Genomic DNA, 113926 nt, shown 5'->3' on the forward strand with positions numbered 1-113926 from the left:
CAAGATGCCCCAGTCTCTCCTGAGCGTCTCAACCGTCTTTCCAGTCCGTCAGGCCGTCTCTCCGACCCGTCAGCACCGCCTCAGCAGCGCCGGTGAAGGGGTATTTACGGATTAGGCTTCCGACCTGCAACCCCCATTTTGAAAAAACTTCACATTTCTCACAACGAATTCAATTAAATAAAATAAATCAGTTATTTAGTGGTTGTTTCGCGATTTTCGTCGGCCATTTCAGGTGAGGGCTCATCAGAAGAAGAGGGTGAAATCTGCACTTTGGCTGGAATCGTCGACCCCGACAGCAAACGACGACATCGATATCTATCTTGAGTCTTTCGATCGGCGCGGGTGAACCGCTTCGTTGAATGCCGAAGTACACTTGGAAACTGACTTCAGGTCACAATTGTTTTTTCACTCAATTGACGCAGTCTCAGGAAAGCCTGGCTCGGATGGCGAACAGCGGACCGGCGCAGTAATGGTTCTGATAGTAGGAAAGCCAACATGCAGTTCGACTATATCATCGTGGGCGGCGGGTCGGCAGGATCCGTTCTTGCAAACCGCCTTACCGAGAACCCGGCTTCACGCGTTTGCCTGCTCGAAGCTGGTGGGAACGGAAACGGCCTGACAGTCAGGGTGCCGGCAGCTGTCGTGGCAGCCCTTCCGGGACGACCCAAAATCAACAACTGGGCTTTTGAAACCATACCGCAACGCGGGTTGGACGGACGCCGGGGATATCAACCCCGCGGTAAAGCACTGGGTGGTTCGAGCGCGATCAACGCGATGCTTTATGTCCGGGGTCAGCGGCAGGATTACGATGGGTGGGCCGATCAGGGCTGCGACGGCTGGGATTGGGACAGTGTATTGCCGTATTTCAAACGGTCCGAAAACAATGAGCTTGGCGCGGACAGCTGGCATGGTGACAAGGGCCCGTTACAGGTGTCACAGCAAAAAGAACCTCGCCCGATCACCCGCGCGTTCATTGAAGCCGCGCAGCAACTCCAACATCGCCACACTGAAGATTTCAATCGAGGCGATAACGAAGGTGTCGGGCTGTATCAGGTAACGCAGTTCCATGATCCGGCAAAGAACGGAGAGCGGTGCTCGGCGGCTGCGGGTTACCTGTTCCCGATTGCCAACCGTCCGAACCTGACGATCATTACACATGCCCATGCGAAAGGGCTGGTCTTTCAGGGTAAGCGCGCAACTGGCGTTGTTTACAGGGTCAAAGGCAAAGAGGCAGACACCACCGTTACCGCCACGCGCGAAGTTCTGCTGTGCGCGGGAGCATTAAAAACACCGCAGCTGCTGCAAATCTCTGGGATTGGAGCAAGCGCTGATCTTGAACCGCACGGGATCGCTGTTCTCAACGAACTACCGGGTGTGGGGCGGAATCTGCAGGACCACCTCGACTTTACGCTGACCTACCGGACCAAAGACACAAACAACTTTGGGATCGGCGCGACAGCAGCGGTGCGACTGTTGAAGCACATCCATCAGTGGCGCAAGACCGGCGTGTCAATGGCGGCCACACCGTTTGCCGAAGGGGCGGCGTTCCTGAAAACCGCACCCGGGCTGGAGCGCCCGGATATTCAGCTACACTTCACCATCGCAATGGTCGATGATCACGCCCGCAAACTGCATTACGGTTACGGGTATAGCTGTCATATCTGCAAGCTTCGCCCGGAAAGCCGGGGAACCGTTGGCCTGAGCAGCGCCGACCCAATGGCAATGCCTGTCATCGACCCGGGATTTCTTGCAGATGCACGCGATCTGGACACCATGATCAAAGGCGCGCGAATGACGCGAGACATCCTGCAAGCGCCAGCTTTGGCCAAATATCGGCATAAAGAGATGTTCGGAACCGATACGGCCAAATCTGACGCCGATTGGGAGGGGCATATCCGCGCCCGCGCCGATACGATCTATCACCCGGTCGGCACCTGCAAGATGGGTACCGACGAACTGGCTGTTGTGGATCCCGAACTTCGGGTGCGGGGGATTGAGGGGCTGCGTGTAGTTGATGCGTCGGTGATGCCAACGCTGGTGTCGGGAAACACAAACGCGCCAACAATAATGATCGCGGAAAAAGCCTCGGACATGATTAAGGCAGCCGCGCAGTAAAGAACCTACCGGTCCTTCATAAGCGCCTCCAACCCCACCCGGTAGTTCGGGTAGATCAATTCGACACCCAACTCATCCTTGATCCGATCGTTTCGGACGCGTTTGTTCTCGTTATAAAAACTGCGCGCCATCGGTGTCAGATCGGCCTCATCAAATGAAACCGCCGGGGGCAGAGGAAGCCCCTGCAGTTCGGCGGCATACCCGATGACATCCTGTGGCGGGACAGGCTCATCGTCGCAGACATTGTAAACACTGCCCGGATTCGGCCTTGTCATCGAGGCTTGCAGAACCTGCGCAATGTCATCCACGTGGATACGCGAAAACACCTGCCCCGGCTTGATGATGCGCCGCAGCCCACCGCGTGTGAGCTTAGAGAACGGCCCACGACCCGGACCGTATATCCCTGCCAGACGGAAGATGTGAACAGGCAGGCCCGGCACAGCCGCCCATTGCTCTTCAGCCAGCATGCGCCACTTTCCACGCTTGGCGGTCGGTGTTGGCGGGGTGTCTTCGTCAACCCAGCCGCCCTGGTGATCGCCATAAACAGCTGTTGTCGATAAATAACCCACCCAAGTGAACTGACTTGCCCGTTTTCGGATCTCGTCGCCCAGCGCCGCCAGTACCGGATCGCCCGCCTCGCCCGGTGCCGTTGAGATCAGCAAATGCGTCACCCGATCCAGATTTGGAACCTCACCGGGCCAGATCAGCGGGTCCGCGCCAGAGGCGCGTATCGCATCGGTGCCTTCGCTATCTCGTGTGGTGCCAAAAATCTGCCAGCCTTTCGGGGCAAGAATTCGGGAAAGAGCCTGCGCAGAATAGCCGTGGCCAAATGAGAAGAGTGTCTTGGTCATGCCCCGTTGATGGGCTTCAGCGCATCGGGATGCAAGCGCCGCATGGACGCACTTGAATCGAATCTTCTGATGCGCCTTTCTGTGGATATGAGCAAAAAGAAACCAGACCTGCATTCTGCCTACGCGCTGAGCTCTCCGGACGAAAACAAACGCCTTTATGCGGAATGGGCCGGGGATTATGATGACAGCTTTGCCGCGCGTGAGGATTATCAGCTTCATATCCATACCGCGCGGGCGTTTGTAGGCGCAGGCGGTCAGGGGCCGGTTCTGGATGTCGGTGCGGGAACGGGCCTGTGCGGCGCGGTGTTGTCTGGGCTTGGTGTTGGGCCGATTGATGCCACGGATATCAGTTCAGAGATGCTGGAACAGGCTATGCGCAAGGATATTTACCGGGACGCGATCGAGGCTGACTTGACCCATGGCATCCCAGTTCCGCCTGACAGCTACTCGGGCATCGTGTCATCTGGCACATTCACACATGGCCATTTGGGTCCCGAAGTATTACCCGCCCTGCTTCGCGTCGCACGGTCAGGCGCGACGTTCGCCCTGTCAATAAACGCCCGCCATTTCGAAAAGATGGGCTTCAAGGGCAAGCTGCACGAACTGGAACAGGATCAGATTCGCAACCTGACCCTGCCCGAGGTTCGCATCTACGGTGATCTTGCCGCGGGTCCAAACAAGGATGACACGGCCTTTATTGCATTGTTCGAACGGGTTTAGCCCCGGACAAATCCAGCCGCGTCAGGTGTACATCTGTTTTTTGTAGGCCCGCGTGCGTGTCGTCGCCTCGGCCGAGCCATCGTGATAAGTGCCGAACCACTTGTCGAACGGAATTTCGGATGTGCCGTAGTTGCACTCGAAATACCGGTGGTGGAGCTGGTGAAAAAAGTCGCCCGCCCGCGCGGCTTCGGTCTCACCGGCCTTTATCTTTTCGAACCCAGAATGGGACAGTATCGGGCTGACCTGCTGGAACGAGCTATGAAACAACACATGCAGTGGATGGGATGGCACGATCAGGTGTATGAAATACGTTGTGAAATACAGCATGTTTTCAAACCAGTGATTCGAAATCCCTGACCATGGCCCGGTATTGACATTGCGGTGATGGACCGCGTGCACGTGTTTATAAAGCCTGGGATGATGTTCCAGCCGGTGCACCCAGTAAAAATGCAGGCCGGACCACATGGGAATAAACAGCATCCAAACCACGAACCACACCGGTGCGCTGGCCCAAGTAATCGTCGGAACCCAGCCATTTGCCATCGCCCAGAAGATGACCCACTGGTAAATGGTCGCCACCGTCATGGCGCTGCCCAGCGTCCACCAGATATTATCCCAGACCTGATTGCGGAATGTGAATGTTCCGTTGTCCCGCGTCAGGTCCCTGCGATCAAACTTTTTGTACATCCCCTGCCCTTTGCGCATGTACAGCCACCAGTGCAGGCTTCCTGCCACCAGAGTTTGCGGTACCAAGTTCAGCAGCCAGATCCGGAACATCCACCCGGGTGCAAAGCTTTTCATCGTCTCTAATGCAGGGAAAAAGAACGCATAGGCGATGACGGCCAAGGTCATGCACAGGGTCAGGGCGGTGATTTGCAACCACGCGCCGCTGTACCATTTTAGCACGGCCGCCGGACGTGGTGGCCAACTGAACAGCGGGTTGAGGCCCACTGGCCCGTCGGGGTGGTAATGCCAGCGGGCAGCTTCGGGGTCTTGAGCGGTATCTCGCATGTTGGTCACTCTGTCTTGCATTCAGGTTGCGTAATCCGAGCCTTCTGCATCAAGTATTTCCTTGATCGCTCGAAGATGCGCTTCCGCCTGATCGGGGTAGTCGTCCAGTTCCTGCGCTGTTTTCTCTGCAATCTCATCCGACAGCACCCGCAGGGGCAGGCCTGTTTGCAGTGCCCGGATGTATGTTTCGGCAGCGCGCTCGAAATAGTAGAGCCTGTTAAAGGTATCTGCAGGGTCACTGCCCGTAATCAGAACCCCGTGGTTGCCCATGATCATGACCTTCTTCTTCGCATCAGCCAGCATCCCGGCGCACCGCTCTCCTTCGCTTTCAAAAGCCAACCCGCCAAATTCTTCGTCAACAACGTAGCGGTTGTAGAAGGTCGCGGTGTTCTGATCGATTGGCGGAAGCGTACTGTCGGCCAGTGAGGCCAGAACAGTTGCGAAAATCGAATGCACATGCATGACGCAACGCGCGTGCGGGCAGTGGCGATGGATCGAACCGTGCAGGCCCCAGGCCGTGGGATCAGGTGCACCGGGTTGGGACATCACATCCGGATCGTTGGCGTCCAACAACAACAGATCAGACGCGCGAATACGCGAGAAATGCGCCTGATTGGGGTTCATAAGGAACTGCGTCCCGTCTTTGTTCACAGCAAGACTGAAATGGTTGGCAACGGCTTCATGCATATTCAGCCGGGCTGTCCAGCGAAAGGTTGCGGCCATGTCCACACGTTCTGACCAATGATCGATGTTGGGACGAAGGTTGGTGAGACTCATGTGATGCGTCCTTTGATATCTTCGAATGACCAAAGCCTGCATTTGGTCCGGCAATTTGACCAACGAAAAAAACGCAACTATCCCATTAGCTGAACTTATGCCGGAGTTATGCCGATGCAAAACAAGCTTCCCCCGCTTGGCTGGCTGCGCACATTCGAAGCCGCAGCCCGCCACCTGTCATTCACTGACGCGGCGCGGGATCTGAACATGACGCAAAGTGCGGTTAGTCAGCAGATCAAATCGCTGGAAGGTCATCTGGGTCAGCCATTGTTCCTGCGACGCCCGAAGGCGCTTGAGCTGACAGAGGCCGGGATCACCTATTTGCCGGTGGTGCGCGAGGCGTTTCGGACGCTGATACGGGGCACTCAGGCGGTAACTGGCGCGCAACAGAATGCGGTCCAGGTGCAGTGCAACATCAGTTTCGCAGTGAACTGGCTGGCCCCGCGCCTTCCGTTATTTCGGGCGGAACACCCGGATGTTCAGCTGAACATCTTCACCGAGCTGTGGGAACCGCGCGAGATGGCCGAAGGCGCAGCGGTCGAGATCAGGTTTTCCCTTCGACCTTCGGATACAACCCGGACAGAAATGCTGCGCTCTGAATATTACTACCCCGTCTGCGCTCCGGGGTATCAGGTGTGCCTGCAAGACCTTCAGGAAAAACCTCTGTTCGACTGTTCCAACCTGTTGACCAACTGGGCGACATGGGCGGAAGATCAGGCTCTGAATTGGCAGAATCCGCCTATTACCTATGCGACAACCTATCTGGTTTGTTTATCAGCCGCGATGGCCGGAGGTGGCCTGTGCCTGGCCCATGATACCATCGCGGGTCACCTGATCGATCAGGGACGACTGGTCGCACCATTTGAGCATCGCGCCCCGATGCCTGAGGCGTATTATCTGCTGCTCTCCCCGCAGGCTGAGGATACGCCCGGGGCGGTCACGTTTGCGAACTGGATACGGCGAGAATTCGGGTCCGAAACCTAAACTCGGACGGGTTCTTGCGCGCTGTCGACGCCTATGCCGACTTTTTAATGATCGGGCTGGGCAGATTTGCAGGATTGTGATCCGCCGACCGTAGTGAAGAACCGGGGTTGCACCCGCGCGCGCATTCGTGAAAGTTGAGCCATGGAAAACACACCCTTCCCAACTTGGCCCGATGTCGCCCCCCGATTGATCGCAGTTGCTGCCGGACGTGAGGCAGCAGATACGGTAATAAAGGGTGGGAATTGGGTAAATGTGCACAGCCGCGAACTGCTGCCGAACCATTCAGTTGCAATCGCGGCAGGCCGTATTGCATTTGTCGGTCCAGACGCCTCGCATTGTACCGGGCCAGAGACACAGGTTATCGACGCGCAAGGCCGCTTTGTCCTGCCCGGCTTGTGCGACGCGCATATGCACATCGAGTCGGGGATGCTGACCCCTGCCGAGTTTGCCCGCGCAGTGATCCCCCATGGCACAACCAGTATGTTCACCGACCCACACGAGATCGCCAATGTGTTGGGGCTGGACGGTGTGCGCATGATGCATGACGAAGCAATGATGCAGCCGGTCAACATCTTCACTCAGATGCCGTCCTGCGCGCCCTCTGCGCCGGGGTTAGAGACGACAGGCTATGAAATCACCCCCGAAGACGTAGCCGAGGCGATGAACTGGCCCGGGATCATCGGCTTGGGGGAAATGATGAACTTCCCCGGCGTGATTCACGGAGATTCCAAAATGCTGGCCGAGATTGCGGCCACGCAGCGGGCAGGCAAGGTCGTCGGCGGGCATTACGCATCCCCTGATTTAGGGCCTGATTTCGCGGCTTATGTGGCTGGTGGACCTGCCGATGACCACGAAGGCACCTGCGAAGCGGATGCCATCGCACGGGTCCGTCAGGGAATGCGGTCGATGATGCGGTTGGGCTCGGCCTGGTATGACATTGAAAGCCAGATTACCGCAGTCACCGAAAAAGGTCTGGATGCGCGCAATTTCATCCTGTGCACGGATGACTGCCACTCTGCCACGCTGGTCAACGATGGGCATATGAACCGCGTCGTGCGCCACGCGATTGACTGTGGTTGTGACCCGCTTGTGGCCCTGCAGATGGCGACGATCAACACCGCCACGCATTTCGGTCTGGAACGCGAGATCGGATCGGTCACGCCGGGACGACGGGCGGATATCATCCTCAGCTCTGACCTGACTGAATTGCCGATCGAACTGGTCATAGCGCGCGGACAGGTTGTTGCGGAACACGGGGTGATCAAGGTTGATTGCCCCCATCTGAACTGGCCCGACAAGGCACGTCGCACCGTTCATCTGAAGCACGCACTGACCTCGACCGATTTTGAGATCGCGGCGCCGACGGGCGCAAACAAGGTAAGGGCCAACGTCATTGGCGTGGTAGAAAACCAGGCCCCCACAAAAGCGCTGAAAGCCGAATTGCCGATTATTGGCGGGCTTGTTGAAGGTGAAGGAGACGTGTGTCAGATCTCACTGGTCGAACGACACCGGGCGACAGGGGGCGTCACCAACGCCTTTGTCTCGGGGTTTGGATATCAGGGAAAAATGGCCATGGCCTCGACCGTGGCACATGACAGTCACCACATGATCGTCGTCGGCACCGACCGTGAACAGATGGCACTGGCCGCGAATCGACTGGCCGAGGTGGGTGGCGGTATCACGATCTTTAGGGACGGCCAGGAACTGGCGATGGTCGAACTTCCCATTGCCGGTCTGATGTCCGACAGCCCGGCCGCCGAAGTTGCGGCCAAGGCGGACAGGATGGTTCAGGCCATGCAGGAATGTGGCTGCAATCTGAACAACGCGTATATGCAACATTCGCTGCTGGCGTTGGTCGTCATACCGGAACTCAGGATCTCTGATCTCGGGCTGGTTGACGTGCGCACATTCGAAAAAATTGAACTTCTGGAACCTTTGGCATGACGACACTCCTGACACCTGAAGCCCTTTCGCCAAAACAATTCACCGATCCCGCAGCCGCAGTTGCGCGACTGGAGGAGCTTTACACTCAAGCAACGGAATTTCTGTGCGACAGCTTCTCGAAGGTGCTGCAAAATGGAGCACCAACAGCCAGATACAGAGCCTATTACCCCGAGATTCGCATAAAGACCTCGACTTATGCTCAAGTCGACAGCCGCCTGAGTTTTGGGCATGTGGCGGAGCCCGGTGTTCACGCTACAACCGTTACGCGCCCGGATTTATTCCGGTCCTACTTGACCCAGCAGATTGCCCTGTTGATCAAGAATCACGACCAACCGGTGACGATTGCAGCATCGGACACACCGATTCCGGTGCATTTTGCCGTGGCGCATACATCAGATCTGGTTGTGCCGCATCAGGGCGCGGCCGCGTTCACCCTGCGCGACGTGTTTGACGTGCCGGATCTGACGACCACGAATGACGACATCGTTAATGGTGTGCATGAAAATGAAGACGCCGTCGGCCCCTTGTCATTGTTTACTGCCCAGCGCGTCGATTATTCACTTGCGCGACTGGCACATTACACAGCGACAGATGCCCGGCATTTTCAGAACCACGTTCTGTTCACGAACTATCAGTTCTATGTTTCGGAATTCGAAAACTACGCCCGCGAGCAGTTGGCTGATCCCAGCAGCGGGTATACCAGTTTTGTCTCGACCGGGAATGTCGAGATCACGCAGCCCGACGCAGAAATCGAGCAACCGCTGAAACTGCCCCAGATGCCAACCTATCATCTGAAGCGTGAAGATGGTTCGGGTCTTACTTTGGTGAACATCGGCGTCGGCCCGTCGAATGCCAAAACAGCAACCGACCATATCGCGGTTCTGCGCCCGCACGCGTGGCTGATGGTTGGCCATTGCGCCGGGCTGCGCAACACACAGGCATTGGGCGATTTCGTTCTGGCCCATGCATATCTACGGGATGACAAGGTTCTGGATGATGACCTACCGGTCTGGGTGCCCATCCCGCCCCTGGCCGAGGTTCAGGTCGCGCTGGAACGCGCCGTGGCCGAGGTGACCGAGCTTGAAGGGTATGAACTGAAGCGGATCATGCGGACAGGAACAGTTGCATCGGTTGACAATCGCAACTGGGAACTGCGCGATCAAACCGGGCCGGTTCAGCGCCTCAGCCAGTCGCGGGCGATCGCGCTGGATATGGAAAGCGCCACTATCGCCGCGAACGGCTATCGCTTCCGCGTTCCTTACGGCACTTTGCTGTGCGTGTCGGACAAACCCCTGCACGGTGAACTGAAGCTGCCGGGCATGGCGTCGTCCTTTTATACCACCCAGGTCAGCCGTCATTTGATGATCGGGATACGCGCCATGGAGCACCTGCGCGGCATGCCGTTGGAGCGTCTGCACAGCCGGAAATTGCGTTCCTTCGACGAAACTGCCTTCCTCTGACGCAAAAAAGCAACGTTTTCCCCATATTTTTAGGGGTTTTTACGCTACTACTCGTTGTGTTTGATCACAATATCCCGTTACAGTTACGCGGTGAGGCCCTATAGATCGGGCACGTTAAGGAGACCAAGAAATGGCAAAACCTATGACAAAGACTCAGCTGGTTGCTGCTCTCGCTGAGGAAATGGGAACCGATAAGAAATCCGCGAACTCTGCGCTGGAGGCCATCACCGGCCTGATCACGCGCGAAGTTTCCGCAGGTGGTGCAGTAACCCTGCCTGGCGTCGGCAAAATCTACTGCCGCGAACGCCCCGAGCGTCAGGTCCGCAACCCGGCAACCGGTGAAACCTTCACCAAAGAAGCCGACAAGGTTGTTAAAATGACCATCGCGAAAGCACTGAAAGACAGCGTGAACGGCTGATCCAAAGCGCTTGGAACCATGTAAAGGGGTGGCGGTTACGCGGCCCCTTTTTTTGTGCCTAAATTTTACGTCCTACGGCCTGCGCAACTATATTATAAGGCATTAGTCTGTAACTATGGGCTACTATCCAACACTGGATGTCCCGGGCACGAATTTAAAGGACAACCCTTTGATTTCCTGCTTGGCCCGCTAAATCCCAGTTCTATGGAACAGGATATTACCTTCACGCGACTGCCCCTCGTCTCAGCGCCTGAGATACTGGCGCATATGAGGAATCCAATTCTTGCCGAACACATGCCTCTCCTGACGCAGGACTGGGATGAGGAAACAGTCGCCAGTTTCATTCGCGCGAAAGAGTCGTGTTGGGCGCTGGACGGCCTTGGTCATTGGGCAATATTGCACCGCGGACAATATGTGGGATGGGGTGGTTTTCAAAAAGAAGGTGAAGAGTGGGATTTCGGATTGGTCCTGAAACCCAGTGCATTTGGACTGGGTGCCAAAATTGCACGTCAGGCCATCGCATTCGCAAAGCAGGACAATCGTATCCCGTTCGTAACGTTCTTGCTGCCGCCTTCACGCACGAAACTGCGCGCAATGACCAAACTCGGCGCGTATTTTGTTGGGCAAGTAGACTACGCTGGCCACAGCTTCCTCAAATATCGTCTCGACACGAACTGAAGTGAACGACAAGGAATGAGGACCGGATCGGGCAGCCCCCAAAAAGAGATGCGGGCCCCGATGTCGAGACCCGCTTTTGGTACACTAGATTCAAGCAATCAGTGAATTGTCTCAACCTTGTGGAAGTCCAGATCACGGTCTTCCGGCATAGCGTCGATACTCATCACGTCTTTGCGTTTGGTGACAAGGATATAGGCCACGCAAGCCAGGTAGAGACCGACTACGACGGCTCCGATCCACTGGATTTGCAACCACTGACTCTGGAATAGCAGGGTCAGGACAAAAAGCAGCGCGACGTTGCCAGCGACATAGGCCGCCTTGCCAAACCGTTCGGCGGTCATGTTCAGGTTGTCCGTATAGAGCCTAATCAGCGAGTCCAGCGAATTGATCACAAAGGTCACACCCACGATTACCATCGCGATATTGGTGATGCCTGCGGTGCTGATACCGTTCAGGTGGTAATAGTAAAGAACTATGAACCAGATCCCCAGTGGGATCGACGGGAAGATCAACAGCGCCGCCAGCAACTGCCACGTGGTCAGACCACCCACAAAGCGCGACGTAAACTGTCCGATCATGATCGACCATGCGAACCACCAGAACAGGTAGAACGCGTGATAGTCGGTCAATGGCAGGACGAACTTGTGCAGGTTGGCGAAATAGGCGCCGATATTGCTGCCGGTTTCCACGAACCCGGTCACGCCCATACCTGCGGCTGCCCACATGCCCAGAATCAGGGCGAGGAACAAAAAAGTCGAACCGACGGACAGGATGCGAACGTATTTCAGATCGGTCGAGGAATAGGCCGCCGCCAGAATGACGACAAACACGATGACGTAGAAGGTGGTAACGACAGATTCGCCATCTCCGACCTCTGGCAGGTATCCAGGCAGGTAGTTCAGGAACAGGCTCGCAGTGAACGCGCAAGTGCCGATGATGACCACGTTGTTGATCAGCTTGACCAGCGGGATCTCAAAGAAGTTCACGCGCGGTTCGATCACGCAGAAATAGAAGGCTGTCAGGAAGTAAAACGCCCAGATCAGAAACCCCCAGAATCCAAATTCGATCGCCAGCGGGTTGGCAAAGGCATAGGCCGGATCTTCGGCATAGCCACCAAATTCCGTCAGCGGGAACATGATCAGGCCAACATCCAGACCGGACGTAAACAGGATCGCGATGAATGTGAAAAGGTGAACAGGTGTCACGCCAACGCAGCGCAGGTTCCACCATTTCACGACGAAGAACGCGACCAAGCCCAATGCCAGCAGGACGCCAAAAGATAGAATGTACTCCAGAAGCACCGACAACCCTCCCTTGATATGTCAGATCCCGGAGCCGATAACTTTAATTGTTCAGTCAATCAATAAAAACATCCTCGTGACTTTCGTTGCATCACGGATGTGTCTTTTTTAACGCGCAGCGCTTGCGACCCATCACAAAATCGGGGACAGTCCGCGCAAAGTGACAGGGGGTCTCCATGGATCTGCGCGCCATAGCCATGGGGCTGACATTTGCCCTGATCTGGTCGTCTGCCTTTACCTCGGCGCGGATCATCGTGGCAGACGCCTCTCCTTTGTTTTCGCTAGCCCTGCGGTTTTTGATCTCAGGGGTTTTGGGGGTTCTGATTGCCCGGGCGATGGGGCAAAGCTGGCACCTGACCCGGAACCAGTGGCGGGCGACAATTCTTTTCGGTATCTGCCAAAATGCCCTGTATTTGGGTCTGAATTTTTACGCGATGCAAACGGTCGAGGCTTCGGTTGCGGCGATTATCGCGTCCACAATGCCCTTGCTGGTGGCGCTGGCAGGGTGGCTTATTTTTGGCGAGAAACTGCGCCCTCTCGGAGTTTTGGGGTTGTTTGCTGGATTCACCGGCGTCGCCCTGATCATGAGCAGCCGGATCAGTGCTGGTGTCGACATGTTCGGCGTCGCACTATGCGGCATCGGAGCTTTGGCGCTGACCTTTGCCACCCTCGCGGTTCGCGGCGCGACTTCGGGCGGTAACTTCATGATGGTCGTGGGTCTGCAGATGCTTGTAGGCTCAGCGACGTTGTTCGTGGCCGCGCCGATCTTTGAGACCATTTACATCCACCCGACGCTGCCACTGGCATTGGCGTTCACCTACACAACCCTGTTTCCTGGGCTGCTGGCCACGCTGATCTGGTTCCTTCTTCTGGATCGCATCGGCGCGATCCGCGCAGCCACGTTCCACTTTTTGAACCCGGTATTCGGTGTCACGATAGCGGCCATATTGCTGGGCGAGAAACTGGGCGCGATGGATGCAATTGGCGTTACAGTCACGACACTGGGTATTCTTGCTGTTCAACTGTCACGCCAACCTGCCGGCAAAACGACTTCGGCCTAACACAAGGGCCTATCTGTTTGCGTCAGACCGACCGCACGTCTGTGAGAGCTGTTTGAAATATCGCTTTGCTTTCTAGTCGGCAGCCCCCAGATAATGGCACAACCGTCAAATCAGCCGGAGGATCCATGACACGTTACACCAAAGACCCCACGGTTATTGCGGCACTTTCGCCCGAAGAATTTCACGTCACCCAACGCAACGGCACCGAACGACCGGGGACAGGCAAGTATTTGGAGAACAAGGAACCGGGTATCTACGTGGACATCGTGTCAGGCGAACCGCTGTTTGCTTCGACCCACAAATACGAATCCGGATGTGGCTGGCCCAGCTTTACCAAGCCGATCATCCATGAGCATGTGGAAGAGTTTCGCGACACGACACATGGTATGATCCGGACCGAGGTTCGATCGAAACACGGCGACAGCCATCTGGGGCATGTCTTCCCCGACGGCCCGCGAGAACATGGCGGCCTGCGGTATTGCATTAACTCGGCCTCGCTCAGGTTCATCCATCGGGATGAGATGGAGGCTGAAGGTTACGCCGAATTCCTGATCCACGTGGAGGAAATCCAATGACTGAACAACGTGCTGTACTGGCCGGAGGCTGCTTTTGGGGTATGCAGGACCTGATCCGCAAGCTGCCAGGCGTCTTGCGGACCCGGGTGGGCTACACCGGAGGCGATGTGCCCAACGCCACCTATCGCAACCACGGCACCCACGCCGAAGGGATCGAGATCTGGTTTGACCCATCGCTGATCAGTTACCGCGACCTGCTGGAATTTTTCTTCCAGATTCACGACCCGACCACTGTCAATCGGCAGGGCAACGACCGAGGAATGAGCTATCGTTCAGCGATTTACCACGTCGACGAAGCCCAAAGAGCAACCGCCTTGGATACTATCGCAGACGTGAATGCCAGCGGCTTGTGGCCGGGAAAAGTCGTAACCGAAGTCGAACCCGTCGGCGATTTCTGGGAGGCCGAACCCGAGCATCAGGATTATCTTGAGCGCATCCCGAACGGATATACCTGCCACTTCCCACGCCAGGACTGGGTTCTTCCCAAACGCGCCAGCGCCGCAGAATAAAGCACCACCTGCCCGGCCCCTCTGGACAAGTCAGAGGGGCTAGCCCGCCGCAACCCGCGGTCGCCCGCTAGCCTCGACCGTGATCATTGCCTCGACAAACACATCATTGGCCTCGACCCTCGCGGTTTTGATGTCGCGATCCACAATCACGCGGATATCTTCTGCACCAGCTTCGCGCACCGCGCCTTCAGCTTCCGACCTCAGAACATTTTCCAGCAAAGCCAGCGCATCTTCTGATGCGGAAAAATCCTTGGGCCCGCCCTCGAGATGTACACGATACCGCCCTTCGGCGGGACTTGTCACCGTGCCCGATCGCCGTAAGGTCACCCGCCCCACGACGGCGCCAATCGCATTGGCTACACCCGCATGTTCTGGCAGGATCATTCGGCAGTGCAGCCGTTCACCGACCGCCGGGTAATAGCTGGGGGCTGACGCTCCAAGCCCCACCACATCAACGTTCAAGGCTGCAGTAAGCGACAACAAACCGCGATGCTGCGCCAATCCGCGCTGTGTCAGGATATGCCGCGCCAGCTCCTGTGACGGCAGCCCGAAACTGTCCGGTTCCTCATCAAAAGCCGCCTCTAACAAGGTCAAACTGGTTTGTTCTGTCAACTGGTCCACGATCATCTGCGCCAGCGCTTCGGCGGAATTTGCCAACATGTCCCCGGACCCGACCCGTTTGCGTGCGACCAGTTCAAGTGCCTTACGGGCGGCGTCCGCATCCCAGGCATCCACCCGCCCCAGTACATGGCTGGCATCCGACGGCGTCATGCCCGAGATCTGAATGATCCCGCGGTCCACCAACCGGGTCAATGCACCGCTCTCCATTCGGGACCGAAGCAAGGAACCAATCGGCAGAACCTGATCTCCCAACCGGTCTAGCAGGGCTTCTTCGCGTACATCTATACCGTCGTCATGTATTCCCGGCACGCGACGGGCAAAGCGCGTATCGTGCTCACCCACCGTCGTGGCCCGCAATTGCTCATCCAGAATGGCATGAACGATCTCGGGCGCTTCCGAAGCGATCAAGGATACCGGAAGAACGCGGCGCGGCCCCAGAAACACACCGCCCTGCAATCCCTCGGTCACGACATGCACCTGACTGTCACCTCCAAGGCCATGGGTGCGCATCGCAACTGCCTCGACCATGGTGCGGAACCCGCCTACTTGTGCCCCGGCCGAGTCGATCGCGGGCTTGCCGTCACGGATCAACGCCACGTCAGTTGTCGTACCGCCAATATCCGACACCAACGCATTCTCTGCGCCGGTCAACCAGCGCGCGCCGACAATTGACGCGGCAGGTCCGCTCAGGATCGTTTCAATAGGGCGTTCACGCGCCTGTTCAGCACTCATCAACGCCCCATCACCGCGCACAACCATCATCGGCGCCATAATCCCCAACTCGCGCAGCCGGTCCTGCGCCCGCCCGATCAAACGGTCGATCATCCCGATCAGCCGTGCATTCAACACGGCCGTCACGGCGCGTTTCGGCCCGTTCAGCTTTGCCGACAAGTGATGCGAACATGTGACCGGAGCCCCGGTTCTTTCCGAAACGATCCGTGCGGCTTCCAACTCGTGCGCGGGATTTCGTGTGGCAAACTGAGCGGCTATGGCAAAGCCTGAAATGCCCTTATGAGAGCCTAAAAATTGCTCCAGCGCGGCAATATCCAATGGCGCAGCTTCGCTGCCAGAATGGGAATGCCCACCAGACATAACCAGGGCCGGGTCCCCTTTTAACGCGTCCTTCAAACCGTGCTTTTCAAGGTCGCTGTCTTTGAATCCGATGTAGATCAACGCAACGCGCCCGCCCTGCCCTTCTACCAAGGCATTAGTCGCCAATGTTGTGGACAAAGACGCCATTGAAATCTGATCCGGCGCAACTTTTGCCTGCTCCAGAACGGCAGAAATCGCCTTGCCCACACCAATTGCCAAATCCGCGCGTGTGGTCAGGGACTTGGCCGAGGCTATCACCTCTTTTTCATCCCGGACCAGTACCGCATCGGTATAGGTTCCACCCGTATCCACCCCCAAAGCCAGCGCCATCGGGTTCTCCTTACTGTTCGCTGCAGATTGGTGTAGCGATTGGGGCCGACACGTCCAGCCTGTTTGCGGCAATTATGAAAGTTGTTCCACCGCCCAGCGCGCTGCGTCGGCTACGGTTTCATCCGGGTCATCTGTCAAACTCTGGGCCGCAGCCCTCAAATTCGGGTGCCCCGAGTTTCCAATGGCGTAAAGCACGTTGCGCACAAACCGGTCGCGCCCAATCCGTTTGATGGGTGAGCCAGAGAACTTCGCTCGGAAAGAAGTATCATCAAGCGCCACCAGCTCTTCCAGCGCAGGCGCTGCCAGATCTTCGCGCGCGGCATAGCGTATGTCACTTGCGGCAACCGCAAACTTGTTCCACGGGCAAGCCGCCAGGCAATCGTCACAGCCGTAGATACGATTGCCCAGCTTTCCGCGAAGTTCAGGCTCCACAGGGCCTTTTTGCTCGATGGTCAGATAGGAAATGCACCGTCGTGCATCCAATTGATACGGGCCCGGAAAGGCGTCCGTGGGACAGCTGTCCAAACAGGCCCGACAAGACCCGCAGCGATCAATCTCAGCAGAATCTGCGGGTATATCCAAAGTTGAAAAAACAGACCCTATAAAGGCCCAATTACCCCACTCCCGGCTGACAAGATTTGTGTGTTTCCCCTGCCAGCCCAACCCGGCAGCCTGCCCCAAGGCTTTCTCTGGCACGGGTGCAGTGTCAACAAACACCTTAACCTCGCCGCCCGCCACGGCAATCAGCCACCGCGCCAGGCGCTTCAGTCGCTTTTTGACCAGATCATGATAGTCTTTGTTCTGCGCATAGACAGAAATCGCCCCGTGGCCGTGTTGCTTCAAGACGTCTGTCGGATCATGTTCCGGCGTGTAACTCTCTGCCAGCATGATCACTGATCGCGCCTCGGGCCAAAGGGCCGCAGGATCACCGCGCCAATGCGTCCGCTCCGCCATCCACCCCATCTGACCATGATACCCGGCGTCCAGGAATGCCGCCAGACGCTCGGGAACCTTTGGAACATCCCACGGGCGGCAGACACGGCACGCAACAAACCCCTCTTCAAGGGCCTGCTGTACCAGCTTTTCCTTCAAATCCGATCCGCTCTTCATCTGGCCAAAATATCCTCGGGGGGAATCGCGCATCTGCGCGATGGGGGGCAGACAGCCCCCCCTGGCGCACTCTATCAGAAATCCAGATCAGCGTAATGGGGCGGCGGCCGGAAACCCGGCACCTGATCAGCCAGAATAGAGCGAAACGCAGGGCGCGATTTGATTTTCGCATACCAGTCCTTGACCACCTGACTTCGGTTCCAATCCACGTCCGAGATATAGTCCAGCGAAGACAGGTGCGCCGCCGCCGCGAAATCAGCCAGTGTCATCTGGTCACCGGCCAACCACCGGCGGTGATCCAGCAGCCATGCCATATAATCCAGATGGTACTTGATCGCTTTGGCACCCTGTTTGACATTCTTGCTGTCCGGATAGCCCTGACCCGTCACTTTTTTGTTTACCCGTTCGTACAGCAGCTTCGACGTCACCTCTTGGTGGAATTTGTCGTCAAACCAGCCGACAAGGCGCCGCACTTCGTATCGGGCTTCGGGGCTTTTTAGCATTAATGGCGGTTCGGGACGGGTTTCCTCGATATATTCGCAGATCGCCGCGCTTTCCGACATCATTTGCCCGTCCAGACGCAATACTGGTACTTTGCCCGCAGGGTTTCGGCGCAAAAAGTCGGGGTCTTGCTCCCAGTATCGCTCTTCGACAAGCTCAACCTCGATCTTCTTTTCCGCCAGGGACAGCCGAACCTTGCGGCAATACGGAGAGAGGGGAACATGAAACAGACGCGCCATGGGCTTCCAATCGAACCAGTGAGTACCCGACAGATTTAGCCTTTGCAGGCGATGGGTTTCAATCCTCGAAACAATCTGCGCGACCATCTGCGCGGATGGTGGCCGCCCCATCCAGAATAGATGCCGCCCGCCTGCGCGTTCGCGCCGTCGGGTCAGTGACCGATCTGTTGCGCGGTGACGGCAGAATGGCGGCAATCCGCGCCGCCTGAACCGAGGTAAGTTTTGAAGCACTGGTGTTGAAATACCTTTGCGCGGCAGCCTCGACCCCAAAAACGCCATTCCCGGTTTCAGCAACATTCAGATAGACCTCAAGGATGCGCTGCTTGCTCCAGAAAATTTCGACCACAGGAGTGATCGAAGTTTCCAGCGCCTTGCGTATCCAACTGCGCCCTTGCCAAAGAAATACGTTCTTTACCACTTGCTGTGTAATGGTCGAGGCGCCGCGATTTCCGCCGTCCTCAAGCGCATCGCGAATGGCCTCTACGTCAAATCCCCAGTGCAGGCAGAAATTTGCATCCTCTGCTGCCACGACCGAACGCGCCATGATCGGGGCCATTTCCTCGATCGGCACCCATTCGCGCTCAACCTTTCCCAATCGGCGCCATTCCGACCAGATCGTATGTGTTACAGGTGGGTTCACAACCGAATACAACAGGATTATCGCAAGCAAAGCTCCGGCAGTTGCCGCAACCACACGAGTCAGCCAACGGCGAATCTGGCGCACCGTTGGTGATTTCCTATTGGATGCCTTGTTTTTCTTACCGCTTGATTTGCGGGCTGCTTTCTTCGCCATACCTCAGCTATACGACGCGCGGTCCGGGTTTGAAACGGCCTAAATCGCGAAGGCACGCGCTTCGCGCGGGTGAACAACCGGGCGTGCGGTTTCCACCGACATCGGATCATGACCTGCCAACTCAGGGAACAAGTGCAAGACCTCGCTCTGCGTTTCACGGTCCGAGGCCGACAACGCATGCCCCGGATAGTAGCTTTCGCTTTTGCCACCATTGGCAATGACGATCTCGTGCTGCTTGAACAAAAGGTGGAAATACTCCACCTCGCCACCTTCCACCCGGGTCACCGATTTTCCATTGACCAGAGCATGTGCGGGAATCAGCGCTTCAGCGTGCCCGGACAGGTACGAGGCCCGCCAGTCTTCAACCAGCATCCGATGCTGAGGCGAAACAAGCAGCGGACGATCCAGGTCGAACACCCCGGCCTCAAACCGGATTGGGGCCAGCTTTCCTTCGGCCGCCACCACTGTACACCCAACCCAGATCAAAGGCTGGGGGCCATGATCCACTGTGGTGACCAGATCACCGACTTCAAGATCTTCTACCGCGCGTTCCCCATCCGGGGTCATTATCATGGTGCCCGGCGTGAAACAGGGTGGACCCAGATTGCCGACATTCAGTGGCCCCTGTGTGTTGACGAAGGTGGCTGAAACAAATGTTCCCGGCTGCAGGACCTGACCGTCTGTCGGTGTGAATACCCGAGATCCGTCAGCCAGATAAAACGTGGTGCCTGTATAGGTTACGTTCCCGACGCCCGCCACGTTGATGGTAACAGTGTCCCCTGGCCAGGAATTCGTGACGTCCTGACCGTTGACGGTGTCACCACTTGGCGCATCGATTTCGTTGTCATCATCAGCATCGACTAAAGTGAAACTGCTAACAGCGACTGCCGTTCCCGCAGGCGGCGGGTTTGCTGGATCGAAAGTATAAAACTGATCCTGATACGGTGTTGGCATCCGGTTGCCCCTGTCTGCTTATCATCTGGTGCCTAGTTCGGCCCATGATTGTCGCCTGAGTGTGAAGAAAGATTGGCGATTTTCGGATAAACGGGCAAGACCTGCACTGAAACGTCGTTAACATACGAACCCCGCGTGGTGCAAATGACACGCGGGGCCTTGAGAGGCAAAAGGCTTCGGCTTACTCCGCCGGAACTGCTTTGGCTTCAACACTCAGCGGGTGGCTGAGTTTGTTCAGCATCTCCTTTGGGCAAACCTGCAGGAAGTTGCCTTTTTCCACATCCCAGTGCTGAAGAATATCAGCAGCCTTGCGGCTTTGCGATTCAGCAGCATGGCGCATGATGAGCGTTTTCAATTGCTCTTCCCAGTGGTCCACAGTGACCGGGCAAGTGACCAGCGTTTCCCTGTTCATCAGCGCCTCGGCCTTGCCTTCGGGATCATACAGATAGGCCATTCCGCCTGTCATGCCTGCACCAAAGTTGGCTCCGATCGCTCCAAGGATAACGGCGACACCGCCGGTCATGTATTCACACCCGTTGGAACCGCACCCCTCGACAACAACCTTGGCGCCAGAGTTCCGGACCGCGAACCGTTCACCGGCGCGACCGGCCGCGAACAGGTACCCGTCGGTGGCCCCATAAAGAACCGTATTGCCAATGATCGTATTGTCATCTGCTTTCAGCGGGCTGACCTGTGGTGGGCGTACGACGATCATGCCGCCGGACAGGCCCTTACCAACATAGTCATTGGCATCGCCCGACACTTCCAGCTTCAGACCCGGGGCCGCAAAAGCTCCCAGAGATTGCCCGGCCGAGCCCTGCAGCTTCACATGCAGATGGTCGTCCTGAAAGGTGTTCCGCATCCCGAAATTCTGCACAATATGACTGGACACACGGGTTCCAACGGTCCGGTGTGTGTTCTGCACCGCATAAGACAGCTGCATCTTTTCACCATCCTTCAGGAACCGGGCAGCATCGCGAACGATTTCGGCGTCCAGCGTATCCGGCACCGCGTTGCGCTCTTTGTCGCGGTTGTAGACGATGTTATGTGCCCCATCGACAGTGATCAGCAGCGGGTTCAGATCGAGATCATCCAGATGAGCGGAGCCACGGCTGACCTGAGCCAGCAGATCGGCCCGACCGATGATTTCATCAATCGAACGCGCGCCGAGGCTGGCCAGCAGCTCGCGCACTTCCTGCGCGTAGAAGGTGATCAGATTGACGACCTTATCCGCATTGCCGGTGAATTTGGCGCGCAGGGATTCATCCTGCGTACACACGCCCACCGGGCAAGTGTTCGACTGACACTGACGCACCATGATACAGCCCATTGCAATCAGTGCGGCGGTACCGATGCCGTATTCCTCGGCTCCCATCATCGCGGCCATGACAATGTCTCGCCCGGTGCGCAGGCCACCATCGGTCCGCAGGGTGACGCGATCCCGCAGGTTGTTCATTGCCAGAACCTGATGCGCCTCGGTCAGACCCATCTCCCACGGCAGGCCGGCATACTTGATCGAGGTCGCAGGCGACGCGCCTGTACCGCCATTGTGACCCGAAATAAGGATAATATCCGCTTTCGCCTTGGCCACACCGGCAGCAATCGTGCCGACGCCCGAGGACGCAACCAGCTTGACCGTCACCTTGCAGCGCGGGTTGATCTGCTTCAGGTCGTAGATCAGCTGCGCCAGATCCTCGATCGAATAGATATCGTGGTGCGGCGGCGGTGAGATCAGCGTCACGCCCTTGGTCGAATGGCGCAGGCGCGCGATCAGGTCCGTGACCTTCATACCCGGCAACTGACCACCTTCGCCGGGTTTTGCACCCTGAGCGACCTTGATCTCAAGCTCCTCACACTGGTTGAGGTATTCCGCAGTCACGCCAAACCGGCCTGAAGCCACCTGTTTAATCTTGGCCGAAGGGTTGTCGCCATTGGGCTCAGGCACGAAATGAGCCGGATCTTCGCCACCTTCGCCACTGTCGGATTTAGCGCCGATCCGGTTCATCGCCACGTTCAGTGTCTTATGCGCTTCGGGCGACAATGCGCCCAGCGACATACCTGGTGTGACAAAGCGTTTGCGGATCGAGGTGATCGATTCCACCTCTTCGATCGGCACCGGCTTGCCCAGTGGTTTGAAATCCATCAGATCGCGCAGATGAATTGGCGGGTTCGACTGCATCTTGGCCGAATACTGCTTCCACAACTCATACGAGGCCTTGTTGCAGGCCATCTGCATCATGTGCATCGAGGTCGCTTCCCACGCGTGGGTCTCGCCCGATTTCCGCGCCTTGTAGAAACCACCGATGGGCAGCACATCCAGACCGCTGCTCCAGCCCTTGGCATGGATTTCCTCGGCCTTGGCCTGAATACCTTTGATGCCTATGCCCGAGATACGGCTGGTCATACCGGGGAAATACTCGGCCACCATGGCACGGCTGAGGCCAACGGCCTCAAAGTTCAGACCACCGCGATAAGACGAAATGACCGAGATGCCCATCTTGGCCATGATCTTCAGCAAGCCCTGATCGATCGCCTCGCGATAGCGCGCGACGTTCTCTGTCAGGGTTCCGTCCAGCAAACCGCGGTCGATACGGTCAGCCAAAGAATCCTCGGCCAGATAGGCGTTCACCACAGTCGCGCCACAGCCGATCAGAACGGCAAAGTAATGCGGGTCCACACATTCAGCCGAACGGACGTTCAATGAACAGAAGGTCCGCAAACCCTGACGCGTCAAATGGGAATGCACAGCGCTGGTCGCGAGGATCATTGGTATCGCAATCCGATCCTCGCCCGACCGCATATCAGACAAGACGATATGCCCGGCACCGGATCGCACCGCCTCTTCGGATTCGGCTCTGATACGGGTCAAAGCCGCGCTTAATGCGCCTTGACCAGCCTCGAAGGTACAGTCGATTTCCGCCAGCGGCGCATCAAAGTTCTCAACCAGTTTGTCCCATTGCGCGTTACCGACAAAGGGGCTTTCCAGAACCACAATCTCGGTCTGGCTGCTGTCTTCATCCAACACGTTCTTGAGGTTGGCAAACCGGGTTTTCAGCGACATCACGCGGTATTCACGCAGGCTGTCGATCGGCGGGTTGGTCACCTGGCTGAAGTTCTGACGGAAGAAATGGCTGAGCGGGCGGTATTGTTTTGACAAAACAGCCGAGGGCGTATCATCACCCATCGATGCCAAGGCTTCCTTGCCGTCTTCCGCCATCGGAGCAAGGATTTGTTCCAGCTCTTCCACCGAGTATCCCGCAGCAATCTGGCGCTTGCGCAACTCGCCACCCGCAAAGATCGGCGCTTCGGCCACACCCGCAAGCGTTTCGTCCAGATCGTTTATCTTGCCAACCCATTCGCCAAATGGCAGCGCGCGGGCCAGTTTGTTCTTGATTTGGGTATCGCGGTACAGCTTGCCCTTTTTCATATCGACCGCCAGCATCTGACCCGGCCCCAACGCGCCTTTTTCGGTCACTGTGGCTTCGTTGATCGGCACCATTCCGGCCTCGGATCCTGCGATGACAAGGCCATCGCCAGTCACAACGTACCGCATGGGGCGCAGTCCGTTCCGGTCCAGGCCGGCGCAAACCCAGCGTCCATCGGTCATCGCCAGCGCGGCCGGGCCATCCCATGGCTCCATCACCGAGTTGCAGTAGGAATACATGTCGCGCCACGCTTGCGGCAGCTCGACCGCCTGCTTGGACCAGCTTTCCGGAACCAACATGGTTTTCGCCATCGGGGCCGACCGCCCTGCGCGCACCAGCACCTCGAAAACCGAGTCTAATGCAGCAGAATCTGACGAACCACCCGCGATGATCGGCTTGATATCTTCGGCATAGTCACCAAAAGTGCCGCTGGCCATCCGGATTTCATGGCTTTTCATCCAGTTGATGTTGCCCTTGAGGGTGTTGATCTCGCCGTTGTGGGCCAGCATGCGGAACGGCTGCGCCAGCCACCATTGCGGAAACGTGTTGGTCGAGTAACGCTGGTGGTAAATCGCGAATGCCGATTCAAAGCGTTCGTCCATCAGATCGGGATAGAATACAGCGACCTGTTCGGCCAGCATCATACCCTTGTAGATGATCGACCGGCAGGACAGCGACGCAAGATAAAGGCCCGATATACCCGACACCAAAGCCGCTTTTTCGATGCGGCGGCGGATGACATAGAGCTCGCGCTCGAAAGTTTCTTCGTCCACACCCTTGGAGTTCGAGATCAGGATCTGCTCAATCTCGGGTCGGGTTGCATTGGCCTTTTCCCCAAGGCAAGTCACATCGACCGGCACGTGTCGCCAGCCATAGATGTAATACCCCATACGCAGAACTTCGCTTTCGACGATGGTCCGGCACCGCTCCTGCGCGCCGAAATCGGTGCGGGGCAGGAAAACCTGACCAACAGCAATCAGCTCATTCAGCTTGGGTTCGTGACCGGTGCGGCGGACCTGATCATAGAAGAAGGGAACCGGAATCTGCACATGGATGCCCGCGCCATCGCCGGTCTTGCCATCCGCGTCAACGGCCCCGCGGTGCCAGATCGCTTTCAGCGCGTCGATTCCGGCATCCACCACCTTGCGCGACCTTTTGCCATCCACGGACACAACAAGGCCCACACCGCACGAAGAATGCTCTTCCGCCTCGGAATAGAGACCATTTTCGGCCATCCACTTGCGTTTTGCTTCTTCTGCCCGCACCCAATCGGCATCATATTTGGTCATTGGCTGTCTCCTTCGTCAGAGGAGGAATACATGGCTTCGACCTCGGTTTTGGTCAATTGCCGACGTTCACCTGCGAACGCGTATCCCTCGGGCTTTTTGTCGATATAAAGTTCAAGTTTCAGCGGGTTACCTGTTGCGTTTTCGAACAGGCCAGCCGCCATTTGTGTCTGACCGTGCATCTCACCCGGCAGCGTGATCCGATACCAAAGCGAGGATCCGCATTCACCGCAAAAGGCACGTTCTGCCCAGTCGGACGAAGTAAATGTCTTGACCGGACCCAGCGCGGCATAGCCCTCTTTCGCCTGAAACGTCACCAGCATCGAGCTCGTCCACCGACGGCATTGGTCACAGTGACACGCCCCCAGCGCATCCCGCGCTGGTGTAGCTGTTACTGTGACCGCACCACACATGCATTGGCCTTGAAGTTCCGACATTTCGAACCCTCCTGAAAGCTGGGGTTATTCCGCCGCGAAGGCTGCCCTGGCGTTGAACCGGTCGATGATCGCGTCGGCGCAGTCGCGCCCGTCACGGATCGCCCATACGACCAGTGAGGCACCGCGCACAATGTCCCCGATCGCGTACACACCTTCCATTTCGGTTTCCCCGGTCTGGAATGCTGCCCTGACCGTTCCCCATCGGGTGACGGGCAGGTTGGGCTGCCCGAAAAGGGTGGGCAGGTCTTCGGGTTCAAAACCCAGCGCCTTGATCACCAGATCGGCGTCCTCGACATAGTCCGCGCCTTCGATCACTTCGGGGGCCTGGCGACCAGATGCATCGGGTTGCCCCAGACGCATCTTCTGCACGATCACGCCGGAAACCTTGTCGTCACCTGTGAATCCCTTGGGCGCACTGAGCCATTCGAATACCACGCCTTCTTCCTCGGCGTTCTGTGTTTCGCGCTGCGAACCCGGCATGTTTGCCCGGTCACGACGGTACAGGCATTTGACTGACGTCGCGCCCTGACGGATCGACGTGCGTACACAATCCATCGCGGTGTCACCACCACCGATCACGACAACCTTTTTGCCCTCGGCATTCAGCCGTCCGTTGTCGAAATCCTCAACAGCGTCACCAAAGCTTTTACGGTTTGATGCGGTCAGGAAATCGATTGCCTTCTCGATCCCGGCAAGACCACTGCCCGGCATGGACAGATCCCGCGACTTGTAAACGCCCGTTGCGATGATGATGGCGTCATGCCTGGCGTGAATTTCCGCGAATTTGGCGGCGTCCACGTCGCAGTTCAATACAAACTCGACTCCGCCGTCCGCCAACAGGTCATTGCGCCGCTGGACGACCTCTTTTTCCAGTTTGAAGCCCGGGATGCCATACATCAGCAGCCCACCCGCACGGTCGTAGCGGTCATAGACCGTGACCTGAATACCGGCCCGACGCAGCATGTCTGCCGCAGCAAGACCACCCGGCCCGCCACCGATGATGCCGACGCTTTCACGGCGCTCTGCCGAAGGGACCACTGGCTTGACCCAGCCTTTGTCCCACGCCGTATCGGTAATGTACTTTTCTATCGTGCCGATGGTGACCGTTCCGTGGCCGGATTGTTCGATCACGCAATTTCCTTCGCACAAACGGTCCTGCGGGCAGATGCGGCCGCAAATCTCTGGGAAGGTGTTTGTCGCCTGGCTGGTTTCGTAAGCCTCTTCCAGCCGTCCGGTTGCAGTCAGCCGCAACCAGTCGGGAATGTTGTTATGCAGCGGGCAGTGCGATTGGCAGTATGGCACACCGCATTGACTGCACCGGCTGGCCTGCTCTGCTGCTTTCTCGGCGGCGAATTCGGCATAGATCTCGTTAAAGTCTTCTCTGCGGTCATTGGCGGCACGCTTTTCCGGCATGACACGGTCGATCTGCACAAATTTCAGCATCGGTTGCTTGGCCACGGGTCAGCCTCCATGAATTGGCTTGGTTCGATTTCTTTATGCGATGCACAAACGGATGAAAAGTCATATATACTGACCTTTTTGGAAAATTTTTCGCGCCCCCGCCCAAAACTGGCGAATCCAGAAGGAATTTTAGGTACGAATCGGACCTATATGAAGACTTTCCTTTTCCACTGCACCCTTATAGCCATACACCACATAAAAAAACGAGGCGGCAGCACGGCAGGCAGATGAGTCTTTTCCACCTGATTCTCGTGGCAATCATTCAGGGAATAACTGAGTTCTTGCCCATTTCGTCTTCGGGTCACCTGATCTTGCTGCCGAATCTGTCGGGCCTTCAGGATCAGGGCCAGGCCATAGACATAGCCGTGCACGTCGGAACCCTTGGTGCGGTCGTTCTGTATTTCTGGACGGATGTGAAGCAGGCGCTTGCCGGGGTGCCGCGCGCCCTGACCGGCCGGACAGATACGCCGCAGGCCCGTTTGGCTCTTGGTCTGATCATTGCGACACTTCCAACCGTGATTGCAGGTCTGATCCTGCATCTGACCGGGTTAAGCGAGGCCATGCGTTCGATCACTGTAATCGGGTGGACAATGCTGGGCTTTGGCCTGCTGCTTTATTGGATCGACCAGAAAGGTCCCCAGACGAAAGAGGCGAACGACTGGGGTATTCGCGATGCTTTCGTCATGGGACTGTGGCAGGTTCTTGCGCTGATCCCCGGAACATCGCGGTCCGGGATCACCATTACAGGGGCCCGTCAACTGGGTTATACCCGAGCAGACGGCGCTCGGATTGCCATGCTGATGTCAATCCCAACAATTCTGGCCTCTGGCACATTGCTGGCACTGGATGTGATACGCGACGCTGATGCGCAACTGGCCCGGGATGGGGCCATTGCCGCGACATTTGCTTTTGTCTCGGCACTTCTGGCGCTTAGCCTTATGATGCGACTGCTGCGCAGTGTCAGCTTTACGCCCTATGTAATTTACCGCGTCATACTGGGCGCGGCCTTGCTGTACATGGCCTACAGCTGATCAGATACGCAGGTTTTTCGCCGAGTTCTGAATGTCGTCATACTGCCCCGACGGGCGGAATTTCCAAAGATATTCCGGCAGCACTGATTCCAGAGTGGTCGGCGCAATGCCAAGATTCACAAAGGACTTGGCCCTTTCAGATACCACATTGTCATGGCGCAGATTCCTGACCTGATCGCGGGTCAGAATGTTGTTCGGGAACAGTTGGAAGCTGACGAATTTCGCAATATCCAGCACGCCCGCCATAATCCGGGCAGCAAAGAACGGCAGACCGACAATGATGCGCCGACGGTGGATCACTTCAAGCATCTGCTGCATCAGGGCGCGGAAGGTTTTCACCTCCGGCCCGCCAAGCTCGTACACGCCCGGCTCAGCCTGCCCCAGAATGCCTTTGACCGCTGCCTGGGCCACGTCATCCACGTAAACGGGCTGGAATTTGGTCTCGGCACCAACCACCGGCAGAAACGGACCCATGCGGGTCATCCCGGCGAAACGGTTGAAGAACTGATCCTCGGTTCCGAAGATAACCGAGGGGCGCAGGATCATGGCATTGGGCATATGCTTCAAAACACCTGCTTCGCCTTGCGCTTTGCTTTGAGAGTACTCGCTGGCTGAACCTACATCTGCACCAATCGCCGAGATGTGAACCATCCGTTCGATACCCTGCTCGGCTGCAAGCCGCGCGATACGTTCGGCTCCTTCGGCCTGAACGGCATCAAACGCGTTCTTGCCCAGTTCGTTCAGCACGCCCACACAGTTCACCACGACATCGGCGCTCTGCATCGCCAGCGCGACCGAGGCGTCATCGCGGATATTGCACAGCACAGGCTCAACCTGTCCGACGGCGCCGTAGGGTTTCACGAACATGGCTTCGTTCGGGCGTCGTACAGCCACCCGCACACGCCACCCCTCACTTGCCATGCGCCGCGCGATGTAGCGGCCGACAAATCCCGATCCGCCATAAATCGTCACCAGTTTCGACATGAGAGGGCTCCTGCTGAGAAATTGCGCCCTAGAACTAACGCCCGCAGGCCAGCCAAACAAGGCACTAATTCGCCGCGCCGGTCATGAAATATTCAGGCCAAAATCTCAGTTCGAAAACCGAATTCAAAAAACTTTCAAAATTCATTCAGAATCCGGTTGACGCCCCCCGCCAGTCAGCTTAAACGCCGCTCCACGACACCTGCCCAGGTGGCGGAATTGGTAGACGCGCTAGCTTCAGGTGCTAGTGTCCGTATGGACGTGGAGGTTCGAGTCCTCTCCTGGGCACCAAAACTCCCAAACAAAATTGTCCGTTTAAAAGGTACTTAGTACTCGTATCGGAAACGAACTCCATTCAGCCGTCTTTCCAGCGCTCTACCCATGAAGATCGGTGCAACAAAATACGGATAACGCAGCGCCGGAATTACGCGCGCTTTTCACCGATCGAGGCCACGCCCAGAACATCCAAAACCCTGGCTTCGATCTGCTCGGCATTCATACCTGCAACGGCATACATATCTGCAGGGCTGGCCTGATCGATGAAAATATCAGGCAAGACCATCGAGCGGTATTTCAGACCCCGGTCAAAAACACCTTCATCCGCCAGAAGCTGTGCCACATGGCTGCCAAACCCGCCAACAGCGCCTTCTTCGATGGTGATCAACGCCTCATGATCCGCAGCCAGGTCCAGGATCAGGTCGCGATCCAGCGGCTTGGCAAAGCGGGCGTCGGCTATGGTTGGGTTAATGCCTTTGGCGGTCAGAGACTCGGCTGCTTTCTGAACTTCAGCCAGCCGCGTGCCAAAAGACAAAAGTGCGACGCGCGCGCCTTTTCGGATCATGCGGCCTTTGCCGATCTCCAGTACCTCACCGCGTTCGGGCAGGTCCACTCCGACACCTTCGCCGCGCGGATAGCGGAAGGCAATCGGCCCTTCATCATGCGCGACAGCGGTTACCACCATGTGCATCAATTCCGCCTCATCCGCAGCGGCCATGACGACCATGCCCGGCAGATTGGCCAAATAGGCAATATCGAAAGACCCGGCATGGGTGGCACCGTCAGCCCCCACCAAACCTGCGCGATCAATGGCAAACCGAACAGGCAAGCGCTGGATTGCAACGTCATGTACAACCTGATCGTACCCCCGCTGCAGAAAGGTCGAATACATCGCGCAGAATGGCTTCATCCCGCCTGCGGCCAGCGCGGCGGAAAAGGTCACGCCATGCTGCTCGGCAATCGCCACATCGAAACAGCGTGACGGGTACCGTTCGGCAAACAGGCCCAACCCGGTGCCATCTGGCATCGCGGCAGTCACCGCAACGATCTTGTCATCGCGCGCGGCCGCATCCACGAGAGCCTTGCCAAAGACAGACGTGTAAGAAGGCGCGTTTGAAGGGGCCTTTTTCTGCTCGCCCGTAACCACATCGAATTTAGCAGTAGCGTGGCCTTTGTCGCGGGCCTGTTCGGCTGGTGCGTACCCTTTGCCCTTCTTGGTCAAGACGTGGATCAGGATCGGCCCGGTTGCCCGTGCCTTGACGGTGCGCAAAACCGGCAGCAGCTGATCCAGATCATGCCCATCAATAGGCCCGAGATAGGAAAACCCGAGCTCTTCAAACAGCGTTCCGCCCACGGCCATACCCTTGAGCATTTCCTTGGCGCGCTTGGCCCCTTCGCGGAACGGTTCGGGCAACAGTGAAACGGCGCCCTTGGCGGCGGCTTTCAGATCGTGGAATGGCGCCTCGGCGTAGATTCGGGACAGATAGCTGGACAAGGCACCAACCGGGGGGGCGATGCTCATTTCATTGTCATTCAGAATGACGATCAGGCGTTTCTTCAGGTGACCTGCGTTATTCATCGCCTCAAAGGCCATGCCTGCGGACATTGATCCATCACCGATCACAGCAATCGCGTCACCCAGCCCTTCCGGGGTTACACCACCCAGATCACGTGCAACTGCAAAACCCAGTGCGGCACTGATCGACGTGCTGGAATGCGCGGCGCCAAACGGGTCATAGGGGCTTTCGCTGCGCTTGGTGAAACCACTCAGGCCGTCTTTCATGCGCAACGTGCGAATGCGGTCGCGCCGTTCCGTCAGGATTTTATGCGGATAGCACTGATGGCCCACATCCCAAATGATCTTGTCGCGCGGCGTGTCGAAAACAGCGTGCAGCGCGGTTGTTAGTTCCACAACGCCCAGTCCCGCACCCAGATGGCCCCCGGTTACAGAAACCGCCGAAATCGTCTCGGCCCGCAATTCCTGCGCAACCTGATGCAGTTGCGCGTCCGAGAACCGCTTGAGATCGGCGGGGCGGTTCACAAGGTCCAGCAGGGGCGTTTTGGGGCGGTCAGACATTTGGCGCGTTCCTGGCTTAGCTGTCCCGGGCAATAACGAAGCGAGCGGCTTCCTTCAAGGTTTCTGCCGTCGGGCCATACCCGTCCAGTGCGGCACAGGCCTGATCAACAAGTTCACTGGCGCGGGTTCTGGCAGCATCCAAACCCAGAAGAGATACGAAAGTGGCCTTTCCCGCATCCGCATCCTTCTGAAGACGTTTGCCTGCCTTTGTCGCATCGCCTTCAACATCAAGGATGTCGTCTGCAATCTGAAAAGCAAGACCAAGGGCCCGGGCATAATGGCGCAAGGGCTCTGGATCCGCTTTTCCCAGACGCGCGCCAGTGCAGGCGGACCATTCGATCAAAGCGCCCGTTTTGCCGCCCTGAAGCCGTGTTATCGCATTCAGCGTCAGAGGTTCAGAAGCGGTTTCCGCCGCGATATCAAGCGCCTGCCCCAAAACCATACCTTGCGCACCGCTTGCCCTGGCCAGTGTCAGCGCCAAATCCGCGCGAACTTCTGCATCTCCAACCTCGGGCCGGGAGCACAGCTCAAAGGCCAGCGTCTGCAGCGCGTCTCCGGCAAGTACAGCCGTGCCTTCATCCCATTTCACATGAACCGTGGGACGTCCGCGCCGCAGATCGTCGTCATCCATGCAGGGCAGATCGTCGTGAACCAGCGAATAGGCGTGCAGGGCCTCGATCGCAGTCGCGGGCCAGATCGCGCGGGACTCGTTGATTTGGTGCAGGCGCGCACTTTCCAGAACCAGAAACCCGCGCAGCCGTTTACCGCCCCGGGTGGCATAGGCCATTGCCCGCGTCACATCCAGATCGTCCAGCGCACCCAAAATCAGGTCAAAATGATCCTGAAGGCGCGCCGCGTCCTGCGCCAGTCTTTCCTGAAACATTTACTGACCTTCGACAGGTGTTGTCCCGGTCGGTTGGCCATTCGCGTCCAGAGTGATCGCGGCCACTTTTTCCTCGGCCCGCTTCAATTCGTCTTCGCAACGCTTTTTCAAAGCGGCCCCGCGTTCATACAACGCAATCGACTGATCCAGCGCCACGTCGCCACGCTCAAGCTGGCCAACCACGGCCTCAAGCTCTTTCATGGCCTGCTCGAATGTCATCTGCTCAACTGGGGTATCGGTCATCGTGCTGCCTTCATCAGTTCTTCCACATGGGCGCGTGTCGCCTCGGCCAGTGCGTTCAGATCATACCCGCCTTCCAGAGTCGAGACGATACGGCCCTGACACACCTCATCGGCAATCCCGCACAGCTCTGCCGTGATCCAGGCGAAATCGCCGGTCGACCAGTTCAGGTTGGCCAGCGGATCGTCCTGATGCGCATCGAACCCGGCTGATATGATGACCAGTTCCGGCCGGAACGCCCGCAGGCGCGGAAAGGCCTGCGTTTCATAGGCGGAACGCATCTCAGCCCCGCCGGTACCCGGGGCCAGCGGGATGTTCAGAACGTTATCGTAAGCGCCTGTCTCGTCCGGGCGGCCGGATCCGGGCCATAAAGGCATCTGCTGGCTTGTGATCACAAGGGCCCGATCTTCATCCCACAGCAGGTCCTGCGTGCCGTTGCCATGATGAACGTCGAAATCGACCACTGCGACCCGCTTTAGCCCGTGGTAATCCAGTGCGTGTTTCGCAGCAAGCGCAGCGTTGCCAAACAGGCAGAACCCCATGGCTTTCTCGGCCTCGGCATGGTGCCCCGGTGGGCGAATGGCACAAAAGGCGTTCGACGCTTCACCGCCCAAAACCAGATCAACGGCCTGCACCGCCGCACCCGCCGCGCGATAGGCCGCATCAAGTGAACCCGGTGACATGAAGGTGTCCCCGTCAATTTGCGCAAACCCGTCAGAAGGGCGCGACGATCTGATGTCGCGGATATGGTTTTCGGGATGAACACGCAGCAAATCATCGTCTGCCGCCAGCGGAGCGGTCACGCGCTTAAGATCCAGCCCTTCCAGCGCGTGCAGGATATGCTCCAGCCGCGCCACCTGTTCCGGATGACCCTGTGGTGTGACATGTCCAAGGCAATCTGCATGTGTCAAAAGGGCGGTTTTCATCGGGATCCCATCTTCATCTGGCTAAAAATATCCTCGCCGAAGGCAAAGATCGCCGCGCAGCGGCTCATTCAATCGGGCGCCAGCATATAGCCCGCGCCCCGGACTGTCTGCAGATACCGGGGCTGTTTCGGGTCCTGTTCGATCTTCCGGCGCAGGCGGGTTATCTGCACGTCCACGGCACGTTCCTGTGCCTGACCTTTGTCCCGGCCCAGATCTTCGACCAGTTTTGCACGGCTGATCGGCTCGCCGGGTTGGGCCGAGAATATTTTCATCAACTGGCTTTCGGTCGCGGTCAGGCGGACCGGCATTTCGCCCTGCCACATCTCACCACGTTCAATGTCATACCGGATGGGGCCGAGATGCAGGATCTTCGCCGCTGTTTCTTCGGCCGGGGTTTCCGGCATTCGACGCAGGATCGCATTGATCCGCAGCAACAGCTCTTTCGGCTCGAAAGGTTTGGCGAGATAATCATCCGCCCCGGCTTCAAGCCCCGCAATCCGATGCTCGGTCTCGCCCTTGGCGGTCAGCAACAGGATCGGTGTCGTATGGGTGTCACGCAGTGATCTGGTCAGACTGACGCCATCTTCGCCCGGCATCATCACATCCATGACGATCATGTCGAAATCCAATCCCGACAGAACCCGCCGCGCATGAGCCGCATCCCGTGCCGCTGTCACAAGAAACCCGTTTCGCATCAGGAATTTCTTGAGCAGATCGCGAATGCGTTCGTCATCATCAACAATCAGCAGATGGGCATCCATTTCGCTCATGAACTCGTATCCCGCAATTTCGTATAGGCATGACGCATATCAGCATCCATCATTGCTTCAAGCACTTTGCGAAACCCGGCCACGGCCTCGGGACCGGCATCCTTGAAGGCCGCGCGCATTCTTGTTCGTTGCGCATCTGACAACGTGGCCTCCAACGTCTCGCCCTTTTCCGTCAGAAATAGGTGCCGTTCGCGTTTGTCCACGGTTCCGACCCGGCTTTCCACCAGACCATCCTCGATCAATGTCCGAAGAACCCTGTTCAGAGACTGTTTTGTCACCCCGAGGATCGCCAGCAAGTTGTTCACCGTAGTTCCCGGCGCACGGTTTATAAAATGGATCGCACGGTGATGGGCGCGGCCATAGGCCATCTCGGACAGGATACGATCAGGATCCGCGGTAAAGCCGCGATAGGCGAAGAACATGGCCTCGATCCCCTGCCGCAACTGTTCATCCGTCAAAAACAACAGGCTCTCACCCCCATATCGCGGGGCTGGGCGGATTTCGGACATATCATGCCTCATTCGTTACTCGGGTTTGACTTTATGTCAGCGTTATTGACATTCCAAGGGCAGAGCGGTATCGAATCGCAGTTTTTGCGCAACATTGTGTCCACATCGGACCTAAGTAGCGCAACAATCGGAAATTTAACCCGGTTCAGGAGGTTTCGCATGGCGGGGTATGATGATCGTGACGGTGTCATCTGGATGGATAGCAAGCTGGTGCCCTGGCGCGATGCCAATGTGCATATTCTGACCCACGCAATGCACTATGCCTCATCCGTGTTCGAGGGGGAGCGCGCTTACAACGGCAAGATCTTCAAAAGCCGCGAACATTCCGAACGTCTTATCGCCAGCGCCGAGGCGCTGGACATGCCGATGCCTTACACCGTCGATCAGATTGAAGCGGCCAAGGAAGAGACCCTGAAAGCCAGTGGCCTTCAGGATGCCTATGTCCGCGCATTGGTCTGGCGCGGGTCTGGCGAAGACATGGGTGTGGCGTCGGCCCGCAACCCGGTACGGATGGCCATCGCGGTCTGGCCCTGGGGCGCCTACTACGGCGACGCCAAGATGCAAGGCGCAAAACTGGACATCGCCGAATGGAAACGCCCCAGCCCGGAAACCATCCCGGTTCACGCCAAGGCGGCGGGCCTCTACATGATCTGCACCATTTCCAAGCACAAGGCCGAAGCCAAGGGATGCTCGGACGCGCTGTTCATGGACTGGCGCGGTTACGTGGCCGAAGCAACAGGTGCCAACGTGTTCTTCGTCAAGGGTGGAGAGGTTCACACCCCACTGGCGGATTGCTTCCTGAACGGCATCACCCGCCAGACCGTCATACAGATGCTGAAGGATAAAGGCATCACTGTGCATGAGCGGCGCATCAAGCCCGAAGAAATGGCTGATTTCGAACAGTGCTGGCTGACCGGAACCGCGGCCGAGGTCACTCCGGTCGGGCAAATCGGCGATTACACTTTCGAAGTCGGCGACCTGACCCGCGAAATCGCAGAAGATTACGAAAAGCTGGTCCGCTCGTAATAACTAGCAAAACCCCGCTTCGGCGGGGTTTTTTGTTGCAGATCGTGCAAATTGTCGTGCAAAGCGTTCCGTGATCTGGACGATCGGATCAGTTCCCGTATCTTCACCGCATGTTGGACCTTCTCAGCGATATTCTCACCCGTCTGTCCCTGCGTGGCACGTTCTACTTCCGCACTTCGTTCACACCGCCTTTTGGTATTCAGGTGCCGGAGTTCGAAAACGTCGCGCGGTTTCATTTTGTTCAACGGGGTGAGCTCAAGGTCCATGTCTCATCCACCGGGGAAACGTTGCGGCTGCGGCAGGGGGACCTGATCCTGATCCCTCACGGGGCACCACATGCGTTGTTGTGTGCCGAGGTCAGGCCACTGGATGCGCTTCCTCTGGAACAGGTTCTTGAGATTGCCGGCTACAAGGGCGATGGCGTTCTTGTCTATGGCGGTGCAGACGAGGACCGGGACACGCAACTGATCTGCGGCCATTTTTCTTTCACCGGCCCAGCAGGGCGAAAAGGCACCGGGCATATGCTGATCGACCGCCTGCCGCCCTACATCCTGATCGAGAATTATGGTGAAGAAGCCGGATCGTGGATGGAATCAACCCTGCGTATGATCGGTTCCGAAGTGTCCGGGGCCCGTATTGGCGGCGATCTGATCGCGCTGAAGCTGTCCGAAGTTCTGTTTGCGCAGGCGATCCGAACCTATCTGGAACGGCAAAGCCCCCAGGACACCGCCCTTGCAGGCTTTGCGGATACACGCATCTCACGCGCATTGACGGCATTCCACCAAGCGCCCGCGCAAGACTGGAGTGTTGCGACACTCGCACGCGAATCCGGCATGTCGCGCACAGCCTTTTCTCAGTTGTTTGCCCAGAAGATGGGCACGACGCCGATGCAATACCTCACCGACTGGCGCATGCAGATTGCGTGCCATGGCCTTACAGAGGCACGATGGAACGTCGCAGATGCAGCAGCCGAAGTTGGATATGCCTCTGAGGCCGCGTTCTCCCGTGTGTTCAAGAAGCAGGTCGGCTTGTCACCAGCCGCATACAGGTCCATGCACTAATACGCAGAGAATTCTGTACGATCTGCAAGATTTTTGAAACGATCGAGAATTCAGCGTTCGGGTCAGGCTTTCTATCTTTCTTTCATCACTGATTGAAAAGAGGAAAATCCTATGTCCCTGCGTTTCGTTACCCGCTCTGTCCACGCGTATCTGGACTACCCGGTTGCCATTGCCCTGATGACACTGCCATTCCTGCTGGAATTGGGTCAATCCAACCCGCTGGCGCTGTGGTTTTCGGTAGTCACCGGCGTCGCCGCCTTTGTCCTGACGGTTCTGACCGACCATCATTTGGGAATTTGGCGCGTTCTACCCTACAAATTTCACCTGGCCGTGGACCTGATTGTCGGCATCACCTTTCTGTTTGCACCCAGTGTACTGGGGTTTTCAGGATTGGATGCGGCGTTCTACTGGCTGAACGGTGCGGCTGTGGTTCTCGTCATCTCGCTCAGCGCGCCCGAGCAGGAAGTCGCTGCCTGAGCACTGTGCCTCAGCACTGGCAACTTTGTCCAAATACAACCGAAAAAGCTGAGCTGCCTGTTTTGGAAATCGGCGGCTCAGAGCAGAGAAGCGCATCGACCGGTCGGGTGAATTTACTTGAAAAAGCTGACTGAATTCGTCAGATTTATCCCAGCGCGGGGTGAGGTCACAGATGACAGACACGCTTGACGAAATCATGGCCCGGCATGATGCGCTGGTTGCGTGCGGGTGCAATTGTTGCGAAGGCGACTATTGCGCCTATGCCGACCGCCAGAACCGGGACACCGCAACCGCTGAAGAAGCCCGGGCACAAGGCACCGCCCATCAACGCAAGTCGTTGCGATATATCTTTGAAACTGCGCTTAGCGGCAGAGGATAACAGCGCGGCAACACGGGCTGCGCTGTTGCAAGGTTCAGAAATCCACCCCGCGCTGGGCTTTGATTCCCGCCTGAAACGGATGCTTTTCTTCGGTCATTTCGGTGACCAGATCTGCATAATCACGCAACGCCTGCGGCGCGTCGCGGCCCGTCAGGAACACACTCGTCTTGTCCGAACGCACGTTCAGCCCGTCTATCACCTGCTCGACCGAGAGATATTCATAGCGAAGCGCGATGTTGATCTCGTCCAGAACCACCAGATCGTATTCGCCACTTGCCATAAGGGCGCAAGCCTTGTCGAAGGCGGCATTGGCGGCTGCAATGTCGCGTTCGCGGTCTTGTGTATCCCAGGTAAACCCCTCACCCATCGTATGCCAGGTGACCAGATCGCGTTCTTCGAAGAAACGGCGCTCGCCGGTTTTCCACTTGCCCTTGATGAACTGCACTACGGCGACCTTCTGACCCCAACCAAGCGCGCGGATGACCACACCAAAGGCCGCCGATGACTTACCTTTGCCTTTGCCGGTATTGATCAGAACAAGGCCGCGATCGGGATCAACAGCCTCGGACACCTTCTTGCGGTGCTGGGCCTGCACCTTTTGCATCTTTTCCTTGTGATCCTGCGCGTCGCTCATTGGGGAACCTCTTTGATTGTCCGGCCCAACCTAGGGAAAGAATGCAAAAGGTAAAGTCACGCTTTGGGGTCCGTGACAGAACGCGCCTTGCCACGCTCCAGCCCAAGCTGGTGTTCGCGCCAGATCACAACAACATTGCCTGCGATCACCAATGCGGCCCCGATCAGGATCGCAACGGTAGGCAATTCATCAAACACGAAATAACCGATCACAATCGCAAAGAGCATTGTTGCATAGTCATAAGGTGCCAGCATCGATGCCTGTCCAAAGCGATACGAGGACGTGACCAAAATCTGCGCTACTCCGCCAATTAACCCCATGGTGATCAGTATTAGAGCCTGAGACAGAGTTGGCATTGTCCATCCCCAGATGGCCGTCAGGGCTGATAGCAGCGTCGCTGTCAGCGAGAAATAGAACACGATTGCAGCAGGGTGATCGACCTTGACCAGTTGTCGGATGTGGATCTGCACGAAAGCCCGGGCAAAGGTCGCACCCAGTACACACAGCGCCCCGATGGTCGCAGCCGTTTCCATCTGAGTGGTGCCAAGTCGGGGCCAGATCATGATCATCACGCCCAGCAACCCAAGCGCCACGGCACCGATGCGAATCATACGAATGCGCTCGCCCAGCATCACGGCGGCCAAAATCAGGGTGAAGATCGGCGTGGCGTAACCGATTGCGGTGACTTCGGGCAGCGGCAACAGGCTAAGGCCGGTGAATGTCAGCCCCATGGCGCTGGTCCCCAGAACACCGCGCCAGAAATGCCCCATGGGTTTCTTGACGACAAAGCCTTGCGCCAGCTCTCGGCGCGCGGTCAGCCACAGAATGATGACCGGAATAGCAAACAGGGACCGGAAGAACACCAATTGGCCCGGCGGGAATTCGTCAGATAAGGCTTTGACCAGCGCCGACATCGACGTGAAAAGGAACAGCGCGCCAAGCTTCAGCGCCACAGCCAGCAAAGGTCGATGCGATGTTAAGGGTTTTGTCATCGGCGCGACCCTGCGCCTTTGCAGAAAAAAGATCAACGGGGTGGATCAGGTGATGGTCCACGAGTTCGGGATCGATGCGCCGATTTCCGCTGCAAAATCCTCAAGGAACTGAAACATTCGGCCCGCCCTCGCCTGCGCAATCTGCTTGCCGGCATCCGTCAGCATATCGTCCGGCAGGGTCAGCAGTTTGACCTTCCAGTGATCAATCGAATACCGCAGATCGTCCAGCGGGCGCGCCTCTGCGAATGGGTCAGCCGGATCATAAAGGACACGACCCAAAGCACCCGATACAGAAAATGTGCGCGCAATCCCGATGGCACCCAAGGCATCAAGGCGATCCGCATCCCGTAGGATCCGGGCCTCAAGCGTTTCAGGCGGGATGTTGGCCGAAAAGCTATGGGCCGCGATCGCATGTTGCGCGGCCTGAACCTGATCGTCGGAAAAGCCCAGGTTTGCCAGAATAGGCCCTGATTCAGCCGCTGACTGGCGTGAGGCAAACAGTCGGTTCGGGTCATTCTTGGGTAGGTTGACCAGATCATGAAGATAACAGGCTGCCAACAGGACGGGCATGTCCGCCTGAGCGTCTGCAATGGCCTGAGCATTGGTCCAAACACGATCCAGATGGGCCAGGTCATGGGCCGGATCAGTTTCCATGCGTTGCGCGACAACAGCACGCAAACGCGCGCGCAGATCAGCCGATCCGTCCACGGTTTTCTCCGATCTGACCACGGTGCAACAGCAGGTGGTCCAGGATGACACAGGCCATCATCGCCTCACCGACGGGAACAGCGCGGATGCCAACACAGGGGTCATGACGGCCCTTTGTGATGATCTCGGTCTCTTCACCGGATTTTGTAATGGTCTTGCGGGTGGTCAGGATCGAAGAGGTTGGCTTGACCGCAAAGCGCACGACAATGTCCTGCCCGGTCGAGATGCCGCCCAGAATCCCGCCCGCATGGTTCGAACTGTATTGAGGGCCGTTCTGTCCCATGAATATTTCGTCGGCGTTGGCCTCGCCCGTCAGTTCAGCCGCGGCCATGCCTTCGCCGATTTCGACGCCTTTGACCGCATTGATCGACATCATCGCAGAGGCAAGATCAGTGTCTAACTTGGCATAAACTGGCGCGCCAAGCCCTGCGGGCACGCCGCGCGCCACAACTTCGACAATTGCGCCGACCGAGTTGCCGGACTTGCGCAGGTCGTCCAGATAGGTGGCCCACTTCTCGGCGGCTTGCGCATCCGGTGTCCAGAACGGGTTCTGTTCGATCTGGGACCAGTCGAAATTGTCGCGCTCGATCTTATGCGGGCCGATCTGGGTCATATAGCCGGTGATCTGGACTTTGGGGGCGATCTGTTTGATCGCCTCGCGCGCCAATCCACCCGCAGCCACACGCGCTGCCGTTTCCCGGGCCGAGCTGCGCCCGCCGCCGCGATAATCCCGGATCCCGTATTTCTGCCAATAGGTGATATCGGCGTGCCCCGGGCGGAACTTGTCCATGATATCGCCATAGTCTCTCGAGCGCTGATCGGTGTTTTCGATCATAAGTTGCACGGGTGTGCCTGTAGTTTGGCCTTCGAACACGCCAGAAAGAATCTTGACCTGATCCGGTTCGCGCCGCTGGGTGGTGAACTTGTTCTGCCCCGGTTTGCGCTTGTCCAGCCAGTGCTGGATCATGGCCTCGTCGATGGTGACACCCGGTGGGCAGCCGTCGACAGTGGCGCCCAAGGCGGGCCCATGGCTTTCACCCCAGGTGGTGACGCGGAAAAGATGGCCAAAGCTGTTCATCGACATGGGGCGTGCTCCTTTGCGGATCGTGATTAGCGGGCAAGGCCCTCGGCCTCAAGCGGATTTGGCCGTTGACGGTTTGAACGCCGCCCGTCGGGCGGCGCATTTTTGAGTATTTTCGAAAAGATGAAGATCAGGCGGCCTGCGCGACTTTCGCACGGGTTTCTGAAATCATCAGCGCAGCCTGAGCAGCTTCGCGCCCTTTATGTACAAAATGGGTGCGGTAGATCGCATTGTGATGATCGGTTTCCTGATATTGGTGCGGGGTCAGCGAGACCGACAGGACAGGAACCCCTGTATCAAGCCCGGCGCGCATCAGGCCATCGACCACAGCCTGCGCAACGAAGTCGTGCCTGTAGATGCCGCCATCAACGACAAAGGCAGCGCAGGCGACGGCGGCATAGCGCCCGGTCCGGGCCAGATCACGGGCCATCAGGGGCATCTCGAACGCGCCGGGAACGTCGTAGACATCGACTTGTTCCGAGGGGACGAGTTCGAGGAAGCCGTCGAGCGCGCGGTCAACAATATCGGAATGCCAGTTGGCTTTGACAAAAGCATAGCGGGTGTGTGTCATCATGATCTCCTTTCAGTTTGGTGGCCTGCTGGCAGTCGCGAGAACCGGTTCCCACTTTTCGCTGCCAGCCCGGCATGACACGTCACCCAAGGCGATCACGAGCAGGCGCGCCGGTTCACCGGCGCGGCTTGCACGTTCTCTTTCATCCGGACTTTGACCGTCGGCTCTGGCGTCTCACCAGATCTGCTGACACCCCGCAAACCGGGGCCGCTCGCGGGCTTACGGGTCGTGGCCCGCATACCGCCGGTGGGGAATTCCACCCCGCCCTGAGAACGAGGCGGACCTTGCCAAGAACTGTCCGACGCTGCAAGAGATTTGACAGGAGGACATTCATGCACCCTAACCCCGCTTTCCGCGCCGAGGATCGAGCCCGGCATGTTGAATTCGCCCGCGACCGGGCGTTTGGCGTTCTGGCACTCTCTGCGGAAGAAGCGCCGTTATTAAGCCACGTCCCGTTTCTACTGTCCGAAGACGGCTCACTGGCTGACCTGCATCTTGTGCGTTCGAACCCTATTGTACGAGCGCTACGCGGCCCTCAACACGCAAAGATCGCGGTGCAGGGGCCGGATGCTTATGTTTCGCCCGATTGGTACGGTGTCGAAGATCAGGTTCCGACATGGAATTATGTCACCGTGCACCTGATCGGAAAGCTTGAGCTACGCCCGCAGGACGAGTTACGTGACGTGCTTGACCGCCAATCTGCGTTCTACGAAAAGCGGCTGCTGCCCAAGGCCCCATGGGGCACGGGCAAGATGTCCTCGGACGCGCTGAAGAAGATGATGCGCATGATCGTACCGTGCCGCATGCACATTGAAGATATTCAGGGCACCTGGAAGCTTGGTCAGAACAAACCCGAGGGCGCGCGAAATGCCGCCGCTGATCAGGTTTCTGCTGGCTTTGGCAGTGAAATCGCCCGGCTGGCCGCCTTGATGCATAAGGCATAGCCAGCACCAGGCACCGGGTTTACCGGGGGCTGAAGGTCGCCAGATAAGCGGCAATATCGTCTGCACCGTTCTTGAGTTTGACGCTCATGTTCGGACGAGCAGTTTCGTCATCCAGAAAATCCTGGATGAAGCCGATCGGATCCTGCGCATAGGCAACGATGTTTTCCTCGGTCCAGACCAGACCTTCTTCGCCGGCACGGATCATGTCATCCGTGAACATGCCGATCGGCAGGCGCTCGCTTCCATAGCGATATTCGTTTTCGGACCCGGCCACGCGACCGACGATGCCGTACAGATTCGGGCCGGTGATTCCACCTTTGACCAGAACTTCACCATCCTTGATGATCGCATGACACGAAGAACAACGGTTATATATCGCCTCACCTTTTGCGGGATCACCCGCGGCAAGGGTCTGAGTGGGAAGGGCCATTGTGCACAAGGCAGTGGCCAGAACGATCTTTGACATTGGGGTCTCCTTGCGGGAGTTCGCACGCCTTTTGCGCTTTCCTTTATTCGCGCGGAAAGTGCAACAGGTGAGGCGCGTGCAATTTGTGATTTAAATCATCTATTTAGCGAGTATGTTTTTGTTGAAAACAATCCCTGCTTAGCGGCGCTGATTATGTACCTTTTGGGCGCAAATCAGCGGCTCCCAAGACAGGCTTCAAATACCTGATCCGGGTGGCGTATGGCGGGGTGGGTACGCGAATCAATGGCGCAGGAAACAAAGTTGCCCACAAAGTCGCACGCGAGATTCACCAAAAAACACCGCCCGCAGCTGCTGGAAACGACACATGCGGCGTATTGCGCGTTTATGAACGCTGGACGAACACTATTCTCCCCGATAGTAAGCGCGGTTAAGACACCGCATTCGTGCGGTGCGCGAGCTATTTGCCCGTCCGCGGGCGCCAGACAATCGGAGATAACCTCGTGTCCCACGCAGAAGACCACGAAGGCACCCGCAGAGATTTCCTGTACTACGTCGCTGGCGGTGCAGGTGTCGTTGCAACGGGTGCAGCCGTATGGCCCCTGATCAACCAAATGAACCCATCGGCAGACGTTCAGGCGCTGTCCTCGATCCGTGTGGATGTGAGCGGTGTTGAGCCGGGTACGCAGCTGACTGTCAAATGGCTGGGCAAACCCGTCTTTGTCCGTCACCGCACCGGTGCCGAAATTCAGGAAGCCCAGGAACAGGACGCTGAAGGTGTTGATGCGCTGCCCGATCCGCTGGCCCGCAACTTTAACCTGAGCGCCGATGCCCCTGCGACCGACGCAAACCGCGTGATGCCATCGCCGGAAGGCGAAGCACCGGGTGCATGGGTCGTCCAGATGGGCGTTTGTACCCACCTCGGTTGTGTGCCTCTGGGTGATGCAGGCGACTTTGGTGGCTGGTTCTGCCCCTGCCACGGTTCGCATTATGACCTTGCCGGTCGTATCCGCAAAGGCCCCGCGCCTGAGAACCTGCCCATTCCGCCCGCAGAGTGGGTGGACAACGGCACAATCAAACTCGGCTAAGGGAGACCCAAACTTATGTCCGGAATTCCCCACGATCATTACGAGCCGAAGACAAACGGCGAGAAATGGCTGAACAGCCGCCTGCCGATTGTTGGCCTGCTGTATGACACCCTCATGATCCCGACCCCCAAGAACCTGAACTGGTGGTGGATCTGGGGCATCGTTCTGGCGTTCTGCCTGGCGCTGCAAATTGTCACCGGTATCATCCTGGTGATGCACTATACGCCGCATGTTGATCTGGCATTTGCCAGCATTGAACACATCATGCGTAACGTAAATGGCGGTTACTTTATTCGCTACCTGCACATGAACGGCGCATCGCTGTTCTTTGTTGCGGTCTACATCCACATCTTCCGCGGCTTGTTCTATGGCTCATACAAAGCCCCGCGCGAGATCACGTGGATCGTCGGTATGCTGATCTACCTGATGATGATGGGCACCGCCTTCATGGGCTATGTTCTGCCATGGGGTCAAATGTCCTTCTGGGGTGCGACTGTGATCACCGGTCTGTTCGGTGCCATTCCGTTTGTGGGTGACGCGATCCAGACCTGGCTGCTGGGCGGACCCGCGGTGGACAACGCCACGCTGAACCGCTTCTTCTCGCTGCACTATCTGCTGCCGTTCATCATCGCGGCTTTGGTCGTGGTGCACATCTGGGCCTTCCACACCACGGGCAACAACAACCCCACAGGAGTTGAAGTACGTCGCGGCTCGAAGGACGAGGCGAAGAAAGACACGCTGCCGTTCTGGCCGTATTTCGTGATCAAGGACCTGTTCGCGCTGGCCGTGATCCTGGTCGTGTTCTGGGCTGTTGTCGGTTTCATGCCGAACTATCTGGGCCACCCGGACAACTATATCGAAGCCAACCCGCTGGTTACGCCTGCTCACATCGTGCCTGAATGGTACTTCCTACCGTTCTACGCGATCCTGCGTGCCTTTACCGGCGAAGTCTGGGTCGTTCAGTTCGCCAGCTTCATCACCGGTGGCATCGTTGACGCCAAGTTCTTTGGTGTTCTGGCGATGTTTGGCGCGATCCTGGCCATGGCGCTGGCGCCTTGGCTAGACACGTCGAGCGTGCGTTCGGGCAAGTACCGTCCGATGTTGAAATGGTGGTTCTACCTGCTGATCATCGACTTCTTTGCCTTGATGTGGCTGGGTGCGATGCCTGCGGAAGAACCCTATGCGACCTTCTCGCTGATCGCATCGGCCTACTGGTTCGCCTATTTCTTCGTGATCCTGCCGATCCTCGGCGTGATCGAGAAACCTCTGGCCCAGCCCGAGACCATCGAAGAAGACTTCAACGCGCATTATGGCAAGGCTGACGCCGACGCCACGCCGGCCGAGTAAGAAGAGGGACCGGAAACATGTTCAAGAAACTTGCAATCGGCGCCGCGTTTGCTCTGGCTTTGACCCCTGCTGCTTCCATTGCAGCAGGTGGTGGTGAGCAGCATATCGAAGATTTCGCCTTCTCGTTCGAAGGCCCGTTCGGCACCTGGGATCAGCACCAGCTGCAACGTGGCTTGCAGATCTATACCGAGGTCTGCGCAGCTTGCCACGGTCTGCAATATGTGCCACTTCGTGACTTGGAAGCACTGGGTTACTCGGAAGAAGAAGTCATCGCATACGCTGCTGGCAACTTCGAAGTTTTCGACCCCGAGCTGGACGATTTCCGCCCAGCGATTCCGACCGACCACTTCCCGGCCAATACCGGCGTCGGTGCACCGGACCTGAGCCTGATGGCGAAGGCGCGTGCCGGTTTCCACGGGCCATATGGCCTGGGCATCAACCAGCTTGTCAAAGGCATGGGCGGTGCGGAATACATCGCGTCCTTGCTGCACGGCTACACCGGTCATGAAAAAGAAGAAGCAGGTACGGTGCTCTACGAAAACACTGCCTTCCCCGGCGGCTGGATTTCGATGGCGCCTCCGCTGGCTGACGAGCAGGTCGAGTTTGCGGACGGGCACTCGAACACGGTCGAGCATATGGCCGAGGATGTTGCCGCATTCCTGATGTGGGCGGCCGAGCCAAAGCTGACAGACCGAAAGAACGCGGGCTTTGTTGGTGTGATCTTCCTGACCGTTCTGTCGGTGCTGCTGTACCTGGTCAACAAGCGTCTCTGGGCGCCGCACAAGGGCAAACTCCGCAAGGAAGATTGATCGATCCGTCTATCCGGATTTTACTAAATCAGCCCCCGCACCGTCAGGTTGCGGGGGTTTTCTTTTGCCATGCCTCCATCAGCGCGCGCTTATTTTGCCGAAATAAGCCCCCGGTCAATGGATCGGACAGCTTCACCAGCGCACATCAGCCACAACGGCCGATCAATTGCCGTTTGTCTGAAACACGGAGTCACGACAATGAAACTACCTATTCTTTTTGCCTCAATACTAATTGCTTCACCGGTATTGGCGCTGGACCTTGCACCCGATGCCGAGCTTGGAAAGTCCGAAGCCGAAATTCGGCAAACGCTGACGGGCATGGGATTCGATGTCCGCAAAATCGAGACGGAAGACGGCAAGATCGAAGCCTATGTCGTCAAGGATGGTCAACTGGCCGAGGTTTACGTCGACCCCGCTAGCGGCAAAGTCGTCAAGATTGAGGACCAGTAACCGGAATGTCTGAAACACAATTCTCCCATCGTGGGCGCACAGGCGCCCACGAAGTTCAGGTTTGGGATCCTTTGGTCCGGTTGGTTCACTGGGTTGTAGCCTTGTGCGTTCTGATCAACGCGGCGATTTCTAATCCCGAGGGCGCGTTTCACGAATATGTAGGCTATGTCGTACTGGCTTTGGTCTTGTTGCGGTTGCTTTGGGGGTTAACGGGCCCGGCTTTTGCCAGGTTCACCGCCTTTCCTCTCAGCTCCCCTTCGGCCCTCAATCACCTGCGGGACATGGGGCGGGGTGATCGCAGCGTGCACCTTTCACACAACCCTTTGGGGGCCCTAATGGTCTATAACCTATGGGCGACACTGCTGGTTTTATGTGTGACAGGAATCATGATGGGGACGGTTCGATTCTTTGGCGTCGAATGGGTCGAAGGCCTGCACGAGCTGGCCTTCAACTGGCTGATGCTATCTGTTCTGCTGCATGTTGCCGGGGTTTTCATCGATCAGTGGCGAACTGGTGTCTCTTTGGCAAAGGCTATGATAACAGGGCGTAAGAATATACCTGAGGACTGGTCAATAAAATGATCAAATGGATCAGCAGCCATCGGCGGCCCGGCGATACAGACGCTCGCCGGGCTGTACTTATGTCGATAATGATCGTTGTTCAGGTACTTTGCGTGGTGTTTTACCTTGGCGACGTCGCCCTGGATTTAAAGGAAGGCGAAGGACCTTCTCACGTAAGTCTTGAGGCTTTTGTCGCATTTGTTCTGCTTGTCGGAATTGTCTTTTTCATGATTGAACTTCGACGCCTGCTGGCAAGGGTGGAACAGACCAAGCTTGGCCTTCAGGCCGCGCAGGGTGAAATGAGCGTGGTCATCAACACGTTCTTTGACCGTTGGGGGCTTACCGCTGCCGAGCGTGACGTGGGGCTCTTGGTTCTGAAGGGGCTGGATAACGAGAGTATCGCGCGCATCCGGGGGCGGGCCGTTGGGACCGTGCGCGCGCAGACCGCTTCGATCTATGCCAAAGCCGCGGTTGACGGGCGTGCGCAGCTGATAAGCGTATTCATGGAAGAATTGCTTGCCGCAGAAGGTGAGGCTGAGGAACTTCAGACAACCAAACTGTGATCATTCGCCCCAATGGCTCGGGCGGTTACGATCTGACCTTCGGGCTGAGGTGCATTGAACGTAACTTCGGTGAATTGTTCCGTCCGCCCCATATGCGGGTTCTCCATCAGGATCCGGTGAGTTTTGCCGATCTGTTTTGACAGGTGTTTCCTGACCTGAACGTCCCCAGCCGCACGCAGACGGGCTGCGCGATCCTTGATTACATTGCCGTTCACCTGCTGCGGGATACGGGCTGCTGGGGTGCCTTCGCGTTTCGAATATGGGAAGACATGCAGCCAGGTCAGATCGCAATCGGTAACCAGTTTCAGCGAGTTCTCGAAATGCGCTGCGGTCTCGGTCGGGAAACCTGCGATGATGTCGGCACCAAAGGTCATGTCGGGGCGCAGTTTCCGGGCCTCTTCGGTAAACCGGATGGCATCGTCGCGCAGGTGGCGACGCTTCATGCGCTTCAGGATCAGATCGTCACCATGCTGAAGCGACAGGTGCAGATGCGGCATCAGGCGTGGTTCGGTTGCGATGGCCTGCATCAGGTTTTCGTCCACTTCGATCGAGTCAATCGAACTGATCCTCAGGCGAGCCAAATCCGGCACCAGCTTCAGGATACGCATCACCAGATCACCCAGTTTGGGCTGCGCAGGCAGATCGGCCCCCCATGAGGTCAAGTCAACGCCGGTCAGCACCACCTCATGATAGCCCCGATCCACCAGCCGCTTGATCTGATCCACCACGACACCGGCAGGCACGCTGCGCGAATTGCCCCGGCCGTAGGGAATGATGCAGAAGGTGCAGCGATGGTCGCACCCGTTCTGGACCTGCACATAAGCGCGTGAGCGTGTGCCGAACCCGTCGATCAGGTGCCCGGCCGTTTCGGTGACAGACATGATGTCATCGACCTGAACGGTCTCGGTCTCACCGATAAAGTCGGCGGCCATGCCTTTCCAGGTTTCTGGCCGCATCTTTTCCGTGTTGCCGATCACCGCATCGACCTCGGCCATCTGCGCAAAGGTGTCGGGTTCTGTCTGGGCAGCGCACCCGGTGACAATCAGCCGGGCCTTCGGGTTTTCACGACGAAGTTTCCGGATCTCCTGTCGCGCTTTGCGCACAGCCTCAGCCGTGACGGCACAGGTGTTTATCACCACGGCATCCGTCAGTCCGGCTTGTTGCGACAGCTCTTTCATCGCCTCGGTTTCATAGGCGTTCAGGCGGCAACCCAACGTAGTGAATTTGGGCGGGTTCATCCCAGCGTCCTCAGGAACTCGGGCGACAGCGTTCCCGAGAAGACGTGACAGGTTGACCCGGTCATCCAGACACCATCCTCGCGCCAGTCAACCCAAAGGGTTCCGCCATCGAGATCAATCTGCACCTTTCGACCCGCCAGCCCACGCCGCGCCGCAGCCACCGCAGTTGCACAGGATGACGACCCTGATGCCAGGGTGATGCCCACGCCACGTTCCCACACCCGCATGCGGATGTGATCCGGACCCACGACCTGAGCCACCTGCACATTGGTGCGCGCAGGATACAAAGGATGGTGTTCATAGCGTGCGCCGAACTCGGCCAATGGTATCGCCTCGGCGTTTTCAACAAAGAACGTGCAGTGCGGATTGCCCATACCCGTCGCTGTCGGGGCGCCCTCGATTGGCAGTTCCAGCGTGTCCATCTCTTCAGCCAGCGGAATTTCGTGCCATTCCAACTGAGGAAGACCCATATTGACCGAGGTAAGCCCATCACCTGCGTCCTGCGCAAAAAGCGTTCCGCGTTGTGTTGTCAACGTCAGTTGGGTTTTGCCCGTCTCATCCATCAACATTCGCGCGATGCATCTTGTGGCATTGCCACAAGCCGCCGAAGTTGAGCCATCTGAATTGTAAAACACCAGATGCGCGTCAGCATTACCCTTTTCGATTACGGCCAGCTGATCGAATCCCACACCAAAATGCCGATGCCCGATTCCTCGGGCCAGCGCCGGGGTAATCGAAACATCCATCGTACGCGCGTCAACGATGACGAAGTCATTTCCCAGCCCATGCATCTTAACAAAGGGCAATCCAGTATCGAGTTTCTGTTGCATGGCGGCGATATAACGTCGGTCAGAACATGAATCCACCCTGTCGCGTAGAATCGTGAAAAAAGGGGTTGACCCCCCTGCGCCACCTGCCTAAGTAGGCCGCCTATCGGGTCGCTGGAAACACAGGCTGTTTCAGCGAAACGAGGCGCAAAATAAGGGCTTGAACCCGGTCGGGAAATTGCCGTAAAGAGCGCCACGGATCAACAAGATCCAACGAAAGAGTGGGCCGTTAGCTCAGTTGGTAGAGCAACTGACTTTTAATCAGTGGGTCGCAGGTTCGAATCCTGCACGGCTCACCACTTTTTTCCTTGCATTCAAAGGCCTTAATGGCTTCAAGCGGAGCGCTTTTCGATGCGAAGCGTTTCAGGATCAATAGACGCCATCAATATCATACACGTGCATCGACGTAAGCTAAAAATAGATGATTTGGGCTTAGAAGGTCGGCCTTAGGATGAGGTCAAAAACCTTGAAACCTACCCAAGAAAGCGAGTTGAGCGAATTCAAGATAATGGAAGAACTGGTGCCGCTGAAGGGACTCGAACCCCCGACCCCATCATTACGAATGACGTGCTCTACCAGCTGAGCTACAGCGGCGCCTTGAGTCATCCGGAACTGGTCTCTGCCGGATGAGATGGCTCATTTAAACTGTCAGCCTGAAGCCTGCAAGACCAGTTGTGTGCGTTCGGGCCTTTCCTCTCTTTTGACCAGATGTTGTCGTCAAGGTATTGGGCCAATGATCAATCCATTGGGGCGAGCTTCCAGTTTGTGAAATTTTTGTAACGACGCAAAAGTCGTTTTGACTCCATAACTATAATTCCATAATTCATGAAATATGATAACAGAAGTAATCGATCAACTGGCCATCCTTGGCCACCCACAACGTATCACCGTGTTTCGCATGTTGATGCGACGGTATCCCGACGCCGTTCCGGCGGGGGAACTGGCGTCGGAACTGGGGATTAAGTCCAGCACCTTGTCGAACTATCTCAACGCGTTGCTGCGATCCGGGCTGGTCAAGCAGGAACGCTCCGGGACATCACTGCTCTATTCGGTTGAAATGAAGAACGTGCAGCACATGTTCGATTTCCTACTCGTGGATTGCTGCCGTGGCCGACCCGATCTTTGCATGCCCTTGGCGAAAGGACGTGAAACCATGGCTGACCGAAAATTCAACGTGTTATTCATTTGCGTGGGTAATTCTGCCCGGTCGATCTTTGCCGAATCCCTTTTGCGGGATATCGGCGGGGATCGATTCACTGTCTATTCGGCCGGCATACGGCCGTTTTCCGAACTCAACCCGTTTGCAATTCAAGTTCTGCAAGACAAGGGGCACGATACTTCGGCGCTCCGCTCAAAGAATGTATCCGAGTTCTCGGGGCGGGACGCGCCTGAAATGGATTTCGTCTTTACGGTCTGCAATCAGGCTGCGAACGAAGAATGCCCCGCCTGGGAAGGCCAGCCAATCAGCGGTCACTGGGGCATGGCAGATCCGGTCAAGGCAGAAGGTACCGATGCCGAAAAAAGCCTGGCCTTTCAAAACGCGTACGGCGCGCTGAAACGTCGGATTCAAGCCTTTACATCACTGCCGGTTGAAAGCCTGGACCGGATCGCACTGCAATCCGCCGTTGATGAAATCGCGCGGTCGCCCCTTGAGGATGCACCATGACGACTTACGCTTTGAACGGCCTTGGCCGAATGGGGAAACTGGCCCTGAAGCCCTTGTTGGAACGGGGGGGTAAGATTGCCTGGATCAACGATTCTGTCGGCGATCCCCAGATGCACGCGCATCTGTTGGAGTTCGACACCGTGCATGGACGATGGGATGCAGAATTCAGCTTTGATGCCGACAGCATCACGGTCAACGGAACCCGCCTGCCGTTCATTGGCACAAAAGACCCGAGCGCATTGCCGCTGGACGGTGTTGACGTGGTGATCGACTGCACCGGCGTGTTCAAGACCGAAGCGAAGCTGGCACCGTATTTTGACGCTGGGGTGAAGAAGGTTGTTGTTTCTGCTCCGGTCAAGGACGGGCCGACAGCCAATATCGTCATGGGTGTGAATGACGGAACCTACGACCCCGCGGCGCATAGGATCGTGACGGCGGCCTCGTGCACGACAAACTGTCTTGCGCCTGTCGTGAAGGTCATTCACGAAAACCTGGGCGTCCGCCACGGATCGATGACGACGATTCACGACGTAACCAACACGCAGACAATCGTGGATCGGCCTGCCAAGGATCTCAGGCGCGCACGCTCGGCCCTCAACTCACTGATCCCGACCACAACCGGCTCGGCCACGGCCATCACTCTGATCTATCCGGAACTCAAAGGTCGTTTGAACGGCCATGCGGTTCGGGTGCCGTTGCTGAATGCCTCGCTCACCGATTGCGTGTTCGAGGTTGAGCGTGAAACCACCGTTGAAGAGGTCAACGCTTTCTTCAAAGCCGCTGCCGAGGGCGAACTGAAGGGCATTCTGGGCTATGAGACGCGCCCGCTGGTGTCCACCGATTACACCAATGACGAACGCTCTTCGATCATCGATGCGCCCTCGACCATGGTGATAAACGGGACGCAGGTGAAGATCTATGCGTGGTACGACAATGAGATGGGCTATGCACATCGGCTGGTGGATGTCGCGCTGATGGTCGGAGCATCATTGTGACGCAACGCCCCGAAGGACTGTCGGCCTATATCGCGGTCACGGCGGCCTATTGGGCCTTCATGCTGACCGACGGGGCGCTCAGGATGCTGGTGCTGCTGCACTTTCACACCATGGGCTTCACGCCGGTTCAGCTGGCCTATCTGTTTGTGCTTTATGAGATCGCAGGGATCGTCACAAACCTGGCCGCAGGCTGGATTGCCGCCCGGTTCGGGTTAACTTCCACCCTTTATGCGGGATTGGGGCTGCAGGTGGTGGCGTTGCTTGCCATGACGCAGCTTGATCCGCACTGGACCGTTACCGCCTCGGTCAGCTTTGTGATGATGGTGCAGGGGGCAAGCGGAGTGGCCAAGGATCTGGCCAAGATGTCGTCGAAATCATCGGTCAAGCTGCTGGCCCCGGCCGAGGGCGGAGGCCTGTTTCGGTGGGTCGCGGTGCTGACCGGATCAAAAAATGCCGTCAAAGGGCTGGGTTTCCTGTTGGGCGCGGCCATGCTGGCCACGTTGGGATTCATGGCGGCAATCCTGGTCATGGCGGCGGTTTTGGCACTGATTCTGTTTGCAGTTATCCTGTTCATGCCAGCGGGCCTGCCGAAGGGGCGAAAAGGGGCAAAATTCTCGGAAATATTGTCAAAATCCGCCAATGTGAACTGGCTATCCGCAGCGCGCGTCTTTCTGTTCGGTGCGCGCGATGTCTGGTTCGTGGTCGGCATTCCGATCTATTTCTACACCGTCCTGTCGGATGGCACCGACGACGGCAACCGTGCCGCGTTCTTCATGATCGGAACATTTATGGCGCTGTGGGTCATCCTCTATGGCGCAGTGCAGGCCTACGCGCCAAAGATCCTTCGTGCGGCGGATCGAACCGAAGGCGATTTGATCCGCGCGGCGCGCAGTTGGGCGAGTGCCCTTTTCTGCGTTCCTGCGGCTCTAACATTGGCCATATTGCTGTCACATGGGCCTGAAACCTGGCTGACCACAACGCTTGTGGCTGGGCTGCTGATCTTCGGAGCAATATTTGCGGTGAATTCATCGCTGCATTCCTATCTGATCCTGGCCTTCACCCGGTCTGAACGTGTGACAATGGATGTCGGGTTTTATTACATGGCAAATGCAACAGGCCGGCTGATCGGCACGGTTCTGTCCGGCCTGACCTATCAGATCGGAGGGTTGCCCTTGGTTCTCGGGACCGCGACCGTGATGGTTGCCCTTGCTGCGCTGACTTCAGGCAAACTGACGGACCAAACCTCCGAAGCACTGACGTGACCGTTTTTGAACGATACCTCTCAATCTGAATCGCCCTCGCCATGATTGGTGGCACCCTGATCGGGCAGGCTGCATAATGCTATCGAAGAACGAATGGCGGAAATTCAATATGTTTCGGCATATGCCTTAGCAAATCAAAACGGCAACGCTGGCCGCAGAAACCCGGTATCTGCTAAATTATCCGATTTTTCTGGTGACCCCGGCAGGATTCGAACCTGCAACCTGCCCCTTAGGAGGGGGCTGCTCTATCCAGTTGAGCCACGGGGCCGTGCCAGGCTCTCTGTAACCGGGATTTTCCGGGTTGTCATCGCCTTTGCACAATTGTTGTACACACCGACCTGTTCACGCTACCATCGGACAAAACAACAACGCAGGTGCCTCCCGTGAACAGTGAAACCAAACGCCCGCTTACCCTTCGTGATGTGTCCGAGGCTTCCGGAGTATCCGAGATGACGGTAAGCCGGGTTCTGCGTAACCGGGGGGATGTGTCTGACGCCACCCGCACCCGCGTTCTGGCGGCCGCCAAGGAGCTTGGCTATGTTCCCAACAAGATCGCGGGCGCATTGGCGTCCAGCCGGGTTAATCTGATCGCGGTGATCATCCCTTCGCTTTCGAACATGGTCTTCCCCGAGGTGATGACAGGCATCAACCAGGTGTTGGAAGACACCGAACTGCAACCCGTGGTCGGTGTAACCGATTATCTGCCCGAGAAAGAGGAAAAAGTGCTGTACGAGATGCTCTCGTGGCGGCCCTCTGGCGTGATCATTGCGGGGCTTGAACATACCGAAGCCGCACGCGCCATGCTGGATTCGGCGGGTATTCCGGTGGTCGAGATCATGGACACGGATGGCAAGCCGGTGGATGCGATGGTGGGGATCTCACATCGCCGCGCCGGGCGCGAAATGGCGCAGGCAATCCTGAAGGCCGGGTATCAGCATATCGGTTTCATGGGTACCAAGATGCCGCTGGATCATCGCGCACGGAAGCGGTTCGAGGGCTTTACCGAAGTTCTTGGCAAACACGGGATCGAGATCGAGGATCGCGAGTTCTATTCCGGCGGATCGGCCCTGGCCAAAGGGCGCGAGATGACCCAGGCCATGCTGGAACGCTCGCCCGAGCTGGATTTTCTGTATTACTCGAACGATATGATCGGGGCCGGTGGCCTGCTGTACCTGCTGGAACAGGGTATCGATATTCCGGGACAGATCGGCCTGGCCGGGTTTAACAATGTCGAGCTTTTGCAGGGCCTGCCCCGAAAACTCGCGACGATGGATGCCTGTCGTCTGGAAATCGGCCGTCAAGCCGCCCTGATCATCGCCGAACGTCTGGAAAATCCTGATACCGAGATCGAGACACGCGTTACTCTGACCCCCACGATCAGCTATGGTGACACGCTGAAACGGCGATGAACACACCCCTGACAAGGCTCGACAATCGGGCGGCACGGGCGATCTTCATGGACCGCCACGCTTTGGGCGAACAACCCTCGGGTTCGGCCAAAGGTGTCGCGCTTCTGGATCTGATCCAACGGCTTGGGTTTGTTCAGCTTGACAGCATCAACACCGTTGCCCGAGCACATGACATGATCCTGTTCTCGCGCAGGCCCGCCTATCGCAGCGCCAACCTGAAAAGGCTCTATGAAAGGGACAATGCGCTTTTCGAGCATTGGACGCACGATGCAGCGGTCATTCCGATGGAGTTCTATCAGCATTGGCATCTGCGCTTTCAGCGGGATGCGGATATGTTGAAGGCGCGGTGGAAGAACTGGCGGCGGGATGGGTTCGAACAGCAGTTTGACACTGTCCTGCAACACATCCGCGACCATGGGGCGGTGTCGTCATCGGATGTTGGCAAGGATGAAAAGAAGGGCTCGGGCGGGTGGTGGGACTGGCACCCATCTAAAACCGCGTTGGAGTATCTGTGGCGCTCGGGTGCCCTGACCGTCGTTGGTCGGGATGGCTTCCAGAAACGCTATGATCTGACAGAGCGCGTGATTGAAACACATCTCTGCCCCGGCAGCACGCCCTGTGATGCCGAGGGGACCGTGGATTGGCTGTGCAACGCCGCACTGGACCGGCTGGGATTTGCAACATCCGGAGAGTTGGCGGCTTTCTGGGACACCGTCAGCGCGGCTGAGGCAAAAGACTGGTGCGCTGCGGCGCTGGAAAGTGGCGATATTGAAGAAATCGAGGTTACCTGTGCCGATGGGCGCTTGCGCAAGACATACGCCCGACCAGATCTGACGACCGAAGTACCGCAGCCACCAGGCCGCATTCGCGTGCTCAGCCCGTTTGATCCCATGCTGCGCGACCGCAACCGCGCCGAGCGGCTGTTCGGCTTTCACTACCGCATCGAGGTTTTCGTCCCCGAGGCCAAACGAACCTATGGATACTACGTTTTTCCGCTGCTTGAGGGCGACCGTATGATTGGCCGTATCGATATGAAAGCCCACCGCGATCGTGACCTGCTTCACGTCAAAGCGCTCTGGCCCGAGCGCCGGGTCCGCTGGTCAGATGCCCGTACCCGACGCCTGAACGCCGAGCTGGACCGGGTGCGGCGACTGGCCGGTGTGGAACATGTGACTTTCGCCAAGGACTGGCTGAAAGAGCCTGTTTAGGGTCTATTCTGCGTCTGACAGGGTCAACTTGACCGGCTCCAGCCCATCAATCTTACCTGTCAGAACATCCCCCGCAACAACCGGACCAACACCAGCCGGTGTACCGGTCAGGATCAGGTCACCGGGGCGCAGGTGGTAAAAGCCGGACAGGTGCATGACAATCTCGTCGATCTTCCAGATCAGCTCCTCCAGGGTCGCGTTCTGGCGCAACTCTCCGTTTACGCTTAGCTGAATGCGTTTGTCATCCTCCGGGGTCCAGTCGGTGGCTGGTGTCAACGGGGCAAAGACCGCTCCGTATTCGACGTCCTTTCCCAGATCCCAGGGCCGCTGCTTGTTGCGCTCGCGGATTTGCAGATCACGGCGCGTCATATCCAGGGCGCAGCCATAGGCAAAAACGGCATCCCACGCCTGCGCGCTAGTGGCGCGAAACACGGGCTTTCCAATGGCCAATGCCAATTCCATCTCATGATGGTAATTCTGGGTCCCGGCAGGATAAGGAACCGTCGCACCTGAGAGTACGGCGTTCGGGGCGGATTTGGTGAAGTAAAAAGGTGCCTCGCGATCCACCTCATTCCCCATTTCGGCGGCATGGGCTGCATAATTTCGACCGACGCAGAAGATCCGTCCAATGGGATATCCGGCCGCCGCGCCGACAACGGGGATGGTGATCGGGTCCGGAAGCGAAAACAGGCTGTTTGGCATGATAGTCCCTGAAGGTTGCGCAACTGCCATATTACGTCTGCCAGACCCGCCAGCAAGCCCGGAAAACACGCTGTATTTCGCCAATCTCGAAGAGGTGTTTCAGCGTGAAACGGCTCAATTCTGACCGGAATGACTGACGCCGTGTCAAAAATTGGTTTCATCAGTTTTTATGGTCTCACCAGTACACAAACAGGTCGAAACAACTCTTGGCTCAGTCCAAATCCGGGCTAAATCCTCAGGTAGTCAGGCCCGCGCCGATTTCGGTGCGGTGTCAAAATTCAGAACAGCAGCTTTGGTAAAGCATTTCACCAAAGTGACGTCGGCAAACCATACGCTGACCCATTTACCGGTCGGCAACTGCCTAAACCAGTTTCGGAGAGTATAGGTGCAAGGCCCCTCCCCCAAGGGCCAAAAGGCCCTGTTCAGAGCCATATCACAGGCTTTTCATGTACTCCGAAGCACAGGCCGGACCGTCAGGTTTGACGTAACCGGTCTTGGGCCAGGCACCAACGACCAGTCCGGGTCTGGCCGCCCCGTCGGAGACTCCCCCTACAGTTTCCGGCGGGGTCACTGCCGAAGACATCTGATGCAGTGCCGATGATCAGGATTCGAGGTCTTTCAACTCGTTCAGCAGATCCAGCAGGAGTTCATGCTTGTCCGGCCCAAGCTGAGATCGAATACGTTCTGCCTGAGCCGTGCTTGCAGCCAGATTGGCGCGAATGATCTGAACCCCTTTTGTGCTGATCTCAACAACCTGACGTCGTCGGTCTGCCGGATGGCTGCGCCGCGTGATCAGTCCACGGGTCTCCAGCTTTTGCAGAATGCGTGTCAGGCTTGGCAGTAACAGGCAGGCGCGATCAGCGATATGGGTCGGCTCTTGCGGGCCTTCTTCGTTCAACACCCGCAACACGCGCCACTGCTGTTCCGTGACGCCAGCGTCAGCCAGCATTGCTCGAATGGGTCCCATAACCTTTTCCCGCGCCCGCAAAAGCGCAATAGGCAAAGATCGCGACGTCAGAGGGAGATCGTCGGTCATAAGAAAATTATCACCGAAATCCGGGATATAAGCAAGCAACCCGACACACAGCAGCAGCGCCCACACCTGTATTCGCACGTTATGCGGGCCGATTTCAGGCTGGACAATTAAGAACGACCGTTGAAGATGCGACCGAGATCCATTTCATGTCCTTCTCACCTGCACCGGCTCAAATATGAGGTTTCAGCATGTCAGCCCCAAAGAATATGTTCAAACAGGCTCTAATAAAGGGCGAACAGCAGATTGGTTGCTGGATGAGCTTTGCCGAATCCGTCACCGCCGAGATCATGGGAACCGCGGGTTTCGATTGGCTGGTGATCGATGGTGAACATGCGCCAAATGATATCCGCTCGATCCGGGATCAACTGACAGCTTTGGCCAGCAGCGCATCTCATCCCGTTGTGCGGGTCCCTGTTGGAGAGACTTGGTTGATCAAGATGGTTCTGGATGCCGGTGCCCAGACAGTGCTGGTTCCGGTCGTTGAAAGCGCCGCGCAGGCGCAGGATCTGGTCCGTGGCTGCCGTTATCCGCCGGACGGGGTGCGGGGTGTTGGTGCAGCGGCATCGCGCGCCACGATGTATGGGTCTACAAGTGACTATATCCAGACCGCAGATCAGGAAATCTGCCTGTTGTTGCAAGTGGAAACCCGCGCCGGAGTGGCCGCGTTGGATGACATTCTTCAAGTCGAAGGTGTGGATGGCGTTTTCATTGGCCCCGCTGATCTGTCAACCGACATGGGGTACAAGGGCAACAGCGCCGCACCCGAGGTGCGCGCGGTCATCGCGGACGCCCTGGCCCGGATCAAGGCCGCAGGCAAAGCACCGGGCATCCTTGCCACCAATGACGAAGCGCGTCAGGCCTATCTGGACATGGGCGCCCAATTTCTAGCGGTCGGTATAGATGTGATGCTGCTGGCACAGGCGGCACGCGCGCTGGCCGGGCAATGGAAACCATCCTAAACAGTCAACCGCGCATTGCCGACGCGGCCTGCGCATAGCCACCCGAGGCTCCATCAACAAAATGCACATGGTCATCCCGTGTGGCCGAGGGGACGATACATGTCATCATCGCCTCGTCCTGTGCGTGCAAACCGTATCTGATTTTCCCCCGGCGACGCGCCTCTTCAAGCAGGTGTTCGATTTGGCGCAATGTGTCCGGATCGCAGTCGAGCGTCATTTTCAGCCCGTCATCAAACTTTCTGTAATCGGCATTGCTGCTGACCATATGTCTGTAATGGTCCGGCTCAAAGCGTCCCATCCGCAGGCCAGTTTTGAACAATACCGCGATCAACAGGTTCTGAACCAGCAGGACGACTTTGTGCAAAATCACATGACGCCCGTCGCGCGACACGTGTGCGTCGATGTCAAGGCCGGGCGGAGGCCATGTCATGGGCGGACCCTTTTCCGACACTGGATGGCCTGCGCGCTCAAGCGCTTCCGACGCGGATAGGACGGATTGCGCAAGATCGGCAAAGTCCCGTTCGGTTGCTGACGGTGTGGACTGTACGACCAGTGAAACGATCTGACCGTGACGGGCCGGGCTGTTGGACCACCTGCAAGACAGACCTGTCAGATCCGGCTGTGCACCTGGCCCTGCGGGTGTGACCATGTTTTGCCCGGCTTTCATCCCGGCCTCGGCCCAGGCCAGACCACCGCCGGAAAACATAGCGTAATCCACTCCGGTAGAGGGTGCATAGCGCGCAACGCGCAGATCCTTACCCGCTTTGCGAATATCAGCCACCGACACCAACGCCGCCCGCAATGGCATAGAGAACTCTTCATCTGCCCAGCGCCGCAAATCCGCCAGCGTAGCCCGGGCGGTTTCAGCTTTTCCAGGCGGGACAGCAAACCCCGCCCCATCGCCGCCAAAAACATATGGAAACAACGCGCCGTCCATTGCATTGATCATGGCCGAAATGACCGCAGCGCCCACAGTATTGACGGTCTTGTACCGGCCCCGCGCAATTTCGCCCGTTGAATCGACAATGTCGGCAACACCCAGAACCCAATCATCGGGCAGTTTTGAAAACTGCGCAGGATCTGACAGACGGGTAAAATCGCGCTGCAAGGGAAGGTTTTCGTAAAATGCAGACTGGAGGTCTTTCATGCTCCCCCTCGGAATCAATGTTTTGACAAAGATAGCCGGAAGGCGAGCCATGTCCTGATTTTGAAACATAATACACAGGCTTGTGCGTTGCATCACGGCGTGCCAAGCATTTTCCTCGGACGAGCAGGAAAGGGCTAAATATGCAGGCAGGTTTGGTGGTTTTATGCCTGGGCTATGTGCTCAGCCAGTTTTTCCGTGCCTTCCTTGCGGTTCTCAGCCTGGATCTGGAACGTGACATCAGTGCTGCACCCGAAGATCTGGCCTTTGCTTCCGGTCTTTGGTTTATCGTGTTCGCCGTCATGCAGATTCCGGTCGGATGGGCGCTGGACAAGATTGGCCCCCGCCTCACGTCCGCCGCGCTGCTTCTGGTGGGCGGGGCAGGTGGAGCGGCGGTTTTCGCAGCCGCAACAACGCCCTTGCACATCAGCATAGCCATGGGCCTGATCGGTGTCGGGTGCTCTCCGATCCTTATGGCATCCTATTATATCTTTGCGCGCGAATACCCTCCTGCGCAGTTTGCCACATTGGCCGCCGTGATGCTGGGCGCAGGCTCTGTAGGCAATCTGGTTGCTTCTTATCCAACTGCGCTTGCAGTGGAATGGATGGGATGGCGTGCAACGATGGTCGGGCTGGCCATGTTATCCGCCACAATCGCATTGGGCCTGTGGCTGACCGTTCATGACCCTTCGAAGGTCGAAACAGAACGCAAGGGATCGCTGCTGGATCTGCTGAAGGAGCCGGCCCTGTGGCTGATCCTGCCCCTGATGCTGGTTGCCTACGCCCCAGCTGCCGCGCTGCGCGGGCTTTGGGCCGGGCCGTACCTGAATGACGTTTTCGGCCTCAGTTCCACTCAGATCGGCACCGCAACACTGATCATGGGTGCGGCTATGATTGCGGGCACTTTTGTCTACGGACCGCTGGACCGTGTTTTTGGCACCCGGAAATGGGTGGTTTTCGCTGGCAACGCTTTGGGTTCAGTTGCGCTGGGCCTGCTCTGCCTGTGGATTGATAATGCAATATGGCTGTCCGTCCTGCTAATGGCTGTCGTCGGCTTTACCGGTGCCAGCTTCCCGGTCATCATGGCCCATGGCCGGGCGTTTGTTCCTCCGCATCTGGTAGGGCGTGGTGTGACATTGCTGAACCTGTTTGGCATCGGCGGCGTTGGTATAGCTCAATTTGTCACCGGGCGTATTCACGCAGCCACCGTGCACACAGGACCAACCGCGCCCTACACGGCAATATTCGGGTTTTTTGCGGTCACCCTTGCCATAGGGTGCGTGATCTATCTATTCAGCCGGGATAGTGTGGATTGATGCAGCCATCAGGAGAGCCCGTTGAAAGACCCCGTTGTCATAGCCCCAAATCTGAAACGCAGACTTTCGGGCGTAACGGCTACCATAGCAAGGCTGGTTCCGCTGCAAGCGCAATGGATCAATATCGTCGCCACTGGCCCTGGTCTGCCCGCCGACACCCCGCACATCCCGCTTGGTCGACTGCCTTTCCTGTCGCGTCGAAAATGGCGGGTCTGGCACGCGCGCCGCAACACCGAGATGCTACTGGGCCTCATCCTGCGCGATATGTTCCGGTTGAAACTCAAAATGCTGTTCACAAGCGCGTCCCAAAGGCCGCACACAGGCTATACCAAATGGCTGATCGGCAAGATGGATGCTGTCGTTGCAACCTCGCGCAAAACCGCAGGGTATCTTGAGCGAGACTCGCAGGTGGTAATGCATGGCATCAACCTGCAGGACTTTGTTCCGCCTTCAGACAAGGCCGCTGTCCGTGCCCGGCTGGGGCTGCCAGATGGGCTACTATTGGGGTGTTATGGCCGTATCCGACACCAAAAAGGCACGGATGCCTTTGTCGACGCCATGATTGACGTTTGCGGACGGTTCGACACAGTGTCCGGTATCATCATGGGCCGGGCAACCGAGAAACACACCACTTTTCTGGCCGAACTGAAGGATAAAGTCGCCAAAGCTGGCTTGTCTGATCGCATCCTTTTCAAGCCCGAGGTCACCGTAGATCAGATTGCTGAATGGTATCAGGCCCTGGACCTGTTTGTTGCGCCACAGAGGTGGGAGGGGTTTGGTTTGACCCCTCTCGAAGCGATGGCCTGCGGTGTTCCGGTCGTGGCCACAGATGTCGGCGCGTTTTCCGAGATTATTACTGATCCGTCCTTTGGCAAAGTGGTGACCCCCGATGACGTTCCTGCCTTGGTCGAGGCGATTGCGCAAATGCTGAAAAGTAATGATTCCCTGTCACAAGCAGGCCAGGCATCCCGGGCCCATGTCGAGCAGCATTTCGACATTCAGGGCGAAGCAAAGGCGCTGGTTGCGCTTTATGAACGACTTTTGAACGATTGAACCGCTTGAATTTGGCATCAGTCGTTGAAAACCCCGCTGATAGCCCTTTTTTCTTCGCCGCAACGCAGCTATGAACGCGCGTCCTTAACTTTGGAGACATGAAATGGGCTATCGCGTCGTAGTCGTCGGCGCCACGGGCAACGTGGGCCGCGAAATGCTGAACATTCTGGCTGAACGCCAGTTCCCGGTTGATGAACTTGCCGCCCTGGCAAGCCGTCGCTCGCTGGGTACCGAAGTAAGCTTTGGCGACAAGACCCTTACGACCAAAGATCTGGACACGTTCGATTTCACCGGCTGGGACATGGCGCTGTTTGCCGTGGGGTCCGAGGCGACCAAAGTCTACGCCCCCAAGGCGGCTGCGGCGGGTTGTGTGGTAATCGATAACTCGTCGCTCTATCGCTATGACCCGGACATTCCGCTGATCGTGCCGGAATGTAACCCGCAGGCGATCCACGACTACAAGAACAAGAACATCATCGCCAACCCCAACTGCTCGACCGCGCAGATGGTTGTCGCGCTCAAGCCGCTGCATGACCGCGCCAAGATCAAGCGCGTTGTTGTGTCGACCTATCAGTCGGTTTCGGGTGCCGGCAAGGAAGGTATGGATGAGCTTTGGGATCAGACCAAGGCCATCTACAACCCTACCACCGAAGTTGAGCCGAAAAAGTTCCAGAAGCAGATCGCCTTCAACGTCATTCCGCAAATCGACGTCTTCATGGAAGACGGCTCGACCAAGGAAGAGTGGAAGATGGTTGTCGAGACCAAGAAGATCGTCGATCCGTCGATCAAGGTTACGGCCACCTGCGTCCGCGTTCCGGTCTTCGTCGGCCATTCCGAGGCCGTGAACATCGAGTTCGAGGAATTCCTGGACGAAGACGAAGCCCGCGATATCCTGCGCGAAGCGCCAGGCATCATGGTGATCGACAAGCGCGAAGCGGGTGGCTACGTCTCGCCCATCGAATGCGCAGGCGACTTTGCCACATTCATCAGCCGCATCCGCCAGGATTCGACCATCGAGAACGGCCTGAACCTGTGGTGCGTCAGCGACAACCTGCGCAAGGGCGCCGCCCTGAACGCGGTTCAGATCGCCGAGCTGCTGGGCCGTGAGGTTCTGAAAAAGGGCTGACAAACAGCTTCTTTGGACAGGAAACAAAGAAACCCGCTGCATGTTCAGCGGGTTTTTTTGTACCATTCGTCAAGTTTCCGGCCTGTGCCGCCAATGAGCGAGGGTTTTGAAAGACGGGTTTCCCAACACCTACGTCACCGTGAACAAGAAAATAGATTAACTACAGCAGGTACCCGGACATTGCCTCCTTTATCAAACTGTTCGAAGTTTACCTTCACGGCATGTTCAATCGCCACTTCGTCGGCTTCGCTCCCTTTGTGGGCTTTCATGATGCGAGCCGCTGGGCCGACCTTGCTGGCAGCCCGCGCCGCACCCGCAACTCCGCCTGGAGGTGTAAGTACAATGTCTACCGGACGGGCTTCGACATTGGATAAGCCTGCCCGATTCATCAAGTCAACTACGCGATTGCAATCCTGAAAAGCAGACGGTCCGGGCGCATTGGGATTCCCTTTTGGCTGAGGCCCAAACCTTTCTTCAGCCGCTTGTTTCGGAATCTCGAACCAAGGGTTTTTGGCCACAGAAGCCCAGCAAACAAATACCATTTTCCCACGAGTGTTCAGCGCATTGGATAGATTTCCAAGGGCTGCAACCGGATCGGCGAAGAAGCTCATGCCTAATCGGGACACCAGAAGATCAAAAGGATGGGCTGAAAAAGCATGCGTTTGGACATCGGCCAAGAGGAAGGTGGCGTTTCGAATTCCTTCTGCCTTTGCTCTACTGGCAGCACGACCAAGAAGGGCCTCCGAAATGTCCACCCCAAGCACATCGCCATCCGGCACGCGCTGGGCCGATTCAAGGGTGCTTGCCCCCGTCCCGCACCCTATGTCGATGATGCGGTCTGTTGGAAGGATGTTGGTCGTAGCGAGCATCATGTTCAACATACCGGCCATCGCGGTATCAAGGGCATGCTCGTGTTCAATCCATTTCAACCCTGCAGGAGAAGCCCAATAATCAGCCTGCGCTTTGTTTGCATCCATGGCAATGTGATCCCGGTTTGCCTCACGTTAGCAAACATTCAAGCCCAATGCAGCATGTTGTAGATTGCGATACTAAAGCTGACCCTCATACTTCAGAAATGATCTACTTTTGATCACCCTTTCCCGCAACCAGCGCATTCTGGGCCACCTGCCGAATCCATAGGGGCACCAATACGGACTGGTGCAAAAGACTTCCGCAAACTCGGTGAAGATGCCCGACCTGTTGACAAATTCAGGCGTGCTTGCCAGCTAAACACGGACCTGAACGCGACGGATGGGTCATTAAAGACAACAGGTGGTGCCCTGCACACGGCATCAGAGGCAGAGCATGGGAACTTCGACCAAACGCAGAATTGGCAGATACCTGATCATAGGATGTGCAGGCATTCTGATTGGGCTTATCCTCATCGGGTTTACCGGGCAATTCCTGGCGGTGGGAGACTCCTTCGCGCTTTTCCGTCCGCAAGCCGGCGTTCTGCTTTTGCCGTGTGCCGCGATCCTGCTGTATATGCGTGCCAGATACCTTGCTTTGGTGACCTTGGCCATTGCCGCTGTTGCCGTCGGATCAATCGCAACCAGTTTTGCCGCGCCACCCAAGGCCTGCGACGGCCCGTGCCTGACGCTGTATCAAAAGAACCTCATGAGGCGGGCTTGGCCGCGGTATTCGCTGGCCGACGACATCATTGCATCCGATGCTCAGATCGTAACGTTGCAGGAAGTCTCAAGTCACAACCGCGAATACATGAGCAACCTGTTCGAGCATTACCCCGAAAAGGTGATCTGTGAGTTTCGTCCCGAACAAAACGTTGCCATCCTGACAACTCTTCCGATTGTCGAAGGTTCCGGGTTCTGCCTGAAAGGCCATGGTCTTGTCGGATTGCAGGTCAAGGCCCCGGATGGGTCTTTGGTCTGGATCGTATCGATCCACCTGAAGTGGCCTTTTCCCTACGACCAATCAACCCAAAGCCGGATCATTGCAGAACGCATCGCAAAATTGGATGGCCCGGTTCTGATTGCCGGAGATTTCAACATGGTTCCCTGGGGTGCAAGCGTTCGGCGGATCGCAGCGGCAGCAGACAACCAGAGTTTTGGGGCCGTCCTGAATACTCATAATCTTGGCAGCTGGCACTTACCCTTGCCGATCGACAACCTTTTGTTCCCGAAAGGAACAACCGGAACGGTTGAGCTGCGCCCGTTCATGGGATCCGACCATTTCGGCAAATTCGCGCGGTTTCGTTTGGATTGATCCGCAAGTTCCCCGCCGCTTTGGCGGGCATACCAGAACGAATGTCGCAATCCCAAGAAGGGTCTAGGTGTTATTTTCGATCAGCGCTTTCAGATTATTCAACCCCCGCTCGTAATCGCCACCAACCCATTTATCCATCATCACCCCCATCCAGCGGGACATGGGATTGAGCCCCAGATCGGATTCGAACCCCCAAGTCACATTGGTCGCGTCACCATCGGGTGTCAGGGTGAACGAAGCCGACGCCGTGCCCATCTGCCCAAAGTCCAGATCTGTTTTGACCAGTTGATTTTCCACGCTTTCGACGATTTCCTGCGACCCCGTACCGACCTGTGCGTGATCCGAGCTCCAGTTCAACTTGTTACCGACGCCTTCCTCGGGGCCACTGTAGCTTAGTTTCGTCTCCGGATCGCGTGACAGCCAGGGTGACCATTTCTCGGTCGCTTGCATGGAATTCACAAACGGAAAGATCACTGCGGCCGGGGCGTCGATGGTGATGCTGCGGGACACTTCCGCCTTGCCGGGCAACACGTATGAGACGGCGACGAACAGAAAAACAAGAAGGCACAGCCCTGCGAGAATTCGTTGAAGTATCTTCATAGCAAGCTCCAAAATCAAACGTCATGTGTGGAGCATACGAAAAAACGGCCCGGAATCAGAGCCGTATTCCGCATCAATTATTCACTATGAACCGTCGTCACACCGGGACAAATTTCTTCTGTATTGGGTCGAAACTCTCTAACCCGCCAGCACCGATATCGGTCCACAACCCGTGCAGGCTCAGAGTGCCTTTTTCGACCGCTGACGAGATGAACGGGAACGTCATCAGGTTTTCAAGCGACGCGACAACCGACTGGCGTTCCAGCTGCCGGGCTTGTTCGAGGCTGTCTTCGATATCAGCGACAAGTTCGAATTTTGGTTTCAGAATGTCCATCCAGCGACCGACAAAGCTTTCTTTTGCGTCCAGTTGCGGCGCCTGACCCTTGCACATGTCGATACAGCCCTGAACACCACCGCATTGCGAATGGCCAAGAACCATCAGATGCGCAACCTTGAGAGAAGTGACGGCATACTCGATTGCTGCGCTGGTACCGTGATGATCACCGTCCGGCGCATAGGGTGGCACCAGATTGGCGATATTGCGGTGGATAAAGAAATCGCCCTGATCGGCACCGAACATCGAGGTCACATGGACCCGGCTGTCGCAGCAGGAAATCACCATCGCCCGGGGCCGCTGCCCTTCATCTGCCAGCCGCTTGAACCAGACCTGGTTTTCTGAATATGTGGTCGCTTTCCAGCCGTGATACCGCGTGACCAGATAGCTCGGCAAAGGTTTGGCAAATTCCATTACGGTGTCCCCGTTCTTGTCACTGACCGATCCTCTAAACTGAATTCTAGGAAAATTCGAGTAATTATCCGGTTTCTCTGCAAGGTTTTGCAAAGGAATTTGCCACCAGTATCAAACCTGCGCCGTGGGGGCGTCAGAATTAGGGTGAATGTGGTGGAAAAAATTATCACGCTTGAACACAAGGAATCCGTCCGTCTGGATTCGGACCAACTAAGTGGCCTTTACCGTCAACTGGGCGACAAGAACGCGCTGGATGTGCTGTGCCGCACCATCGAAGAACTGGCCGTGCGCCTGTCGAACTGCGAACGCTTTTGGCGTCAGCGCGAATGGGCCGAACTGCGCAAATGCGCAAGGTCCCTGGTCGCGATTTCCGAACAGGTCGGGATGACGGTTCTGGCCAGGGTTGCAGGGGACGTGGCACAGGCCGTCGATTCCGGCGACGCGGTAGCAGCGGGCGCGACGCTGGGACGTCTGATCCGCGTTGGGGAGCGGTCATTGACAGCCGTCTGGGATCAACAGGACCTTTCCGTCTGACAGGGGTTGCGGGCAGAATATGCGCGGCTAGTCTGTGCACAGAAACAATCTGTCGAGGCGCACATGACACTGTCCTTCGCCCCATCCTCTGACCCTTCCGTACCGCTTCATGTGATCGCGCAGTCGGATTTGGACGGCTGGCTTCTGGATCAACCCGAGCGCGTGCAATCCTGGGTCGCAGCAAACGGGTTTTCCGGTGCACTGGGGCAGGTCCTGCTTGTGCCAGCCACGAACGGCGCAATTGAATTCGCGCTGGCTGGTTACGGAACCGAAGACAAACGCGCGCGCAAACGGTTCCCTCTTGCCGCAGCGGCTTTGGCGTTTCCGGAAGGAACCTACAGCCTTGCTTCGGGCATTCCTGCGGATTTGTTGGAGATGGAGTGTCTTGGCTGGCTGATGACTGGCTATGCCTTTGATCGATACGCATCCCAGACCGGAGGGTCAGCGGCGTTGATTGCACCTGATGGCATCAACGCCACCCGTATTGAAGCCATGGCAAATGCCGAGGCTCTGACGCGCGATCTGGTCAACACGCCCACTTCGGACATGGGACCGGATCAGTTGCAGCAAGCGGTCGAGGTTCTGGCAAATGAATTCGGTGCGTCTTGCAAGGTGATCATCGGCCAAGCGCTGCTGGACCAGAACTTTCCCATGATTCACACGGTAGGGCGGGCCGCGGAACAGGCCCCCCGGCTGATCGAGCTGACCTGGGGCACCAGTGGCCCCAGACTGACACTGGTGGGCAAAGGTGTATGTTTCGATACCGGCGGGCTGAATTTGAAACCGGGCGCTTCCATGGGCCTGATGAAAAAAGACATGGGTGGCGCGGCCAATGTGTTGGGACTGGCTCGGATGATCATGACGCTGGACCTTCCGCTACAACTGCGAGTTCTGATCCCGGCCGTTGAAAACGCGGTATCAGGCAATGCCTTCCGCCCCGGTGATATCCTGACCTCACGCAAGGGTCTGACCGTCGAAATCAACAACACCGACGCCGAAGGGCGTCTGGTTCTGGCTGATGCGCTGACTTTGGCGGATGAAGGGAATCCCGATCTGGTGATCTCGATGGCGACGCTGACCGGTGCGGCGCGCGTGGCCGTGGGCCCTGATCTGGCCCCGTTTTACACCGACGACGAAAGCTGCGCGATGGCCTTGGCACAAGCGGCCAAAACGTCTGCCGATCCGGTCTGGAGAATGCCGTTTCACACACCCTACGAGTCGATGATCGAACCCGGCATTGCCGATCTGGACAATGCCCCCTCCGGCGGGTTTTCCGGGTCTATCACCGCCGCGCTGTTTCTGCGCCGGTTCGTAGGGTCCAGCCGCTATGTCCATTTTGACATCTACGCGTGGCAACCCAGCAATGAACCCGGCCGCACAAAAGGCGGTCTGGGTCAGGGAACACGCGCAGTGCTGTCGGCATTACCGGAGGTATTGGGATTATGACCAAGCGCCGCGTATCCAAACCGGTCGTCGACCTGTTGCGTGTTCCTGACGGACCGCGTGACCGGCAGTTGCTGTTGGGGGACACGGTTCACGTCGCAGAAAACAACGACGGGTGGAGCAGGATCGTCGCGGAAAAAGACGGATATGCTGGTTGGCTGGAAACAGACCACCTGTCCGAGGATATGCCTGCAACGCATTGGATCAATGCGCCCGCAACACATGCCTACGTGGCCCCCGATATCAAAAGTCGCGATCTCGTTTCTCTGAGTTACGGAAGTAAAATCCATGCGACTGCGGAAACGGATCGGTTTGTGCAGACCGAATTGGGTTTTGTCCCAAAGGTTCACACGGCCGCAATTACAGAAAAACCGCACGATCCGGTTGCCGTGGCCGAGTTGTTTCTGGGTACGCCTTATCTGTGGGGCGGAAACAGCCGGTTCGGTATCGATTGCTCGGGGCTTGTTCAGGCCGCGTTGCTGGCCTGCGGTATTCCCTGCCCCGGCGATAGCGGCGATCAGGAACAAGCCTTGGGCGCTGTCCTGTCAGCTGAATCACCTGCGCAGCGTGGGGATTTGCTGTTCTGGAAAGGGCACGTGGCCTGGGTTTCGGGCGACAACATGATTTTACACGCTAACGCCAGCCATATGGCGGTTGTGTACGAACCGATGGACCGGGCGATTCAGCGCATTCAGGATCAGGGTGACGGGCCTGTTACAGCGCGAAAAAGGCTCTAATCCGGGTTTACGGCCCGGATGAGCTTGCGTTCCAGCACCCGCAGGACGGCTCGCAGATCATGGCCGCGTTTCAGGATACGGCCATCCATACCTATGACTGAGTACATACCCTGCCGGGACTTCAGGCGCGGGTGTTTTTCGACGCGGTAGATCGGGTGCTCTGCGGTGCGACGGAAGATCGAGAACACCGCCATATCGCGCAGGTTTGAGATACCATAGTCTCGCCACTCTCCGGCGGCGACCATCCGTCCATAAACGGACAGGATTTGCGACATCTCATGCCGGTCAAAGGCCACGGGCATCTGCGCTGCGTTTGCCGAAAACCGGTTGGGAGGCTGCATATTCATACCTCCAGCCTTGCCGGAAATCGTGTTTGAATCAAGCCTGATGCGCTGTTGCCCGGCATTTACAACACAAGTGTTACCGCCGACCAACCTGACGGCAAATCAGTATTACCGGCAGCAGGCCGACCGCCAGAATGACCAGCGACGGCACAGCGGCGCCCTCAAGCCTCTCATCCGAGGCAAGCCTGTACGCCTGTACGGCTAGTGTGTCGAAGTTGAACGGGCGCATGATCAAGGTGGCAGGCAATTCCTTCATCACATCAACAAAGACGATCAACAGCGCGGTCAGCAGCGACGGTGTCAGAATGGGCAGGTGAACGCGCCGCAATGTTCCCAGCGGTGTTTGCCCCAGCGAGCGGGCCGCGGCATCCATATTGGCATGAACCGTGCTTTGCCCCCCCTCATAGGCGCTGAGCGCGGCGGCAAGGAATCGCACCATGTAAGCGGCGACCAGCAACCAGATCGAACCTGTCACCAACAACCCAGTCGATACATCGAAGGTCTGCCGCATCCAGGCATCCAACGTGTTGTCAAAGCTGGCGAAAGGTACAATCAAGCCGACTGCAATGACGCCACCGGGCACGGCATATCCCAGCCGCGCCATATAGGCCGTCGCAGACGACGCGCGCCCAGGTCTCAGGCGTTGAAAGAACCCGACACAGATCGCCGCAAAGACAGTGACAACTGCAGCCGTTCCGGCGAGGATCAGCGAGTTCTGGATGAAACCGATATAGCGCCGCGACAGCAAGTTCTGTTCCGATTCCAAACCCATCTCGACCAGTATGATAACGGGCAGCAGAAACCCGAAGATAACGGGTATCGTACATAACAAGAATGCTGCGGCGGCGCGAAGACCGGTCAGATGTTCCGCCGGTTGGGCAGCATGTTTCTTTCCGGCCTGATAGTATTTTGCCTTACCGCGCTGGGTGCGCTCGGCCACAGCCATGATCAGCGCAAAGACAAGCAGGCACCAGGCCAGCTGCGCCGCCGCTGCTCGGTCGGCCATGGAAAACCAGCTGGTGTAAATCCCGGTCGCAAAGGTCTGCACACCGAAATAGGACACGGTTCCGAAATCGGCGATGGTTTCCATGATGGCCAGTAGCACACCACCGGCGATTGCCGGGCGCGCCATCGGCAGCGAGACGCGCCGAAACGCCAGCCATGGATTGTTGCCCAGCGCCCGAGCAGCGAGAAACGCCGAAGCACTTTGTTGCAGGAACGCAGCCCGCGCCAGCAGGTAGACATAGGGGTACAGCACCAGAATCAGCATCACCGCAGCGCCCCCGGTCGAGCGGATTTCAGGGAACCAGTAGTCGCGCGGCCCCCAGCCTGTTACATCCCGCAAAGTGCTTTGAACGATACCCGGATGATCCAGAATAAAGGTGTATGCATAGGCAAGCACGTATGCCGGAAAGGCCAAGGGCAAGACCAGCGCGATCTCAAGGATCCTGACGCCCGGAAAGCGGGTCATCGTCACCAACCAGGCAGCGCCCGTGCCGATACTGAACGTACCCGCCGCGACCAGCACCACAAGGATCAGGGTCGTCACGGTATAGCTGGGCAGCACCGTCCCCATCAGGTGCGAGATCGTATCTGTCCCCCCAGTCACCGCTGCCAGAACCACGGCCACCATGGGCAACAGGCACGCGGCAGCCACAAGATAGGCGACAGCGGCCAACAGCCGTGTGCCGCGTACACCGCGATTGCGTGATCCGTTTTCTGAATAGTCGATCTGGGTCATCATCCCGGCTTTTGATTGGCAAAGGCTTAGGGTCTGCCTTTAATCGACCAAAATGCTCGGAAACACCAGTGCGTCGGTCAACAAATCTGCGGCACAAACTGCCGCAGACCTGTTTTTCACTGCTATTCGTAGACGCGCTGATCCTCGATCACCAGCCCGTCTTTGGGCAGCGAGCCGGGGGCCACGACTTCGATTGCGCCTTTCAGTTTCAGCACTTCGGCCACCGATCTGGCATATGCCGTATCATCCCCGCCTGTGCTTTCGATCTGGACAGTCATCGAATCCATCTCGCCCTGACGGGTGGCGATGACTCGAGCCTTGACGATCTCTTCATGCTTGTCGACCAAAGCGGCAACCTGTTCCGGACGCACGAACATACCTTTGATCTTGGTCGTCTGATCTGCACGCCCCATCCAACCTTTGATCCGGGTGTTCGTGCGACCGCAGGGGGAAATCCCCGGCATTACGGCGGACAGGTCGCCCGTCGCAAAGCGGATCAGCGGGTAATCTGGGTTGAGAGAGGTCACCACAACCTCGCCCACCTCACCCGGTGCCACCGGAGTTCCGGTTCCAGGTGTCACAATCTCGACAATCACGTGCTCGTCGATGATCATCCCGTCGATCGCGGCGCTTTCATAAGCAATATTGCCCAGATCCGCTGTCGCGTAACATTGCAGGCACGAGATACCCCGGTCGGCATATTCCTGTCGCAAAGACGGGAACAAAGCGCCTCCGCCAACAACGGCTTTCGAGAAATGTAGTGAAACGCCCATCTCGTCGGCTTTGTCCAGGATGACCTTCAGGTAATCCGGCGTACCTGCATAGGCCGTACAGCCAACATCGCGGGCGGCAGTCACCTGCAACTCGGTTTGTCCGGTCCCTGCGGGCAGAACAGCCGCGCCAACAGCCCGTGCGCCATTTTCAAAGATCATACCGGCCGGCGTCAGATGATACCCAAAACAGTTCTGGACGATGTCCCCTGCGCCAACACCCGCGGCATTCAGGAAACGGCCCATGCGCCACCAGTCGTGATCAGTGCTGCCCGGCTCATAGATCGGCCCGGGCGACTGGAACACATGATGGAAATGCCGCGCGGGTTTTACCGTAAATCCGCCAAACGGGGGGCGTTTGGCCTGTGCCCGGGTCAAATCCGATTTCCGCAGAACGGGCAATGTCGGCAAATCTTCTGCTGACTTTACCTTATTAGTGTCTGATTCTGACAAATGCGACGCAAATCCAGGGGCCGACATCGCGCGTTTGATCTGCTCCACAAGTGCCCCGGCCTGATCTGAGGCGCGTTCGTCTGCCGAGCGTGTTTCGAGTGCGTCGAAATAGGTCATCGCCATATCCTCCATCCGCTCACAGCCACCTTTTGCGACGACGATAGGACCGCACATCACGAAAGCTTTTGCGGCCCTCGTCGGACATACCCAGATAAAACTCTTTCACATCCGGGTTTTCGCGCAGGTCTGCGGCCGGGCCGTCCATCACGACACGCCCGGATTCAAGAATATAGCCGTAATGCGCAAAGCGCAGGGCGACGTTGGTGTTCTGCTCTGCTAGCAGAAAGGACACGCCCTCTTTTTCGTTGAGGTCCTTCACGATACTGAAAATCTCTTCGACCAGCTGCGGAGCAAGACCCATTGAAGGTTCGTCCAGCAAAATCGTCTCGGGCCGCGACATCAACGCCCGCCCCATGGCAACCATCTGCTGTTCCCCACCCGAAGTATAGCCTGCCTGCGACCGGCGGCGTTCCTTGAGCCGGGGGAAATATGCGTAAACCATCTCAAGATCCTGCTGGACCGCAGCCGCCCCGTCTTTTCTGGTATAAGCACCGGTCAGCAAGTTTTCCTCGACGGTAAGGTGCTCGAAACAATGGCGGCCTTCCATCACCTGAATGACACCCTTTTCAACCAGATCGGCCGGATCGCTTTCATGCACGTTCTGGCCGCGATACTTGATCGAACCTTTGGTGACTTCACCGCGTTCGGAATGCAGCAGGTTCGAAACGGCCTTGAGCGTGGTTGTCTTGCCCGCACCATTGCCGCCCAACAACGCTGTGATGCCGCCCTTTGGAACGCTCAGGCTGACGCCTTTCAACACGAGGATCACGTGGTTGTAGATCACCTCGATATTATTGACCTCAAGCAGGGTTTCCGCCTGCACGTCAGTGGTTTGTGCCGCATCCAGCATCAGCGCGTTTCCTCATGCCTGCCCGTTCCGGGGCTGTTCGTGAGGAGCGGCAGGTAACCCGCCGCTCCGGTTGTCTGAACGCCCCGGATCACATCCGTGGCGTACCATGCCTTACTCGCAACGTGGCGAGATGCTGTTTTCGGTTGCGTAGGCACCGGAATCTTCTTCGATCAACGCGCCGATAACTTCGGCATCTGTCGGTTTGAAGTCCTGTACGGGGTTCCAGGCGCCAGTCGCCGCATCCCACTGAACAACACCGACAAGACCGGGGCCGCCGTGGTTTTCGCAAGAGACCGAGAATTCAGGGCCGAACCCGGACATACCAAGCGCTTCCATCTTGGCGTTGGTCATTTCCAGTGCTTCCATGCCATCGCGCATCATCGACGCGTCGATATCAGCGGTTCCGTGCATCGCCTGCGCCGTTTTCACAGCCTCGGCTGCCAGCATGGCGGCATAAAGCCCACGGTTGTACTGAACTGTACCCAGCTGATCGCCGGCACCCGCAGCCTTGCCCGAGTCAACGACGTACTTTTTCAGGTCGTCATAGACAGGATAGTCCATACCAAGGCCGGTAAAGGTCAGCGCCTTGTAACCGGTCGCTTTTTCGCCAGCAGGCTCAACGTCGAATTCCGCGCCCGACCACCAGACACCGATGAAGTTTTCCATCGGGAAACGGATGTTGGCCGCTTCCTGAACCGCAACCTGGTTCATGACGCCCCAGCCCCACATGATGACATAGTCAGGCTTTTCGCGGCGAATTTGCAGCCATTGCGACTTCTGCTCCTGGCCCGGGTGATCAACCGGCAGCAGGGACAGCTCATACCCATGCTTTTCGGCCAGAGTTTCCAATGTCCGGATCGGTTCCTTGCCATAGGCCGAGTTGTGATAGACCAGCGCAATCTTCTTGCCGCTCAGGTCACCGCTATTTTCCTCCAACAGATAGTTGATCGCACCGGACGCACCATTCCAGTAGTTGGCCGGATAGTTGAACACGTGGCTGAACACTTTGCCGTTCGCAGCCGAGGTCCGGCCATACCCCATCGTGTGCAGTGGAATGCCGTCGGCGGTCACTTTGGGGATCAGCTGATAGGTAATACCGGTCGACAGCGGCTGATACACCAGCGCGCCTTCACCTTTGGTGGATTCGTAGCATTCCACGCCTTTTTCGGTGTTATACCCGGTTTCGCATTCGATCACGTTTGCGGGGACACCGCCAATACCACCGTCCCGCTCGTTCAGAAGCGTGAAATAGTCGGCGTAACCATCCGCGAATGGAATACCACCGGCCGCATAGGGCCCGGTTCGATAACTGAGCGACGGGAACACAAGATCCGCCATCGCAGGTCCTGCCGCCATCACGGCGCTCAGCGCCACAGTTGCCAGTTTCTTGTTCATCGGGTGTCTCCTCCCTTGATTGATCCGATATTGAGTTCGGGCTTGATCACCCGTCTTTATGATTGGGCCAGCCCTCAGTGCGGGAACGGCCAGAGTCTGAGTTTCTCTTTCGCCACGCGCCACAACTGGGCCAGACCGTGGGGCTCGAGGATCAGGAACATGATGATCAGCGCGCCTACAATCACGAGCTGAAGATGGGCAACGATATCGGTCGGCCAACCCAGAAGATCGACGCCAACCAGTTTGAGCAGAACCGGCAGCAGCACCAGGAACGCCGCCCCGGCAAAAGACCCGAAAATCGAGCCTAACCCGCCGATAATCACCATGAACAGCACCAGAAACGACTTCTGAATGCCGAATGCTTCGCCCACCTCGACCGCGCCAAGATAGACGGCAAAGAACAAGGCCCCTGCGATGCCCACAAAGAACGAGCTGACAGCGAAAGCGCTGATCTTGGCCTTCAACGGGTTCACCCCGATGATTTCCGCGGCGATATCCATGTCGCGGATCGCCATCCATGTCCGCCCGGTCGTGCCGCGGGTCAGGTTGCGCGCAATAATCGCGCTGGCGGTCAGGAAGATCAGACAGAACAGGTAGGTCGCCCAAGCCGGGGCGTTCGGGCCCGAGATGATAATGCCGAACACGTCACGTTCTGGCGCGTTGATCTGACCCGAGGCCGAGTAGTTGTAGAACCACGGCACCCGGTTGAAGAGCCACACCAGAAAGAACTGTGCCGCAAGCGTCGCCACCGCCAGATAGAACCCTTTGATCCGCAGGGAAGGCAGGCCAAACAAAACGCCTACAATCGCGGTGATACCTCCAGCCAGCAGGACATGAATGAACATGCTGACGTCTGGAAATGCGGTCATCAACTTGTAGCAGGCATAAGCGCCGACAGCCATGAAACCGCCTGTACCAAGGCTGACCTGCCCGCAATAGCCCACAAGTATGTTCAGTCCGATCGCCGCGATGGCATAGATCAGAAAGGGCAGCAGCAGGGCGTTTGCCCAATAGTCGTTGATGATGAACGGAATGATCCCGAACGCCACCGCCAAAACGACATAGTACCGGTACCGGTCGAACTTGATCGGGAAAGTCTGGCTGTCATCCACGTAGGAGGTTTTGAAATCTCCGGCCTCACGATAGAACATCTGTTACTTTCCCCATTCTTCCTGCGCCCGGTTCCGGGTCGCGGCGTCCAGCTGGCTGGACCCTTTGGCATATCCGCTCGCCTCAGAGGCGCGCACCAGTTTCAGGTAGGCCAGAACACCCATGATCAGCCCGGCAAAGGCCAGGATTGCGGCAATCGTCAGCTGGCTGTCGGTCAGGTCATTCGAGGTCAGCGCGATATATCCAAAGGCCCAGAACCCCGCCCATGCGATCACGTTGATGATGGCGATGAGTTTGGTCATGCGTTACACCCTCTCGATGATCTTCTCGCCGAACAGACCCTGCGGTCTAAACACCAGAAAGATCAGCGCCAGCACATAGGCGAACCAGTTCTCGGTCGCGCCGCCGACCAGCGGGCCAATCGAGAATTCGAACAGTTTCTCGCCCACTCCGATGATCAGACCGCCGACGATGGCACCGGGGATCGAGGTGAACCCGCCCAGCATCAGCACCGGCAGCGCCTTGAGCGCGATCAGCGACAGCGAGAACTGCACGCCCGATTTGGTGCCCCACATGATCCCCGCGACCAGCGCCACGAACCCGGCCACCGACCAGACCATGACCCAGATGAAGTTGAGCGAGATCCCGACCGAAAGCGCTGCCTGATGGTCATCCGCCACCGCGCGCATGGCCCGGCCCTGCTTTGTGTACTGGCTGAAGGCCACCAGTGCCGCCACCAGAAGCGCCGCAATCACGGTTGCCACGATGTCGAGGTTGTCGATGAAGAAGCCATAGCCGAAGATGTTAAAGGTGACCTCGTCGATCCACAGGTTGATGCCCTGCGGCAGACCCACATCCAGCGTCTTGATCTCGGATCCCCACATCAGGTCGGCCACGCCTTCAAGGAAATAGGCCAGACCGATCGTGGCCATGAACAGGATGATCGGCTCCTGCCCAACCAGATGCCGCATGACAAAGCGCTGCACACACCAGGCCAGCAGAACCATCACGCCCATTGTCAGGATGATCGCCAGCAGGGCGGGGATGTTCCAGCCGAAGTTATAGACATGAGTGCCGAAGGTCGCGTTGATCAAATGCGCGAAAGGCACCTGCCCGTTCATGATCCCGACCAGCGTCATCGCCGCAAACAGGGCCATAACCCCTTGCGCATAATTGAAAATCCCGGATGCCTTGTAGATAAGCACAAAGCCCAGCGCGACCAGCGCATAAAGCACCCCGGCCATCAGACCGTTAAGGATGACCTCCGTGGCAAAGATTAACTGCTCAGGCATATGTGCCTCCCCGGATATCTGCTTTGGTCTCAGTCATGGCTGACCCCCAGATAGGCGTCGATGACTTCCTGATTGTTGCGCACCTCGTCGGGTGTACCGTCACCAATCTTTTTGCCGTAATCCATCACGACCACGCGGTCGCTCAGGTCCATCACCACGCCCATATCGTGTTCGATCAGGGCGATGGTGGTGCCGAATTCGTCATTCACGTCGAGGATAAAGCGGCTCATGTCCTCTTTCTCTTCGACGTTCATGCCCGCCATCGGTTCATCCAGCAGCAAGAGCTTTGGTTCTGCCGCCAGTGCGCGGGCCAGTTCGACGCGTTTTTTCAGGCCATAAGGCAGGCGCGCAACGGGTGTCTTGCGGATGTGTTGGATTTCAAGGAAATCGATGATCTTCTCGACCGCCTCACGGTTTTCAACCTCTTCCGCCTCGGCCTTTCCCTTCCACCACGCCTGCTGGAGGATGTTGGTCTGCATGAAGTTCAAGCGCCCGGTCATGACGTTGTCCAAAACACTCATCCCCTCGAACAGGGCGATGTTCTGGAACGTCCGCGCGATTCCCTGCTGCGCCACCTCAAAGGGGCGCATGGGCGGGCGTTTTGATCCGTGGAACCAGACCTCGCCCTCTTGCGGGACATAGAACCCCGAGATAACGTTCAGCATCGACGATTTCCCGGCCCCGTTCGGCCCGATGATGGCGCGAATCTCACCCTCGCGAATATCGAACGAGATATCCTTGATCGCCACGACGCCGCCAAAGCGCAGGGTGATGTTCTTCATTTCCATCACCACGCCGCCGATCTTGCGACCGTCTTCGGTGACATATCCTTCGGCGTTATCCAGCATCAGTCACTCCCTGACTTGCGCATAAACGGGATGGCGGGCGGGGTGATGGCCGCAGGTCGCGCGGTGCTATGGCGGCCCTCATTCCGCTGCCACCTTATGTTGCGCAACCGGTACAACCGGCGCATCCACGATTTTCAGCGTCGCGCTGATCGCTCCCTTGCGCCCATCTTCATAGGTCACTTCGGTCTTGGTCGACACGCTTTCGGACCCGTCATAAAGCGCCGCAATGATGTCGTGGAACTTCTCTTCGACAAACCCGCGCCGCACTTTCCGGGTGCGCGTCATCTCACCATCATCAGCGTCCAGTTCCTTGTGCAGAACGACAAAGCGATGCACCTGGCAACCGGACAGCATTTCATCAGCTGCTACCGATTTGTTGACCTCTTCCACATGCGCCTTGATCGTCTCTAACACACGCGGATGCCCCGCCAGTTCCTGATAGGACGCATAGGCCACGTTGTTACGTTCCGCCCAGTTGCCGACCGCTGTCAGGTCGATATTGATGAACGCCACGCAGCGGTCCTTGCCGTTTCCGAACAGAACGACCTCGAGAATATCGGGGTAGAATTTCAGCTTGTTCTCGACATATTTCGGCGCGAACATGGACCCGTCGGCCATTTTGCCCACGTCCTTGGCGCGGTCGATGATCCGCAGGTGGCCGCTGCTTTCCTCGATAAATCCGGCATCACCCGTTGCCACCCAGCCTTCGGCATCTTTGGTCGATGCCGTGGAATCCGGGTTGTTGTAATATTCGACAAACACGCCGGGCGAGCGGTAGTGGATCTCGCCCTTGTCGTCGATCTTGATCTCAACATCCGGCGCGGGAACACCAACCGTATCGGCCCGAACCTCGCCATCCGGCTGCACGGTGATGAACACGGTTGCTTCGGTCTGGCCATAAAGCTGTTTCAGGTTGATGCCCAAAGATCGATAGAAATCAAAGATTTCCGGTCCGATCGCTTCACCCGCTGTATAACCAACCCGGAACCGGCCATAGCCCAGCGTATCCTTGAGCGGCCCATAGACCAGCAGATTGCCCAGCGCGTATTTCACCCGGTCGCCAAAGCCAACGGATTTGCCATCCAGCAACTTGCCGCCCACCTTTTTGGCATGCGCCATGAAGTGATGGAACATGCGTTGCTTCAGCTTGCTCGCATCCTCCATCCGGATCATTACATTGGTCAGCTGGCTTTCAAACACGCGCGGTGGGGCGAAGAAATAGGTCGGCCCGATTTCGCGCAGATCGGTCATCATCGTGTCGGCGCTTTCCGGGCAGTTTACGCAGAACCCGCACCAATAGGCCTGACCGATGGAAAAGATGAAATCCCCGACCCATGCCATTGGAAGGTAGGAAAGGATATCTTCATCGCGGGTCAAATGGTCGAAGATCGCTGAATTCTTGGCGCTTTCGATCACGTTGCGGTTCGACAGAACCACCCCCTTGGGCTTACCCGTTGTGCCCGAGGTATAAAGCATGACGCAGGTGTCTTTATAGGTGATCTCAGAGATGCGCTTGTCCAGCTCTGCATCAAACCGCTGATGTCCTGCCTGACCTTCGGCCATGAGGTCTTCCAGCGCGTTCATCTGGCTGTGGTCGTATTTCCGCATCCCCCGCTTGTCGGTGTAGAGGATGTGCTTGATCTGGTGCACTTTTTCCTGAATTTCGATGACCTTGTCGACCTGTTCCTGATCACCGCAGACGACATATTTCGCGCCGCAATGTTCCATCACATAGGTCATCTCTTCGGCGACTGCGTCCTGATACAGAGGCACCGGAATTGCACCGACCATCTGTGCCGCGACCATGGTCCAGTAATGTGCTGGCCGGTTGCGTCCGATCACGGCAATGTGGTCACCGCGCTCAACGCCAATTTCAAGAAATCCAAGGGCGAGCGCACGAATTTCCTTGGCCGCTTCAGCCCAGGTCCAGCATTGCCAGATCCCAAATTCTTTTTCCCGATAGGCCGGGGCATCCCCGAACTGGGTCGCGTTGCGGTGTAGAAGCGCCGGAAGGGAATGCAACCCTTCGGCGCCCGACTGCGTCTGAGCCAATCTTTTTCTCCTCCCCATCCGGCCTCCTCAAAGCCGGAAATGGCGGATCCGGGAAAGCCCCCGGATGCCAGTGCCCCGATTTGGGACACCCGCACGATCAGCGTCAACTTTTTCCTGATGTTTTCTCAATTCTTACGAATTGTAACAGGTGCAGAGGGGTGATGTTACGTTTTGTACAAATTGTACAGATCGCCTTGCGTCGGAAAATTCGAACCACCTGACCCGATACTCGCAGCATCGGAGTCCTCGATAATTAAAGATCTTTCTAGCTAGAGCTTCTCACAAGCGATTTCAAACTCGTGCTGGAAATCATCTGGAGGGCAAACACATGACAATGCCGCGACCAAAGTTTTATTGGTAAGAGCTTCTTTAAAAACCACTCTGGAGAACTCTGTATAGTGCTCATTCAACAGATCCTCTAAAGGCCCGGAACCAAGCATTCCAATGTCCCATTCGCTCAGCTCCTTCTTTGATAAATCGCAAATTGCGCTCCAAAGAACATGCGGTTTTTCATGTGCCCAACTAATACGGGCATCAACAACCCATTCGCTTTCGAGCCAACGCTGACTGCCTGCCGGGTTTCTTTGAAAACTTAACCAAGACGAAACGAATTTTCTAATCAGCGCACCGCTGCCCATATTACGTTTCCCTCACTACAACCAATCCCGCAGGATCGGGATCAGGGGCACATCCGCTGCGGGCATGGGGTAATTGCGCAGGTCATTTGCGCGGACCCATTTCAGCGCCTGCCCCTCTTTCGACTGCGGGATACCCTGCCATTTGCGGCAGGCGAACAGCGGCATGAGCAGGTGGAAATCGTCATAGCTGTGGCTGGCAAAGGTCAGGGGGGCGAGGCACGAGGCCCAGGTATCGATTCCCAGCTCCTCGTGCAATTCGCGGATCAAGGCGGCCTCGGGGGTTTCGTCGGGTTCGATCTTGCCGCCGGGAAACTCCCAAAGACCGGCCATGGATTTACCCTCGGGGCGTTGGGCCACCAGCACCCGGCCCTCGATGTCGATCAGGGCGACAGCTGAAACCAACACGGTTTTCACGAGCGGTAATCCGCGTTGATCTCGATATATCCGTGCGTCAGATCGCAGGTCCAGACGGTGGATTTGCCCGCGCCCAGACCCAGATCTACGGCGATGACCAGATCCTGACCTTTCATATAGGCGGCGGCGGCGTCTTCGCTGTAATCGGGGCTGACCCAGCCCTTTTCGGCCACAAGTATGTCGCCGAAGGAAATGCTCAGCAGGTCGCGATCCGCCGCGGCACCGGATTTGCCGATGGCCATGACGATACGACCCCAGTTCGGGTCTTCGCCCGCGATGGCGGTTTTGACCAGCGGAGAGTTGGCGATGGCAAGGCCATGGGTCTTGGCGCCAGCGTCTGTTGCGGCCCCTGTCACGCGGATTTCGACGAATTTCGTGGCACCTTCGCCATCGCGCACCACTTGCTGGGCCAGATCCAGCATCACAGCCTCCAGCGCCTCGGCGAAGGCCGCATTGCCGGTGGCGTCCACACCCGAAGCGCCGGTGGCGCACAGCAGCAGGCTGTCCGAGGTGGATGTATCGCTGTCCACGGTGATGCAGTTGAACGTCCGGTCTGTCTGCGCCCCCAGCATCGCCTGCAACGCCGATTGTTCGACCTGCGCGTCGGTGAAGATATAGACCAGCATGGTCGCCATATCTGGCGCAATCATGCCGGACCCCTTGGCAATCCCCGCAATAGAGACTGTTTTGCCATCAATTTCGACCTGCGCCACGGCCCCTTTCGGGAAGGTGTCGGTGGTCATGATCGCGCGTGCGGCGTCTTCGATCGCGTGACGGCTGAGATCCGCCTTCAGCGTTTCAAGCTTGGCAATGATGCGGTCATGCGCCAGCGGCTCACCGATGACGCCGGTTGAGGAGGTAAAGACCCGCTCGACCGGAACACCTGTCGCCTTCGAGATGGCCTGCGTCACCTCGGCCACCGAGGTCTGACCATAATGCCCGGTAAAGGCATTGGCATTACCCGAATTCACCAGGATCGCCGCCGGGCCATCGCTGGGCCCGCCGATCTTGTCCTGACAATCCAGAACCGGGGCGGCTCGCGTGGCTGAACGGGTAAAGACCCCGGCCACAGATGTGCCCGGGTCCAGCACGGCCAGCATGACATCGGTGCGGCCCTGATATCGCACGCCCGCCGCGACGGTGGCGAACCGCACACCGTCAATTGCAGGCAAATCAGGGAAGGACGCTGGCGCCAGCGGCGAAACCTTGGTGATCTTGGCCACGGGGATTACTCCTGAATCAGGTCCAGCTGGCGCAGGACTTCGGGTCCGGCACCTTCCAAAGCGGGGCGGTCGATCTGTGCCTGCTGTGTCAGTTCATCGATGCGCGCCTGAATGGCGTCCTGCTGAACGGTCTGTGCAAGCTCTTCGCGCACGGCATCCAGCGCGGGCGCTTCGGTTTTGCGCTTGTCGTTCAACTTGACCACATGCCAGCCAAACTGCGTCTGAACAGGGTCGGACACCTGCCCTTTTTCAAGCGCGACCACGGCTGTTTCGAATTCCGGTACCATCTGGCCCTTGCCGAACCAGCCCAGCGCGCCGCCATTGGGGCCGGACGGACCGGTGGAATGCGCGCGCGCGAGCTCGGCGAAATCGGCGCCGTCATCAAGCTGCGCCTTGAGGTCGTTGGCCTGTTCTTCGGTCTCGACCAGAATGTGGCTGGCCTCGAATTCGTCTTCACCCGCGAAATCGTTGTACTGCGCGTCATAGGCCGCCTGAATGGCCTCGTCCGTGACAACGGTATCAGTCAGGGCTGTGACGGTCTGAACCGCCAGAAGGGAGCGTTCTTCATTTTTCAGCCGAAGCGTGTTCAGTTTGTTCAGCCCGTCCTGCTGTTGCCCCAGCAGTTGCTGCTGGATCAGCTGTTCCAGCACGAAGTCGAACAATACGTCATCTTCGGCCTGCTGGTATTGCGGCGGCAGGGCGGCAACGGTTGCGATCACGTGACCCAAAGTGATCTCATCCCCGTTCACACGCGCCACCACGGTGGATGCATCCGGCTGGGTTTCGGCGGCCAGCGGCAGGGCCATCATGGCGGTCAGAGCCAGCGATGGCAGAAAAGTGAGGCCTTTGGGCATTGAATCATCCTATTTCCTTGCCGCGGCAGGGCGCAGCGTTGACACTCTGGAACCTGCCGCTTACATCGCTTTGAAGCCTTGGACAGGGCCGCCTTTCACCCCCCGTATCTATGGGTTGCGCGCAAGGTGGGCAAGCCTGTCAAAAACCAAGACAAGAACAGATCCGCTGGAGTGAACATGCTGGGACTCGGAACGCTCGCCAAAAAGGTGTTCGGAACACCGAACGACCGCAAGATCAAGGCGACCCGCCCCCTGATCGAGAAGATCAACGCGCTGGAACCCGAGTTCGAGAAAATGTCCGATCAGGGCCTGATCGACAAGACAGAAGACCTGCGCAAACGCGCGCTGGATGGCGAAAGTCTTGACGATCTGCTGCCCGAAGCCTTTGCCAACGTGCGCGAAGGTGCACGCCGCGCACTGGGGCTGCGCGCCTTTGACGTGCAGCTGATGGGCGGTGTTTTCCTGCATCAGGGCAACATCTCGGAAATGAAGACGGGTGAGGGAAAGACACTGGTCGCGACCCTACCGGCGTATCTGAACGCGCTGACCGGCAAGGGCGTGCATGTGGTCACGGTGAACGAATACCTGGCCAAGCGCGACGCGGAATGGATGGGCAAGGTGTTTGCTGCCGTGGGCATGACCACCGGCGTGATCTGGTCGGGCCAGCCTGACGCGGAAAAACTGGCCGCCTATTCCTGCGACATCACCTATGCCACCAACAACGAGCTGGGTTTTGACTATCTGCGCGACAATATGAAGGCCGATCTGGAACAGGTTTACCAGAAGCACCACAATTTCGCGATTGTGGACGAGGTCGATTCGATCCTGATCGACGAGGCGCGGACGCCGCTGATCATCTCGGGCCCGGCACAGGACCGCTCGGACCTGTATACCGCCATCGATGCGCTGATCCCGAGCCTGACCGACGAACACTACACGCTGGACGAAAAGGCCCGCAACGTGACCTTCACGGATGAGGGTAACGAGTTTCTGGAGCAGCAACTGTTGGCTGCCGGCCTGATTCCTGAAGGCCATTCGCTGTATGACCCGGAAAGCACGACCGTGGTGCATCACGTGAATCAGGGTCTGCGCGCGCACAAGCTGTTCCAGCGCGACAAGGATTACATCGTGCGCGACGGCAATGTTGTTCTGATCGACGAATTCACGGGCCGCATGATGCCGGGCCGCCGCTTGTCCGAGGGCCTGCATCAGGCCATCGAAGCCAAGGAAAACGTGCAGATTCAGCCTGAGAACGTGACGCTGGCCAGTGTGACCTTCCAGAACTATTTCCGCCTTTACGACAAGCTGGGCGGCATGACCGGGACCGCCCTGACCGAAGCAGAGGAATTTGCCGAGATTTACGGCCTGGGCGTGGTCGAGGTTCCGACCAACAAACCGATTGCCCGTGTGGACGAGGATGATCAGGTCTATCGCACCGCCATGGAAAAATATGGCGCGATGATCGAAGAGACCAAGAAAGCCCAGGAAAAGGGCCAGCCGGTTCTGCTGGGGACCACGTCGATCGAGAAATCGGAACTGCTGAGCCAGATGCTGACCAAGGAAGGCATCGCCCATAACGTTCTGAACGCCCGCCAGCACGAGCAGGAGGCGCAGATCGTCGCCGATGCGGGCCGTCTGGGCGCGGTAACCATCGCCACCAACATGGCCGGTCGCGGCACCGACATTCAGCTGGGTGGCAATGTCGAGATGAAGGTGCTGCAAGCGATGGCGGACAAGCCCGAGGCCGATCCGTCGGAGCTGCGCGCAGCTGAAGAGGCGCGCCACGCGGAAGAAAAAGAAAAGGTTCTGGCCGCAGGTGGCCTTTACGTGATGGCGTCCGAACGCCACGAAAGCCGCCGCATCGACAACCAGCTGCGCGGCCGTTCGGGCCGTCAGGGCGATCCGGGTCGTACCGTGTTCTACCTGAGCCTTGAAGACGACCTGATGCGCATCTTTGGCTCGGAAAGGTTGGACAAGGTGCTGACCACGCTGGGCATGAAAGAAGGCGAGGCGATCATTCACCCGTGGGTGAACAAGTCGCTGGAACGCGCGCAGTCCAAGGTCGAGGGCCGCAACTTTGACATGCGCAAGAACGTTCTGAAATTCGACGACGTTATGAACGATCAGCGCAAGGTGATCTTTAGCCAGCGTCGCGAGATCATGTCGGCCAATGACCTGTCCGAGATCGTCTCGGATATGCGCGAGCAGGTGATTGACGATCTGATTGACGAATACATGCCACCGAAATCCTATGCGGAACAGTGGGATACCGACGGTCTGCATGCGGCGATCAAGGACAAGCTGACCATCGATGCCCCGGTTCAGGACTGGGCTGCCGAAGAAGGTGTGGATGACGAGCAGGTGCGCGAGCGCCTGATCAAGGCCGCTGATGAGATGATGGCCCAGAAGGCGGTTGCCTTTGGTCCCGAAAACATGCGCAACATCGAAAAGCAGGTGCTGTTGCAGACCATCGACAGCAAATGGCGCGAGCATCTGCTGACGCTGGAACATCTGCGCTCGGTCGTGGGTTTCCGCGGCTATGCCCAGCGCGATCCGCTGAACGAATACAAGAACGAAAGCTTCCAGCTGTTCGAATCCATGCTGGACGGTTTGCGGGAAACCGTGACACAGCAATTGTCGCGCGTGCGTCCACTGACCGAAGAAGAGCAAAAGGAAATGCTGGCGCAGATGGCGGCGCAACAAGCACAGGCACAACAGGCCGTGGACAAGGCCGCAAGTCAGGCCGAGGCCAAGGCCGAAGCTGCGGCGTCAGGCGATGCGCTGCCGGGGTTTGACGAGAGTGATCCGTCAACCTGGGGTAACCCGTCGCGAAACGACCCGTGCCCCTGCGGATCCGGCAAGAAGTTCAAACACTGCCACGGCAGATTGACCTAACGTTAACACCCTCTGATCACAATGAGTCCGTCTCGCGGCCACAAATTGGCCGCGATTCGTGGCAAGAGTGCAAGCTGCTCCTTCAACTGGGGAGGGTGTCTTGTTTGTAGTTCGCAACTACGTAACCATGTGCGGAACGGTCGCTTGTGCCTTGGGCATAGGCTATCTGATGCAGAACGGACCAGCTGCGCAGCAGAACCGCGCGCAGGACGGTATTGATGTGGCCTCTGCTGCCGATCAGTCTTCGATTCTGTCGGGGCTAGACAGTATTGTGCTGACATCAGCCACCGCGTCAGATGCCGATCCGGTCAATGTGACACCGGCACCCCGCGCTGTACCCACTGCCCCCAAGACATCGAACTGCCGGATCAGCGCGCACGCAAAAGCAGCGCCCGGTGCCTTGGCGCACCTGTCGCTGAAAGCGCCGTGCCACAAGAATGAGCGGATTGAAATTCACCATAGCGGCCTGACTGTTAGCCAGATGACGGATGTCAGCGGCGCGCTGGACATGGCGATCCCGGCCCTTTCGGAATACGCGATCTTCCTGTTTTCTTTCGAAGATGAAACAGGCACCGTCGCCACCACTCACGTCCCTGAAATCGCCGGTTTCGATCGTGTTGTCCTGCAATGGCAAGGGGAAACCGAGTTGCAGATTCACGCGCTGGAATTTGGTGCCAGCTATGGTGCGGATGGCCATGTCTGGGATGACGCATCTGCAGAAGGCGCCGGAGAGGTTGTGCGTCTGGGCCAGTCCGGTTCCGGGATCACTCAGAATATCGAAGTGTATTCTTTCCCGGCCAGTACATCGGAACAGTCGGGCACGATTGACCTGACTGTCGAGGCCGAAGTGACCGATGCAAATTGCGGCCACACGCTGAACGTGCAGTCGCTGGAGTTGTTGTCGGACCGCCGCCTGCGGTCGCGCGACATGTCAGTGACCCTGCCGGATTGTTCGCGCGCGGGCGAGTTTCTGGTGTTGAATAATCTGCTCTCAGACCTGACAATCGCGGCAAAGTAATCCGCAGGCAGGCTTGAACCTCTTATGACATTTTTCCGTGTGGCGGTGGCTGCGCTGTTTTCCGTGACGGTGGCGACCGGTGCTTTTGGGCAGGACATCACATTGACCTCGCATGATGGCAAGGTCGAAGTGACCGGCAATCTGCTGAGCTTTGACGGTGAGTTCTATCGCGTCGATACGCAATTCGGGACGTTGACCGTGGATGGTTCGGGCGTCACGTGCGAGGGGCCCGCCTGCCCCAACCTGATCGATTTCGTCGCCGAAGTGCAGTTTTCCGGATCATCGGTGATGGCTGAAACGGTGCTGCCCGCCCTGATCATCGGATTTGCCCGTCAGGAAGACCTGACCGCGACCCCCGCCCGCGTGGATGAGGACACCTTTGTTTACGAGCTGCATCAGGCGGGCCGGTCGGCCCCGCTGGCACGGTTTTTCTTTGACGTGGGCACCACGGATCGCGGGTTCAGTGATCTGATCGCAGACCGGGCGGATATCGTGATGGCCCTGCGCGAGATGCGCGAGGCCGAGCGGGAGGCTGCCGAAGCTGCGGGGTTGGGCGATCTGAAACGCACGCGGCGATCACGGGTCATTGCACTGGATGCCATGGTCCCGGTCGTGGCCCCCGACAGCGTGATGCGGCAGGTTTCTCTGGCAGATATGGCTCGTATTCTGTCCGGAGAGATCAGCAACTGGGCGCAGCTGGGTGGGCCGGATGCCCCTATTGCACTGCATGTGCCAGAGGCCGGGTCGGGTCTGGCGCAGGCGGTCGAGGATCAGATTCTGAAAACCGCCGGTGTGGACCTGACCGATACGGCGATCCGCCACAATCGCATACATGACCTGACCGCGGCCGTGGCAAAGGATCCGTTTTCCATCGGGGTCGCCAGCAAGACATCGGCCCATGGCACCCGCGCTTTGCCGTTGACCGGCGGGTGCGGGCATCCGCTGGCCGCGACCCGCCAGTCGATCAAGACCGAAGATTACCCGCTGAATATGCCTATGTTCCTGTATCTGCCGGAACGTCGCCTGCCCCGGATTGCGCGGCAGTTTCTGGCCTATAGCCAAAGCCCCGAAGCGCAGATGGCCATACGTGACGCAGGATATGTGGATCAAACGGCTGAAACCCTGCCGGTTGGCGTGCAGGGGGACCGGCTTGCCAATGCGGTCGTCACCGGCGGAGCTGAGGTCGGACTGGAGGAGTTGCAACGCATGATCGAGACCTTGCGCCCCCTGTCGCGCCTGTCCCTGTCGGTTCGGTTCGAACCCGGATCGTCCCGCCCGGACGCGCAGTCGCGCGCCAATATTCAGCAGCTGGCACAAATGCTGGACGCGGGTACGTTGCAGGCACGCAAGGTTGTGTTTGCAGGCTTCAGCGATGGGGACGGGGGTGCCGTTTCAAATGCCCGCATCGCCCTGAGGCGCGCGCAAACCGTGCGAAACGCGGTTATCGCCGCGCTTGAAGCCCCGATCCCTGACAGTATCACGGTTACCGCCGAAGGATTTGGCGAAGCGATGCCCATGGCCTGCGATGACACCGAATGGGGCCGCAAGGTCAACCGGCGTGTCGAGATTTGGGTGCAGTAACCGCTAGAGATACCCTTCGGAGCGAAAGCTGAGCTCGGTCGATTTGCCGATGATCAGGTGGTCATGCAGGGTCAGCCCCAGGGCGGAACACGCATCCTGAATGCGGTTGGTCATATCAATATCCGACTGTGACGGGGTCGGATCACCGGATGGGTGATTATGCACCAGGATCAGGGCCGAGGCATTCAGTTCCAGCGCCCGTTTCGCCACTTCGCGCGGATAGACCGGCACGTGATCCACAGTGCCTTTGGCCTGTTCCTCATCCGCGATCAGGACGTTCTTGCGATCCAGATAGAAAACGCGAAATTGCTCGGTCTCGCGATGCGCCATTGTCGTGTGGCAATAATCCAGCAGCGCGTCCCAGCTGGATATCACGTGCCGCTGCATCACCCGCGCCCGTGCCATCCGATGCGCGCAGGCTTCGAGGATTTTCAGATCGGTGATGACCGTGTCACCAACGCCCTTGATCTGACGCAGCCGTTCTTCGGGCGCGGTCAACACGCGGTTGAAATCGCCAAAGGCATTCATCAATGCCCGCGCCAACGGTTTCACATCCTGCCGGGGGATGGACCGGAACAAAACCAGCTCCAGCAACTCATAATCCGGGATCGCTGCGGACCCGCCCGCCATGAACCGTTCGCGCAGCCGCTTGCGATGGTCTTTGATGTAGGAGGGTAACCGACCATTCGGCAGCGGCTGCGCTGGCGCTTCGTCCGTATCAAACAGCATGGGGGCTTCGGCAAAGGCGTCCTGTGTCATGCGTTTACCCTGACGCAGAATCACTTTCCGAAAGGTTAATGCGCCTCTCCTGCCATACGCGCGGTGGCGCGGCGGACAATCAGGTGCAGAAGGATCGAAAACACGCCCAGCGTCAGCATCGCCGCAAACATCAGGTCCGTCTTGGCGCGGCCATTGGCCAGCAGCATCAGATATCCCAGACCTTGCGATGAACCGACCCATTCACCGATCACGGCACCGATCGGCGCATACACCGCCGCAAGCCGCATCCCCGAGGCCAAAGACGGCAACGCCGCAGGGATACGGATGTGCCACAACACAGCGCGCTTGCCCGCCTGCATCGTGCGCGCAAGGTCCAGATACCCCTGCGGTGTTCGCATCAAACCGTCAAAGAAGGACGACGTGATCGGGAAATAGATGATCAGCACCGCCATCGCGACCTTTGACAACAGGCCATAGCCCAGCCACAGGGTCAGCAACGGGGCCAGCGCAAAGACCGGCAAGGCCTGCGTGAACACCAGCATTGGCTGCACCAGAACCCGTGCGACACGGGAATTGGCCAGCTGCAATGCGGTGACAACGCCCAGCAACGTGCCGCAGGCAAGACCGATAATGACCTCAATGGCTGTGATCCAGGCATGTTCTGCAATCAGCCAGCGGTTCTGCCACCAGGTTTCAGCAACCACCGCAGGGCCGGGCAGGATGAACTTTGGCAATCCGGTCAGGGTCACGATCCCCTGCCAGATGGCAAGGGCAAACAGGGTTGCTGCCAGAACAGAGAGGGACTTCATACCCCGCCCTCCCGCAGCAGCCGCAAAAGCGCGCCTTGTGTTTCCAGCGTCTGCAGATCATCCACGCTGCGCGGGGCTGGAGCAACCGGCGGGTCGCACGGTGTCAGCCCGTGCTGTGTCATGACGACGATGGATTGCCCCAGACGCGCGGCCTCGCCCGGATCGTGGGTTACCAGAAGGACAGTGCGGCCTTTCAGCGCCTCGGCGGCCAGATCCTGCATATCGGCACGGGTTCGGGCATCAAGGGCGGAAAAGGGTTCATCTAGCAACACAATCGGCCGGTCTTCCATCAGGGTGCGGGCCAGTGCCACGCGCTGGCGCTGCCCACCCGAAAGCTCGGGCGGTTTCTTGGTCATATGGTCCTGCAACCGCATCCGCTCGATCAGGCGGTCGCGCCGGTCAAGGTCAACTTTCTCGCCCCGCAGCCGCGCGCCCAACGAGACGTTCTGCGCAACACTCGCCCAAGGCAGCAACAGGTCGTCCTGCGCCATATAAGCGACCCGGTCTGAAACCGGCTGGCCATCGCTGGCGGTGATCCGGCCCGAGAATTCAGCCCCGGTTTCCAGCCCGGCAATCAGCCGCAAGACCGTAGTTTTGCCAACACCCGATCCGCCCAGCAGACAGGTCCACGCCCCGGCGTCAAGCGTCAGGGTCAGCGGTGCGAACAGAATCGCGCCGTCGATCGTGGCAGTGCCGCTGATGGTCAGATCGGGCGCCGGGGTCATGGGGTCAGACCCATCTGCCAGAAATTGACCTCCAATTCCGTGGCCGTGCGGAACGTCCGGCACAGACGATCCCAACGGGGTGAAGATTGGAAATCCGCCCCGATCCGCCTTGTTAGAGCCGAATCCAGCAACTCGCCCACGGCGGCGCAGGCGTTCTGATAGCCCTCGTCCGCGTAGGTATCGATCCAGCCGCGATAGGATGTTGATGTTGCCTCCGCAGACAGGCGGGTGCCAATCTCACCATATCCCATGACGCAGGGTACAAGTGCTGCCAGAAGATCCAGCAGATCGCCGCTATAGCCCGCCTCGAGGACAAAGCGGGTATAGGCCAGATTTTCGGGCCGTTCCAGCGTCGCAAACAGCTCTGCCTGCGAGATGCCTTCTGCTTCGCAAATGCCGATATGCAGCTTCATCTCTTCGCTGATCAGGCCGTTCACGGTACGCGACGCCGCCAGCATTTCAGCATGTGTTTCCGATTTCACCACGGCCAGCGCCCAGGCGCGCGAGAAGTGGATCAGGAACACATAATCCTGACGCAGATAGTGCAGGAACGCCGGGCGTGGCAGGGTGCCGTCTTTCAGTGCTTCGACAAAAGCGTGGCGGGTGTAATCCCGCCACGGCCCCTGCGCCGCATCGCGCATCAGCGCAAAGGCTTTGCCATAATCGCTCATTGCGCGGTGACGTCGATGGCAATGTCGCTGACGGGCAGGACAGTGTCGATCATGCCGCTGTCGTTCAGGAATGCTTCGAACCGGGCATAACGGCCAGCGTCAAACCCGGCGGGACGCAGGGCAAAGCGCGGCAGCGTGTCGACCCATGCGCGCGCGTTCAACTCGTCCTGCAGCTCGGGCGAGGTGGCCGAGAAGACCTCCCAGCTTTTTTCCGGGTTGTTGACGATGTACTGAGTCGCTTTTTCGGTCGCGGCCAGGAAACGGGCGATCTTGTCTTTGTCCATCGTATCGGGGTTGGCGACATAGATCAGTTCGTCATAAGACGGCACGCCCTCTTCCTCGATATAGAAGCAGGTGCCGGGGCGGCCTTCGATATCCATCTGGTTCAGTTCGAAGTTGCGATAAGCGCCAATCACCGCGTCCACCTGACCGGTCATCAGCGAGGGCGAGAGTGAGAAATTCACGTTGATCATCTCAACATCATCCAGCGCGACGTCGTATTTGCCAAGCACGGTGCTGAGGATGGCCTCTTCCACACCGGCGACGGAAAAGCCGATTTTCTTTCCCTTGAGGTCAGCGGGCGATTTGATCGGGCCGTCCTTCAGAACCAGCAGGCAGTTCAGGGGCGTTGCGACCAGCGTGCCGACCCGTTTCAGCGGCAGCCCTTCGTGAATCTGCAAATGCAGTTGCGGCTGATAGGATACTGCCAAATCCGCCTGACCGGCTGCCACCAGACGCGGTGGTGCGGATGGGTCAGCGGGGGCAACGACTTCGACCTGCAATCCCTGCTCGGCGAAATAGCCGTTTTCCTGTGCCACGATGATGGGCCCGTGGTCGGGGTTGATAAACCAGTCCAGCAGGACGGTCATCTTGTCTTCGGCCCAGGCTGGCGCGGCGGCCAGAAGGGCAAAGGCTGTCATCAGCTTTTTCATATCTCACGTTTCCTTTTCTCAGGAGGTTGAAGCCGCGACGAGGACAATCTCGCCCGGCCAAATCGGTTGGATTTTCTCGGCAGCGCGCCATGCGCGCAGCCCGGTGGCACAGCAAAGGGCGAGGCGTTTCCCCTTGTTTGGGTCTATATCTTGTACTTCTTCGGGTGAAATGCGCGTCGCATCCGGGTGGGCCGGAACCGGAGCTTCGTTCGGGTCACGCAGTTCGACAATCTGGTCCGTGTCTCGCAACTGGCTGGCAGAGAGAAAGCGGAAACAGCTGTTCGGTTCCGGCGCTTCATCAAAACGAAACCCGGTGCTGCGCAGGGTTCGCGCATCATATTGCACCATCTGCCCCAGGGGTGATGGGTCAAGCCGCAAGATCAGGTTCAGCGCCATCTGCGCCTGCATGGACCCGATCACACCGACAACGGGACCCAGAACACCCGCCGTGGCGCAGCTTGCGCCGCTATCCGGCGCATCGGGGAAAACGGCACGCAGAGAAGGCGCGCCACCGCAAAACCCGCCCACATAACCTGAAAGGCCCAGTACCGAGGCGCTGATCAGTGGCTTGCCTTGTGCCAGACAGGTATCCGACAGCATATAACTGACCGCATAGCTGTCGGCACAATCCAGGATAATATCCGCCTGCGACACCAGATCGGGTGCATTTTCCCCTGTTAGAGCCTGTTTCCTGGCAATCACATCGATTTCGACATTCAACGCACGGCATCGGTCAGCGGCGCGTTCGGCCTTTGACAGCCCGCAATCTTCTTCTGAAAACAATGTCTGGCGATGCAGGTTCGACAGATCGACGATGTCACCATCGACAATTGTGATATGCCCCACCCCGGCCCCGGCCAATAGCGGCAGCAGCGGCGCGGCCAGACCACCTGCGCCGACCACCAGAACACGGGCCGCAGTCAGGCGGGCCTGTCCTTCAGCCCCAACCTCGGGCAGCAGCGTCTGGCGGGCATAGCGGCTCATCTCGTGGCCTCGATCCAAGCACGCACCCGCGCTTCGGGGTCGGCGTTCAGTGTGATGTCCGTAACGGCCGAGACGATGTCGGCCCCGGCTGCCAGCACCCCTGCTGCACGCTCGACGCTCATGCCGCCAATGCCGACCAGAGGAATGTCGCCAACCCGCGCCTTCCATTCGGTCACGCGGGGCAGGCCCTGCTGATGCCACTTCATCTTTTTCAAGATGGTCGGATAGACGGGACCCAACGCCACGTAATCGGGATCCATGGCCAAAACCCGCTCAAGCTCGTCATCGTCATGAGTGGAAACCCCTAGCTTTAGACCCGCTTTTTGGATGGCTTTCAGGTCAGCATCATCCAGATCCTCTTGCCCCAGATGAACCCAGTCGCAACCCAGATCGATGGCGTGTTGCCAGTAATCGTTGATCACCAGACCCCCCCCATAGTCGCGGCACAGATCGCGCGAGGCGGCAATCTGATCGCGCACCACCTCATCCGGCTGATCCTTGATACGCAGCTGCACCAGCTTGACACCCAAGGGCAGCATCCGCCGCAGCCAGTCCGAGTGATCGAAGATCGGGTAGAAACGGTCCAGCGTCATGACAGGAAGGCCTTTCCGACAACGGGGGTCGAAGGTTCGGCCATATCACGCGCCTCGATCGGGTCTGCCCGATGGGCCAGTTGTCCGGCATGGATTGCCTTCGCCATCGCCTTGGCCATCAGAACGGGATCACCGGCACGGGCCACAGCGGTGTTCAGGAGAACGGCATCATATCCCAGCTCCATCGCGTGGGCCGCGTGGCTGGGCAGGCCGATCCCGGCATCCACCACCAGCGGCGTGTCAGGAAACTCGGCCCGCATCGACCGCAGGGCGTATTCGTTGTTCAGCCCACGCCCGGACCCGATGGGCGCCCCCCACGGCATCAGCACTTCACATCCCGCTTCGAGCAGGCGTTCGCCCACGATCAGATCATCGGTTGTGTAGGGAAACACCTCAAACCCGTCTTCGGTCAGGATGCGCGCGGCCTCGACCAGCTGGAACACATCCGGCTGCAAACTGTCGGTGTGGCCGATCAGTTCCAGCTTGATCCATTTGGTATCAAACACTTCGCGCGCCATATGGGCTGTTGTCACCGCCTCTTTCACCGTATGACAGCCAGCCGTATTTGGCAGGGTCAGAACACCCAGCTCGCGGATCATCTGCCAGAATGTCTGACCCGCGCCGGATTCCCGCCGCAGCGATACCGTGGCAACCGCCGCACCGCTTTCGCGAAAGGCCTGTTCCAGAATGGCGGGGCTGGGATATTGGGCGGTGCCCAGCATCAAGGGGTTCGGCAGTTCGATGCCGTAGAACGTCTTCATCCTCAGCCCCCCTGCATCGGCGCGACAACTTCGATCCGGTCGCCATCGGTCAGTTTGTGCCCAATACGTAGGCTTGACGGCACGAAATCTTCGTTCACGGCGGTGGCCACACGGCCTGAGAAGCCGCATTCCAGTAACAGATCCGAAAGGGTTTCGGCACTCACGTCCCGCGTCTCGCCGTTAAGCACGATCTTCATCGACCATCTCCGAATGTGTGTTGTCCAATGCCAGATCAGCGACACCCCGCGCCAATGCAGGGGCCAGCAGATAGCCATGGCGATAAAGCCCGTTGGCAAAAATTGTCCGGCCCAATCGCCGGATACGCGGCAGGTTGTCCGGGAAAGCAGGGCGCAGGTCGACACCGATCTCCAGCACCTCGGCCTCGCCAAGGGCCGGGTTCACGGCATAGGCCGCGCTGAGCAGTTCCAGCATCGAACGCGCGGTGATGCGGCTGCTGTCCTCGGATTCGATCATGGTTGCGCCCAGCATGTAGACGCCATCCCCGCGCGGAACGATGTAAAGCGGCATCCGCGGGTGCAACAGCCGCACCGGACGCGAAAGATTCACATCGGGGCAACGAAGAACCAGCATCTCACCCTTCACGCCGCGCAGGTCGTGCAGATATTCGCGCGCGTGCAAGCCCCGGCAGTCTATGGCCTTGTCCAGTTGCGCCGGAGCCAGCTTTCGGTGGACTTCCACGCCGGCGCCTTGCAGGTGACGATGCAGATCGCGCAACGCCTGACGAGGATCAAGGTGCGCTTCGTTTTCAAAATACAGAGCTTTGCCAAACTTGCTCAGATCAGGCTCTAATTCGAGTATTTTCGTGCGATCAACCTCGCTGAACCCTTCGGTCCGGCGTGCAAACCGGCGCAGGTCGGGCAGGTCGCGCGCGTTGGCAACGACAAGAGTTCCACTTCTGTTTACCTGCGTTCGCTGCGCCCACCATTCGATTGCTTCCTGCCCCAGCCGCAGCACCGGTTCTTCCGCGTTTTCGTATTCACACCAGGGGGCCAGCATCCCACCGGCCCACCAGGAACACCCATGCGGGCCGGGCGGGCCGCCCGGGTCGAAAACCTGCACCTTTGCGCCGCGTGACACAAGCTCGCTGGCCACGGCCAGACCCGCTACGCCCGCACCTATGACAGACCAGAGAGTCATGCGGGCCAGATCCGGTGGAAGTGGTGCACAGGGCCGTGCCCGGCACCAATCTTCAGTTCATCCGCCCGCGCGATGGCCCCTTGCAGATAATCATGCGCCTGCGCAACCGCATCTCTCAGCGGCAGGCCCCTGGCCAGACCGGCAGCGATCGACGACGACAGGGTGCAGCCGGTTCCGTGGGTGTTTTTTGTGTTCTGACGCGGGGCCTGAAACGTGGCCACGATACCTGAGGGGTCGACCAACAGATCGTGACAGGTATCGCCCGACCCATGCCCGCCTTTCATCAAGACCGCACCCGCGCCCAGAGCGCACAGGGCCTGGCCTTGTGCGGCCATCTCGTCCGGTGATTGCGCCGGTGTCGCATCCAACAAACATGCCGCTTCCGGCAGATTGGGCGTCAGCACAGTCGCTGCTGGCACCATCACTTCGCGCAGCGTCCGGACCGCTTCCTGCGCCAACAGCGCATCCCCGGATTTTGCGATCATGACGGGATCAAGAACAACGGGCCCTTTGAACGTTTCCAGGCCTTGGGCCACTGTGTGAATGATCTCTGGCGTGGCAAGCATACCGATCTTAATGGCCTTCACGTCCAGATCGCTCAGCACCGCGTCGATTTGAGCGGCAATGACATCCAGCGGAACCCCATGCACCGCAGTGACGGCTTGCGTGTTCTGCGCCGTAATGGCGGTAATGACGCTTGCGCCGAATACACCCAACGCCGACATCGCTTTCAGATCGGCCTGAATCCCGGCGCCTCCGCCGCTGTCAGACCCTGCGATGGTCAGGGCAATTGCCGCCATGTCGTTGCTCCATCTTCTTTGGGCAACGAGGTAGGGAAAACGTCTGTGTTCATAAGACCGTTCCCTACGCCGGAATTGCCCGGATCAGGTTCGATGGGTTAGCGCGGTTGCGCCTCTCAGCCCTGATACGGGCACCCCAACGGTTGTCGCGGACAATTTCAGGGTCGACGGTCGGAATCAAGAGCCAATTTGGCAAATGCGTTGCCACTTTTGCTCATCTGATAAGGCCAATTGAATGTCTTTAGGGAGTGTTTTGCGAGGCTCTGCCTCGCGCTCCGGGATATTTAGAGCCAGATGAATAAAGGATCCCTGCTTCATCTGGCCGGAAATATCCCGGGGGAGGCGCCCGAAGCGGGCGGCGGGGGCAGAGCCCCCGGGTAACCCTGGTTGTCAGCTTTTCATGCCGTCCCAGAAGGATTTGACGGATGAGAAAAAGCTTTTTGATTCCGGGTGGTTGTCTTCGCCCAGATCATCAAACTCGCGCAGCAGTTCTTTTTGGCGGCTGGTCAGGTTGACCGGGGTTTCAACCGCCAGTTCGATGAACATGTCGCCAACACCGCCGCCGCGCAGTGCGGGCATGCCTTTGCCGCGCAGGCGCATTTGCCGGCCCGACTGGCTGCCTGCCGGGATCTGCACCCGCCCACGCCCGCCATCGATTGTCGGAACCTCGATCGATCCGCCCAGCGCAGCCTTGGCCATGCTGACCGGTACACGGCAATAGAGGTTCACGCTGTCGCGTTCGAACAATTTGTGATCAGACACTTCCACAAAGATGTAGAGGTCGCCCGGAGGGCCACCGCGCATTCCGGCCTCGCCTTCACCTGCCAGACGAATACGGGTACCGGTTTCGACACCAGCGGGGATGTTGACCGACAAGGCGCGATCTTTTTCGACGCGGCCTGCACCCTTACAGGATTTGCAGGGGTTCTTGATGATCTGACCCAGACCCGAGCAGGTGGGGCAGGTTCGTTCGACCGTAAAGAAACCCTGTTGCGCCCGCACCTTGCCCATGCCGGAACAGGTGGGGCAGGTTGTCGGCTCGACCCCGCCCTCTGCACCGGTTCCTTCGCAGGAGGAACAGGCCACGGCTGTCGGTACATTGATGGTTTTCTGCTGGCCCGAGAACGCCTCTTCCAGCGATACGCGCAGGTTATAGCGCAGGTCCGAGCCGCGCGCGGCGCGTCGGCCGCCGCCACCACGTTGCCCGCCCATGAAGTCGCCGAACAGGTCGTCGAACACATCCGAGAACGCGCTGGAGAAATCGCCCTGCCCAAAGCCGCCACCAGGCCGACCACCGCCGCCCATGCCGTTTTCAAACGCGGCGTGGCCAAAGCGGTCATAGGCCGCCTTTTTGTCGGCATCGCGCAGCACGTCATAAGCCTCGTTGGCTTCCTTGAACTGCGCCTCGGCATCCGGGTTGTCCTTGTTGCGGTCCGGATGCAGCTCTTTGGCTTTCGTGCGAAAGCCTTTCTTGATCTCATCCGCCGAAGCGCCCTTGGACACGCCGAGCACTTCGTAATAGTCGCGTTTTGACATCAGTATTTCCTTCTGCCTCAACGTAAATAGGCCGGCCCGGCATCCGGACCGGCCTACATTGGCCCGGTTACCCGTTAGTTACGCTTGTCGTCGTCCAGATCTTCGAACTCGGCATCGACGATATCGTCTTCACCGGGTGCGGCATCTGCTGCGACAGGCTCGTCCTCGGCCTCTTCGGACTGCGCCTTGTAGATGGCCTCACCCAGCTTCATCGCCGCTTCGGTGACGTTCTGGATACCAGACTTGATCTTGTCGGCGTTGTCGGTTTCCAGCTCGTCCTTGAGTGCGGCGATGGCCAGTTCGATGGCTTCGATCGTGGTCGGGTCGACCTTGTCGGAATGCTCTTCCATCGACTTTTCGGTCGAGTGGATGAGGCTTTCCGCCTGGTTCTTGGCATCGACCAGCTCGCGGCGTTCCTTGTCGGCTTCCGCGTTCTCTTCGGCGTCCTTGACCATCTTTTCGATGTCTTCGTCGGACAGACCGCCCGATGCCTGGATGGTGATCTTCTGTTCCTTGCCGGTGCCTTTGTCCTTGGCCGAAACCGAGACAATGCCGTTGGCGTCGATGTCAAAAGTCACCTCGATCTGGGGCATGCCGCGCGGCGCGGGCGGGATGTCTTCGAGGTTGAACTGACCGAGGATCTTGTTGTCCGCAGCCATTTCACGCTCGCCCTGGAACACGCGGATGGTCACGGCGTTCTGGTTGTCCTCGGCAGTCGAGAAGACCTGAGACTTTTTCGTCGGGATCGTGGTGTTGCGGTCGATCAAGCGGGTGAACACACCACCCAGCGTCTCGATGCCCAGCGACAGCGGGGTCACGTCCAGCAGAACCACGTCCTTGACGTCGCCCTGCAGAACACCGGCCTGAATGGCGGCACCCATGGCAACCACTTCGTCCGGGTTCACACCTTTGTGCGGCTCTTTGCCAAAGAACTTCGTGACCTCTTCGATCACTTTCGGCATCCGGGTCATACCACCGACCAGAACAACTTCGTCCACGTCAGCGGCCGACAGACCAGCGTCTTTCAGAGCCGCCTGGCACGGCTTCATCGACTTCTTGATCAGATCACTGACCAGGGATTCCAGCTTGGCACGGGTCAGTTTCATGACCATGTGCAGCGGCTGACCATTCGAACCCATCGAGATGAACGGCTGGTTGATTTCGGTCTGCGAGGTCGAGCTGAGTTCGATCTTGGCTTTTTCGGCGGCTTCTTTCAGACGCTGCAAGGCCATCTTGTCAGCAGACAGATCGACACCGTGTTCCTTTTTGAACTCATCCGCCAGGTAGTTGACGATGCGCATGTCAAAGTCTTCACCACCCAAGAAGGTGTCGCCGTTGGTCGATTTGACCTCGAACAGGCCGTCGTCAATTTCCAGAATGGTCACGTCGAAGGTACCGCCACCAAGGTCATAGACTGCGATGGTTTGGGTTTCCTGCTTGTCCAGACCATAGGCCAGAGCGGCAGCTGTCGGTTCGTTGATGATCCGCAGCACTTCCAGACCGGCGATTTTGCCCGCGTCTTTGGTGGCCTGACGCTGTGCGTCGTTGAAGTATGCCGGAACGGTGATGACCGCTTGTGTCACTTCCTCACCCAGATAGCTTTCCGCGGTTTCCTTCATCTTGCCCAGAGTGAAGGCCGAGATCTGGCTTGGGGAGTACTTTTCACCGCGGGCCTGAACCCACGCGTCGCCATTGCCGCCATCGACGATAGCGTACGGCACCATCTTCTTGTCTTTTTCAACTTCGGCATCATCCACGCGACGACCGATCAGGCGCTTGACGCCAAAGATCGTGTTGTCGGGGTTGGTGACCGCCTGACGTTTTGCAGGCTGACCGACCAGTCGCTCATCTTCAGTGAATGCGACGATCGAGGGCGTGGTCCGCGCCCCTTCGGCGTTTTCGATAACCTTCGGCTGCGAACCGTCCATGATGGCCACGCACGAGTTGGTGGTTCCGAGGTCAATCCCGATTACTTTTCCCATTTTTGCAATCCCTTTCTCTTCAAGGCGATGTCTCGACGACCGGACCCGTTACGGCATCCCGCCCCCGACCTGATGTGCGCGACAGCACTACCATCGCGCGTCCCGGCGTATATAAGGGCGAGACCAGAGGCCTGCAAGCACCGTAGAACGCAGGTTTTAGGGATTCTGATGCCTTTTTTGGCAAGGAATTGGAAAGGATTGGGGTTTCTGGAATGGCGCGATTGGTTTTGCGGGGGTTCGATATCAGGAAAGGTTATCTTGATCCTGCGGCCCAGTCGCGGGTGATCGCGGATTTGCGCCCGATTCTGAAAGCTGCGCCCCTGTTCCGGCCTGTTACCCCCTCGGGCAAGGAGATGTCGGTTCGGATGACCTCGGCCGGTGATCTGGGTTGGGTGACCGACAAGGCAGGATACCGATATCAGGATCAGCACCCCAAAGGTGGAATATGGCCGGAAATCCCCGCCACCATTCTGGATATCTGGCGTGATCTGGTCAGCACCGAGCGGGCCCCCGATTGCTGTTTGGTCAACTATTACGGGGAAGGTGCAAAAATGGGCCTGCATCAGGACAAGGACGAGGCCGATTTTTCATGGCCCGTTCTGTCGGTTTCGCTGGGCGACGATGCCTTGTTTCGGATTGGCAACACGACGCGCGGCGGCAAGTCCGAGTCGATCTGGCTGAGCTCGGGGGATGTGGTTGTCATGGGCGGTCCGGCGCGGCTGGCATATCACGGCGTGGATCGGATCAGGTTTGGATCCTCGCGCCTTTTGCCCAAAGGCGGGCGCATAAATCTTACGCTGCGGGTGGCGCGTTAGCGGCGCGCATTCCAGCTTTTCGACACGTGCTGGCGGGTGAAGAATTCGCCCATAAGACCGATCATCAACAGGGCGATTCCAACCCAGGCCGCGTATTCCCAGCTGGTGTTTCTTGGATAATAGTTGCGGAACACGAACCCGCGGGTCTGGTCGATGATGTGAAACAGCGGGTTCCAGGCAAACATCATCAACAGCCCGCCACCCAATGCGTTCGCAATGAACATCTTGCCGGAAAACACCATGTTCAGACGGCGATATATATTGGTCAGCATCGAAACGGTCGTCGGGGCCCACGGTTTCAACGCCATTAACACAAGCCCCACCGCGCAGCCGGTAAACCAGGCCAGCACCAGCATTGCGAAGGCGCCGCCGGGGTTCTGCACCTCAAGCGGAGCAACCGCGACACTGTAGACGAACAGGATGATGAACATGGCCAGCAGGAACTTATAGAATGTGCTGAAGGCCGCCGCGAGAATCGTGACCATTACGTTCATCGGCGAATGCAGCATCATCGGGTTATTGGATGACCCAACCCCGGAAATCGCGCCAATCGATTGTATGTGCAACATGAACGGGAACACGCCCGACAGAACATACAGCAGAAATTCGCCCCTGATCCTGGCGACCCCGCCCCGGCCCATCAACGACATCAGCAGATAGAACGTGACCATCATCACCAACAATTGCACAACGTTGAGCAGGATCGCGATCACCGCATTCGGATGCTGCGCGCGCACGTTCCGCACCACCGCATGAAACACCAGTTCCGCAGTCGTCAGTGCACTGCCCAGCAGCGTTTGATTGCGCTTGTAATAGAACACTTAAAGGGTCTTTCCTGCCTCGTCGTCCCTAACCTGGCATGAATATCTTGCCGTTCGGTAACCGTCGCATCATAAGTCGGTCACGAGTTTGGATCAACAAACCACAGGAACGGAGCATTTTTGTGACCTACGACGCGCTTATTCCCGTCATCCGGCGTCTGGCCCTTGAGGCAGGCGACAGGATCATGGAAATCTACGAGGCAGACGATTTCGACGTCAAAGTCAAATCAGACTCCAGCCCTGTGACCGAAGCGGATGAGGCAGCCGATGCGCTGATTTCAGCCGGGTTGCGTCAGGCGTTCCCCGATATCCTGCTGATCACCGAAGAACAGGCCGCCTCGCATTCCGAAAAAGGGGATACTTTTCTGATTGTCGATCCTCTGGATGGCACCAAGGAATTCATCAACCGCCGTGGCGATTTCACCGTCAACATCGCGCTGGTCGAGAACGGAACGCCGACACGGGGCGTGGTCTATGCCCCGGCGCGGGGTCGCATGTTCTATACGCAGGCCGATGGTCAGGCAGTCGAGGAAACGGGCGCGTTTGACAAGGATGCACCCGGCACCCTGACCCCAATATCAGTCTCTAACCCGGACAATTCCGCGCTTTTGGTCGTGGCTTCAAAGTCGCACCGGGATCAGGCCACCGAGGATTACATCAACAAGTATCAGGTCAAGGACAGCAAAAGCGCGGGATCGTCTCTCAAGTTCTGTCTGGTTGCGACGGGCGAGGCGGATCTTTATCCGCGGGTCGGGCGCACGATGGAATGGGATACGGCGGCAGGGCACGCAGTACTAGCCGGGGCCGGAGGCCGGGTTGTGCGGTTTGACGATCACGCGCCACTTGTCTATGGCAAAGAGGGCTATGCGAACCCGTTTTTTATCGCTTACGCTCCGGGTGTTAAGCTGAAGGAGGCCTGATGTCAGTTCTGATCGCCATCCCCGCCCGCTATGCCTCGACCCGGTATCCGGGCAAGCCTTTGGTGCCGCTGACCGGCGCGACCGGCGTTTCGATGACACTGATCGAACGGTCCTGGCGGGCGGCCACTTCTGTTGCGGGCGTGGACCGGGTTGTGGTCGCAACCGATGACGACCGCATCCGCGAACAGTCCGAAGGCTTTGGCGCCGAGGTGGTGATGACCTCGGAAAATTGCCAGAACGGCACCGAACGCTGCGCCGAGGCGCACAAGGTTCTGGGCAGCGGATATGACATCGTGGTCAACCTTCAGGGCGATGCACCTCTGACACCGCATTGGTTTGTCGAGGACCTGATCACAGGGCTGCGCGCGGCACCCGATGCTGGCGTGGCCACACCGGTCCTGCGTTGCGACGGGGATGCTTTGAACAGCCTGCTGAACGACCGCAAACATGGCCGCGTTGGCGGCACAACCGCCGTATTCGCGCGCGACAACAGCGCGATGTATTTCTCGAAAGAGGTTGTGCCCTTCACCTCAGAAACCTTTGGCGGGGATGAACCCACGCCGGTGTTTCACCATGTCGGCGTCTATGCCTATCGGCCTGACGCGTTGGCGGCCTATCCGGGCTGGCCAACGGGCCCTCTGGAAAAACTGGAGGGTCTTGAACAGCTCAGGTTCATGGAAAATGGCCGCAAGGTTCTGTGCGTCGAGGTTGACGCCAAGGGCCGTCAGTTCTGGGAGCTGAACAACCCGCAGGACGTACCCAAGATCGAAGAGATGATGGCCGCGATGGGGCTGGAATAGCCGGTTTTTGCCCATGACGCCCCGCGGTTTCCATATCTCGATGACAGGCAATCTGGTTCCAAAGGACGCTTCATGAAACCAATCCTCGTGACCGGTGGTGCCGGATATATCGGGTCGCATGCCTGCAAGGCGCTTGCGCAGGCGGGTTATGTTCCCGTGACCTACGACAATCTGGTCACCGGCTGGCAGGATGCGGTGAAATACGGGCCGTTTGAACAGGGCGACCTGTTAGACCGGGCACGCCTGGACGAGGTATTTGCCAAACACAAGCCGGTTGCGGTGATGCATTTTGCGGCCCTCAGCCAGGTGGGCGACGCGATGCGGCAACCCGGGCTGTACTGGTCGAACAATGTTACCGGATCGCTGACGCTGATCGAGGCTGCGGTTGCGGCGGGCTGTCTGGATTTCGTGTTCTCGTCCACATGCGCCACCTATGGCGAGCATGACAATGTGGTGCTGGACGAGGCCACCGCCCAACACCCGCTGAACGCCTATGGTGCATCAAAGCGCGCGATCGAGGACATCCTGAGGGATTTCGAAGCGGCCCATGGGCTGCGCCATGTCATTTTCCGGTATTTCAACGTTGCTGGTGCTGATCCCGAAGGCGAAGTGGGCGAGTTTCACCGGCCTGAAACCCATCTGATCCCCCTGATGCTGGATGCGATTGATGGCAAGCGCGAGGGTTTGACCGTTTTTGGCACCGATTACGAAACGCCCGACGGCACATGTATTCGCGATTATGTCCATGTCTGTGATCTGGTCGACGCACATGTTCTGGGGCTGGGCTGGTTGGAACAGGGTAAAGAAAGCCGTGTTTTCAATCTGGGTACCGGCTCGGGGTTTTCCGTGCTTGAAGTGATCGAGCATTCCAAATCCGTCACCAACCGCCCGGTCCCGTATTCGGTTGGTGCCCGACGGGCGGGCGATTGCACCAAGCTGGTGTCCGGCTCTGTCCGCGCCCAAACCGAACTGGGGTGGAAGCCGAAAAGGTCAACGTTAGAGACGATGATTGCGGATGCCTGGCGCTGGCATCAGAACGGCCACTACGAGAAATGAAGCCCCGGTGACGTCCAATACGGTTCAGACACTTCCTGATATCGGTTGGCGACAGGAATACCGGTTGCGCTGGAAACGGCGGCGCCTTCTTTGGCGCTCGATGCGCAGCCGACATCAACTGACCTGCCTGAAAGATCAGACAAGCAGGATACGGGGAAACGACATTCTGGCCTTTACCACCTTGCGGAATGAAATCACCCGCTTGCCCTGGTTCTTCCACCACTATCGCCAGCTGGGCGTGAGCCATTTTCTGATCGTCGACAACGGCAGCGATGACGGCTCGGCTGAATTTCTGCAGGATCAACCGGATGTTTCCCTTTGGCAGACCCGGTCCAGCTATCGCGGATCACGCTTTGGGCTGGACTGGCTCAGCTGGCTACAGATGCGATACGGCCATGGCCATTGGTGCCTGATGGTCGACGCGGATGAGCTGCTGGTTTATGCCCGGCACGACCGTCATTCCTTGCATGAGCTCACAGAATGGCTGGACCGGCAGGGGCGGGCCGGGTTTGGCGCATTGATGCTGGATTTGTATCCAAAGGGGCCGTTGGGCGGCCAAACCTATGACCCGGACACGGACCCGACCAAGGTGCTGAACTGGTTTGACGCAGGACCGTATCGCGCGCAGCGGCAAAGCCCGATGGGAAACTTGTGGGTTCAGGGCGGCGCACGCGAGCGGGTGTTTTTTGCCCAGATACAGCAACGATCCCCGACGCTGAACAAGATCCCGCTGATGCGCTGGTCGCGGCGATATGCCTATGTAAACTCGTGCCATTCCGCCCTGCCCCGCCGCCTGAACGCAGTGTATGACGGGCCAGCCGGCGACACCCCGTCCGGCGTTCTGCTGCACACGAAATTTCTGCCGGACATTATTGAAAAATCTAAAACTGAAAAGCTGCGCCGCCAGCATTTTCATGACCCGAACCAGTTCGCTGCGTATTACGATCAGATACTCAATCAACCAGACATGTGGACCCCCCAATCGGTGCGCTATACCGGCTGGTCGCAGTTGCTGGAGCTGGGGCTGATGCGTGACGCCGGCTGGTGTTGAAAACAAATCCAAAGGGATCAACGGCACCTTTACCACTTCCGGGATTTAAAAAAGTTGCCTCAGAAGAGGTAGAAGTGGCATAAACCGACAATGTCCTGTCGCACCAGCGGTCGCGGCGGGTTCGGGGAAAGCTCGCGTTATAATAAAGGTTGGGCAGTCGCGTGAGCCTGTTTGATTCATACAAGATGAGATTGCGGCGCAAGCGCCGTATTCTGCGCTGCCTCAGACGTCGGCGCGAACTTAAGCCCGCCAGCAACAACACGTCTGCCATCCGCCGTGACGATATCCTGTTGATGAGCGTTGTGCGAAACGAGAAAATTCGGCTGCCCTATTTTCTGGAATATTACCGCAAACTGGGCATCGACCATTTTCTGTTCATCGACAATGACAGCGATGACGGCAGTTTCGAGTTCCTGAAAGAGCAAGCCGATGTATCGGTCTGGCGGACGACAACCAGCTACAAATGTGCAAGTTATGGTCTGGACTGGTCGAACTACCTTTTGCGCAAATACGCGCATGGACATTGGGTTCTGAGCGTCGACCCGGATGAGTTTTTTATCTACCCCTTTTGCGACACCCGCCCGATCCGCGCCCTGACAGACTGGCTGGACGGAAGTGCCGTACGCAGCTTCGGCACCATGCTGATCGACATGTACCCCGAAGGACCCGTGGATGCCGAAACCTATCGCGAGGGGCAGGATCCCTTTGAGATTGCGCGGTGGTTCGATCCGGGGAATTACACGATCACCAAGAACCCGGATTACAAGAACCTGTGGATTCAGGGGGGCGCGCGGGCGCGTGTGTTCTTTCGCGACAAGCCATCCAAAGCCCCGGCACTGAACAAGATCCCGCTGGTCAAATGGGATCGGCGGTATGTCTATGTCAGCTCGACCCACTCGCTTTTGCCGCGCGGGCTGAATCAGGTGTACGACGAATGGGGTGGGGAAAAGGCCAGCGGCTCGTTGCTTCATGCCAAGCTGATCGACACCCTTGGCGACAAGGCGCGCGAAGAATTAAAACGCGGCCAGCACTATGGCGGTTCGGGTGAATACGAGGTCTATGCCAAACAGCTTGAAGACAAACCCATATTCTGGTGCGAGTGGTCCGAGGCCTATATCAACTGGCGGCAGCTTGAGATTCTGGGCCTGATGTCAAAGGGAAACTGGGCATGAGCGGTCTGGGCATCGTCATGCTGGTTCATACCTCGCTGGACCGGGCCGAACAGGTCGCGCGCCATTGGACCGCTGCCGGATGCCCGGTTGTGATCCATGTGGATCGCAAAGTACCGGGTGCAGAATACGCGCGATGTGTTGCATCCTGTTCGGACAATCCCCGGATCGCATTTTCCGACCGGCACCAATGCGACTGGGGCGGGTGGGGCATCGTTGCCGCCTCACAAACCGCGTCCGAACTGATGCTGGAACGATTTCCGGAAACGCGCCACGTGTTCCTGTCGTCGGGGGCCTGCCTGCCGCTGCGCCCGGTTCAGGAGTTGATCGATTATCTGGCCGACCGGCCCCGTGTCGATTTCATCGAAAGCGCGACAACGTCTGATGTCAGCTGGACAATCGGCGGGTTGGATCATGAACGGTTTACGCTGCGGTTCCCGTTTTCCTGGCGAAAACAGCGCGGATTGTTCGACGCATATGTAAAGCTTCAGCGCGCGGTCGGGTTTCGCCGGAAAATCCCCGACGGTTTGGTTCCGCATATGGGCAGCCAGTGGTGGTGCCTGACCCGTCAAACACTGTCTGCCATTTTGCAGGACCCCAAGCGCAAACAATATGACAGCTACTTCCGCCATGTGTGGATTCCGGATGAAAGCTATTTCCAGACATTGGCGCGGCTGTATTCCACACATATCGAGAGCCGGTCCCTGACCCTGTCCAAGTTCGACTATCAGGGCCGCCCGCACATCTTCTACGACGACCATCTGCAATTGCTACGGCGGTCAGACTGTTTTGTTGCCCGCAAGATCTGGCCCCGTGCGGAACGGCTGTATCAGGCGTTTCTGACCGATCAGGCCAGTGCGATGAAACCAGCCGAACCCAATCCCGGCAAGATTGACCGGGTGTTTTCCAAGGCGGTCGAGCGCCGGACGCGAGGGCGTGACGGGCTGTACATGCAAAGCCGGTTTCCCCGGCACGGCAGTGAAAACGGCCTTACCTCGTCTCCCTATTCCGTATTTCAGGGCTTTTCCGAACTGTTTGAAGACTTCGAAGATTGGCTGGCTGCGGCCACTGGCACACGCGTGCACGGGCACCTGTTCGGACCCGAGCGTGCGGAATTTGCAAAGGGTGAAACCATCACAAACGGTGCGCTCAGCGATTGTGCTTTGCTGCGGGATTACAATCCAACGGCCTTTCTGTCGAACCTGATCTGGAACACACGGGGCGAACGCCAGTGTTTCCAGTTCAGCCCCCGCGACACGCAGGACATCAACTGGTTTCTGGCGCGGGACAAGAATGCGCAAATCTCGGTCATCACAGGGGCCTGGGCAATTCCGCTGTTCCGGTCAAACCTGAACTTCTCGGACATCCGGAGCGAGGCCGCGCGTCTGCAACAGATCGAAACCAAGCAGCTTGAGGTTCTGACCTCGGTCTGGACCAAGGCGCGGATGCGCAGCTGGTCTCTGGCCGATTTCATTGAAGCGCCGATGGAGCCCTTGCAGGCGATCCTGGATGAGATTGGCGCGCATCAAGCCAGTCACCTGACAGAAGCGCCCACGATGGTCGATCTGTCCGGCTTCGGGAAGTTCCTGCAAAACCTCAAGAATCAGGGTATGCACCCTTACATGATGGGCGATTTCCCTTCGGACGATGTGTTCGGCCATCAGACGAAACCCTATCGCAAACCCTATCTGGTGCAGTAATTACCCATGCCAGCCAATTTTGATTACTTCGTAGTTCTGGCCGCCATGCGCACAGGGTCGAACCTTCTTGAGGCCAACCTGAACGCGCTGGACGGGGTTTCCTGTCATGGCGAAGCCTTTAACCCGCATTTTGCCGGCAACCTGAAGTCCGATACCCTTCTGGGTCTGTCGCTGGAAGACCGCGATGCAGATCCGATGCGGCTGTTGAAGGCAATCCGGTCGGCACCGGGTGGCTTGAACGGTTTTCGGTATTTCCAGGACCACGATCCGCGCATTCTGAAGCCTGTGCTGAATGATCCGCGCTGTGCCAAGATCATTCTCACACGCAATCCGCTGGACAGTTTTCTGTCCCTGAAAATCGCGCGCACCACGCAGCAATGGCTGCTGAAGAACGTGAAGCGTCGCGTCGATGCACAGGTTGCTTTCGACGGGATTGAGTTTTCTGAGTATCTCGATCAGGCCCACGGCCACCAACACATGTTGCAGCAGCATTTACAGAAGACCGGGCAAACCGCTTTTTTCATCACCTATGACGACTTGGCCGAGTTGGACGTTCTGAACGGTCTGGCCGCATGGCTGGGGGTCGAGGCGCGGCTGAGCAAGCTGGATGATACTCTGAAACCGCAAAACCCGGCACCTGCCGTATCGAAGGTCACCAACCCCGATGAGATGCAAGACGCCCTGTCCAAGCTAGACAGGTTCGGATTGCACCAGCCCTCCCGTTTCGAGCCAAATCGGGGGGCGGCAGTACCGCAATACATTGCCGGAGCCGGATCAGCATTGATGTATTTGCCCATTCGCGGCGGAATAGAGCCTGTTATTGCGCAATGGATGGCCGACATGGATGGCTGTTCTACGGACGATCTGGTCACAAACCGGAACCGCAAGGAAATCCGCGTCTGGATGCAAGACCACCCTGGACACCGGAAGTTCACCGTGTTGCGCCACCCGCTGGCACGGGCGCATTCGGCGTTTTGCCAGTACATTCTGGATACCGGGCCGGGCAGTTACAAGATGGTCCGCAATTACCTGCGCAACCGCCTCGACCTGCCGATCCCCGGGCAGGTGCGCGACACCAATTACTCGGTCGAACAACATCGGGATGTGTTTCTGGCGTTCCTCGGATTCCTGCGCATGAACCTCAACGGTCAGACACCGATCCGCGTTGACGGGACGTGGTGCAGCCAGTCCCGAACGCTGGATGGTATTGCCAGCTTTCTGATGCCGGACCTGATTCTGCGGGAAGAAGAGCTGACCACGGCGCTGCCGGATCTGGCCCGCTCAACAGGTCACCTCAATCCGCCTGCACCCGGCCGGTGCGCGCAGGATGTTCCGTATACGCTGGATCAGATCTATGACGAACAGCTTGAAGCGCTGGCATCCGAGACCTACCAGCGCGACTATGAAACGTTCGGGTTTGGCGCGTGGATGCCTATGCCTCCTAAGGGCGCAGAGTGATCAGCGTCCCCCGGTTGACCATCGCATAGATTTCTTCAATCTCGTCATTCTTGACCGCGATGCATCCCGCTGTCCAATCCGGTGTTTTCTTGGCGCGCTTGAACTCGGATCGCAGATTGGGCTGGCCGTGAATGAAGATGTCCCCACCCGGATCAACTCCTGCTGCCTTGGCCTTGGCGATGTCCTGAGAGTTGGGATACGAAATCCCGATAGACAGGTGATAGCGGCTTTTGGGGTTGTGGCGATCGATCAGGTAGCTTCCTTCGGGCGTACGACCGTCTCCGCGTTTGGTTTTTGTGCCCTGCGGCGCAAATCCCAGATCCACATCATATTCCTTGAGGACTTTTTCGTGGTGCAACAAATAAAGTTTGCGCGCGCCCTTGTTGACCACCAGCGAGGTGACCTCGGGGCCATTATAAGTCAAAAAATTTGGACGGGCTGATGCACAAGCCGATAGGCCCAGCGTTGCAACCGCCCCCAATCCGAATGCTCGACGATCCATGTTTCACTGCCTGCTTTGTTTTTTGGGGCTTATTATGCCAAAAAATGCGAAAACTGAAATCACTTTTTGATGTTTGAGTTTTCGGTCAGATGTCGTTCGATGCTTTCCAGCCGTTCCAGAACCTCATCACGATACGCGTCTGTTTTGACCTCATCCTCGGCATGATGCGCGTCCTGCATGGAATTTACGATCAGGCCCACCAACAGGTTCACCACCGCAAAGGTGGTGACCATGATGAAGGGGACGAAGAACAGCCAGGCATAGGGATAAACCTCCATCACCGGGCGGACGATCCCCATCGACCAGCTTTCCAGCGTCATGATCTGAAACAGTGTATAGGCTGACCGGCCAAGATCGCCGAACCAATCCGGGAAGGTTGCCGAGAACAGCTTGGTCGAGATCACTGCCCCGATATAGAACAGAATTGCCATCAGCAGGAACACACTGGCCATACCCGGCAGGGCCGAGATGAACCCTTCGACCACCCGGCGCAGTCTTGGCGCAACGGAAATCACGCGCAATACCCGCAGGATTCGCAGGGCCCGCAGAACGGACAAGCCTCCGGCGCTGGGAACAAGCGCAATGCCGACGATCAGGAAATCGAAGTTGTTCCAGCCGTTTGTGAAAAACCTGCGTCCGGTCGCGGTCAGCTTCATGGTGATTTCCGCCACAAAGATCGCAAGGCACAGCTTGTCCAGCATCACGATCAGCGGCCCGGCTGCTTCCATCAGCGTCGGCGACGTCTCCATCCCCAAAAGCACTGCGTTAAAGATGATGACAGCCGTTATGAATTGCCCGAACACGGGCGCTTCGATGATGTTCAGCAAACGCTGTCTGAAACCCATGGGTCGCTTTCTCCTGTTTGATCAAGATGCGGCGTTCAGGGTAAACCGCGCAGCAAGTTCCGTATGTGACGACCATCGAAACTGGTCAACGACCTGCACCCATTCAAGGGTGTAGCCTGCGTTAACCAGTATTTTTGCATCGCGCGCGAAGGTGACGGGGTTGCACGAGACATAGGCAATCACCGGGCGTCTGGCCTGTGCCAGCTCGGCCACCTGTGCTTCGGCACCGGCGCGGGGCGGGTCCAGAACGATTGCGTCAAACGATTTCAGTTCATCCGGCATCAATGGACGACGGAACAGGTCGCGGGCCTCGGTCGTCACGCGTTTCAGACCTTGCGCCCTGCGCCAGCCCTGATCCAGTGCCTGCACCATGTCTGCTGCACCTTCGACCGCGTGAACCTCGGCTTTTTCTGCCAGAGGCAATGAGAATGTGCCGCTGCCCGCAAACAGGTCAACAATTCGTTTCGCACCCCGTGTTGCCTCGGAAACGGCCCGTAATAGAGCCTGTTCTCCGTCCTTGGTCGCCTGAAGGAAGGCACCGGGTGGTGGCGTGGCGGCGGCGGCCCCAAAGCGCTGAACCGGAGCGTGGCGCATGGCGATCACTTCACCATCCCAGCTGAGCCGCGCCAGACCGTGATTTTCGGTCGCTTGCGCGAGTGCCAGTTCCAGCGGCCCATCCAAGGGCTTGCCGCCCTTGACGGAGACATCCATCCCGCCCTCGGACAGGGTGAGCGTGACGGCCAAGACGCCCTTGCGGCTGCCGCCCAGAACCGCCAGCGCCTCGGCCACGGGAATTGCGGCGATCAGGGCCGGGTCGAGCAAACGGCAATCCGGGATTTCGGTGATCGCGTCCGATGCACGTCCATGGAACCCGGCCAATGTGCCTTTCTTGGTCCGCCTGACGGCAATCGTGGCGCGTCGGCGTGAGTGTTCGGAAGATGTGTGTATCGGACGCATCGGCGCCTCAACCCCCTGCGCGGACAGGGCGTTGCGGACAATGCTCAGCTTCCAGTCGGCGACAAACGCGTCGGAGGCGTGTTGCAGCTGACAGCCACCGCAGGCTTTGTAATGGCGGCACGGGGCTTTCACCCGGACATCAGACGGTACTTCGACGCGGATATCGGTCAGCACCTGATCAACAAGGGTGCCGCTGACAACCTCACCCGGAAGGGTGCGCGGAGCGTAAACGGGCCCATCAGCGATGCCGTCGCCCTGATGGCCAAGCCGGGTGATTGTGTATTTCTGCGTCATGAGGGGCCTGATAGCCGGGCTTTGGGTTCAACAAAACCCTTATTCGGCAGCTTCCGCCTGAATGAAACCACCAGATTGCCGATGCCAGAACCGGGCATAAAGCCCGCCCTGATCCAAAAGATCCTCGTGCGTTCCGGTTTCCACGATTTGCCCCTGATCCAGAACGATGATCCGGTCCATCTCGCTGAGCGTCGACAATCTGTGGGCGATGGCCAGAACGGTTTTGCCCTGCATCACCCGATGAAGCGCCGATTGAATCGACGCCTCGACCTCGGAATCAAGGGCCGAGGTTGCTTCGTCCAGAACCAGAATGGGCGCATCCTTGAGAATGGCGCGAGCCAGGGCGATCCGTTGCCTTTGGCCGCCGCTGAGCTTTACGCCGCGCTCGCCCAAATGAGCGTCATAGCCGGTGCGGCCCTGGGCGTCCTTGAGGCTCAGGATGAAGTCATGCGCTTCGGCCTTGATTGCTGCTTCGATCAACTCGGCCTCGGACGCGTCCGGGCGACCATAGAGGATGTTTTCGCGGGCGGACCGGTTGAACATCGCCGTTTCCTGCGTGACCATGCCGATCTGGCGGCGCAAA

At 58.0% G+C, this 113926-nt stretch carries 111 protein-coding genes, 4 tRNA genes and 2 riboswitches (1 of these 117 cut by a window edge); of the genes, 48 read left to right on the forward strand and 67 right to left on the reverse strand.

Going from position 1 to position 113926, the window contains the following annotated elements; all coding sequences use genetic code 11:
• Positions 1-495: 495 nt before the first annotated feature.
• Positions 496-2115 carry a GMC family oxidoreductase N-terminal domain-containing protein gene (locus I9182_RS15735; protein WP_209598899.1) on the forward strand — a complete coding sequence of 540 codons (1620 nt, stop codon included), beginning with the start codon at positions 496-498 and terminating at the stop codon, positions 2113-2115.
• 5 nt (positions 2116-2120) lie between these two features.
• On the opposite strand, the gene I9182_RS15740 is transcribed toward I9182_RS15735, so the two are convergent.
• Positions 2121-2966, reverse strand: a complete 846-nt coding sequence (locus I9182_RS15740) for an SDR family oxidoreductase (RefSeq protein WP_209598900.1) — start codon at positions 2964-2966, stop codon at positions 2121-2123.
• Positions 2967-3053: 87 nt separating this feature from the next.
• On the opposite strand from I9182_RS15740, the gene I9182_RS15745 reads away from it, so the two are divergent.
• Entirely contained in the window at positions 3054-3686 is a 633-nt protein-coding gene (locus I9182_RS15745; RefSeq protein WP_209598901.1) for a class I SAM-dependent methyltransferase, read from the forward strand.
• Between the two features lie 21 nt (positions 3687-3707).
• On the opposite strand, the gene I9182_RS15750 is transcribed toward I9182_RS15745, so the two are convergent.
• Positions 3708-4697, reverse strand: coding sequence for a sterol desaturase family protein (locus I9182_RS15750; RefSeq protein WP_209598902.1), 990 nt, complete (start codon positions 4695-4697; stop codon positions 3708-3710).
• A gap of 21 nt (positions 4698-4718) precedes the next feature.
• Positions 4719-5474, reverse strand: coding sequence for a class II aldolase and adducin N-terminal domain-containing protein (locus tag I9182_RS15755; RefSeq protein WP_209598903.1), 756 nt, complete (start codon positions 5472-5474; stop codon positions 4719-4721).
• A 114-nt stretch (positions 5475-5588) separates the two neighbouring features.
• Between I9182_RS15755 and I9182_RS15760 the strand changes: the two genes are divergently transcribed.
• From I9182_RS15760 to I9182_RS15780, 5 genes are all read left to right on the forward strand, one after another.
• A complete protein-coding gene (locus tag I9182_RS15760; RefSeq protein ID WP_209598904.1) occupies positions 5589-6458 on the forward strand; it encodes a LysR family transcriptional regulator in 870 nt (289 codons plus the stop codon).
• 141 nt (positions 6459-6599) lie between these two features.
• Positions 6600-8402: an adenine deaminase gene (gene ade / locus I9182_RS15765; protein ID WP_209598905.1), complete on the forward strand. Its 1803-nt coding sequence runs from the start codon at positions 6600-6602 to the stop codon at positions 8400-8402.
• Complete coding sequence (locus tag I9182_RS15770; RefSeq protein ID WP_209598906.1) at positions 8399-9862, forward strand: AMP nucleosidase; 1464 nt, start codon at positions 8399-8401, stop codon at positions 9860-9862. Before ade ends, I9182_RS15770 begins: the two co-directional genes overlap by 4 nt.
• Positions 9863-9992: 130 nt before the next feature.
• Complete coding sequence (locus I9182_RS15775) at positions 9993-10280, forward strand: HU family DNA-binding protein (protein ID WP_117871130.1); 288 nt, start codon at positions 9993-9995, stop codon at positions 10278-10280.
• Positions 10281-10484: 204 nt separating this feature from the next.
• Positions 10485-10958: a GNAT family N-acetyltransferase gene (locus I9182_RS15780; protein WP_209598907.1), complete on the forward strand. Its 474-nt coding sequence runs from the start codon at positions 10485-10487 to the stop codon at positions 10956-10958.
• A 98-nt stretch (positions 10959-11056) separates the two neighbouring features.
• On the opposite strand, the gene I9182_RS15785 is transcribed toward I9182_RS15780, so the two are convergent.
• Positions 11057-12253 (reverse strand): BCCT family transporter, encoded by a 1197-nt coding sequence (locus I9182_RS15785; RefSeq protein ID WP_209599017.1) that lies wholly within the window; start codon positions 12251-12253, stop codon positions 11057-11059.
• Positions 12254-12435: 182 nt separating this feature from the next.
• Between I9182_RS15785 and I9182_RS15790 the strand changes: the two genes are divergently transcribed.
• From I9182_RS15790 to msrA, 3 genes are all read left to right on the forward strand, one after another.
• On the forward strand, positions 12436-13320 hold the full coding sequence (locus tag I9182_RS15790) for a DMT family transporter (protein ID WP_209506999.1): 885 nt from the start codon (positions 12436-12438) through the stop codon (positions 13318-13320).
• A gap of 125 nt (positions 13321-13445) precedes the next feature.
• Positions 13446-13895, forward strand: a complete 450-nt coding sequence (gene msrB, locus I9182_RS15795) for a peptide-methionine (R)-S-oxide reductase MsrB (protein WP_209506998.1) — start codon at positions 13446-13448, stop codon at positions 13893-13895.
• The gene (gene msrA / locus I9182_RS15800; RefSeq protein WP_209598908.1) at positions 13892-14404 is read left to right on the forward strand and encodes a peptide-methionine (S)-S-oxide reductase MsrA; all 513 of its coding nucleotides are present in this window, start codon (positions 13892-13894) and stop codon (positions 14402-14404) included. Before msrB ends, msrA begins: the two co-directional genes overlap by 4 nt.
• Positions 14405-14443: 39 nt before the next feature.
• Here the strand turns inward: msrA and I9182_RS15805 are convergent, their stop codons facing one another.
• From I9182_RS15805 to I9182_RS15840, 8 genes are all read right to left on the reverse strand, one after another.
• Positions 14444-16447, reverse strand: a complete 2004-nt coding sequence (locus I9182_RS15805) for a hydantoinase/oxoprolinase family protein (protein ID WP_209598909.1) — start codon at positions 16445-16447, stop codon at positions 14444-14446.
• Positions 16448-16519: 72 nt separating this feature from the next.
• Entirely contained in the window at positions 16520-17557 is a 1038-nt protein-coding gene (gene queG / locus I9182_RS15810) for a tRNA epoxyqueuosine(34) reductase QueG (protein WP_209598910.1), read from the reverse strand.
• A 74-nt stretch (positions 17558-17631) separates the two neighbouring features.
• Positions 17632-18297, reverse strand: coding sequence for a glutathione S-transferase family protein (locus I9182_RS15815; protein ID WP_209599018.1), 666 nt, complete (start codon positions 18295-18297; stop codon positions 17632-17634).
• Positions 18298-18355: 58 nt separating this feature from the next.
• Positions 18356-19090 carry a monofunctional biosynthetic peptidoglycan transglycosylase gene (mtgA, locus tag I9182_RS15820; RefSeq protein ID WP_209598911.1) on the reverse strand — a complete coding sequence of 245 codons (735 nt, stop codon included), beginning with the start codon at positions 19088-19090 and terminating at the stop codon, positions 18356-18358.
• Positions 19091-19129: 39 nt separating this feature from the next.
• Positions 19130-20044 carry a Hint domain-containing protein gene (locus tag I9182_RS15825; protein WP_209598912.1) on the reverse strand — a complete coding sequence of 305 codons (915 nt, stop codon included), beginning with the start codon at positions 20042-20044 and terminating at the stop codon, positions 19130-19132.
• A gap of 181 nt (positions 20045-20225) precedes the next feature.
• Positions 20226-24758: a glutamate synthase large subunit gene (gene gltB / locus I9182_RS15830; RefSeq protein ID WP_209506991.1), complete on the reverse strand. Its 4533-nt coding sequence runs from the start codon at positions 24756-24758 to the stop codon at positions 20226-20228.
• Positions 24755-25192: a GFA family protein gene (locus tag I9182_RS15835; protein WP_209598913.1), complete on the reverse strand. Its 438-nt coding sequence runs from the start codon at positions 25190-25192 to the stop codon at positions 24755-24757. Before I9182_RS15835 ends, gltB begins: the two co-directional genes overlap by 4 nt.
• A 24-nt stretch (positions 25193-25216) precedes the next feature.
• Positions 25217-26650, reverse strand: coding sequence for an NAD(P)-dependent oxidoreductase (locus I9182_RS15840; RefSeq protein WP_209598914.1), 1434 nt, complete (start codon positions 26648-26650; stop codon positions 25217-25219).
• Between the two features lie 230 nt (positions 26651-26880).
• On the opposite strand from I9182_RS15840, the gene I9182_RS15845 reads away from it, so the two are divergent.
• Positions 26881-27684: an undecaprenyl-diphosphate phosphatase gene (locus tag I9182_RS15845; protein ID WP_209598915.1), complete on the forward strand. Its 804-nt coding sequence runs from the start codon at positions 26881-26883 to the stop codon at positions 27682-27684.
• Here the strand turns inward: I9182_RS15845 and I9182_RS15850 are convergent, their stop codons facing one another.
• Positions 27685-28668: a complex I NDUFA9 subunit family protein gene (locus tag I9182_RS15850; RefSeq protein WP_209598916.1), complete on the reverse strand. Its 984-nt coding sequence runs from the start codon at positions 28666-28668 to the stop codon at positions 27685-27687.
• A 201-nt stretch (positions 28669-28869) separates the two neighbouring features.
• On the opposite strand from I9182_RS15850, the gene I9182_RS15855 reads away from it, so the two are divergent.
• A tRNA-Leu gene (locus tag I9182_RS15855) sits at positions 28870-28956 on the forward strand.
• Positions 28957-29089: 133 nt separating this feature from the next.
• Here the strand turns inward: I9182_RS15855 and dxs are convergent.
• The 6 genes from dxs to I9182_RS15885 form a co-directional block, all read right to left on the reverse strand.
• A complete protein-coding gene (gene dxs / locus I9182_RS15860; protein WP_209598917.1) occupies positions 29090-31018 on the reverse strand; it encodes a 1-deoxy-D-xylulose-5-phosphate synthase in 1929 nt (642 codons plus the stop codon).
• Positions 31019-31034: 16 nt separating this feature from the next.
• Positions 31035-31901 (reverse strand): polyprenyl synthetase family protein, encoded by an 867-nt coding sequence (locus I9182_RS15865; RefSeq protein WP_209598918.1) that lies wholly within the window; start codon positions 31899-31901, stop codon positions 31035-31037.
• On the reverse strand, positions 31902-32144 hold the full coding sequence (locus tag I9182_RS15870; RefSeq protein ID WP_120634800.1) for an exodeoxyribonuclease VII small subunit: 243 nt from the start codon (positions 32142-32144) through the stop codon (positions 31902-31904). It lies immediately after the preceding gene.
• A complete protein-coding gene (locus I9182_RS15875; protein ID WP_209598919.1) occupies positions 32141-33067 on the reverse strand; it encodes a histone deacetylase family protein in 927 nt (308 codons plus the stop codon). Before I9182_RS15875 ends, I9182_RS15870 begins: the two co-directional genes overlap by 4 nt.
• Positions 33068-33135: 68 nt before the next feature.
• Entirely contained in the window at positions 33136-33837 is a 702-nt protein-coding gene (locus I9182_RS15880; protein ID WP_209506983.1) for a response regulator, read from the reverse strand.
• A complete protein-coding gene (locus I9182_RS15885) occupies positions 33834-34346 on the reverse strand; it encodes a MarR family transcriptional regulator (RefSeq protein ID WP_209598920.1) in 513 nt (170 codons plus the stop codon). The genes I9182_RS15880 and I9182_RS15885 overlap by 4 nt, the downstream gene beginning before the upstream one ends.
• A gap of 159 nt (positions 34347-34505) precedes the next feature.
• Between I9182_RS15885 and I9182_RS15890 the strand changes: the two genes are divergently transcribed.
• The 4 genes from I9182_RS15890 to I9182_RS15905 all read left to right on the forward strand — a co-directional run bounded on the left by I9182_RS15890 (position 34506) and on the right by I9182_RS15905 (position 37289).
• Positions 34506-35372 carry a branched-chain amino acid aminotransferase gene (locus tag I9182_RS15890; RefSeq protein ID WP_209598921.1) on the forward strand — a complete coding sequence of 289 codons (867 nt, stop codon included), beginning with the start codon at positions 34506-34508 and terminating at the stop codon, positions 35370-35372.
• Positions 35373-35482: 110 nt separating this feature from the next.
• Positions 35483-36433 carry an AraC family transcriptional regulator gene (locus tag I9182_RS15895; protein WP_209598922.1) on the forward strand — a complete coding sequence of 317 codons (951 nt, stop codon included), beginning with the start codon at positions 35483-35485 and terminating at the stop codon, positions 36431-36433.
• Positions 36434-36544: 111 nt separating this feature from the next.
• Positions 36545-36910 (forward strand): hypothetical protein, encoded by a 366-nt coding sequence (locus tag I9182_RS15900; RefSeq protein WP_209598923.1) that lies wholly within the window; start codon positions 36545-36547, stop codon positions 36908-36910.
• A gap of 172 nt (positions 36911-37082) precedes the next feature.
• Positions 37083-37289, forward strand: coding sequence for a hypothetical protein (locus I9182_RS15905; protein ID WP_209598924.1), 207 nt, complete (start codon positions 37083-37085; stop codon positions 37287-37289).
• A 34-nt stretch (positions 37290-37323) separates the two neighbouring features.
• Here I9182_RS15905 and cobO read toward each other — a convergent pair whose 3' ends face one another.
• The 5 genes from cobO to I9182_RS15930 form a co-directional block, all read right to left on the reverse strand.
• Positions 37324-37923 (reverse strand): cob(I)yrinic acid a,c-diamide adenosyltransferase, encoded by a 600-nt coding sequence (gene cobO, locus I9182_RS15910; protein ID WP_209598925.1) that lies wholly within the window; start codon positions 37921-37923, stop codon positions 37324-37326.
• A 56-nt stretch (positions 37924-37979) separates the two neighbouring features.
• A complete protein-coding gene (locus I9182_RS15915; protein ID WP_209598926.1) occupies positions 37980-38915 on the reverse strand; it encodes a DMT family transporter in 936 nt (311 codons plus the stop codon).
• 45 nt (positions 38916-38960) lie between these two features.
• A complete protein-coding gene (locus I9182_RS15920; protein ID WP_209598927.1) occupies positions 38961-39623 on the reverse strand; it encodes an HD domain-containing protein in 663 nt (220 codons plus the stop codon).
• Positions 39607-40707, reverse strand: a complete 1101-nt coding sequence (gene aroC, locus I9182_RS15925; RefSeq protein ID WP_209598928.1) for a chorismate synthase — start codon at positions 40705-40707, stop codon at positions 39607-39609. The genes I9182_RS15920 and aroC overlap by 17 nt, the downstream gene beginning before the upstream one ends.
• A gap of 127 nt (positions 40708-40834) precedes the next feature.
• The gene (locus I9182_RS15930) at positions 40835-41275 is read right to left on the reverse strand and encodes a 6,7-dimethyl-8-ribityllumazine synthase (protein WP_209506973.1); all 441 of its coding nucleotides are present in this window, start codon (positions 41273-41275) and stop codon (positions 40835-40837) included.
• 130 nt (positions 41276-41405) lie between these two features.
• Positions 41406-41553: riboswitch (FMN riboswitch) on the reverse strand.
• A gap of 54 nt (positions 41554-41607) precedes the next feature.
• Here I9182_RS15930 and I9182_RS15935 point away from each other — a divergent pair.
• Positions 41608-42219 carry an FMN-binding negative transcriptional regulator gene (locus tag I9182_RS15935; protein ID WP_209598929.1) on the forward strand — a complete coding sequence of 204 codons (612 nt, stop codon included), beginning with the start codon at positions 41608-41610 and terminating at the stop codon, positions 42217-42219.
• Positions 42220-42238: 19 nt separating this feature from the next.
• Here I9182_RS15935 and I9182_RS15940 read toward each other — a convergent pair whose 3' ends face one another.
• Positions 42239-42685, reverse strand: coding sequence for a cytochrome C (locus I9182_RS15940; RefSeq protein WP_209598930.1), 447 nt, complete (start codon positions 42683-42685; stop codon positions 42239-42241).
• A gap of 461 nt (positions 42686-43146) precedes the next feature.
• Between I9182_RS15940 and petA the strand changes: the two genes are divergently transcribed.
• The 6 genes from petA to I9182_RS15970 all read left to right on the forward strand — a co-directional run bounded on the left by petA (position 43147) and on the right by I9182_RS15970 (position 47460).
• The gene (petA, locus tag I9182_RS15945) at positions 43147-43731 is read left to right on the forward strand and encodes a ubiquinol-cytochrome c reductase iron-sulfur subunit (RefSeq protein WP_209506970.1); all 585 of its coding nucleotides are present in this window, start codon (positions 43147-43149) and stop codon (positions 43729-43731) included.
• Between the two features lie 15 nt (positions 43732-43746).
• On the forward strand, positions 43747-45078 hold the full coding sequence (petB, locus tag I9182_RS15950) for a cytochrome b (protein ID WP_209506969.1): 1332 nt from the start codon (positions 43747-43749) through the stop codon (positions 45076-45078).
• A gap of 17 nt (positions 45079-45095) precedes the next feature.
• Complete coding sequence (locus I9182_RS15955) at positions 45096-45887, forward strand: cytochrome c1 (RefSeq protein ID WP_209506968.1); 792 nt, start codon at positions 45096-45098, stop codon at positions 45885-45887.
• A gap of 198 nt (positions 45888-46085) precedes the next feature.
• Entirely contained in the window at positions 46086-46337 is a 252-nt protein-coding gene (locus I9182_RS15960; protein ID WP_209506967.1) for a PepSY domain-containing protein, read from the forward strand.
• Between the two features lie 5 nt (positions 46338-46342).
• Positions 46343-46918, forward strand: a complete 576-nt coding sequence (locus tag I9182_RS15965; protein ID WP_209598931.1) for a cytochrome b/b6 domain-containing protein — start codon at positions 46343-46345, stop codon at positions 46916-46918.
• Complete coding sequence (locus tag I9182_RS15970; protein WP_209598932.1) at positions 46915-47460, forward strand: LuxR C-terminal-related transcriptional regulator; 546 nt, start codon at positions 46915-46917, stop codon at positions 47458-47460. The genes I9182_RS15965 and I9182_RS15970 overlap by 4 nt, the downstream gene beginning before the upstream one ends.
• Here I9182_RS15970 and mtaB read toward each other — a convergent pair.
• Both mtaB and dapF read right to left on the reverse strand, forming a co-directional pair.
• On the reverse strand, positions 47442-48698 hold the full coding sequence (mtaB, locus tag I9182_RS15975) for a tRNA (N(6)-L-threonylcarbamoyladenosine(37)-C(2))-methylthiotransferase MtaB (protein WP_209598933.1): 1257 nt from the start codon (positions 48696-48698) through the stop codon (positions 47442-47444). The genes I9182_RS15970 and mtaB overlap by 19 nt on opposite strands.
• Positions 48695-49528, reverse strand: coding sequence for a diaminopimelate epimerase (dapF, locus tag I9182_RS15980; protein WP_209598934.1), 834 nt, complete (start codon positions 49526-49528; stop codon positions 48695-48697). Before dapF ends, mtaB begins: the two co-directional genes overlap by 4 nt.
• A 220-nt stretch (positions 49529-49748) precedes the next feature.
• Here dapF and I9182_RS15985 point away from each other — a divergent pair.
• Positions 49749-49824: transfer RNA gene (locus I9182_RS15985), tRNA-Lys, on the forward strand.
• A 219-nt stretch (positions 49825-50043) separates the two neighbouring features.
• Here I9182_RS15985 and I9182_RS15990 read toward each other — a convergent pair.
• Positions 50044-50119 (reverse strand) — tRNA-Thr (locus I9182_RS15990).
• A 238-nt stretch (positions 50120-50357) separates the two neighbouring features.
• Between I9182_RS15990 and I9182_RS15995 the strand changes: the two genes are divergently transcribed.
• The 3 genes from I9182_RS15995 to arsJ are packed head-to-tail and all read left to right on the forward strand — an operon-like array spanning position 50358 to position 53448.
• Positions 50358-51191 carry a helix-turn-helix domain-containing protein gene (locus I9182_RS15995; RefSeq protein WP_209506962.1) on the forward strand — a complete coding sequence of 278 codons (834 nt, stop codon included), beginning with the start codon at positions 50358-50360 and terminating at the stop codon, positions 51189-51191.
• Entirely contained in the window at positions 51188-52186 is a 999-nt protein-coding gene (locus tag I9182_RS16000; RefSeq protein ID WP_209598935.1) for an ArsJ-associated glyceraldehyde-3-phosphate dehydrogenase, read from the forward strand. Before I9182_RS15995 ends, I9182_RS16000 begins: the two co-directional genes overlap by 4 nt.
• The gene (gene arsJ, locus I9182_RS16005; protein WP_209598936.1) at positions 52183-53448 is read left to right on the forward strand and encodes an organoarsenical effux MFS transporter ArsJ; all 1266 of its coding nucleotides are present in this window, start codon (positions 52183-52185) and stop codon (positions 53446-53448) included. Before I9182_RS16000 ends, arsJ begins: the two co-directional genes overlap by 4 nt.
• A 191-nt stretch (positions 53449-53639) precedes the next feature.
• On the opposite strand, the gene I9182_RS16010 is transcribed toward arsJ, so the two are convergent.
• Positions 53640-53716, reverse strand: a tRNA-Arg gene (locus I9182_RS16010).
• 115 nt (positions 53717-53831) lie between these two features.
• Here I9182_RS16010 and I9182_RS16015 point away from each other — a divergent pair.
• Both I9182_RS16015 and I9182_RS16020 read left to right on the forward strand, forming a co-directional pair.
• Positions 53832-54857 (forward strand): LacI family DNA-binding transcriptional regulator, encoded by a 1026-nt coding sequence (locus tag I9182_RS16015; protein ID WP_209598937.1) that lies wholly within the window; start codon positions 53832-53834, stop codon positions 54855-54857.
• Positions 54854-56065, forward strand: a complete 1212-nt coding sequence (locus tag I9182_RS16020; protein ID WP_209598938.1) for a crosslink repair DNA glycosylase YcaQ family protein — start codon at positions 54854-54856, stop codon at positions 56063-56065. The genes I9182_RS16015 and I9182_RS16020 overlap by 4 nt, the downstream gene beginning before the upstream one ends.
• Before the next feature lie 3 nt (positions 56066-56068).
• On the opposite strand, the gene I9182_RS16025 is transcribed toward I9182_RS16020, so the two are convergent.
• Complete coding sequence (locus tag I9182_RS16025; protein ID WP_209598939.1) at positions 56069-56767, reverse strand: fumarylacetoacetate hydrolase family protein; 699 nt, start codon at positions 56765-56767, stop codon at positions 56069-56071.
• A 601-nt stretch (positions 56768-57368) separates the two neighbouring features.
• On the reverse strand, positions 57369-57803 hold the full coding sequence (hpaR, locus tag I9182_RS16030; RefSeq protein ID WP_209506956.1) for a homoprotocatechuate degradation operon regulator HpaR: 435 nt from the start codon (positions 57801-57803) through the stop codon (positions 57369-57371).
• A 188-nt stretch (positions 57804-57991) separates the two neighbouring features.
• Between hpaR and I9182_RS16035 the strand changes: the two genes are divergently transcribed.
• On the forward strand, positions 57992-58762 hold the full coding sequence (locus I9182_RS16035) for an HpcH/HpaI aldolase/citrate lyase family protein (protein WP_209598940.1): 771 nt from the start codon (positions 57992-57994) through the stop codon (positions 58760-58762).
• A gap of 4 nt (positions 58763-58766) precedes the next feature.
• On the opposite strand, the gene I9182_RS16040 is transcribed toward I9182_RS16035, so the two are convergent.
• On the reverse strand, positions 58767-59909 hold the full coding sequence (locus tag I9182_RS16040; RefSeq protein WP_209506954.1) for a DUF3095 domain-containing protein: 1143 nt from the start codon (positions 59907-59909) through the stop codon (positions 58767-58769).
• Positions 59910-60049: 140 nt separating this feature from the next.
• Here I9182_RS16040 and I9182_RS16045 point away from each other — a divergent pair, with 140 nt between their 5' ends.
• The 3 genes from I9182_RS16045 to I9182_RS16055 all read left to right on the forward strand — a co-directional run bounded on the left by I9182_RS16045 (position 60050) and on the right by I9182_RS16055 (position 63401).
• The gene (locus I9182_RS16045) at positions 60050-61222 is read left to right on the forward strand and encodes an MFS transporter (protein WP_209598941.1); all 1173 of its coding nucleotides are present in this window, start codon (positions 60050-60052) and stop codon (positions 61220-61222) included.
• 21 nt (positions 61223-61243) lie between these two features.
• Entirely contained in the window at positions 61244-62275 is a 1032-nt protein-coding gene (locus I9182_RS16050) for a glycosyltransferase family 4 protein (RefSeq protein ID WP_209598942.1), read from the forward strand.
• A gap of 103 nt (positions 62276-62378) precedes the next feature.
• Entirely contained in the window at positions 62379-63401 is a 1023-nt protein-coding gene (locus I9182_RS16055; RefSeq protein WP_209598943.1) for an aspartate-semialdehyde dehydrogenase, read from the forward strand.
• Between the two features lie 134 nt (positions 63402-63535).
• Here I9182_RS16055 and I9182_RS16060 read toward each other — a convergent pair whose 3' ends face one another.
• Entirely contained in the window at positions 63536-64378 is an 843-nt protein-coding gene (locus tag I9182_RS16060) for a class I SAM-dependent methyltransferase (protein WP_209598944.1), read from the reverse strand.
• Between the two features lie 328 nt (positions 64379-64706).
• Between I9182_RS16060 and I9182_RS16065 the strand changes: the two genes are divergently transcribed.
• Positions 64707-65624: an endonuclease/exonuclease/phosphatase family protein gene (locus I9182_RS16065; RefSeq protein WP_209598945.1), complete on the forward strand. Its 918-nt coding sequence runs from the start codon at positions 64707-64709 to the stop codon at positions 65622-65624.
• Between the two features lie 63 nt (positions 65625-65687).
• Here the strand turns inward: I9182_RS16065 and I9182_RS16070 are convergent, their stop codons facing one another.
• On the reverse strand, positions 65688-66224 hold the full coding sequence (locus I9182_RS16070; RefSeq protein ID WP_209598946.1) for an SRPBCC family protein: 537 nt from the start codon (positions 66222-66224) through the stop codon (positions 65688-65690).
• 97 nt (positions 66225-66321) lie between these two features.
• The gene (locus tag I9182_RS16075; RefSeq protein ID WP_209506947.1) at positions 66322-66972 is read right to left on the reverse strand and encodes a carbonic anhydrase; all 651 of its coding nucleotides are present in this window, start codon (positions 66970-66972) and stop codon (positions 66322-66324) included.
• A gap of 144 nt (positions 66973-67116) precedes the next feature.
• Between I9182_RS16075 and I9182_RS16080 the strand changes: the two genes are divergently transcribed.
• The 3 genes from I9182_RS16080 (at position 67117) to I9182_RS16090 (ending at position 69686) form a co-directional block, all read left to right on the forward strand.
• A complete protein-coding gene (locus I9182_RS16080; protein ID WP_209599019.1) occupies positions 67117-67506 on the forward strand; it encodes a hypothetical protein in 390 nt (129 codons plus the stop codon).
• A 63-nt stretch (positions 67507-67569) separates the two neighbouring features.
• The gene (locus I9182_RS16085) at positions 67570-68952 is read left to right on the forward strand and encodes a leucyl aminopeptidase family protein (RefSeq protein WP_209598947.1); all 1383 of its coding nucleotides are present in this window, start codon (positions 67570-67572) and stop codon (positions 68950-68952) included.
• Positions 68949-69686, forward strand: coding sequence for a C40 family peptidase (locus I9182_RS16090; RefSeq protein ID WP_209598948.1), 738 nt, complete (start codon positions 68949-68951; stop codon positions 69684-69686). The genes I9182_RS16085 and I9182_RS16090 overlap by 4 nt, the downstream gene beginning before the upstream one ends.
• Here I9182_RS16090 and I9182_RS16095 read toward each other — a convergent pair.
• The 14 genes from I9182_RS16095 to I9182_RS16160 all read right to left on the reverse strand — a co-directional run bounded on the left by I9182_RS16095 (position 69683) and on the right by I9182_RS16160 (position 83790).
• A complete protein-coding gene (locus I9182_RS16095) occupies positions 69683-70033 on the reverse strand; it encodes a DUF2794 domain-containing protein (RefSeq protein WP_209598949.1) in 351 nt (116 codons plus the stop codon). The two genes, I9182_RS16090 and I9182_RS16095, sit on opposite strands and share 4 nt — an antisense overlap.
• Positions 70034-70106: 73 nt before the next feature.
• Positions 70107-71771, reverse strand: a complete 1665-nt coding sequence (locus I9182_RS16100) for an iron ABC transporter permease (protein ID WP_209598950.1) — start codon at positions 71769-71771, stop codon at positions 70107-70109.
• Positions 71772-71893: 122 nt separating this feature from the next.
• Complete coding sequence (locus tag I9182_RS16105) at positions 71894-73111, reverse strand: phenylacetate--CoA ligase family protein (protein ID WP_209599020.1); 1218 nt, start codon at positions 73109-73111, stop codon at positions 71894-71896.
• A gap of 19 nt (positions 73112-73130) precedes the next feature.
• The gene (locus tag I9182_RS16110; protein WP_209598951.1) at positions 73131-73964 is read right to left on the reverse strand and encodes an ABC transporter ATP-binding protein; all 834 of its coding nucleotides are present in this window, start codon (positions 73962-73964) and stop codon (positions 73131-73133) included.
• Positions 73965-74075: 111 nt separating this feature from the next.
• A complete protein-coding gene (locus I9182_RS16115) occupies positions 74076-75359 on the reverse strand; it encodes an ABC transporter substrate-binding protein (protein WP_209598952.1) in 1284 nt (427 codons plus the stop codon).
• Between the two features lie 74 nt (positions 75360-75433).
• The gene (locus I9182_RS16120; RefSeq protein WP_209598953.1) at positions 75434-76510 is read right to left on the reverse strand and encodes a branched-chain amino acid ABC transporter permease; all 1077 of its coding nucleotides are present in this window, start codon (positions 76508-76510) and stop codon (positions 75434-75436) included.
• A gap of 3 nt (positions 76511-76513) precedes the next feature.
• Positions 76514-76771, reverse strand: a complete 258-nt coding sequence (locus I9182_RS16125; protein WP_209506939.1) for a hypothetical protein — start codon at positions 76769-76771, stop codon at positions 76514-76516.
• 3 nt (positions 76772-76774) lie between these two features.
• Positions 76775-77761, reverse strand: a complete 987-nt coding sequence (locus I9182_RS16130) for a branched-chain amino acid ABC transporter permease (protein WP_209506938.1) — start codon at positions 77759-77761, stop codon at positions 76775-76777.
• A 29-nt stretch (positions 77762-77790) separates the two neighbouring features.
• Positions 77791-78609 (reverse strand): ABC transporter ATP-binding protein, encoded by an 819-nt coding sequence (locus I9182_RS16135; protein WP_209506937.1) that lies wholly within the window; start codon positions 78607-78609, stop codon positions 77791-77793.
• 78 nt (positions 78610-78687) lie between these two features.
• Positions 78688-80661, reverse strand: a complete 1974-nt coding sequence (locus I9182_RS16140; protein WP_245222681.1) for an AMP-binding protein — start codon at positions 80659-80661, stop codon at positions 78688-78690.
• A 269-nt stretch (positions 80662-80930) separates the two neighbouring features.
• Positions 80931-81299 (reverse strand): DUF6869 domain-containing protein, encoded by a 369-nt coding sequence (locus tag I9182_RS16145; protein ID WP_209598955.1) that lies wholly within the window; start codon positions 81297-81299, stop codon positions 80931-80933.
• Positions 81300-81314: 15 nt separating this feature from the next.
• Positions 81315-81713, reverse strand: coding sequence for a (deoxy)nucleoside triphosphate pyrophosphohydrolase (locus I9182_RS16150; RefSeq protein WP_209598956.1), 399 nt, complete (start codon positions 81711-81713; stop codon positions 81315-81317).
• Positions 81710-82936 carry a bifunctional glutamate N-acetyltransferase/amino-acid acetyltransferase ArgJ gene (gene argJ, locus I9182_RS16155; RefSeq protein WP_209598957.1) on the reverse strand — a complete coding sequence of 409 codons (1227 nt, stop codon included), beginning with the start codon at positions 82934-82936 and terminating at the stop codon, positions 81710-81712. The genes I9182_RS16150 and argJ overlap by 4 nt, the downstream gene beginning before the upstream one ends.
• A 5-nt stretch (positions 82937-82941) precedes the next feature.
• Complete coding sequence (locus tag I9182_RS16160; protein ID WP_209598958.1) at positions 82942-83790, reverse strand: peptidylprolyl isomerase; 849 nt, start codon at positions 83788-83790, stop codon at positions 82942-82944.
• Between the two features lie 177 nt (positions 83791-83967).
• Between I9182_RS16160 and secA the strand changes: the two genes are divergently transcribed.
• The 3 genes from secA to I9182_RS16175 all read left to right on the forward strand — a co-directional run bounded on the left by secA (position 83968) and on the right by I9182_RS16175 (position 89284).
• Positions 83968-86685, forward strand: coding sequence for a preprotein translocase subunit SecA (gene secA / locus I9182_RS16165; RefSeq protein WP_209506931.1), 2718 nt, complete (start codon positions 83968-83970; stop codon positions 86683-86685).
• A gap of 100 nt (positions 86686-86785) precedes the next feature.
• The gene (locus tag I9182_RS16170; protein WP_209506930.1) at positions 86786-87703 is read left to right on the forward strand and encodes a hypothetical protein; all 918 of its coding nucleotides are present in this window, start codon (positions 86786-86788) and stop codon (positions 87701-87703) included.
• 24 nt (positions 87704-87727) lie between these two features.
• On the forward strand, positions 87728-89284 hold the full coding sequence (locus tag I9182_RS16175) for a phosphate ABC transporter substrate-binding/OmpA family protein (RefSeq protein WP_209598959.1): 1557 nt from the start codon (positions 87728-87730) through the stop codon (positions 89282-89284).
• A gap of 3 nt (positions 89285-89287) precedes the next feature.
• On the opposite strand, the gene radC is transcribed toward I9182_RS16175, so the two are convergent.
• The 13 genes from radC to dnaK form a co-directional block, all read right to left on the reverse strand.
• Complete coding sequence (radC, locus tag I9182_RS16180) at positions 89288-90043, reverse strand: DNA repair protein RadC (protein WP_209506928.1); 756 nt, start codon at positions 90041-90043, stop codon at positions 89288-89290.
• A 35-nt stretch (positions 90044-90078) separates the two neighbouring features.
• Entirely contained in the window at positions 90079-90813 is a 735-nt protein-coding gene (locus I9182_RS16185) for an ABC transporter permease (RefSeq protein ID WP_209598960.1), read from the reverse strand.
• Positions 90810-91538: an ATP-binding cassette domain-containing protein gene (locus I9182_RS16190; protein WP_209506926.1), complete on the reverse strand. Its 729-nt coding sequence runs from the start codon at positions 91536-91538 to the stop codon at positions 90810-90812. Before I9182_RS16190 ends, I9182_RS16185 begins: the two co-directional genes overlap by 4 nt.
• On the reverse strand, positions 91535-92209 hold the full coding sequence (gene tenA, locus I9182_RS16195; RefSeq protein WP_209598961.1) for a thiaminase II: 675 nt from the start codon (positions 92207-92209) through the stop codon (positions 91535-91537). The genes I9182_RS16190 and tenA overlap by 4 nt, the downstream gene beginning before the upstream one ends.
• Positions 92206-93141, reverse strand: coding sequence for an ABC transporter substrate-binding protein (locus I9182_RS16200; protein ID WP_209598962.1), 936 nt, complete (start codon positions 93139-93141; stop codon positions 92206-92208). Before I9182_RS16200 ends, tenA begins: the two co-directional genes overlap by 4 nt.
• A gap of 18 nt (positions 93142-93159) precedes the next feature.
• Positions 93160-94125, reverse strand: coding sequence for a ThiF family adenylyltransferase (locus tag I9182_RS16205; RefSeq protein ID WP_209506923.1), 966 nt, complete (start codon positions 94123-94125; stop codon positions 93160-93162).
• Positions 94122-94718 (reverse strand): thiamine phosphate synthase, encoded by a 597-nt coding sequence (locus I9182_RS16210; protein ID WP_209598963.1) that lies wholly within the window; start codon positions 94716-94718, stop codon positions 94122-94124. The genes I9182_RS16205 and I9182_RS16210 overlap by 4 nt, the downstream gene beginning before the upstream one ends.
• The gene (locus tag I9182_RS16215) at positions 94715-95479 is read right to left on the reverse strand and encodes a thiazole synthase (RefSeq protein WP_209598964.1); all 765 of its coding nucleotides are present in this window, start codon (positions 95477-95479) and stop codon (positions 94715-94717) included. The genes I9182_RS16210 and I9182_RS16215 overlap by 4 nt, the downstream gene beginning before the upstream one ends.
• A gap of 2 nt (positions 95480-95481) precedes the next feature.
• Positions 95482-95676 carry a sulfur carrier protein ThiS gene (thiS, locus tag I9182_RS16220; RefSeq protein WP_209598965.1) on the reverse strand — a complete coding sequence of 65 codons (195 nt, stop codon included), beginning with the start codon at positions 95674-95676 and terminating at the stop codon, positions 95482-95484.
• On the reverse strand, positions 95660-96637 hold the full coding sequence (thiO, locus tag I9182_RS16225) for a glycine oxidase ThiO (protein WP_209598966.1): 978 nt from the start codon (positions 96635-96637) through the stop codon (positions 95660-95662). Before thiO ends, thiS begins: the two co-directional genes overlap by 17 nt.
• Positions 96634-97437 carry a bifunctional hydroxymethylpyrimidine kinase/phosphomethylpyrimidine kinase gene (thiD, locus tag I9182_RS16230; protein ID WP_209598967.1) on the reverse strand — a complete coding sequence of 268 codons (804 nt, stop codon included), beginning with the start codon at positions 97435-97437 and terminating at the stop codon, positions 96634-96636. Before thiD ends, thiO begins: the two co-directional genes overlap by 4 nt.
• 44 nt (positions 97438-97481) lie before the next feature.
• A riboswitch (TPP riboswitch) is annotated at positions 97482-97586 on the reverse strand.
• A 241-nt stretch (positions 97587-97827) separates the two neighbouring features.
• Positions 97828-98973: a molecular chaperone DnaJ gene (dnaJ, locus tag I9182_RS16235; protein WP_209598968.1), complete on the reverse strand. Its 1146-nt coding sequence runs from the start codon at positions 98971-98973 to the stop codon at positions 97828-97830.
• Positions 98974-99047: 74 nt separating this feature from the next.
• Positions 99048-100955, reverse strand: coding sequence for a molecular chaperone DnaK (dnaK, locus tag I9182_RS16240; RefSeq protein WP_209506916.1), 1908 nt, complete (start codon positions 100953-100955; stop codon positions 99048-99050).
• A gap of 212 nt (positions 100956-101167) precedes the next feature.
• Between dnaK and I9182_RS16245 the strand changes: the two genes are divergently transcribed.
• Positions 101168-101770 carry an alpha-ketoglutarate-dependent dioxygenase AlkB gene (locus tag I9182_RS16245; RefSeq protein WP_209598969.1) on the forward strand — a complete coding sequence of 201 codons (603 nt, stop codon included), beginning with the start codon at positions 101168-101170 and terminating at the stop codon, positions 101768-101770.
• On the opposite strand, the gene I9182_RS16250 is transcribed toward I9182_RS16245, so the two are convergent.
• Positions 101767-102591, reverse strand: coding sequence for an ABC transporter permease (locus I9182_RS16250; protein WP_209598970.1), 825 nt, complete (start codon positions 102589-102591; stop codon positions 101767-101769). The two genes, I9182_RS16245 and I9182_RS16250, sit on opposite strands and share 4 nt — an antisense overlap.
• A 122-nt stretch (positions 102592-102713) precedes the next feature.
• On the opposite strand from I9182_RS16250, the gene cysQ reads away from it, so the two are divergent.
• The 7 genes from cysQ (at position 102714) to I9182_RS16285 (ending at position 110745) form a co-directional block, all read left to right on the forward strand.
• Positions 102714-103511 (forward strand): 3'(2'),5'-bisphosphate nucleotidase CysQ, encoded by a 798-nt coding sequence (gene cysQ / locus I9182_RS16255; RefSeq protein ID WP_209506913.1) that lies wholly within the window; start codon positions 102714-102716, stop codon positions 103509-103511.
• Entirely contained in the window at positions 103511-104311 is an 801-nt protein-coding gene (locus tag I9182_RS16260) for a manno-octulosonate cytidylyltransferase (RefSeq protein ID WP_209598971.1), read from the forward strand. The genes cysQ and I9182_RS16260 overlap by 1 nt, the downstream gene beginning before the upstream one ends.
• 72 nt (positions 104312-104383) lie before the next feature.
• Positions 104384-105367, forward strand: a complete 984-nt coding sequence (galE, locus tag I9182_RS16265; RefSeq protein ID WP_209598972.1) for a UDP-glucose 4-epimerase GalE — start codon at positions 104384-104386, stop codon at positions 105365-105367.
• Between the two features lie 100 nt (positions 105368-105467).
• The gene (locus I9182_RS16270) at positions 105468-106418 is read left to right on the forward strand and encodes a glycosyltransferase family 2 protein (protein WP_245222693.1); all 951 of its coding nucleotides are present in this window, start codon (positions 105468-105470) and stop codon (positions 106416-106418) included.
• 185 nt (positions 106419-106603) lie between these two features.
• Positions 106604-107590, forward strand: a complete 987-nt coding sequence (locus I9182_RS16275; RefSeq protein ID WP_209598974.1) for a glycosyltransferase family 2 protein — start codon at positions 106604-106606, stop codon at positions 107588-107590.
• Positions 107587-109287: a beta-1,6-N-acetylglucosaminyltransferase gene (locus I9182_RS16280; RefSeq protein WP_209598975.1), complete on the forward strand. Its 1701-nt coding sequence runs from the start codon at positions 107587-107589 to the stop codon at positions 109285-109287. The genes I9182_RS16275 and I9182_RS16280 overlap by 4 nt, the downstream gene beginning before the upstream one ends.
• Before the next feature lie 6 nt (positions 109288-109293).
• Positions 109294-110745: a nodulation protein NodH gene (locus I9182_RS16285; RefSeq protein WP_209598976.1), complete on the forward strand. Its 1452-nt coding sequence runs from the start codon at positions 109294-109296 to the stop codon at positions 110743-110745.
• Here the strand turns inward: I9182_RS16285 and I9182_RS16290 are convergent.
• The 4 genes in view from I9182_RS16290 to I9182_RS16305 are tightly spaced (at most 59 nt apart) and all read right to left on the reverse strand, a layout consistent with a single transcriptional unit that may run on beyond the window.
• Positions 110729-111247, reverse strand: coding sequence for a L,D-transpeptidase family protein (locus I9182_RS16290; protein WP_209506907.1), 519 nt, complete (start codon positions 111245-111247; stop codon positions 110729-110731). The two genes, I9182_RS16285 and I9182_RS16290, sit on opposite strands and share 17 nt — an antisense overlap.
• 59 nt (positions 111248-111306) lie before the next feature.
• The gene (locus I9182_RS16295; RefSeq protein WP_209506906.1) at positions 111307-112092 is read right to left on the reverse strand and encodes an ion transporter; all 786 of its coding nucleotides are present in this window, start codon (positions 112090-112092) and stop codon (positions 111307-111309) included.
• Positions 112093-112113: 21 nt separating this feature from the next.
• Positions 112114-113343, reverse strand: coding sequence for an RsmD family RNA methyltransferase (locus tag I9182_RS16300; RefSeq protein ID WP_209598977.1), 1230 nt, complete (start codon positions 113341-113343; stop codon positions 112114-112116).
• A 39-nt stretch (positions 113344-113382) separates the two neighbouring features.
• Positions 113383-113926, reverse strand: partial view of an ABC transporter ATP-binding protein gene (locus I9182_RS16305; RefSeq protein ID WP_209598978.1) — the 3' portion only. The gene runs 1289 nt beyond the window's last position; only the last 544 of its 1833 coding nucleotides appear in the window; its start codon lies beyond the right edge, outside the window; the stop codon is at positions 113383-113385.

It is taken from the genome of Ruegeria sp. HKCCSP351, from assembly GCF_017872535.1.
In the GTDB taxonomy this organism is placed as follows: domain Bacteria; phylum Pseudomonadota; class Alphaproteobacteria; order Rhodobacterales; family Rhodobacteraceae; genus Ruegeria.

Coding starts and splice junctions, on each gene's coding strand:
- I9182_RS15735 (WP_209598899.1), top strand. CDS start 496: ATGCAGTTCGACTATATCATCGTGGGCGGCGGGTCGGCAGGATCCGTT.
- I9182_RS15740 (WP_209598900.1), bottom strand. CDS start 2,966: ATGACCAAGACACTCTTCTCATTTGGCCACGGCTATTCTGCGCAGGCT.
- I9182_RS15745 (WP_209598901.1), top strand. CDS start 3,054: ATGAGCAAAAAGAAACCAGACCTGCATTCTGCCTACGCGCTGAGCTCT.
- I9182_RS15750 (WP_209598902.1), bottom strand. CDS start 4,697: ATGCGAGATACCGCTCAAGACCCCGAAGCTGCCCGCTGGCATTACCAC.
- I9182_RS15755 (WP_209598903.1), bottom strand. CDS start 5,474: ATGAGTCTCACCAACCTTCGTCCCAACATCGATCATTGGTCAGAACGT.
- I9182_RS15760 (WP_209598904.1), top strand. CDS start 5,589: ATGCAAAACAAGCTTCCCCCGCTTGGCTGGCTGCGCACATTCGAAGCC.
- ade (WP_209598905.1), top strand. CDS start 6,600: ATGGAAAACACACCCTTCCCAACTTGGCCCGATGTCGCCCCCCGATTG.
- I9182_RS15770 (WP_209598906.1), top strand. CDS start 8,399: ATGACGACACTCCTGACACCTGAAGCCCTTTCGCCAAAACAATTCACC.
- I9182_RS15775 (WP_117871130.1), top strand. CDS start 9,993: ATGGCAAAACCTATGACAAAGACTCAGCTGGTTGCTGCTCTCGCTGAG.
- I9182_RS15780 (WP_209598907.1), top strand. CDS start 10,485: ATGGAACAGGATATTACCTTCACGCGACTGCCCCTCGTCTCAGCGCCT.
- I9182_RS15790 (WP_209506999.1), top strand. CDS start 12,436: ATGGATCTGCGCGCCATAGCCATGGGGCTGACATTTGCCCTGATCTGG.
- msrB (WP_209506998.1), top strand. CDS start 13,446: ATGACACGTTACACCAAAGACCCCACGGTTATTGCGGCACTTTCGCCC.
- msrA (WP_209598908.1), top strand. CDS start 13,892: ATGACTGAACAACGTGCTGTACTGGCCGGAGGCTGCTTTTGGGGTATG.
- I9182_RS15805 (WP_209598909.1), bottom strand. CDS start 16,447: ATGGCGCTGGCTTTGGGGGTGGATACGGGTGGAACCTATACCGATGCG.
- queG (WP_209598910.1), bottom strand. CDS start 17,557: ATGAAGAGCGGATCGGATTTGAAGGAAAAGCTGGTACAGCAGGCCCTT.
- I9182_RS15815 (WP_209599018.1), bottom strand. CDS start 18,297: ATGGCGCGTCTGTTTCATGTTCCCCTCTCTCCGTATTGCCGCAAGGTT.
- mtgA (WP_209598911.1), bottom strand. CDS start 19,090: ATGGCGAAGAAAGCAGCCCGCAAATCAAGCGGTAAGAAAAACAAGGCA.
- I9182_RS15825 (WP_209598912.1), bottom strand. CDS start 20,044: ATGCCAACACCGTATCAGGATCAGTTTTATACTTTCGATCCAGCAAAC.
- gltB (WP_209506991.1), bottom strand. CDS start 24,758: ATGACCAAATATGATGCCGATTGGGTGCGGGCAGAAGAAGCAAAACGC.
- I9182_RS15835 (WP_209598913.1), bottom strand. CDS start 25,192: ATGTCGGAACTTCAAGGCCAATGCATGTGTGGTGCGGTCACAGTAACA.
- I9182_RS15845 (WP_209598915.1), top strand. CDS start 26,881: ATGAGTCTTTTCCACCTGATTCTCGTGGCAATCATTCAGGGAATAACT.
- I9182_RS15850 (WP_209598916.1), bottom strand. CDS start 28,668: ATGTCGAAACTGGTGACGATTTATGGCGGATCGGGATTTGTCGGCCGC.
- dxs (WP_209598917.1), bottom strand. CDS start 31,018: ATGTCTGACCGCCCCAAAACGCCCCTGCTGGACCTTGTGAACCGCCCC.
- I9182_RS15865 (WP_209598918.1), bottom strand. CDS start 31,901: ATGTTTCAGGAAAGACTGGCGCAGGACGCGGCGCGCCTTCAGGATCAT.
- I9182_RS15870 (WP_120634800.1), bottom strand. CDS start 32,144: ATGACCGATACCCCAGTTGAGCAGATGACATTCGAGCAGGCCATGAAA.
- I9182_RS15875 (WP_209598919.1), bottom strand. CDS start 33,067: ATGAAAACCGCCCTTTTGACACATGCAGATTGCCTTGGACATGTCACA.
- I9182_RS15880 (WP_209506983.1), bottom strand. CDS start 33,837: ATGAGCGAAATGGATGCCCATCTGCTGATTGTTGATGATGACGAACGC.
- I9182_RS15885 (WP_209598920.1), bottom strand. CDS start 34,346: ATGTCCGAAATCCGCCCAGCCCCGCGATATGGGGGTGAGAGCCTGTTG.
- I9182_RS15890 (WP_209598921.1), top strand. CDS start 34,506: ATGGCGGGGTATGATGATCGTGACGGTGTCATCTGGATGGATAGCAAG.
- I9182_RS15895 (WP_209598922.1), top strand. CDS start 35,483: ATGTTGGACCTTCTCAGCGATATTCTCACCCGTCTGTCCCTGCGTGGC.
- I9182_RS15900 (WP_209598923.1), top strand. CDS start 36,545: ATGTCCCTGCGTTTCGTTACCCGCTCTGTCCACGCGTATCTGGACTAC.
- I9182_RS15905 (WP_209598924.1), top strand. CDS start 37,083: ATGACAGACACGCTTGACGAAATCATGGCCCGGCATGATGCGCTGGTT.
- cobO (WP_209598925.1), bottom strand. CDS start 37,923: ATGAGCGACGCGCAGGATCACAAGGAAAAGATGCAAAAGGTGCAGGCC.
- I9182_RS15915 (WP_209598926.1), bottom strand. CDS start 38,915: ATGACAAAACCCTTAACATCGCATCGACCTTTGCTGGCTGTGGCGCTG.
- aroC (WP_209598928.1), bottom strand. CDS start 40,707: ATGTCGATGAACAGCTTTGGCCATCTTTTCCGCGTCACCACCTGGGGT.
- I9182_RS15930 (WP_209506973.1), bottom strand. CDS start 41,275: ATGACACACACCCGCTATGCTTTTGTCAAAGCCAACTGGCATTCCGAT.
- I9182_RS15935 (WP_209598929.1), top strand. CDS start 41,608: ATGCACCCTAACCCCGCTTTCCGCGCCGAGGATCGAGCCCGGCATGTT.
- I9182_RS15940 (WP_209598930.1), bottom strand. CDS start 42,685: ATGTCAAAGATCGTTCTGGCCACTGCCTTGTGCACAATGGCCCTTCCC.
- petB (WP_209506969.1), top strand. CDS start 43,747: ATGTCCGGAATTCCCCACGATCATTACGAGCCGAAGACAAACGGCGAG.
- I9182_RS15955 (WP_209506968.1), top strand. CDS start 45,096: ATGTTCAAGAAACTTGCAATCGGCGCCGCGTTTGCTCTGGCTTTGACC.
- I9182_RS15960 (WP_209506967.1), top strand. CDS start 46,086: ATGAAACTACCTATTCTTTTTGCCTCAATACTAATTGCTTCACCGGTA.
- I9182_RS15965 (WP_209598931.1), top strand. CDS start 46,343: ATGTCTGAAACACAATTCTCCCATCGTGGGCGCACAGGCGCCCACGAA.
- I9182_RS15970 (WP_209598932.1), top strand. CDS start 46,915: ATGATCAAATGGATCAGCAGCCATCGGCGGCCCGGCGATACAGACGCT.
- mtaB (WP_209598933.1), bottom strand. CDS start 48,698: ATGAACCCGCCCAAATTCACTACGTTGGGTTGCCGCCTGAACGCCTAT.
- dapF (WP_209598934.1), bottom strand. CDS start 49,528: ATGCAACAGAAACTCGATACTGGATTGCCCTTTGTTAAGATGCATGGG.
- I9182_RS15995 (WP_209506962.1), top strand. CDS start 50,358: ATGATAACAGAAGTAATCGATCAACTGGCCATCCTTGGCCACCCACAA.
- I9182_RS16000 (WP_209598935.1), top strand. CDS start 51,188: ATGACGACTTACGCTTTGAACGGCCTTGGCCGAATGGGGAAACTGGCC.
- I9182_RS16020 (WP_209598938.1), top strand. CDS start 54,854: ATGAACACACCCCTGACAAGGCTCGACAATCGGGCGGCACGGGCGATC.
- I9182_RS16025 (WP_209598939.1), bottom strand. CDS start 56,767: ATGCCAAACAGCCTGTTTTCGCTTCCGGACCCGATCACCATCCCCGTT.
- hpaR (WP_209506956.1), bottom strand. CDS start 57,803: ATGACCGACGATCTCCCTCTGACGTCGCGATCTTTGCCTATTGCGCTT.
- I9182_RS16035 (WP_209598940.1), top strand. CDS start 57,992: ATGTCAGCCCCAAAGAATATGTTCAAACAGGCTCTAATAAAGGGCGAA.
- I9182_RS16040 (WP_209506954.1), bottom strand. CDS start 59,909: ATGAAAGACCTCCAGTCTGCATTTTACGAAAACCTTCCCTTGCAGCGC.
- I9182_RS16045 (WP_209598941.1), top strand. CDS start 60,050: ATGCAGGCAGGTTTGGTGGTTTTATGCCTGGGCTATGTGCTCAGCCAG.
- I9182_RS16055 (WP_209598943.1), top strand. CDS start 62,379: ATGGGCTATCGCGTCGTAGTCGTCGGCGCCACGGGCAACGTGGGCCGC.
- I9182_RS16060 (WP_209598944.1), bottom strand. CDS start 64,378: ATGGATGCAAACAAAGCGCAGGCTGATTATTGGGCTTCTCCTGCAGGG.
- I9182_RS16065 (WP_209598945.1), top strand. CDS start 64,707: ATGGGAACTTCGACCAAACGCAGAATTGGCAGATACCTGATCATAGGA.
- I9182_RS16070 (WP_209598946.1), bottom strand. CDS start 66,224: ATGAAGATACTTCAACGAATTCTCGCAGGGCTGTGCCTTCTTGTTTTT.
- I9182_RS16075 (WP_209506947.1), bottom strand. CDS start 66,972: ATGGAATTTGCCAAACCTTTGCCGAGCTATCTGGTCACGCGGTATCAC.
- I9182_RS16085 (WP_209598947.1), top strand. CDS start 67,570: ATGACACTGTCCTTCGCCCCATCCTCTGACCCTTCCGTACCGCTTCAT.
- I9182_RS16090 (WP_209598948.1), top strand. CDS start 68,949: ATGACCAAGCGCCGCGTATCCAAACCGGTCGTCGACCTGTTGCGTGTT.
- I9182_RS16095 (WP_209598949.1), bottom strand. CDS start 70,033: ATGAATATGCAGCCTCCCAACCGGTTTTCGGCAAACGCAGCGCAGATG.
- I9182_RS16100 (WP_209598950.1), bottom strand. CDS start 71,771: ATGACCCAGATCGACTATTCAGAAAACGGATCACGCAATCGCGGTGTA.
- I9182_RS16105 (WP_209599020.1), bottom strand. CDS start 73,111: ATGACCTATTTCGACGCACTCGAAACACGCTCGGCAGACGAACGCGCC.
- I9182_RS16110 (WP_209598951.1), bottom strand. CDS start 73,964: ATGCTGGATGCGGCACAAACCACTGACGTGCAGGCGGAAACCCTGCTT.
- I9182_RS16115 (WP_209598952.1), bottom strand. CDS start 75,359: ATGAACAAGAAACTGGCAACTGTGGCGCTGAGCGCCGTGATGGCGGCA.
- I9182_RS16120 (WP_209598953.1), bottom strand. CDS start 76,510: ATGTTCTATCGTGAGGCCGGAGATTTCAAAACCTCCTACGTGGATGAC.
- I9182_RS16125 (WP_209506939.1), bottom strand. CDS start 76,771: ATGACCAAACTCATCGCCATCATCAACGTGATCGCATGGGCGGGGTTC.
- I9182_RS16130 (WP_209506938.1), bottom strand. CDS start 77,761: ATGCCTGAGCAGTTAATCTTTGCCACGGAGGTCATCCTTAACGGTCTG.
- I9182_RS16135 (WP_209506937.1), bottom strand. CDS start 78,609: ATGCTGGATAACGCCGAAGGATATGTCACCGAAGACGGTCGCAAGATC.
- I9182_RS16145 (WP_209598955.1), bottom strand. CDS start 81,299: ATGGGCAGCGGTGCGCTGATTAGAAAATTCGTTTCGTCTTGGTTAAGT.
- I9182_RS16160 (WP_209598958.1), bottom strand. CDS start 83,790: ATGCCCAAAGGCCTCACTTTTCTGCCATCGCTGGCTCTGACCGCCATG.
- secA (WP_209506931.1), top strand. CDS start 83,968: ATGCTGGGACTCGGAACGCTCGCCAAAAAGGTGTTCGGAACACCGAAC.
- I9182_RS16175 (WP_209598959.1), top strand. CDS start 87,728: ATGACATTTTTCCGTGTGGCGGTGGCTGCGCTGTTTTCCGTGACGGTG.
- radC (WP_209506928.1), bottom strand. CDS start 90,043: ATGACACAGGACGCCTTTGCCGAAGCCCCCATGCTGTTTGATACGGAC.
- I9182_RS16185 (WP_209598960.1), bottom strand. CDS start 90,813: ATGAAGTCCCTCTCTGTTCTGGCAGCAACCCTGTTTGCCCTTGCCATC.
- I9182_RS16190 (WP_209506926.1), bottom strand. CDS start 91,538: ATGACCCCGGCGCCCGATCTGACCATCAGCGGCACTGCCACGATCGAC.
- tenA (WP_209598961.1), bottom strand. CDS start 92,209: ATGAGCGATTATGGCAAAGCCTTTGCGCTGATGCGCGATGCGGCGCAG.
- I9182_RS16200 (WP_209598962.1), bottom strand. CDS start 93,141: ATGAAAAAGCTGATGACAGCCTTTGCCCTTCTGGCCGCCGCGCCAGCC.
- I9182_RS16205 (WP_209506923.1), bottom strand. CDS start 94,125: ATGAGCCGCTATGCCCGCCAGACGCTGCTGCCCGAGGTTGGGGCTGAA.
- I9182_RS16210 (WP_209598963.1), bottom strand. CDS start 94,718: ATGACGCTGGACCGTTTCTACCCGATCTTCGATCACTCGGACTGGCTG.
- I9182_RS16215 (WP_209598964.1), bottom strand. CDS start 95,479: ATGAAGACGTTCTACGGCATCGAACTGCCGAACCCCTTGATGCTGGGC.
- thiS (WP_209598965.1), bottom strand. CDS start 95,676: ATGAAGATCGTGCTTAACGGCGAGACGCGGGACGTGAGTGCCGAAACC.
- thiO (WP_209598966.1), bottom strand. CDS start 96,637: ATGACTCTCTGGTCTGTCATAGGTGCGGGCGTAGCGGGTCTGGCCGTG.
- thiD (WP_209598967.1), bottom strand. CDS start 97,437: ATGGCGGCAATTGCCCTGACCATCGCAGGGTCTGACAGCGGCGGAGGC.
- dnaJ (WP_209598968.1), bottom strand. CDS start 98,973: ATGTCAAAACGCGACTATTACGAAGTGCTCGGCGTGTCCAAGGGCGCT.
- dnaK (WP_209506916.1), bottom strand. CDS start 100,955: ATGGGAAAAGTAATCGGGATTGACCTCGGAACCACCAACTCGTGCGTG.
- I9182_RS16245 (WP_209598969.1), top strand. CDS start 101,168: ATGGCGCGATTGGTTTTGCGGGGGTTCGATATCAGGAAAGGTTATCTT.
- I9182_RS16260 (WP_209598971.1), top strand. CDS start 103,511: ATGTCAGTTCTGATCGCCATCCCCGCCCGCTATGCCTCGACCCGGTAT.
- galE (WP_209598972.1), top strand. CDS start 104,384: ATGAAACCAATCCTCGTGACCGGTGGTGCCGGATATATCGGGTCGCAT.
- I9182_RS16270 (WP_245222693.1), top strand. CDS start 105,468: ATGCGCAGCCGACATCAACTGACCTGCCTGAAAGATCAGACAAGCAGG.
- I9182_RS16275 (WP_209598974.1), top strand. CDS start 106,604: ATGAGATTGCGGCGCAAGCGCCGTATTCTGCGCTGCCTCAGACGTCGG.
- I9182_RS16280 (WP_209598975.1), top strand. CDS start 107,587: ATGAGCGGTCTGGGCATCGTCATGCTGGTTCATACCTCGCTGGACCGG.
- I9182_RS16285 (WP_209598976.1), top strand. CDS start 109,294: ATGCCAGCCAATTTTGATTACTTCGTAGTTCTGGCCGCCATGCGCACA.
- I9182_RS16290 (WP_209506907.1), bottom strand. CDS start 111,247: ATGGATCGTCGAGCATTCGGATTGGGGGCGGTTGCAACGCTGGGCCTA.
- I9182_RS16295 (WP_209506906.1), bottom strand. CDS start 112,092: ATGGGTTTCAGACAGCGTTTGCTGAACATCATCGAAGCGCCCGTGTTC.
- I9182_RS16300 (WP_209598977.1), bottom strand. CDS start 113,343: ATGACGCAGAAATACACAATCACCCGGCTTGGCCATCAGGGCGACGGC.